At 68.3% G+C, this 112496-nt stretch carries 104 protein-coding genes, 1 tRNA gene and 3 pseudogenes; 56 read left to right on the forward strand and 52 right to left on the reverse strand.

From position 1 onward, the window contains the following. Positions 1–127: 127 nt before the first annotated feature. From modC to MWN34_RS04255, 5 genes are all read right to left on the reverse strand, one after another. Entirely contained in the window at positions 128–1183 is a 1056-nt protein-coding gene (gene modC, locus MWN34_RS04235; RefSeq protein WP_247026925.1) for a molybdenum ABC transporter ATP-binding protein, read from the reverse strand. Beyond that, positions 1180–1863, reverse strand: a complete 684-nt coding sequence (gene modB, locus MWN34_RS04240; RefSeq protein WP_247026927.1) for a molybdate ABC transporter permease subunit — start codon at positions 1861–1863, stop codon at positions 1180–1182. Before modB ends, modC begins: the two co-directional genes overlap by 4 nt. 21 nt (positions 1864–1884) lie before the next feature. Continuing rightward, positions 1885–2667 carry a molybdate ABC transporter substrate-binding protein gene (gene modA, locus MWN34_RS04245; protein WP_247026929.1) on the reverse strand — a complete coding sequence of 261 codons (783 nt, stop codon included), beginning with the start codon at positions 2665–2667 and terminating at the stop codon, positions 1885–1887. 309 nt (positions 2668–2976) lie between these two features. Further along, the gene (locus MWN34_RS04250) at positions 2977–3648 is read right to left on the reverse strand and encodes a glutamine amidotransferase-related protein (protein ID WP_343311826.1); all 672 of its coding nucleotides are present in this window, start codon (positions 3646–3648) and stop codon (positions 2977–2979) included. Then, positions 3614–3778, reverse strand: coding sequence for a hypothetical protein (locus tag MWN34_RS04255; protein WP_247026933.1), 165 nt, complete (start codon positions 3776–3778; stop codon positions 3614–3616). The genes MWN34_RS04250 and MWN34_RS04255 overlap by 35 nt, the downstream gene beginning before the upstream one ends. Positions 3779–4292: 514 nt before the next feature. Between MWN34_RS04255 and MWN34_RS04260 the strand changes: the two genes are divergently transcribed. The 5 genes and pseudogenes from MWN34_RS04260 (at position 4293) to MWN34_RS04280 (ending at position 8731) form a co-directional block, all read left to right on the forward strand. Further along, a complete protein-coding gene (locus tag MWN34_RS04260) occupies positions 4293–5060 on the forward strand; it encodes a GntR family transcriptional regulator (RefSeq protein WP_247026935.1) in 768 nt (255 codons plus the stop codon). A gap of 72 nt (positions 5061–5132) precedes the next feature. After that, positions 5133–6455, forward strand: coding sequence for an LLM class flavin-dependent oxidoreductase (locus tag MWN34_RS04265; RefSeq protein WP_247026937.1), 1323 nt, complete (start codon positions 5133–5135; stop codon positions 6453–6455). Between the two features lie 44 nt (positions 6456–6499). Beyond that, on the forward strand, positions 6500–7975 hold the full coding sequence (locus MWN34_RS04270; protein ID WP_247026939.1) for an aldehyde dehydrogenase family protein: 1476 nt from the start codon (positions 6500–6502) through the stop codon (positions 7973–7975). Between the two features lie 34 nt (positions 7976–8009). Continuing rightward, positions 8010–8390: pseudogene (locus tag MWN34_RS04275) on the forward strand (aldehyde dehydrogenase family protein); the annotation flags it as partial. A 188-nt stretch (positions 8391–8578) separates the two neighbouring features. Beyond that, positions 8579–8731 carry a hypothetical protein gene (locus MWN34_RS04280; protein ID WP_247026941.1) on the forward strand — a complete coding sequence of 51 codons (153 nt, stop codon included), beginning with the start codon at positions 8579–8581 and terminating at the stop codon, positions 8729–8731. Between the two features lie 181 nt (positions 8732–8912). Here the strand turns inward: MWN34_RS04280 and MWN34_RS19750 are convergent. Then, a pseudogene (locus MWN34_RS19750) lies at positions 8913–9498 on the reverse strand (transposase); the annotation flags it as partial. 117 nt (positions 9499–9615) lie between these two features. Beyond that, positions 9616–10164: pseudogene (istB, locus tag MWN34_RS04290) on the reverse strand (IS21-like element helper ATPase IstB). 131 nt (positions 10165–10295) lie between these two features. Between istB and MWN34_RS04295 the strand changes: the two are divergent. Continuing rightward, positions 10296–10502, forward strand: a complete 207-nt coding sequence (locus tag MWN34_RS04295; protein ID WP_247026943.1) for a DUF1127 domain-containing protein — start codon at positions 10296–10298, stop codon at positions 10500–10502. Positions 10503–10522: 20 nt separating this feature from the next. On the opposite strand, the gene pbpC is transcribed toward MWN34_RS04295, so the two are convergent. Further along, complete coding sequence (pbpC, locus tag MWN34_RS04300; protein ID WP_247026945.1) at positions 10523–12496, reverse strand: penicillin-binding protein 1C; 1974 nt, start codon at positions 12494–12496, stop codon at positions 10523–10525. Positions 12497–12603: 107 nt separating this feature from the next. Next, positions 12604–18087, reverse strand: a complete 5484-nt coding sequence (locus tag MWN34_RS04305; protein ID WP_247026947.1) for an alpha-2-macroglobulin — start codon at positions 18085–18087, stop codon at positions 12604–12606. A 305-nt stretch (positions 18088–18392) separates the two neighbouring features. On the opposite strand from MWN34_RS04305, the gene MWN34_RS04310 reads away from it, so the two are divergent. From MWN34_RS04310 to MWN34_RS04325, 4 genes are all read left to right on the forward strand, one after another. Continuing rightward, positions 18393–18674, forward strand: coding sequence for an acyl carrier protein (locus tag MWN34_RS04310; RefSeq protein WP_247026949.1), 282 nt, complete (start codon positions 18393–18395; stop codon positions 18672–18674). 252 nt (positions 18675–18926) lie between these two features. Continuing rightward, positions 18927–19463, forward strand: coding sequence for a 3-hydroxyacyl-ACP dehydratase FabZ family protein (locus MWN34_RS04315; RefSeq protein WP_247027602.1), 537 nt, complete (start codon positions 18927–18929; stop codon positions 19461–19463). Beyond that, entirely contained in the window at positions 19456–20658 is a 1203-nt protein-coding gene (locus MWN34_RS04320) for a beta-ketoacyl-ACP synthase (RefSeq protein WP_247026951.1), read from the forward strand. Before MWN34_RS04315 ends, MWN34_RS04320 begins: the two co-directional genes overlap by 8 nt. A gap of 50 nt (positions 20659–20708) precedes the next feature. Beyond that, positions 20709–21989, forward strand: a complete 1281-nt coding sequence (locus MWN34_RS04325) for a beta-ketoacyl-ACP synthase (protein ID WP_247026954.1) — start codon at positions 20709–20711, stop codon at positions 21987–21989. Positions 21990–22179: 190 nt separating this feature from the next. On the opposite strand, the gene dmeF is transcribed toward MWN34_RS04325, so the two are convergent. Beyond that, positions 22180–23175, reverse strand: coding sequence for a CDF family Co(II)/Ni(II) efflux transporter DmeF (dmeF, locus tag MWN34_RS04330; protein ID WP_247026956.1), 996 nt, complete (start codon positions 23173–23175; stop codon positions 22180–22182). Between the two features lie 10 nt (positions 23176–23185). Next, the gene (locus tag MWN34_RS04335; protein ID WP_247026958.1) at positions 23186–23461 is read right to left on the reverse strand and encodes a metal/formaldehyde-sensitive transcriptional repressor; all 276 of its coding nucleotides are present in this window, start codon (positions 23459–23461) and stop codon (positions 23186–23188) included. Positions 23462–23750: 289 nt separating this feature from the next. Here MWN34_RS04335 and MWN34_RS04340 point away from each other — a divergent pair, with 289 nt between their 5' ends. From MWN34_RS04340 to MWN34_RS04350, 3 genes are all read left to right on the forward strand, one after another. After that, complete coding sequence (locus tag MWN34_RS04340; protein ID WP_247026959.1) at positions 23751–24506, forward strand: SDR family NAD(P)-dependent oxidoreductase; 756 nt, start codon at positions 23751–23753, stop codon at positions 24504–24506. Between the two features lie 128 nt (positions 24507–24634). After that, positions 24635–25657, forward strand: coding sequence for a zinc-binding dehydrogenase (locus MWN34_RS04345; RefSeq protein WP_247026961.1), 1023 nt, complete (start codon positions 24635–24637; stop codon positions 25655–25657). A 24-nt stretch (positions 25658–25681) separates the two neighbouring features. Next, positions 25682–26587, forward strand: coding sequence for a lipid A biosynthesis lauroyl acyltransferase (locus MWN34_RS04350; protein ID WP_247026963.1), 906 nt, complete (start codon positions 25682–25684; stop codon positions 26585–26587). Between the two features lie 17 nt (positions 26588–26604). On the opposite strand, the gene MWN34_RS04355 is transcribed toward MWN34_RS04350, so the two are convergent. From MWN34_RS04355 to MWN34_RS04365, 3 genes are all read right to left on the reverse strand, one after another. Further along, entirely contained in the window at positions 26605–27003 is a 399-nt protein-coding gene (locus MWN34_RS04355) for a VOC family protein (protein ID WP_247026965.1), read from the reverse strand. Between the two features lie 212 nt (positions 27004–27215). Beyond that, complete coding sequence (locus MWN34_RS04360; RefSeq protein ID WP_247026967.1) at positions 27216–28352, reverse strand: polyamine ABC transporter substrate-binding protein; 1137 nt, start codon at positions 28350–28352, stop codon at positions 27216–27218. Positions 28353–28519: 167 nt separating this feature from the next. Beyond that, positions 28520–29929 carry a glutamine synthetase family protein gene (locus tag MWN34_RS04365; RefSeq protein WP_247026968.1) on the reverse strand — a complete coding sequence of 470 codons (1410 nt, stop codon included), beginning with the start codon at positions 29927–29929 and terminating at the stop codon, positions 28520–28522. A gap of 161 nt (positions 29930–30090) precedes the next feature. On the opposite strand from MWN34_RS04365, the gene MWN34_RS04370 reads away from it, so the two are divergent. Together MWN34_RS04370 and MWN34_RS04375 are read left to right on the forward strand one after the other, a co-directional pair. Beyond that, positions 30091–31461, forward strand: a complete 1371-nt coding sequence (locus MWN34_RS04370) for an aspartate aminotransferase family protein (protein ID WP_247026971.1) — start codon at positions 30091–30093, stop codon at positions 31459–31461. Between the two features lie 100 nt (positions 31462–31561). Further along, entirely contained in the window at positions 31562–32941 is a 1380-nt protein-coding gene (locus tag MWN34_RS04375) for a transaminase (RefSeq protein ID WP_247026973.1), read from the forward strand. 331 nt (positions 32942–33272) lie between these two features. Here the strand turns inward: MWN34_RS04375 and MWN34_RS04380 are convergent, their stop codons facing one another. Together MWN34_RS04380 and MWN34_RS04385 are read right to left on the reverse strand one after the other, a co-directional pair. Beyond that, positions 33273–33614, reverse strand: a complete 342-nt coding sequence (locus MWN34_RS04380) for a rhodanese-like domain-containing protein (protein WP_247026975.1) — start codon at positions 33612–33614, stop codon at positions 33273–33275. A 59-nt stretch (positions 33615–33673) separates the two neighbouring features. Further along, on the reverse strand, positions 33674–34708 hold the full coding sequence (locus MWN34_RS04385; protein WP_247026977.1) for a DMT family transporter: 1035 nt from the start codon (positions 34706–34708) through the stop codon (positions 33674–33676). A gap of 180 nt (positions 34709–34888) precedes the next feature. Here MWN34_RS04385 and MWN34_RS04390 point away from each other — a divergent pair, with 180 nt between their 5' ends. After that, the gene (locus MWN34_RS04390) at positions 34889–35761 is read left to right on the forward strand and encodes a LysR substrate-binding domain-containing protein (protein ID WP_247026979.1); all 873 of its coding nucleotides are present in this window, start codon (positions 34889–34891) and stop codon (positions 35759–35761) included. Between the two features lie 38 nt (positions 35762–35799). Here MWN34_RS04390 and MWN34_RS04395 read toward each other — a convergent pair whose 3' ends face one another. Then, the gene (locus MWN34_RS04395; RefSeq protein WP_247026981.1) at positions 35800–36570 is read right to left on the reverse strand and encodes an SDR family NAD(P)-dependent oxidoreductase; all 771 of its coding nucleotides are present in this window, start codon (positions 36568–36570) and stop codon (positions 35800–35802) included. A 398-nt stretch (positions 36571–36968) separates the two neighbouring features. On the opposite strand from MWN34_RS04395, the gene MWN34_RS04400 reads away from it, so the two are divergent. Both MWN34_RS04400 and MWN34_RS04405 read left to right on the forward strand, forming a co-directional pair. Continuing rightward, positions 36969–37565, forward strand: coding sequence for a protease inhibitor Inh/omp19 family protein (locus tag MWN34_RS04400; protein WP_247026982.1), 597 nt, complete (start codon positions 36969–36971; stop codon positions 37563–37565). A 277-nt stretch (positions 37566–37842) separates the two neighbouring features. Further along, the gene (locus MWN34_RS04405) at positions 37843–38106 is read left to right on the forward strand and encodes a hypothetical protein (protein WP_247026985.1); all 264 of its coding nucleotides are present in this window, start codon (positions 37843–37845) and stop codon (positions 38104–38106) included. A gap of 72 nt (positions 38107–38178) precedes the next feature. On the opposite strand, the gene pssA is transcribed toward MWN34_RS04405, so the two are convergent. The 6 genes from pssA to MWN34_RS04435 all read right to left on the reverse strand — a co-directional run bounded on the left by pssA (position 38179) and on the right by MWN34_RS04435 (position 43086). Next, entirely contained in the window at positions 38179–39084 is a 906-nt protein-coding gene (gene pssA, locus MWN34_RS04410) for a CDP-diacylglycerol--serine O-phosphatidyltransferase (RefSeq protein WP_247026987.1), read from the reverse strand. A 56-nt stretch (positions 39085–39140) separates the two neighbouring features. Continuing rightward, positions 39141–39839, reverse strand: coding sequence for a phosphatidylserine decarboxylase (locus MWN34_RS04415; RefSeq protein WP_247026989.1), 699 nt, complete (start codon positions 39837–39839; stop codon positions 39141–39143). 52 nt (positions 39840–39891) lie between these two features. Continuing rightward, positions 39892–40284 carry a type II toxin-antitoxin system VapC family toxin gene (locus MWN34_RS04420; RefSeq protein ID WP_247026991.1) on the reverse strand — a complete coding sequence of 131 codons (393 nt, stop codon included), beginning with the start codon at positions 40282–40284 and terminating at the stop codon, positions 39892–39894. Positions 40285–40287: 3 nt separating this feature from the next. Then, on the reverse strand, positions 40288–40524 hold the full coding sequence (locus tag MWN34_RS04425) for a type II toxin-antitoxin system VapB family antitoxin (RefSeq protein ID WP_247026993.1): 237 nt from the start codon (positions 40522–40524) through the stop codon (positions 40288–40290). 82 nt (positions 40525–40606) lie between these two features. Continuing rightward, positions 40607–42577, reverse strand: coding sequence for an ABCB family ABC transporter ATP-binding protein/permease (locus tag MWN34_RS04430; RefSeq protein ID WP_247026995.1), 1971 nt, complete (start codon positions 42575–42577; stop codon positions 40607–40609). Beyond that, entirely contained in the window at positions 42574–43086 is a 513-nt protein-coding gene (locus tag MWN34_RS04435) for an ArsR/SmtB family transcription factor (RefSeq protein ID WP_247026997.1), read from the reverse strand. Before MWN34_RS04435 ends, MWN34_RS04430 begins: the two co-directional genes overlap by 4 nt. A gap of 214 nt (positions 43087–43300) precedes the next feature. Here MWN34_RS04435 and MWN34_RS04440 point away from each other — a divergent pair, with 214 nt between their 5' ends. Together MWN34_RS04440 and MWN34_RS04445 are read left to right on the forward strand one after the other, a co-directional pair. Then, positions 43301–44269: a DUF6662 family protein gene (locus tag MWN34_RS04440; RefSeq protein ID WP_247026998.1), complete on the forward strand. Its 969-nt coding sequence runs from the start codon at positions 43301–43303 to the stop codon at positions 44267–44269. A 153-nt stretch (positions 44270–44422) separates the two neighbouring features. After that, positions 44423–45034 (forward strand): LOG family protein, encoded by a 612-nt coding sequence (locus MWN34_RS04445; RefSeq protein WP_247027000.1) that lies wholly within the window; start codon positions 44423–44425, stop codon positions 45032–45034. A gap of 111 nt (positions 45035–45145) precedes the next feature. Here MWN34_RS04445 and MWN34_RS04450 read toward each other — a convergent pair whose 3' ends face one another. Further along, complete coding sequence (locus MWN34_RS04450) at positions 45146–45640, reverse strand: GNAT family N-acetyltransferase (RefSeq protein ID WP_247027002.1); 495 nt, start codon at positions 45638–45640, stop codon at positions 45146–45148. Further along, positions 45637–47031 (reverse strand): cysteine--tRNA ligase, encoded by a 1395-nt coding sequence (gene cysS / locus MWN34_RS04455; protein WP_247027004.1) that lies wholly within the window; start codon positions 47029–47031, stop codon positions 45637–45639. Before cysS ends, MWN34_RS04450 begins: the two co-directional genes overlap by 4 nt. Positions 47032–47383: 352 nt before the next feature. Between cysS and MWN34_RS04460 the strand changes: the two genes are divergently transcribed. Beyond that, complete coding sequence (locus tag MWN34_RS04460) at positions 47384–47698, forward strand: hypothetical protein (protein ID WP_247027006.1); 315 nt, start codon at positions 47384–47386, stop codon at positions 47696–47698. Positions 47699–47773: 75 nt separating this feature from the next. On the opposite strand, the gene MWN34_RS04465 is transcribed toward MWN34_RS04460, so the two are convergent. Beyond that, on the reverse strand, positions 47774–48364 hold the full coding sequence (locus tag MWN34_RS04465; RefSeq protein WP_247027008.1) for a CreA family protein: 591 nt from the start codon (positions 48362–48364) through the stop codon (positions 47774–47776). A gap of 213 nt (positions 48365–48577) precedes the next feature. Here MWN34_RS04465 and MWN34_RS04470 point away from each other — a divergent pair, with 213 nt between their 5' ends. Further along, on the forward strand, positions 48578–49687 hold the full coding sequence (locus MWN34_RS04470; RefSeq protein WP_247027010.1) for a DUF2865 domain-containing protein: 1110 nt from the start codon (positions 48578–48580) through the stop codon (positions 49685–49687). A gap of 6 nt (positions 49688–49693) precedes the next feature. Here the strand turns inward: MWN34_RS04470 and MWN34_RS04475 are convergent, their stop codons facing one another. Together MWN34_RS04475 and MWN34_RS04480 are read right to left on the reverse strand one after the other, a co-directional pair. Continuing rightward, positions 49694–51067 carry a glutamate--tRNA ligase gene (locus MWN34_RS04475; protein ID WP_247027011.1) on the reverse strand — a complete coding sequence of 458 codons (1374 nt, stop codon included), beginning with the start codon at positions 51065–51067 and terminating at the stop codon, positions 49694–49696. A 74-nt stretch (positions 51068–51141) separates the two neighbouring features. After that, on the reverse strand, positions 51142–52815 hold the full coding sequence (locus MWN34_RS04480) for an NAD+ synthase (protein ID WP_247027013.1): 1674 nt from the start codon (positions 52813–52815) through the stop codon (positions 51142–51144). Positions 52816–53291: 476 nt separating this feature from the next. Between MWN34_RS04480 and MWN34_RS04485 the strand changes: the two genes are divergently transcribed. Continuing rightward, positions 53292–56186 (forward strand): autotransporter family protein, encoded by a 2895-nt coding sequence (locus MWN34_RS04485; protein WP_247027015.1) that lies wholly within the window; start codon positions 53292–53294, stop codon positions 56184–56186. Positions 56187–56289: 103 nt separating this feature from the next. Here MWN34_RS04485 and MWN34_RS04490 read toward each other — a convergent pair whose 3' ends face one another. Further along, positions 56290–57675, reverse strand: coding sequence for a class II 3-deoxy-7-phosphoheptulonate synthase (locus MWN34_RS04490; protein ID WP_247027017.1), 1386 nt, complete (start codon positions 57673–57675; stop codon positions 56290–56292). A 161-nt stretch (positions 57676–57836) separates the two neighbouring features. Continuing rightward, positions 57837–59258 (reverse strand): glutathione-disulfide reductase, encoded by a 1422-nt coding sequence (gene gor / locus MWN34_RS04495; RefSeq protein ID WP_247027019.1) that lies wholly within the window; start codon positions 59256–59258, stop codon positions 57837–57839. Positions 59259–59666: 408 nt separating this feature from the next. Between gor and MWN34_RS04500 the strand changes: the two genes are divergently transcribed. From MWN34_RS04500 to MWN34_RS04510, 3 genes are all read left to right on the forward strand, one after another. Beyond that, positions 59667–60647, forward strand: coding sequence for a Bug family tripartite tricarboxylate transporter substrate binding protein (locus tag MWN34_RS04500; protein WP_247027021.1), 981 nt, complete (start codon positions 59667–59669; stop codon positions 60645–60647). 149 nt (positions 60648–60796) lie between these two features. Further along, entirely contained in the window at positions 60797–61318 is a 522-nt protein-coding gene (locus MWN34_RS04505; RefSeq protein ID WP_247027023.1) for a tripartite tricarboxylate transporter TctB family protein, read from the forward strand. A gap of 15 nt (positions 61319–61333) precedes the next feature. Beyond that, positions 61334–62845 (forward strand): tripartite tricarboxylate transporter permease, encoded by a 1512-nt coding sequence (locus MWN34_RS04510; protein WP_247027025.1) that lies wholly within the window; start codon positions 61334–61336, stop codon positions 62843–62845. 83 nt (positions 62846–62928) lie between these two features. Here the strand turns inward: MWN34_RS04510 and MWN34_RS04515 are convergent, their stop codons facing one another. From MWN34_RS04515 to MWN34_RS04525, 3 genes are all read right to left on the reverse strand, one after another. Beyond that, positions 62929–63480, reverse strand: coding sequence for a DUF2059 domain-containing protein (locus MWN34_RS04515; RefSeq protein ID WP_247027027.1), 552 nt, complete (start codon positions 63478–63480; stop codon positions 62929–62931). A gap of 23 nt (positions 63481–63503) precedes the next feature. Then, positions 63504–64205, reverse strand: coding sequence for a ribose-5-phosphate isomerase RpiA (rpiA, locus tag MWN34_RS04520; protein ID WP_247027029.1), 702 nt, complete (start codon positions 64203–64205; stop codon positions 63504–63506). Between the two features lie 174 nt (positions 64206–64379). Beyond that, positions 64380–64814 carry a hypothetical protein gene (locus MWN34_RS04525; RefSeq protein WP_247027031.1) on the reverse strand — a complete coding sequence of 145 codons (435 nt, stop codon included), beginning with the start codon at positions 64812–64814 and terminating at the stop codon, positions 64380–64382. Between the two features lie 296 nt (positions 64815–65110). Between MWN34_RS04525 and MWN34_RS04530 the strand changes: the two genes are divergently transcribed. The 5 genes from MWN34_RS04530 (at position 65111) to MWN34_RS04550 (ending at position 67960) form a co-directional block, all read left to right on the forward strand. Then, a complete protein-coding gene (locus MWN34_RS04530) occupies positions 65111–65809 on the forward strand; it encodes an HAD-IA family hydrolase (RefSeq protein WP_247027033.1) in 699 nt (232 codons plus the stop codon). 45 nt (positions 65810–65854) lie between these two features. Then, positions 65855–65929 (forward strand) — tRNA-Val (locus tag MWN34_RS04535). A gap of 109 nt (positions 65930–66038) precedes the next feature. Then, positions 66039–66647, forward strand: a complete 609-nt coding sequence (locus MWN34_RS04540) for a nucleoside 2-deoxyribosyltransferase (protein ID WP_247027035.1) — start codon at positions 66039–66041, stop codon at positions 66645–66647. A gap of 129 nt (positions 66648–66776) precedes the next feature. Then, a complete protein-coding gene (locus tag MWN34_RS04545) occupies positions 66777–67187 on the forward strand; it encodes a DUF930 domain-containing protein (RefSeq protein WP_247027037.1) in 411 nt (136 codons plus the stop codon). 179 nt (positions 67188–67366) lie between these two features. Continuing rightward, positions 67367–67960: a L,D-transpeptidase gene (locus tag MWN34_RS04550; RefSeq protein ID WP_247027039.1), complete on the forward strand. Its 594-nt coding sequence runs from the start codon at positions 67367–67369 to the stop codon at positions 67958–67960. A 54-nt stretch (positions 67961–68014) separates the two neighbouring features. On the opposite strand, the gene MWN34_RS04555 is transcribed toward MWN34_RS04550, so the two are convergent. Further along, positions 68015–68422, reverse strand: coding sequence for a gamma-butyrobetaine hydroxylase family protein (locus MWN34_RS04555; RefSeq protein ID WP_247027041.1), 408 nt, complete (start codon positions 68420–68422; stop codon positions 68015–68017). A gap of 200 nt (positions 68423–68622) precedes the next feature. On the opposite strand from MWN34_RS04555, the gene moaA reads away from it, so the two are divergent. The 3 genes from moaA to MWN34_RS04570 all read left to right on the forward strand — a co-directional run bounded on the left by moaA (position 68623) and on the right by MWN34_RS04570 (position 72064). Continuing rightward, entirely contained in the window at positions 68623–69669 is a 1047-nt protein-coding gene (moaA, locus tag MWN34_RS04560) for a GTP 3',8-cyclase MoaA (protein ID WP_247027604.1), read from the forward strand. Positions 69670–69789: 120 nt separating this feature from the next. After that, positions 69790–70989 (forward strand): MFS transporter, encoded by a 1200-nt coding sequence (locus MWN34_RS04565; protein WP_247027043.1) that lies wholly within the window; start codon positions 69790–69792, stop codon positions 70987–70989. Positions 70990–71149: 160 nt separating this feature from the next. Next, the gene (locus MWN34_RS04570) at positions 71150–72064 is read left to right on the forward strand and encodes a DMT family transporter (RefSeq protein ID WP_247027046.1); all 915 of its coding nucleotides are present in this window, start codon (positions 71150–71152) and stop codon (positions 72062–72064) included. Positions 72065–72067: 3 nt separating this feature from the next. Here MWN34_RS04570 and MWN34_RS04575 read toward each other — a convergent pair whose 3' ends face one another. The 3 genes from MWN34_RS04575 to MWN34_RS04585 form a co-directional block, all read right to left on the reverse strand. Then, the gene (locus tag MWN34_RS04575; protein WP_247027047.1) at positions 72068–73171 is read right to left on the reverse strand and encodes a TRAP transporter substrate-binding protein; all 1104 of its coding nucleotides are present in this window, start codon (positions 73169–73171) and stop codon (positions 72068–72070) included. A gap of 136 nt (positions 73172–73307) precedes the next feature. Further along, positions 73308–74069 (reverse strand): ABC transporter permease, encoded by a 762-nt coding sequence (locus MWN34_RS04580; protein WP_247027048.1) that lies wholly within the window; start codon positions 74067–74069, stop codon positions 73308–73310. Then, positions 74069–74791: an ABC transporter permease gene (locus tag MWN34_RS04585; RefSeq protein ID WP_247027049.1), complete on the reverse strand. Its 723-nt coding sequence runs from the start codon at positions 74789–74791 to the stop codon at positions 74069–74071. Before MWN34_RS04585 ends, MWN34_RS04580 begins: the two co-directional genes overlap by 1 nt. Positions 74792–75337: 546 nt before the next feature. Between MWN34_RS04585 and MWN34_RS04590 the strand changes: the two genes are divergently transcribed. Continuing rightward, on the forward strand, positions 75338–76531 hold the full coding sequence (locus tag MWN34_RS04590) for an Mrp/NBP35 family ATP-binding protein (RefSeq protein ID WP_247027050.1): 1194 nt from the start codon (positions 75338–75340) through the stop codon (positions 76529–76531). Positions 76532–76724: 193 nt separating this feature from the next. Beyond that, positions 76725–77819 carry a TRAP transporter substrate-binding protein gene (locus MWN34_RS04595; RefSeq protein ID WP_247027051.1) on the forward strand — a complete coding sequence of 365 codons (1095 nt, stop codon included), beginning with the start codon at positions 76725–76727 and terminating at the stop codon, positions 77817–77819. Positions 77820–78031: 212 nt separating this feature from the next. Here MWN34_RS04595 and MWN34_RS04600 read toward each other — a convergent pair whose 3' ends face one another. Continuing rightward, entirely contained in the window at positions 78032–78733 is a 702-nt protein-coding gene (locus MWN34_RS04600; RefSeq protein WP_247027052.1) for a uracil-DNA glycosylase family protein, read from the reverse strand. Positions 78734–78913: 180 nt separating this feature from the next. Continuing rightward, positions 78914–79468, reverse strand: a complete 555-nt coding sequence (locus MWN34_RS04605; protein WP_247027053.1) for a thermonuclease family protein — start codon at positions 79466–79468, stop codon at positions 78914–78916. 522 nt (positions 79469–79990) lie between these two features. Here MWN34_RS04605 and MWN34_RS04610 point away from each other — a divergent pair. Beyond that, entirely contained in the window at positions 79991–81454 is a 1464-nt protein-coding gene (locus MWN34_RS04610; RefSeq protein ID WP_247027054.1) for a sensor histidine kinase, read from the forward strand. Positions 81455–81482: 28 nt separating this feature from the next. Here MWN34_RS04610 and cobT read toward each other — a convergent pair whose 3' ends face one another. After that, a complete protein-coding gene (gene cobT, locus MWN34_RS04615; RefSeq protein ID WP_247027057.1) occupies positions 81483–82505 on the reverse strand; it encodes a nicotinate-nucleotide--dimethylbenzimidazole phosphoribosyltransferase in 1023 nt (340 codons plus the stop codon). A 129-nt stretch (positions 82506–82634) separates the two neighbouring features. Between cobT and bluB the strand changes: the two genes are divergently transcribed. From bluB to MWN34_RS04635, 4 genes are read left to right on the forward strand one after another with little or no spacing between them, the layout of a single operon-like run. After that, a complete protein-coding gene (gene bluB, locus MWN34_RS04620; RefSeq protein ID WP_247027059.1) occupies positions 82635–83324 on the forward strand; it encodes a 5,6-dimethylbenzimidazole synthase in 690 nt (229 codons plus the stop codon). A 5-nt stretch (positions 83325–83329) separates the two neighbouring features. Continuing rightward, a complete protein-coding gene (cobS, locus tag MWN34_RS04625) occupies positions 83330–84163 on the forward strand; it encodes an adenosylcobinamide-GDP ribazoletransferase (protein ID WP_247027061.1) in 834 nt (277 codons plus the stop codon). A gap of 25 nt (positions 84164–84188) precedes the next feature. Further along, complete coding sequence (locus MWN34_RS04630) at positions 84189–84395, forward strand: DUF1289 domain-containing protein (protein ID WP_281502868.1); 207 nt, start codon at positions 84189–84191, stop codon at positions 84393–84395. Then, positions 84392–85120 (forward strand): TIGR02281 family clan AA aspartic protease, encoded by a 729-nt coding sequence (locus MWN34_RS04635; protein ID WP_247027065.1) that lies wholly within the window; start codon positions 84392–84394, stop codon positions 85118–85120. Before MWN34_RS04630 ends, MWN34_RS04635 begins: the two co-directional genes overlap by 4 nt. A 14-nt stretch (positions 85121–85134) precedes the next feature. Here MWN34_RS04635 and MWN34_RS04640 read toward each other — a convergent pair whose 3' ends face one another. After that, entirely contained in the window at positions 85135–85971 is an 837-nt protein-coding gene (locus MWN34_RS04640; protein ID WP_247027067.1) for a sulfite exporter TauE/SafE family protein, read from the reverse strand. Positions 85972–86882: 911 nt separating this feature from the next. Between MWN34_RS04640 and MWN34_RS04645 the strand changes: the two genes are divergently transcribed. Beyond that, entirely contained in the window at positions 86883–87953 is a 1071-nt protein-coding gene (locus MWN34_RS04645; protein ID WP_247027069.1) for a L,D-transpeptidase family protein, read from the forward strand. 98 nt (positions 87954–88051) lie between these two features. Here MWN34_RS04645 and MWN34_RS04650 read toward each other — a convergent pair whose 3' ends face one another. After that, complete coding sequence (locus MWN34_RS04650; protein ID WP_247027071.1) at positions 88052–88882, reverse strand: MetQ/NlpA family ABC transporter substrate-binding protein; 831 nt, start codon at positions 88880–88882, stop codon at positions 88052–88054. Between the two features lie 428 nt (positions 88883–89310). Here MWN34_RS04650 and MWN34_RS04655 point away from each other — a divergent pair, with 428 nt between their 5' ends. The 3 genes from MWN34_RS04655 to MWN34_RS04665 all read left to right on the forward strand — a co-directional run bounded on the left by MWN34_RS04655 (position 89311) and on the right by MWN34_RS04665 (position 91423). After that, entirely contained in the window at positions 89311–89574 is a 264-nt protein-coding gene (locus MWN34_RS04655) for a hypothetical protein (RefSeq protein WP_247027073.1), read from the forward strand. 153 nt (positions 89575–89727) lie between these two features. Next, a complete protein-coding gene (locus MWN34_RS04660) occupies positions 89728–90768 on the forward strand; it encodes a methionine ABC transporter ATP-binding protein (RefSeq protein WP_247027606.1) in 1041 nt (346 codons plus the stop codon). Continuing rightward, entirely contained in the window at positions 90758–91423 is a 666-nt protein-coding gene (locus MWN34_RS04665) for a methionine ABC transporter permease (RefSeq protein WP_247027074.1), read from the forward strand. Before MWN34_RS04660 ends, MWN34_RS04665 begins: the two co-directional genes overlap by 11 nt. Positions 91424–91438: 15 nt before the next feature. On the opposite strand, the gene MWN34_RS04670 is transcribed toward MWN34_RS04665, so the two are convergent. Next, entirely contained in the window at positions 91439–91717 is a 279-nt protein-coding gene (locus MWN34_RS04670; protein ID WP_247027076.1) for a hypothetical protein, read from the reverse strand. Positions 91718–91899: 182 nt separating this feature from the next. On the opposite strand from MWN34_RS04670, the gene dusA reads away from it, so the two are divergent. Continuing rightward, positions 91900–92940: a tRNA dihydrouridine(20/20a) synthase DusA gene (dusA, locus tag MWN34_RS04675; RefSeq protein WP_281502869.1), complete on the forward strand. Its 1041-nt coding sequence runs from the start codon at positions 91900–91902 to the stop codon at positions 92938–92940. 123 nt (positions 92941–93063) lie between these two features. On the opposite strand, the gene MWN34_RS04680 is transcribed toward dusA, so the two are convergent. The 7 genes from MWN34_RS04680 to MWN34_RS04710 form a co-directional block, all read right to left on the reverse strand. Next, a complete protein-coding gene (locus tag MWN34_RS04680; protein WP_247027078.1) occupies positions 93064–93834 on the reverse strand; it encodes an SDR family NAD(P)-dependent oxidoreductase in 771 nt (256 codons plus the stop codon). An 11-nt stretch (positions 93835–93845) separates the two neighbouring features. Next, on the reverse strand, positions 93846–94520 hold the full coding sequence (locus MWN34_RS04685; protein ID WP_247027080.1) for an ABC transporter ATP-binding protein: 675 nt from the start codon (positions 94518–94520) through the stop codon (positions 93846–93848). Beyond that, a complete protein-coding gene (locus MWN34_RS04690; protein WP_247027082.1) occupies positions 94492–95331 on the reverse strand; it encodes an ABC transporter ATP-binding protein in 840 nt (279 codons plus the stop codon). Before MWN34_RS04690 ends, MWN34_RS04685 begins: the two co-directional genes overlap by 29 nt. Further along, complete coding sequence (locus MWN34_RS04695) at positions 95331–96317, reverse strand: branched-chain amino acid ABC transporter permease (RefSeq protein WP_247027084.1); 987 nt, start codon at positions 96315–96317, stop codon at positions 95331–95333. Before MWN34_RS04695 ends, MWN34_RS04690 begins: the two co-directional genes overlap by 1 nt. Further along, positions 96307–97248 carry a branched-chain amino acid ABC transporter permease gene (locus MWN34_RS04700; RefSeq protein WP_247027087.1) on the reverse strand — a complete coding sequence of 314 codons (942 nt, stop codon included), beginning with the start codon at positions 97246–97248 and terminating at the stop codon, positions 96307–96309. The genes MWN34_RS04695 and MWN34_RS04700 overlap by 11 nt, the downstream gene beginning before the upstream one ends. A gap of 152 nt (positions 97249–97400) precedes the next feature. Further along, entirely contained in the window at positions 97401–98507 is a 1107-nt protein-coding gene (locus MWN34_RS04705; RefSeq protein WP_247027089.1) for a branched-chain amino acid ABC transporter substrate-binding protein, read from the reverse strand. Between the two features lie 87 nt (positions 98508–98594). Next, positions 98595–99269 carry a GntR family transcriptional regulator gene (locus tag MWN34_RS04710; protein ID WP_247027091.1) on the reverse strand — a complete coding sequence of 225 codons (675 nt, stop codon included), beginning with the start codon at positions 99267–99269 and terminating at the stop codon, positions 98595–98597. A gap of 219 nt (positions 99270–99488) precedes the next feature. Here MWN34_RS04710 and MWN34_RS04715 point away from each other — a divergent pair, with 219 nt between their 5' ends. From MWN34_RS04715 to MWN34_RS04760, 10 genes are all read left to right on the forward strand, one after another. After that, positions 99489–100013, forward strand: coding sequence for a cupin domain-containing protein (locus MWN34_RS04715; RefSeq protein WP_247027093.1), 525 nt, complete (start codon positions 99489–99491; stop codon positions 100011–100013). 95 nt (positions 100014–100108) lie between these two features. Next, a complete protein-coding gene (locus MWN34_RS04720; RefSeq protein ID WP_247027095.1) occupies positions 100109–100879 on the forward strand; it encodes an SDR family oxidoreductase in 771 nt (256 codons plus the stop codon). A 34-nt stretch (positions 100880–100913) separates the two neighbouring features. After that, a complete protein-coding gene (locus MWN34_RS04725) occupies positions 100914–101792 on the forward strand; it encodes an aspartate dehydrogenase domain-containing protein (RefSeq protein ID WP_247027097.1) in 879 nt (292 codons plus the stop codon). A 16-nt stretch (positions 101793–101808) separates the two neighbouring features. Further along, on the forward strand, positions 101809–103035 hold the full coding sequence (locus MWN34_RS04730) for an NAD(P)/FAD-dependent oxidoreductase (protein WP_247027099.1): 1227 nt from the start codon (positions 101809–101811) through the stop codon (positions 103033–103035). A gap of 13 nt (positions 103036–103048) precedes the next feature. Continuing rightward, complete coding sequence (locus MWN34_RS04735; RefSeq protein ID WP_247027101.1) at positions 103049–104047, forward strand: 4-hydroxyproline epimerase; 999 nt, start codon at positions 103049–103051, stop codon at positions 104045–104047. Positions 104048–104056: 9 nt separating this feature from the next. Further along, positions 104057–104371 (forward strand): NIPSNAP family protein, encoded by a 315-nt coding sequence (locus MWN34_RS04740; RefSeq protein WP_247027103.1) that lies wholly within the window; start codon positions 104057–104059, stop codon positions 104369–104371. Between the two features lie 415 nt (positions 104372–104786). Continuing rightward, the gene (locus MWN34_RS04745; RefSeq protein ID WP_247027105.1) at positions 104787–106604 is read left to right on the forward strand and encodes a cobalamin-dependent protein; all 1818 of its coding nucleotides are present in this window, start codon (positions 104787–104789) and stop codon (positions 106602–106604) included. After that, positions 106601–107521, forward strand: coding sequence for a dihydrodipicolinate synthase family protein (locus tag MWN34_RS04750; RefSeq protein WP_247027107.1), 921 nt, complete (start codon positions 106601–106603; stop codon positions 107519–107521). The genes MWN34_RS04745 and MWN34_RS04750 overlap by 4 nt, the downstream gene beginning before the upstream one ends. Positions 107522–107539: 18 nt before the next feature. Next, positions 107540–108598, forward strand: coding sequence for a proline racemase family protein (locus MWN34_RS04755; protein WP_247027109.1), 1059 nt, complete (start codon positions 107540–107542; stop codon positions 108596–108598). A 787-nt stretch (positions 108599–109385) separates the two neighbouring features. After that, positions 109386–110228, forward strand: coding sequence for an alpha/beta fold hydrolase (locus MWN34_RS04760; protein ID WP_247027111.1), 843 nt, complete (start codon positions 109386–109388; stop codon positions 110226–110228). A 533-nt stretch (positions 110229–110761) separates the two neighbouring features. Here MWN34_RS04760 and MWN34_RS04765 read toward each other — a convergent pair. Both MWN34_RS04765 and MWN34_RS04770 read right to left on the reverse strand, forming a co-directional pair. After that, entirely contained in the window at positions 110762–111286 is a 525-nt protein-coding gene (locus MWN34_RS04765) for a cupin domain-containing protein (protein WP_247027113.1), read from the reverse strand. 329 nt (positions 111287–111615) lie between these two features. After that, positions 111616–112341, reverse strand: a complete 726-nt coding sequence (locus MWN34_RS04770; RefSeq protein ID WP_281502870.1) for an SOS response-associated peptidase — start codon at positions 112339–112341, stop codon at positions 111616–111618. Positions 112342–112496: the final 155 nt, after the last annotated feature.

The following is a 112496-nucleotide window of genomic DNA, read 5'->3' on the forward strand; positions in this document are numbered from 1 at the left end:
CTGTCGCGGCCATCATGCCGCCTTCAGGCAGAAACTCCACTTATCCGACCTGTCCAAATTTCCCGAGCCAGCTCTCTCTCAGATGTGCCGGGCGTCGACCGTCTTACCCCACGCCTGAAGGATCCGCTTACACCACCTGCACGCCGATGGCCTTAAACAGGGCCTTTACCGGCATATCGGGTTCGAGCCGAAGCTGGCGCGCTGCATCCGGTGTAAGCTGGGACAGCAGGCGAGCCTGGCCTGCCGCGATTTCGACTAGGGTCATCCTGCGATCGGGCGTCTCGCGCAGGTTAAGCACGACGCCGGATACGATGTTGTCGGCGCTGGTCGGCCCCGGGTCGTCGAGAGCGAGCGACACTTCGCTCGCGGGTACGCGAATGCGACGCCGGGCGCTAGGCGGTTCCTCGATCATCGGTATCCATATCATCACGCCGCCTGCGTCGAGTTTAGTCAAGCCGCGCGTCGGATCGTGCGACACGATCCGCGCCGCTATCACGGCACCGGCCTGGTTTGCCGAAGCAAAGTCAAGGTCTGCACGGGTAAGAATGTCGCCGACGGGTCCCTGAGCGACGACCGATCCGTTGCGCATCAACACCAGCGTGTCGGCCAGTCGCGCGACCTCGTCGATCGAATGGGTGACGAGAAGCATGGGAATACGCATGTCGTCGTGCAGGCGCGTGAGGAAGGGTAGGATTTCGTCCTTGCGCCCGGCATCGAGCGCGGAGAGAGGCTCATCCATCAAGAGAAGGCGAGGCTGGCGGAGCAAGGCGCGGCCGATGGCCACGCGTTGGCGCTCGCCGCCGGAAAGCTTGCCGGGACGGCGGTCCAGCAGATGACCAATACCCAGCAATTCCACGGTTTCGGCGAAATCCACCGGCCCTGCCTGCGCCCGTTTCATGCCGTAACGCAGGTTGGAATCGACCGTCATATGTGGAAACAGCCGTCCGTCCTGAAATACGACGCCAACCCCACGATCAGCCGGATGCAGATCAGACAGAACCACGCCGTCGAGAACGACGCGAACCTCGTCCGCCTTCAGCAGGCCGGAAACCGCGGACATCACCGTGGACTTGCCGCAGCCGGAGGGGCCGAATAGCGCCGTGACTCCGGGCGTCGGCAAGCAGATGTCGACATCCGCGGAGAATGTCGGGAATGTGTGCTTGAGGTGAATGTCCAGCGTCATGGGCGCAGCCGCTTTCCAACCCACTCACCCAGCAACAGGCCGCCAACCGCCAGAATGACGGAGATCGTCGCCAGTTTGGCGGCCGCCTCCTCCCCGCCCGGCGTCTGCAGCGCTGTGAAGATGGCCAGCGGCAGGGTCTGGGTCTGACCGGGAACGTTCGAGGCAAAGGTGATGACCGCACCGAACTCGCCGAGACTGGCGGCATAGGCTGTGATCGCCCCCGAGACGACGCCAGGCGCCATCAAGGGCAGGGTGACAGTGAAGAAGGTGTCGAGGCGCTTTGCGCCGAGCGTGCTTGCCGCATCTTCCAGTCCGCTGTCCACGCTGTCGAGCGACAGTCGGATGGCGCGCACCATCAGCGGAAAGGTCATGACGGCACAGGCGAGTGCCGCGCCGGACGCGGTGAAGACAAGCCGGATCCCGAACCAGTCGTTGAGCAGACTGCCGATGGGCCCGCGAACGCCGAACACCACCAGCAACATCCAGCCGACCACTACGGGCGGCAGGACCAGCGGCAAATGGACGACGATGTTGAGTACGGAGCGAAATGGCAGGCGCGGCCATCTGAGCAAAAGCGAGACGAGGATGGCAACCGGGAGACCCATGGCCACCGCATTCGCTGCGACGATCAGACTTAGCCGGATCGCCTGCCACTCGTAATTGTTGAGTTCAAACCACATGGTCGGACCCGAGCCATGCCATCAGGGCGTGGTGAAGCCGAACGACCTGTAGATTTCTAAAGCCTCGGGACCGATGAGGAAGGCGAGTACAGCCCGGGCGTCTGGCGAATCCTGCGCCTTGACCAGGACAAAGGGGTAAGTGACAGCCTCGTGTGACTCCTTCGGGAATATGCCGACGATCTTCACTCGGGTGGAGACGGCGGCATCGGTCTCGTACACGATGCCAAGTGGCGCCTCTCCTCGTTCGACCAGCAGCATGGCCGAGCGGACGCTGTCAGCGCGGGCAAGACGCGGGTTGATGGCGGTCCACTGGTTCATCCAGGTCAACGCCTGTTCGGCGTAACGTCCAACTGGCACATGCGCCGGATCGCCGGTGGCGAGGCGACCATTTCGGCCAAGCAGTGCGACGAGATCCGTCGTCTTCGTCAGATCGAGCCTGGTCAAAGAACTGTTGTTGGGCGCGATGAGAACGAGCCGGTTGCCGATGGGCGATACGCGCGATGATTTGACCAGAAGGCCACGCTCGATGCCCCAGTCCGCCCAGCGCTCATCTGCGGAGATGAAGACGGCAGCCTTGGCACTCTGGTCGATTTGTCGGATCAGCGTGGATGACGCCGCGAAATTGAACTGAAGCGATGCATTTCCATGGGCGACCCAGGCATCGTTTACCTTACGAAGGGCGTCCGACATGCTGGCGGCAGCGAAAACCGTCTGCGTGCTGGTTACAGGAGCCTGCGCCCGCGCAGTCCCCGTGAGCGATGCGAGGAAGACAAGGAAGGCGGCGAACGCTCTCGACAGTGACATGAGGGCACCAAGCTATATATCTTCCGATATAACTTGGTCGCAGATAATTCTAAAATCGGCAAGAGGTATTTTATTCTTCGGGTGAGGGCGTTGAGGATATAATGAAGTTCTAACGCTGCTGTCTTGCTTTGCTATCAGAGCGCAATGATAAAACTAAGACAGTTACAATAAATCTCAAGAAAATCGGTTATACCGACTGCTTAAATGACCCAACGACATGGTTGATGCGAAGGCGTGATACGCTAGCATAATGTCTGACATCTTTGCGAAATGCGGCTTATATCCAAAGAGTACGACGCCATGGCGTACTCAAGCCGACATCAACGGCGAGAGCGCGGGAGAGTCCACATTCACTCCGGCGAGAGCGGGATATGTCTCGCCGAACGTATTATCCAGCCAGCGGTTGAGCACCGAGCCGGCAATTTCAGCGGCTGGGGGAGCGTAATGCCGCCCGTCTCTACGCAGCAGCCATACGTCGATATCGGTTCCAGCGAGTTCCACGGCATGACCGATATACCACTCATCGAGCCCGTGCGCATCCGCCTCGATGTGAAACTGCAGGGCAAGCCCGCCATCCCCAGAGCTGAAGGCTTGGTTCGGATAGACGGCATTGGACGCCAGCCGCGGCGCACTATCGCGGAGATCGAATATATCGCAATGCCAGTGCAGAACCCTGACACCGTCTTGGGCAAGCGGGGCCAGCGGTGAGGAAAAACCTTTGGTCGTCAGCGATATCGCACCCCGGCCAATTTCTTTGGTCGCGCCCTCGTAGACGCGCGCTCCAAGAGTGGCCGCCATGAGTTGGGCGCTGAGACAGATGCCGAGCACCGGCTGGCCATGTGACAGCCGCCACTCGATGAGCCTCTTCTCGCTTGCTAGCAAGCGGTAGATCACCATGTCTGCGACGCCCATCGGCCCGCCCAAACGAGATCCCAGTAAGGGCGGCCTAGTAGGCGGGAATGTCACCACGAGCGAGCGCATCCTGCCAGAGGCCACGCACCTCGGCCGTCGTGTGCGACTTGGCGAAACGCCGGAGTGCACCCTCATGGCGCTTGTCGAGCGCCTTGTGCAGCGTCTTGCTGGTGAGATCGCTCCGACCCGAACCTGCCACCGCATAGCCGTTAAGCTTGTGATCGCTGGCGGAGGGGGCGTCGCCTGATGCAGCTTAACCAAAAGCTGCCGCAGTTCCCCCGTCATCAGGCAGGTGTCGATGACCAAGCAATGCAGTGAGGGCGCCAGATCCAAGAGATGGCGGCGCGACGTGCCTGTCAGCGCGCTGCCGGGGGCTTCGAAGGTCTAGGAGCCCCGGAACGTCTCGCTGATGGAGGCGCGCGCGGCCGGGTGCCGGAGGATCGAGGAGGAAGGCATGCCAACTCCGTATCGATATATACAGATGGAAGTCGGGCCGGTGCGGCGAATTCGCCATTCCCGGCGACCAACGTTTCATCGCGCCGGGCGATTATTTGTGCAGCCGGCCGGCTTGCATCGCCGCGCCATTCGAGGCGTTATATCCATCAAGATATATCAAAGACAGTCACCAGAAAAGTTGGCGCGGCGGCGGGCGTTTTGGGCACAACAGTGTTCGGCAACGACGTTTTCTGTGCGGCTTAATTTGGGATCCCAATATGAATTCCATATCGAATTTGGTTTCAGGCAGTCCCGGTGGCGACCGAACGGATATCCCGGCCGGCGAGAGGCCTCGTACGCTGGCGAAGGACGTCTATGCCCGGCTGAAACAGGCGATCTTCGATTTCCGCATGCCGCCGGGACAGCGTTATTCCGAGCAGGAGCTCTGCGGTGCGCTGGAGGTCTCGCGCACGCCGCTGCGGCTGGCGCTGCATATTCTTGCCCATGAAGGCTTCGTCGCGAATGTCGGCGGGCATTCGGCGTGGATGGTCCGCCCCCTCGACCTCGCCTATTATGAGGATCTCTACGATTTCCGCGTCGAGCTGGAAGTCCTCGCCTGGCGCCGCGCGGCTTCGCACCCCTCAGCGCCGGTGCTCGGTGAGCTTGTCGCCTTCTGGCAGGCGCCGGCCGGGCAGCGTCCGCTGGAAGGGCACCACGTCGCCGAGCAGGACGAGATGTTTCATCGCACCATCGTCGGCCTGTTCGGCAACCGCGCCATGCTGCGCAGCTTCGACGAGCTGACGGACCGCATCCGCATCATTCGCCGCCTCGACTTCGTCAGCCCCAAGCGCATCGCCACGACCTATAACGAGCACGCCGCCCTGCTCGACGCTGTGCGGGATGGCGATGCGGATCGGGCCGAGCGCCTCATCCGCGCGCATATCGAAGCCTCGCGCGTCGAGATCCGCCGCCTGACCTTTCACCACCTGAGCCTCGCCACCTCCGCCGCCCGGCAGGGCTTCCAAGGGACAGGCGCGGGATCGTGAGAGCGGGATCACCGGACAGGTGAACCCGGTCTTTCGTGCAGCCTGAAACAGCTTCGAGACGAGTAATCCGACATGCAGAAGAAAATGCTCAGCCTGGCTCTGTTCCTGTTTCCCGGGCAGCATCTGGGGGCATGGCGCCTGCCCGACGCTATCCCTGAAATGGATGTGGGCATCGAGCACTATGTGCGGGCGGCGCAGCTGGCGGAAGAAGCGAAGCTGGACGCCATATTCTTCGAGGATCAGGCCGCCCTGCCGCGCGCCAATGACATCGCGGAAGGCGACACCTATGGCGCCGCCCACCCGCGCTCGATCCATTTCGATCCGATGATGGTGCTGCCGGCCCTCGCCATGCACACGAAGCATCTCGGCCTTGCCGCGACCTCGACAGCAAGCTTCAACGAGCCCTACAACCTCGCGCGCCGCTTCGCCTCCATCGACTTCATCAGCAATGGCCGCGCCGGCTGGAATCTGGTCACCTCGTTCAACGAGAACGAGGCGCAGAATTTCGGTCTCGACGCCCATCTCGAACATGGCGCGCGCTATGAACGGGCCAGCGAATTCATTGATGTCGTGACCGGCCTTTGGGACTCGTGGGAGGAGGACGCCGTCACCCGGGATAAGGAAACCGGCGTCTATTTCGACGTCGAAAAAATGCATTTCCTCCGCCATGAGGGGAAGTTCTTCAAGGTTCGCGGGCCACTCACCATGGGGCGGAGCCCGCAGGGCCGGCCGGTGATCTTCCAGGCCGGATCGTCCGAGCCGGGGCGAGAACTCGCGGCACGCACGGCCGATGTGGTGTTCACCCTGCAGACGGATATCGCCGAGAGCCGGGCCTTCCGCGACGATATCCGCGCGCGTGCCGTCCGCTTCGGTCGCGACCCGGACAAGATCAAGATCCTCGTCGGGGCCACGCCGATCGTCGGCACAACCGATGAGGAGGCGCAGGAGCTGCGCATACGGATGCGGGAGCTAATCCCGGAAGAGCTCGCCATCAGCCACCTCATGCCGCATTCCGGCGGTGTCGACTTCCGCACATATGATCTGAATGGCCCGATGCCGGATCTGCCGGAAACCAATGCCGGCAAGTCTCATCGCAGCGCCATCGTCGCCCTTGCCCGCAGCGAGAACCTCTCAATCCTCCAGACGGCGCGTCGTTTTGCCGAGGGCAGCTATCTGAAGCTGGTCGGCGCGCCGGCGACGGTCGCCGACCGGATGCAGGCATGGCGGGAAGCGGATGCCTGCGACGGCTTCCTCGTGGTGCCGACCCACTACCCCACGGGAGTGGAGGATTTCACCCGCCGCGTCGTGCCGGAGCTGCAGCGGCGCGGCTTCTTCCGCACCGAATATACCGGCAAGCACCTGCGCGATCATCTCGGCGTCACCTCCTACAGCTGACGCGCCCGCATTCTGACAAGAACAAAACCTTCCACGAGGACACCATGAACCCGGCTTCCTTCGATCTCGTCGACGGCATCCCGCACTACAAGCTCTTCATCGACGGCGAGTGGGTGACGTCTTCCCGCAACCAGCTGGTGGACGATCGCAATCCCGCCACCGGCGAGGTGTTCGCCCGCACCCAGCAGGCGGGTGCCGAAGAGGTGCGGCGCGCCATCGAGTCCTCCCACCGCGCCGCGCAGAGCTGGGGCAAGACGCTGGTTTCCGAGCGCGAGGTGCTGCTGCTGCGCACGGCGGACGTGATCCAGCGCCGCACGCCGGTGATCCGCGACATGCTGATCGAGGAATGTGGCTCGGTGTTCTCCAAGGCGCTGTGGGAGATCGAGTATGTGGTCGATGCGCTGCGCACGGCGGCGGGCGATGCGCGTCACGTCATGGGCGAGACCATGCCGATGACGATGCCGGGGCAGCTCTCTATCTCGGTGCGCAAGCCGCTCGGCGTCATCGCCGGCATCGCGCCGTTCAACTCGCCCTTCCTGCTGTCGATGAAGAAGATCGTCTATGCGCTGGCGACCGGAAACACCTTCATCCTTAAGCCTTCCGAGGAGACGCCGGTCTCCGGCGCGCTGATCGCCGATCTTTTCCAGGAGGCGGGCCTGCCGCCGGGCGTGCTCAACGTCGTGCCGGGCGTGCCGGCCGAGGTCGGCGACCTGCTGATCGCCGATCCACGGGTGAAGATGATCACCTTCACCGGTTCGACCCGCACCGGCCGCCACCTCGCGGTGGAAGCGGCCAAGTATCTCAAGAAGTTCACGCTGGAAATGGGCGGCAAGAGCCCGCTCATCGTGCTGAAGGACGCCGATCTCGACTATGCGGTGGACGCCGCCGCCTTCGGCATCTTCCTGCATCAGGGGCAGGTGTGCATGGCCAACTCCAAGGTCATCATAGAGGCGCCGCTGTTCGATGCCTTCATGGAGAAGTTCAAGGCGAAGACCGCCACCATCAAGGTTGGCGACCCGCGCGATCCGGATACGGTGATCGGCCCGCTGATCCGCGCCCGCCAGTGCGACTTCATCGACAGCCAGCTCGCCGATGCGCAGGAGAAGGGCGCCGCCGTCGTGATGGGCGGCACGCATGAGGGGCAGTTCTACCAGCCGACCGTGCTGTCCGGCGTGACGCCCGACATGCGCATCTATCAAGAGGAAAGCTTCGGCCCGGTGGTCTCGCTGTTCCGCGCCGAGGACGAGGAAGACGCTTTGCGCATCGCCAACGACACCGAGTACGGCCTTGCGGCGGCCGTGATCACCAATGATCTGCAGAAGGCGATGGACCTCTCGCTCCGGCTCGAATCCGGGATGGTGCATGTCAATGACACGACTATTTCCGACGAGCCGCACGTGCCCTTTGGCGGCGTGAAAAACTCCGGATTCGGTCGCGAGGGCGGCCGCTATTCGCTCGAAGAACTCACCGAGGTGAAGTGGGTCACCATCCAGATGGGCAAGCGCGTCTTCCCGTTCTGATCCCCCGGTGACAGTGCCGACCGCGCCGGGCAATCTCGCTCTGGTTCGGGGTGAAACGCTTGGTGTGGTCGGCGCTTTCGGGCCGTGGAACGACCCTCTGGAGATGGCAACCTGGCAGCTGGCGCCGGCGCTCACCTCAGGCAACAGAGCGGTGCTGAAGCCCGCCGAACACTCGCCGCTCTCCGCATTGCGGCGGGCGAAGCTGGCTCTGAAAGCCAGTATTCTGCCCGGCGTGCTTAATGTGGTCCCCGGCTTCGGCGAGACGGCGGGCCAGGCGCTCGGCCTGCACATGGATGTCGACTGCCTCGCCTTTACCGGCTGGACCGAGGTCAGCAAGTACTTCCTTAGCTATTCCGGCCAGTCCAACATGAAGCAGGTCTGGTTGGAATGCGGTGGCAAGAGCCCGAATATCGTGTTAGGCAGCGGCCTCATAATTTTGCGCGTCTGAGCGTGTCGTGATTCAAGATCCCAAACTGGTTACTCCAGTAATGCGACCGCTGGTTACGGTTGTACGATCAATCTGACGAAATATATCATTGAAACAATCTTCGTTTTTATCTGCGATTATCTTCTAGTCACTGCATCCGATGCCTGGTAAAACGAATGAATTCGTTGGTCGAGGAGAACCTCAAGTTCAAGAAGCTTCTGGTGGAACCGATGCTGAACGTCGTGACGCTGCGCGAGGCGCTTGGAAAAATGTATGATCCTCCTGTCGTTGCAAGGTTCAGGTTCGGTCTGACGATCCAGCCTGCATAAATGTATCCGGCCTCTCGCAAGTGGGCTGTTGTTGCAGCCAGACCATGATGAGATCTGCGCACCCCGTTCTCGAATAACTGGCTCGGGCTGTAAGCACGCTTTTTTGCCCAGAGCTTACGGTGCGCCGACCAACTGTCTCATCATCACTCTCCCGTGCCTCGCAGCTGGTCGAAGGCGTGGGTCAGGCTGCCACCAGCCCACGCCGCTCGTAGGTTGCGCCCGGCCTGGTGATCGCCACCCAGGCGACGCGGGCCATCTTGGCGGCGAGCGCCACGGTGGCTTTGTTGTTGTGCATCCGGCGCTGCAGGCCGTCCACCCAGCTCCCGAGGCGATCGCGGGACCGGTCGAGATGGAGCAGGCACGATCGGGCGCCGTGGATGAGGAGGCGTCTCAGATATGAGCTCCCTCGCTTGCTGATGCCGAGCGGGGTCGTCTTGACGCCGGTCAGTACTCCCGCGGCACGAGGCCGAGCTCGGCCGCCATGTCGCGCGCCTTGCGGAACTGCAGACCCCGGCCGGGCGGCGCCCGCAGGGCAGTTGCGGCGAGTGACCGATGCCTGGCACCCTCATTAGCCAGCGCGCCGTATCGTCAGCCGCGGCGACGGTCTCGATCTCTCCGGTGACCTCCTTGATCCGGACCTCGCGATTCTTGACGTCGTCGAACAGCTCGGTGAGCAATCGCCGCATCGCTGGGCTGAGGTTGTTCTCCTCGTCGGCAACCACGCGGGGAAGGTCGGTCGCGTCGATCATGACGGTCTGATGCTCGGCCCCCTGAGTGGACAGACCTTCCATCATCCGCGTGAACACACCATCTCTCCCAGTCCAGCGACATTCGGAATTAGCCCCCTGACGCCATGAGGAACTGACCCCCATGCCGATTGCCTCTCAGGCGGTTGCGGGTTGAGGCGTCGCAGCGGCCTTCTGCAGAAGACCGCTGCGACGCTTTTCGCGGAGACGATAGCTATCGCCCCGGATGGTGATGACGTGGCTGTGATGCAGCAGCCGATCGAGGATGGCGGTGGCGACGACCGGGTTCTCCCAAGACCGAGCCCCATTCCCCGACCGCCCGGTTCGATGTCACCAGCATGGCGCCGCGCTCGTAGCGGCGGCTAACGAGCTGGAAGAACAGATGCGCGGCATGGGGTTCGAAGGGCAGATAGCCGAGCTCGTCAACGATCAACAGCTTGGGTTTCCCATAGTGCGTCAGCCTCCCCTCCAGCCTGCCTTCGCCATGGGCCTTGGCCAGTTGGGCGACGAGCGTCGTCGCTGGCGTGAACAGGGCCGAGTAGCCGGCGACGATGGCTTCGCGCCCGATGGCGACGGCCAGATGCGTCTTGCCAACGCCCGGCGGGCCCAGGAGAGCACCGCCTCGCCATTGGCGATGAAGCGACCCGTCGCGATGCACAAGCCAAATTGTGCAGGCCGGAACACTATAAACCTTTGTTCCGCCACGCCCGACAGCGTCACATCTCTCATGCAGCCTTCGCAGTTCAGGCATGCGCAGATGGGTATTTCGCAACGCACAAGAAAGGCTATATTTGGTATACTAAATACGGAGCCCTTTCATGAGCACCCTCTCGATCACCCACCAGACCTCGCCCGAGTTCTTTTCCCGGGTCGTTCGCGCCGTCGCGTCGTTTTTTGAGGCGGTTGGCGAAGGTCGCCAGATCGCTCTTCGCTATGACGCGCTTGCTCGCCTGTCGGATACCGCGCTCGCCGCCCGGGGTCTGACCCGCAATGACATCAGTCGCGTGGCGGTCCACGGTCGCTGATCACGGTTCGAACGCGACTTTCAGTGCACCCGCACAGTGACGCTATCACTTGATCCGACCGCATCCATGACGGTCAGTCGCCTGAAGCCCGGGCCGGACGGCTGCCAGAACAGGGTGCCTGATCCAGCCGCTTCGGTTGGGACGGGCACGCCGTCCACCAACATCTGAAGCGGCCCTTGTCCCCCGCGTACCTTGAGAGCCAGAGGCACGTCGGTGTCGCTTTCGAGCGCGGCCCCTTCAGGCGGATAAGCAATGCGCGGCCCGTCGGCTTCGGCAAGGCCGGACGGACGACCGAAACGTCGCAACGGCGGTGGTAATTCCACATTTCGCGCCACCAGGGCGCCCCGCGGTGCCGGCGCCAGAGGCGCGGGTCGCTTCACGATCCGCGCGAAGGCGTCGAACAGGACGGGCGCAGCGACCTGCCGGCCGACCATGCCGGGCACCGGCTGCCCATCCGGTCGCCCGACCCAGACGGCAACGGTGCGCCGACCGTCGAACCCCACGGACCAAGCATCGCGATAGCCGAAGGACGTGCCCGTCTTGAAGGCGATGAGCCCGGGCGCAGCGTTCTGCGGCGGCGGCGTGCCGGCGAGGGCCTGTGCGAGATACCAGGCTGCGACCGGGCTGAGCAGGCGGCCCTTGGCGAGGGGATCGGTCACGCGCGTATCGAGCCTGTCCATGAGCGATCGTACGTCGCCTCCCCGCGCGATATCGGCGTAGAGCGCCGCGAGATCCTCCAGCCGGATACCCACGCCGCCCAACCCCACGGCAAGTCCGGGAATCTCGCCGGGCGGCAGCATCAGGCGCGTGCCCGCCGATGCGAGGCGGGTCGCAAGGCGTTGCGGTCCCACCGCTTGCAGCAATTGGACGGCGGGCACGTTGAGCGAGAGCTGCAGAGCCTCACGAACCGGCACAGTGCCTTGAAAGTCCAGATCAAAATTCTCGGGAGCATAGGCACCGAATCGTGTCGGGCGGTCGTCGATCAGCGTCTCCGGATGGGCCAGCCCATCCTCGAAGGCGAGACCGTAGATGAAGGGTTTGAGCGTCGATCCGGGGGAGCGTACCGCGCGCGTCAGATCCACGGCCCCGGCGCGGGCGGTGTCCGCCGGATCGGCGCCGCTGACCCGGGCCAGCACCTCGCCGGTCGCGTTGTCGAGCACCATCAACGCCATCGAGACGCCCTGTTGCAGAGCAGGAATCCGTTCCATTACAAGACTTTGCAGCCGTTCCTGCATATTCCGGTCGATTGCGAGGCGATGGACGGCGAGGCCGGGTCGCTCCCGTCGGGCGGCCTCGGCGGCGTGGCTGGCAAGGGCGGGCATGTCGAGGCGGGCGGATGGCGGGGCGGCGCTGCTTGCCATGATCATCTCCGATGCGCCGAAAAGTCCTGCATCGCCAAGGCGTTGGAGCACACGATTACGACCGTGACGGGCAGCATCCGGGAAGCGGTCGGGACGGCGGCTTTCGGGAGCCTGCGGGATGGCGACGAGCAATGCCGCTTCCCCCAGAGTGAGGCGCCGTGGTTCCTTGCCGAAATAGGAAAGACTCGCTGCGCGCACGCCCTCCAGATTGCCGCCATAAGGCGCCAAACTCATATAAAGACTTAGTATTTCATCCTTTGAGAGGCCCGCTTCCAACTCGATGGCGCGGCGCATCTCGGCGAATTTGGCGCCGAGCGTTCGGGCGCGGGGCGGCTCCAGCAGGCGGGCGACCTGCATGGTGAGGGTCGAGCCGCCGGACACGATGCGGCCATGCCACAGCATCTGCAGTGCGGCGCGCGCCAGGGCGACGGGATCGACACCCAAGTGATTGTAAAACCTTCGATCTTCATACGCCACAAGAAGATCGCGATAGCGCCGGTCGACCTCCTGCGGCGTCGCCGCGAGGCGCCAGCGGCCATCGCCCAGGGGGAAGGCACGCAGCAGGCGGGCATTGCGATCCTGCACCTCCACCGATGTCACGAGATGGGGTGGAGGTGGTGCGGCGGCACGCACGCCGAGAACCCAAGTGTATGTTCCCCCAACGAAAATCGTCGCGGCAAGACCGAGGGCGACGGCCCCTCGGAGCCAGAGGGGATAGCGTGCGCCGCCCCCTTCCCGGCTCATGGGGCGGCTCCGCCGATCTCGGTTTTCGCGGCGGCGGTGCGGGCGAAACGGTCGGGGCGGTACATGTCCTCGACCATGGCCGGCGGGTGCGCATAGGTGCCGGGAGACACCGCGCGCACGATATAGGACACCGTCAATTCTCCTGCATTATCCGTTACTTGCGTCCGGTCGAACGCGGCGATGAAGCGAGTGTCGCGGAACTCGGTGTGCTCTGTTTCCGTGGTTTCCGGCAGCCAGGGCAGCGTCCCGGCCTCGCCGCCCGCGACCAGACGGGGATTGTCGATCTCGAAACCGGCGGGCAGATGGTCCACCAGCAGCAGGCGGGCAGGAGCAGCTTCCTCTTCAGTTATCGTCAATACCACGACAAGCCTTTGATTCTGCAGGACCTTCGCAGGGTCGGCCGGGGTGCCGTCCATGGTGAAATAACGGCGCGTCAGGCTCAGCCCGTGGGAGGCGGCGGGCTCGGGCGCGGCGGGAGGGCCCTCGATGGAGACCACCGCATCGACCGGTGTCGGGCCGTGGTTGGTCAGTGCAGTGAGGTGACCAGTCAGTCCAGCCGGGTCGAGAATGCGCTCGAACAGCCCCTCCTGCCGGACGCCGTCGACATCCAGCACCACGCCAGCCCCTCCCCGCACCGCTCGGGCGGCCATCAGCAGCCAGGCCTCCTCCTGCGTCGAGGTGCGGGAGACGCTCGCGAAGGCGGCGCCCAGCCGGGTGCGGGCGGCGCTGGCCTCGGCAGGAAAGCTCGCTTCGGCGGCCAGTGCCGCGACGCCGGCGGCATCGCGCAGCCCGGAGCCGAAATCGGCGCGCGACACGCTCTCCCGTTCGGCGACGGTCGGGATGAGCTCAAGCGCCGCGGCGAAGACCTTCCCGGCCCGCTCCCGGTCGCCGAGCATGGCGAGCGCGGCGGCGATGTTGGCGCGGGCGAAGCCGGTCTTCACCTCCTCCAGCCGCGTGTCGGCGACATAGCGCAGATCACCGAGCGGGGCACGTCCGTTGCGGGCCAGCACATAGGCGGCATAGGCGAGGCCCTCATCGGTCGGGCCACTGCCCTCCCCCGCCATGGCGAGGGCATTGCGCAGCCGGTCCAGCGCCTGCGCCAGCGGCTGGTCGGGCACCTGATGGCCGCGCTCTCGGGCACGGGTCAGAAAGTCGGTGACATAGGCATCGAGGAAGATATCGTCGCCGCCCGCACTCCACAGGCCGAAGGAGCCGTTGGCACCCTGCCGGGACACGAGGCGGGCGATCGCGTCGTCGATCACCTCGGCCGGCTTGTGCTCCAGTTGCAGGCCCGGCCCGGCCAGCTCGTCGAGATAGAGCAACGGCATGGCCCGGCTGGTGAGCTGCTCGGAGCATGAGAAGCGGTAGCGGTCGAGCGCCAGCAGCAGCCCCGCGGTGTCGAGCGCCGCATCGGGCCGCACCGAGACGGCGACGCGCCCGGTTCCGGGCACGAGGTCGGCCAGCAGGTCCGGTCCGAGGGTCAGGCCCTCGCCGGGCTGGAGCGTGCGCACGCTGCGCCGGGTGATGGCCGGATAGGCCGGCGTCACATCCAGCGTGAAATCGCGCGAAATGGCGAGGCCGCCCGGCCCGGTGAGCCGGATGCCGATCGTGCCCGGCCCGATGCCGGTGCCGGCAAGCGGCAGCACCACGCTCTGCCGGGCGCCCTTCTCCAGCAGCAGCGAGCGCGGCACCATATTGGCGGCGATGTCGAGCCGGAGCGTGCCGTCGGTGACGATGTCGAGACCGTATTCGCCGGCCTCACCGTCGACATTGTGCAGGTCGAGCCGCAGCGTCGAGCGGTCGCCCATGGCGAGGAAGCGCGGCAAGGTCGGCAGCAGCACCACGGGGTCGTGGATCGCGACGTCCTGCTCCGCATGGCCGACCTGGCCCGCGGACCACGCCACCGCCATCAGCCGGCCGGTGCCCTCGAAGGGCGGGATGTCGAAGGAGACGGTGGCCTTGCCCTCGCCATCCGCCTTCACCACGCCGGAGAACAGCGCCAGCGGCGGGCCGGTGGGCGGTTCGCCGGTCAGGCCCGCGCCCCCGGCATCGCCACCGGAGCGCAGGCGGCCACGGGTTCCGGCCATTCCGTCGATGAGCTGGCCATAGAAGTCGCGCACGGCGGTCGAGAGCGCGCGCTGGCCGAGATAGAACGCCTCCGGGTCCGGCGTCTTGAAACCGGTGAGGTTCAATATGCCGACATCGACGAGGGCGAGCGTCAGATAGGCCTCCTGCCCTGGCGCCACGCCGGTGAGGCTCACCGGCACGGTCAGCGTCGTCTCGGGGCGGATATGTGCCGGCGCCTCCAGCGCTACCTTCAAGGTGTGGGCGGCGGTGTCGACGCCGAACCATGCGAGGCCGATGGCCCGGCCGGGGTTATGCCCGGCGGCGACATCGAGCGGGCGATGCAGGAAGGCGAGCGCATAGGCGCCCGGCCCCCATTCCGCCGAAACCTTGAAATCGACCTTGGTCTCGCCCGCGGGCACCGCCAGGGTGCGCGCGGCGAGCACGCCGTCGCCGACGATCATGACCGTCGCCGAACCGGCGGTGCGGGCGGTGAGGTTCACCGTCATCGTCTCGCCGGCGGCGTAGTGCGCCTTGTCGAGCCCCACCTCCAGCCGGTCCGGCACCTCGGCGGTGGCGCCGCCGCCCCAGCCGGCGGTGAAGGGCACGGCGGTGGTCGCTCCGCCCCCGCTCACCTCCAGCCGGTAGCTGCCCCACTCCACCGGCATCGAGAGCCGCGCGGTGCCGCCGGCGGGAAGGTCGATCGTGCCGTCGGCGATCTTGCGGGTGGTGCGGATCGGCTCGAAATTCCAGGAGCCGCCGGTGCCGCCGAGGCGGTACCACTGGTAGCGCGTCTCGACGCGGAAGAGCTGCCACGTCGCACCGGCCTGAACGACCTGCCGGCCCTGCGGGTCGATGGCCGCCACCTCGAAGCCGGCATCGGACCTCTCGGCGAGGTTGCCGGCGTCGAAAAGCGGCTTCACGCCGAGCGCGGTCGCCGCCGGCACCACCGGCAGCGCCACCCTGCGCTCCACCGCGCGTCCGCCGGGCTCCACCAGCCGGGCCAGCACGGTGAGGGTCAGCGGGCGCTGGGTCGGGCTCGCCGCCGGCAGCGCGACGGCCAGCGTCGCCTTGCCGTCCGGCCCGGTCACCGGAACCTCGGCGAGCGGGGTGCGCTGGGCGGTGAAGCCGTCATCGGGTTCGCCGAAGCGCCAGCCGGGAAAGCCCGGGCGCTCATCGGTCGCCGCCAGCTCGGTCTCCGCCTCGATGGAAAGTCCCGCAGCGGGCGGGCCGAACAGCCAGCGCCCGTCGGCGGCGATGCGGACGGGCGCCTTCGCCGAGATGGTGGGCGCGGACGGCGTGAGCGTCAGGTCGAGACGCTCAGGCACATAATCCTCGACCAGAAAGGACGCCGTGCCGATGGGCGCGCCCTTCGGGTCGGCATAGGCCTCGATCCGCCAGGTACCGGTCATGGCGCCGGCCATGACGGGGAGATCGACCGCCCGGCCGCCGGCCCCGGCGTCCTGCGCCAGCACGCGGCGGTCCTCGACGCCGTCCGGGCGCTTCAGCACCAGAACGAGCGGGACGCCCGGCACCGCGTCGGCCTGCGGATCGCGCAGCAGCGCGGTGACATGCACCGTCTCGCCGGTGCGGTAGACGCCACGCTCCGGCGTCACGAAGGCATCGAGCCGGCCCGGTGCCGGGCGCCCGCCGACACCCCGGTCGGTGAGGTCGAAGGCCTGGTCGCGCAGGTTCAGGAAGGCGTAGTCGGCCTCCCGGCTGGCGACGACCAGCGCGGGAGCGAAACCGTCGGCGCCGCGCATCAGCGCCGGATCGAAGCGAGCCATGCCGTTGGCGTCGGACCGGGCGGTGGCGAGGATCTCGTTGGAGGCTGCCACCAGCCGGACCTCCACATTGGCCAGCGGATCGGCGGTGCCGAGCGCACGCACCAGCACGGTGAGGCCGCGCTCGCCGGTCAGCGCGGTGAGGCCGAGATCGGAGACGATGAACCACTGCGTCGCCCGCTCGGCAAAATCCTCCTCGTCCGGGGTGACGGCGTCGGTGACGGGAGCGGCGGTCAGCACGTAGACGCCGGGCGCGAGCGTGCCCACCGCCTCGTCGACCGGGAAGGAGGTCGTCACGTCCTCGTTCAACGGCGAGGCCGTTTCCAGCTCGCCCCGATAGACCCGCTCGGCGCGTCCGTTCTGGAGCTGCTGGCGGTCGAAGCCGGAGAGGGTGTTGAGGAACGCCCCGTCCACGGCGGTCGGCAGCAGCGAACGGTCGCCGATTCGCAGCACCTCGACATTGAGCCGCGTGGTGTTCACGCTCACCACCGGGATGCCGCGCGGGCCGGTGCGGGGCAGCACATAGGTGCGCCCGGAAAAGCGCGCGGCCGGAGCCCGGTCGCGGACATAGACGGTGAGGCTGGCGGGCCTTTGCAGGCTCTCGGAGGGAATCACCGAGGGAATGCCGGCGCGCAGCTCGACATCGTAGCGCTGGCCGTGCCGGAGCCCGTCGATGCAGAGCTGCTGGCCCTCCGCGCTCACCGCCGGCCGGTCCTGCCACTGGCCGTCCTGACCGACCCGGACGAAGGCGGCATAGTCCACGCCGCCGCCGGCGAGGCTTTCGGAGAACTGCACGCACAGCCGGGGATTGGCGGCGTCGGAATCGACGCTGAAGTCGAGCATGCGGAAGCCCTGCTCCTCGCGCAGCTTGTCGTAGAAGGCGCCCTCGGCCGGCACCTCCTTCAGCGCGAGGCCGGCCAGCAGGGTGTCGAGCGCGGCGCGGTAGACGCCGCGATCGGCGAACAGCCGGCCGAGGAAGAACAGCGCGTCGGCCTCCGTTTCCGCCGTGGTGGCGCGGCGATAGGCGAGGAAGCCGGCGCCCTCGGCGCGGTCGAGGAAGACGTAGCGGTCCTCGTCGGGCTTCGGCGCGATGGCGACCAGCGCGCGGCCGAGCCGCAGCCACAGGCCCGGATCCTCCGGCGCCGCGGTGGCAAGCTGGGCATAGAGGTCGGCCGCGCTGCGGGCGTCGCCACGGGCGAGCGCGGCATCGGCGTCGCGGCGCAGCTGCGCGGCGGGCTTTGCGAGCGGCTGGCGGCCCCGGCGGAGCTGCGCCTCCAGCCGGCGGGCGGCTTCCGAAAGCTCGGGACGGGCATAGGTCTTGGGCGGCAGCGCTTCCGGCGCGGCGGCGGGCGCGGCGATGGCAGGGGCGGCGGCGGCCGCGGCGTCTCCCGGCTTGACGCTCTCCGGCTTGGCTGGCGGGGTCGGTGCGGCCGCGGGCTTCGCCGCCGCCCTGGGGGCCGGTTTTGCCAAGGGGGCGGGTACCGGGGCGAGTACGGGAGCGGTTTGGGGAATCGGCTTCGGCGGCAGGGGCGTCTGCGCGCCGGCCGCCGCGACGAAACCCAGCGACAGCAACGCGACGCCGAGCACCTTCAGCGCGCAGGGGGGCCTCCGGCGGTTCATCTGGCGGTTCATCTGGCGTCCCCCGTCCTTGCTTTCGCCGGTACCCGGCGGCCCGCCGCAGTGGGCTGATCGGCGCCCCTGACGCGCGGGAAGCGGAGCTTAAACGCTGGGGCATGGAAGTCACGCCGCGAAGACCGCGAAAGACGGAATGACCCCACTGCCATTGAAAGGCCGTTGATGCTTAGGTATACGGGCCGACATCCCTGAGGGACCCGCCCGCGAGGCATGCGGTCGCGGCGTGCCCGATGACCCTCGGCCGCCCACCAGCCCGGCCGCCCACCTTGGCCGGCAACGGCCACCCGAGACCAGAGGCATTCATGTCTTCCACGTTCGATACCGTCGCCAACATCATCGCCGAGACGTGCGACATCCCGCGCGAGAACATCACGCCGGAAAGCCACGCCATCGACGATCTCGGCATCGACAGCCTCGACTTCCTCGACATCGCCTTCGCCATCGACAAGGCCTTCGGGATCAAGCTGCCGCTCGAGCAGTGGACCCAGGAAGTGAACGACGGCAAGGCGACCACCGAGCAGTATTTCGTGCTCAAGAATCTCTGCGCGCGCATCGACGAGCTGATCGCAGCCAAGAACGCCTGATCGGCGCCTGATCGGCGAAGGCCTGACGCCGCAGCGGCGTCAGGCCGCGCGCGCCGCCTCCACGGTGCGCGCGACGGGGTGCGGCCCTGGCCGCACCGGACGATGAGCGGACCGATCGAGCCGCCCGCAGCGGGGCCCCCTCCGGGGCGTCGTCCGGCGGGGCTCGTCATCGGCCGTACGAACCCTCGCCGCCGCCTGATCGCTCAGGCGCCGCGATGGACGATGAGCGGGTGCAGTAAGGCGGGAACAGCGATGCGGCTCGAATATTTCCAGATGGTCGACAAGGTTCTCGAGCTCGACCTCGAGGCCAAAACGATCAGGACCGCGAATGTGGTGCCCGACGAAAGCCCGATCTTCGAGGGTCATTTCCCGGGCCATCCGCTGCTGCCGGGCGTCCTGCTGTTCGAGATCATGGCGCAAACCGCCGGCATCCTTTTGCTGCGGCTTCATAATTTCGACCGCATGGGCTTCCTTGCCAGCGTCGAGAAGGGCAAGCTGCGCAACTTCGTGACCCCCGGCCAGACCATCGAGGTCGAGGCCGAGCTGCTGCATGACGGCTCCGGCTATGGCCGCCTCGCCGCCCGCGGCAAGGTGGACGGCAAGCCCGTCTGCAATGCCGAACTCACCATCAAGACCATGGCCTTCCCCGCGCCGGAGCTGCGCGGCTATCTCCTCTCCACCGCCGAGCGGATCGGCATGCCGATGGAGCCCCCGGCGGGTGTCGTCGACGCGCCCGCCCTCTCCGCCGACGCGGTCCCCCCCGCTACCGGAAAGCTGTCTCATGTCTGATCGTCGCCAGCCCGCTCGCCGCGAGGTCTGGATCACCGGCGTCGGCCTCGTCTCCTCGCTGGGCGAAGGCCTCGACGCCCACTGGGCCGCGCTCGCCGACACCCCCGCCCCGGTTCGGGACGAGACGAGCTTCGCGCCCTACGTCGTGCACCCGCTCGCCAAGCTCGAGCTGGACAAGCAGATCCCGAAGCGTGGCGACCAGCGCCAGATGGAGCCGTGGCAGCGCATCGGCACCTACGCCGCCGGCCTCGCGCTCGATTCGGCGGGCATCAAGGGCAACAAGGACATTCTCGGCACGACCGACATGGTGGTGGCCGCCGGCGGCGGCGAGCGCGACCAGGCGGTGGACGGCTCGATCCTGTCCGAGATCGAGAAGCAGCCCAATCCGGAGCTCTACCTCTCCGAGCGCCTCCAGGCCGACCTGCGCCCGACCCTGTTCCTCGCCCAGCTTTCCAACCTGCTCGCGGGCAACATCTCGATCGTGCACGGCGTGACCGGCTCTTCCCGCACCTTCATGGGCGAGGAAAGCTCCGGCGTCGACGCGGTGCGCATCGGCTGGGCGCGCATCGCCGCCGGCACCAGCGAGATCGCGCTGGTGGGCGGGGCCTACAATGCCGAGCGCCGCGACATGCTGCTGCTCTTCGCGCTGCGCCACCTCGCCATGCAGGCGCCGTGGTCGCCGGTTCTCAAAGCCGCCAAGGGCGTGCCGACCGGCTCGGCCGGCGCCTTCCTGGTGCTGGAGAGCCCCGAGCACGCCAAGGCGCGCGGCGCCACGCCCATCGCCAAGCTGAGCGGGGTGTGGTCCGACCGCGCCCGCCGCGCGCAGGAGGGAACCGAGGCCGCCGTCACCGCGACGCTCGACCACCTGATCGGCCTCGCCGACCCCGCAGCCCCCGGCACCGCGATCCTTTCGGGCGCCACCGGCGCGCCGGAGCCGACCCGGGCCGAGGCCGAGGTGCTGGCGAAGACCGGCCTGCCGGTGCGTTCCGTCACCGACCGCCTCGGCCATAGCCTCGAGGCGCAGTTCCCGGTGGCGCTGGCGCTGGCGGCGCTCGCCGTCTCGCATGGCAGGCTGTTCGCCCCGCTCGAAGGCGAGCCGATCGAAAAGCCTTTCGACGGCGCGTTGACCCGTGCCATCGTGACCGGGGTGGGGCATTGGCGCGGCGAAGGCGTCGCACTGGTCGAGCGCGCCTGACGCGACAGGATAAAGGCGGCTCCTCCGCAGGGGGAGCCGGGGAGCAGAACATGACCTCCACTACCGACAAGGCCGGCCGGCCCATCGTCGTCGTCACGGGCATGGGCCTCGTGACCTCGCTCGGCCAGGGCAAGCAGGACAACTGGGCGAAGCTGACGGCGGGCGAGAGCGGCATCCACCGCATCACCCGCTTTCCGATCGACACCATGAAGACCACCATCGCCGGCACGGTGGATTATCTGCCGGGCGGACGCCGCAGCGCGCCGGACCTCTCCGAGGAACTGGCGGCGCTGGCCGCCGAGGAAGCCGTCGCGGAGGCCGGGCTCGGCACGCGCGGCCGCTTCCCCGGCCCGCTGTTCTGCGCGGTGCCGCCGATCGAGCTGGAATGGCCCGAGCGCCGCATCCTCGCCCGCGAGGCGGCGCCCAACGGCCCGCTCACCTATGACGACCTGCTGCGCGCCGCAGAGAACAACGACCACGGCACCTGGCACGAGCGCTTCGTCTACGGCTCGATCGCCGACCACCTCGCCGACCGCTTCGGCACGCAGGGCCAGCCGATCTCGCTGTCCACCGCCTGCGCCTCCGGCAACACCTCGATCCAGCTCGCGGTCGAGGCGATCCGCCGCGGCGACTGCGAGGCCGCGCTCTCCATCGCCACCGACGGCTCGGTGACCGCCGAGGCGCTGATCCGCTTCTCGCTGCTCTCCGCGCTCTCGACCAACAACGAGAACCCGGCCGCCGCCTCGCGTCCCTTCGCCAAGAACCGCGACGGCTTCATCATCGCCGAGGGCGCCGGCGCGCTGGTGCTGGAGAGCCTGGAGCACGCCCGGGCGCGCGGGGCGAAGATCCTCGGCGTGGTCGAGGGCGTCGGCGAAATGGCCGACAGCTTCCACCGCACCCGCTCCTCGCCGGACGCCAAGCCGGTGATCGGCTGCATGCGCTCGGCGCTGGCCGATGCCGGGATCACGGCGGAGGAGATCGACTACATCAACGCCCACGGCACCTCGACGCCGGAGAACGACCGCATGGAGTTCACCGGCATGTCGGCGGTGTTCGGCGAGCGGCTGCCCGGCATCCCGGTCTCGTCCAACAAGTCGATGATCGGGCACACGCTGACGGCGGCGGGCGCGATCGAGGCGGTGGTCTCGCTGCTCACCATCGCCAATGGCCGCATCCCGCCGACCATCAATTACGAGGTGCCGGATCCGGCCATTCCGCTCGACGTGGTGCCCAACGTCGCCCGCGACGCCAAGGTGGGCCGGGTGATGTCCAACTCCTTCGGCTTCGGCGGACAGAATGTCTGCCTGATCCTCACCGGCGAGCCGGAGTGAGGGCGGCGCGCGCAGTCGCGTCCGGCTTTCGCTGAAGCGGTTGTCCCGGAGGGGCGTCGGCCCGATCCGGGATCGCCCGCCGCCGGAGCTTGGCCTGCCGCCGCGCGGGGGGATTTCGCTCCCGGCGGCCGCAGGCGATCCCGGCTCGTCGCTGCGCCCCGGCCCGGATGACGACCGCGTGTGATGCTCCCTACCGCGCCTCCACGGTGAGATGCCCGATGCCCTCGACCGGGCCGAGGCGGCGGCGGATGTCGGCGGGGTCGGCGCCGGTGATGCTGACGATGGCGGCATGGGCCGCGGGGCCGACGCGCCAGACGTGAAGATCGAGGATCCGCGCATCGCCGGGGCCTTCCACCTTGGCGCGGATCTCGCGCTCCAACGCGGGATCGCTGGTGTCGAGCAAAACGGCGGCGGTGTCGCGGATCAATGTCCACGACCAGCTCGCGATCACCACCGCACCCACCAGCCCCATCGCCGGATCGAGCCAGACCCAGCCGAGGAAGCGCCCGCCGAGCAGGGCCGCGATGGCGAGCACCGAGGTGAGCGCGTCGGCCAGCACATGGACATAGGCCGAGCGCATATTGTTGTCGGCGTCGCCGCGCGCCGGCTCGTGGCCGTGATGGGGATGGTCGTGCACATGCGCCCCATGCGCGTGATCGTGGTGTGAATGGCTCTCATGGGCGTGGCCGTGGCCATGGGCGTGGCCGTGCGAATGGCCGTGCCCGCCCAGCAGCACCACGCTGATGATGTTCACGACGAGCCCCGCCACCGCGATGAGCGTCGCCTCCAGGAAGGCCACCGGCTGCGGGGCGGCGAGGCGCCCGGCCGATTCCACCGCGATGCCGATCGCCACCATGCCGAGCACCAGCGCCGAAGCAAAGCCGGCGAGGTCGCCGACCTTGCCGGTGCCGAAGCTGTAATGCGGGTCGCGGGCGTGGCGGCGCGCATAGGCATAGGCCAGCGCCGCCACGCCGAGCGCGCCGGCATGGGTCGCCATGTGGAAGCCGTCGGCCAGCAGCGCCATCGAATTGAAGGCGAAGCCGGCCACGATCTCGCCCACCATCATCGCCGCGGTGAGCAGCACGACGTGCCGGGTCCGGCGCGCATTGGCGTCGTGCGCGGTGCCGAGAAAAACGTGCTCGTGCGGCTGAAGCGTGGGATCGGCGACGTTCGGATCGGCTCCCATGGCGCGTCTCCTATTTGGCGTAGCGGCGTATGGCGGCGATCAGCTCGTCGGCGGCCGCGGCCCGCTCGGCATCGGTGAGGCCGGGGCGCGCGAGATGCTGGCGCATGTGGTCCTCGACCAGTTCGTCCATCAGCCCGTGCACCGCGCCGCGCAGGCCGGCGGCCTGGTGCAGCACGGTGGCGCAGCCGGCTTCGGCTTCGACGGCGCGTTGGAGGGCGGCGACCTGCCCGGCAATGCGGCGCAGGCGGGCGACGAGATCGGTCTTATGGGCGGCGGTGTGCGACATGGGATAGTCCCCTACCCTATCTATAGGCGCGGGCCAACGGTCCGTCACGCCTTTTCGCCCTGCGGACCGTGCAGGGCAGCCGTGCCGGAGCAGGACACCGCTGCCGTGCGGCACCCGTTGCGCGGCGCGGAAAAACAGGCGAGAACGCCCACGCGACGGTGCGGGGCGGTGCGCCGGCGCGTGCCGACCCGTGCCTGCACCAACCTATGCCTGCGCCGACCCATATCTGCGCCGACCCGCCCTGTTCGTGCCGCACCCGCGCGGCCTCGCTTGCCGAAGGATCCTCCCCATGAGCCTACCCCGCGTTCTGGTTACCGGCGGTGGCCGCGGCGTCGGCGCCGCCATCGTGAAGGCGCTGGCGCTCGCCGGCTTCGATGTCGCCTTCACCGTACGCACCGCCACCAGCGAGGCCGAGGCGCTGATCGCCGCGGTGAAGGCCGAGAAGCCGGACGCCGTGCTTGCCGCCCATTCGCTCGACCTCGCGGACCGGGAGGCGGTCGGCGCCTTCGCCGGGCGCATCGCCGAGGAGCCGGCCTATTTCGGCTTCGTGCACAATGCCGGCATGAGCTACGACACGCTCGCCGCCATGGTGGAGCAGGCGAAGGCCGAAGAGCTGATGCAGGTGAACTACTGGTCCTTCGTGAGGATCGCCGGCGCGCTGTTGCGGCCGATGACGCGGGCGCGCGAGGGGCGGATCGTCGCCATCGGCTCCATCGCGGCTGAGGTCGCCAATCCGGGGAACGGCATCTATTCCGGCTCCAAGGCCGCGCTCGCCGCCTATTGCCGCACGCTCGCCATCGAGAGCGGCCGGCGCGGGGTGACGGTGAACACGGTGGCGCCCGGCTTCGTCGACACCGCCATGCTGGAGCGCTACGCCGCCTATCGCGCCAATGTCGAGAAGCAAATCCCGCTCGGCCGCTTCGCCAGACCCGAGGATGTGGCCGCCGTGGTCGGCTTCCTGCTCTCGCCGGGCGCCGCCTACGTCACCGGCGCAACCCTGCCGGTCGATGGCGGGTTGACCGCCGCACTAGCCATCCAGCGCTGATTTCGCTATCCACCCCCATCTTTGTGCCTTCAAGCGCCGCGCCAGCCCGCGCGCCGCGACCGGCCGGCCCGCGGGCCACGGCAGGGTCGTGACGCAGGCGGAACGCGCGGCCTCTGCCGGAGCCTGCCATGCGCGCCCTTCAACTCGTGTCCGACCGCAACCTCACCCTCACCGAGCTGCCCGAGCCCGGCGCGCCGGCGGCCGGCGAGGTGCAGGTGCGGGTCAAGGCGCTCGCGCTCAACCACATCGACGTGTGGGGCTGGCGCGGCATGGCCTTCGCCAAGCGCAAGATGCCCCTCGTGGTGGGCGCCGAGGCGGTGGGCGAGGTGGTGGCCACCGGCGCGGGCGTCACCCGCCTGAAGCCTGGCTCCAAGGTCGCGATGTACGGCGCGCTGACCTGCGGCCAGTGCCGCATGTGCAAAGCGGGCCGCGACAATCTCTGCGAGGAGGTGGCCGGGGTCATGGGCTTCCATGTCGACGGCTTCGCCCGCGACAGCCTCAACATCAAGGAGCGGCTCTGCGTCGAGATCCCCGACGGCATCTCCTGGGTCGACGCCGCCTGCGCGCCGGTGACCTTCTCCACCGTCGAGCACATGCTGTTCGACAACGCCCAGCTCGAGCCGGGCGAGACGGTGCTGGTGCACGCCGCCGGCTCGGGCATCGGCACGGTGGCGATCCGCATGGCCAAGGAGATCGGCTGCACCGTCATCACCACCGCCGGCGACGACGAGAAATGCGCCAAGGCGACCGCTCTCGGCGCCGATCACGTCATCAACTACAAGACCGAGCGCTTCGAGCACGAGGTGCGCAAGATCACCAAGAAGAAGGGCGTCGACGTCGTGTTCGAGCATGTCGGCGCAGAGACGTGGAACGGCTCGCTGCTCTCCATGCGGCCCGGCGCGCGCCTCGTCACCTGCGGCTCGACCTCGGGCGTCTCGGTGAACATGAACCTCATGCAGCTCTTCCAGCGCCAGTACCGCATCATCGGCTCCTTCGGCGCACCGATCCGCGCCATCGCCGACGGGCTGAAGCGGATGGAGCGCGGCGTGCTGCCCGTCATCGACTCGGAGTTCGCGCTGGAGGATTTCGGCGCCGGGCTGGAGCGGCTGGAAACCCGCCGGGTGTTCGGCAAGGTCGTCATCCGCTTCTGATCGCCGAACGGCAGCGCGCGCATCATGTCCCGCCCCCTTCCCTGGATGACGCGGCTGCGCAATGCCGCGCTCTCGGCCGCGGTGTGGGCGCTGACGCATTATCTGCGCCTCATCGGCCCGCGGCTGTCGGCATGGACCTGCGCCTTCTGGGCCCGCCTGATCGGCCCGCTGACCCCGATCCAGACCCAGACGCTGGCCAATCTCGAACTCGCCTATCCCGATAGGAGCGCGGCCGAGCACCGCGCCATCGCCCGCGGCATGTGGGACAATCTCGGCCGCATGGGCGGCGAGTTCGTGCACCTCGACCGCATCTGGCAGTTCAACATGTGGGAGCCGGCGAAAAGTCGGATCGAGGTCGAGGGCGCGACGCAGTTCACCGCCATGCGGATCGACGGCAAGCCGGCCCTCGTCTTCACCGCGCATCTGGCGAACTGGGAGCTGCCGGCCATCGCCGCGGCGGCGCAGGGACTGGACAGCGCGGTGCTGTTCCGCGCCCCGGACAACGCGTTCTTCGCCGATCTGCTGTTCAACGCCCGGGCACAGGTGATGGGCAACCTCGTCGCCGCCTCCCATGTCGCGGTGTTCGAGCTGGCGAGCGTGCTGGAGCAGGGCAAGCATCTCGGCATATTGGTCGATCAGGCCCGGCGCGGCGGCCCGCTGGTGCAGTTCTTCGGCCATCCCTGCACCACCAACCCGACGATCGCTCGCCTCGCCCGGCTCTATGAGTGCCCGGTGCACGGGGTGCGCGTCATCCGCCTGCCGGGCGGGCGCTTCCGCATCACCTGCACCCCGCCGATCGACCTGCCGCGCGACGAAAAGGGCCGCATCGACATCGACGCCTCGATGCAGACCATCACCTCCATCGTCGAGGAATGGGTGCGCGAGCATCCCGAACAGTGGACGTGGTTCTACAAGCGCTGGCGGATCTGAACCGGACCGAACCGCGCTCAGCCCGGCTCGGCCGCGTGACAGCACACGCACAGCTTGTTACCGTCGGGATCGCGGAAATAGGCGCCGTAATAGTCCGGGTGATAGTGCGGCCGTAGGCCGGGTTCGCCTTCATCGCGCCCACCCAGAGCAAGCGCCAGCGCATGGCACCGATCCACGGTCCGCCGGTCGCTGGCCATCAGGGCGGTCATGAGGCCGTTGCCCGGCGCGGGCGACCCGCCGTCGAAGGGACGGGTGATGAAGATGAGCGGCCGCTCGCCATCGGCCGGCTGCCACGCGGCGCAGCAGGACGCTTCCTCAGCGAAGCGCCGGCACCAGCCGAGTTCGCCGAGAAGGGCATCGTAGAAGGCGAAGGCGGGGCCAAAGGCGCCTATGCCGATCGAGACATGCGAGATCATCCTGCGCCATCCATCGTTCACCGTCTGCCTCATGTATCGGTGCGTCGTCCGGCACGCATGAAAAAGCCGCCGGCAGGTTGTGCCGGCGGCCTTTTCCGCTTGAACTGTCAGGCGCGGCACGTGTCCGGCTCGCGCCCAGCGGCTTCGCTTGCCGCGCCCGATCACGTACCGCGCACGCTCACTTGCCGCGCCCGCTCACTTGCCGCGCCCGCTCACTTGCCGCGCTTGAACTTGTTCCAGGTGCGGGTCACGACGCGCTGCACGTCCTGCGGATAGGTGGTGACGGTGAAGAGCTTCGCCTGCACCTCCTTGGACGGATAGATCATCGGGTTTTCGAGGATTTCCTTGTCGATGAACTTCTGCGCGCCAAGGCTGCCGCTCGCATAGGAAATGTAGTTGGTGTTCTTCGCCGCGATTTCCGGCTTCATCATGAAGTTGATGAAGGCCAATGCCTCTTCCGGATGGGGGGCATCCTTCGGAATGGCGAAGCTGTCGGCCCAGAGAAGCGCGCCTTCCTTCGGAAGGATGTACTCGATGTTGACCGGCGCCTTCTTGGTCTTCTTGGCGGCTTCCTCGGCGCGTGCCTTCGCCTGGAACACATCGCCCGACCAGCCGAGCGCGATACAGATGTCACCGCGCGCCAGAGCGTTGATATAGCCCGAGCTGTCGAACTTCTTGATGAAGGGACGGATCGGCATCAGCAGTTCGGCGGCCGCCTCGATGTCCTTCGGATCCTTGGAGTTCGGATCCTTGCCGAGATATTTCAGAGCGGTCGGAAGGACTTCCTCCGGGCCGTCGAGGAAATAGACGCCGCAATCCTTCAGCTTGGACAGGATTTCAGGCTTGAAGAGGATATCCCACGAATCGAGCGGAACCTCGCCAAGACGCTCCTTGACCTTGTCGACATTGATGCCGATGCCGGTCGTGCCCCACATATAGTTTGCGGCATACTGGCTTCCCGGGTCATAGACGGAGAGCAGCTCCACGATCTCGGGCCACTGGTACTGCAGGTTCGGCAGCTTCGACTTGTCGAGCTTCTGGTAGATGCCCGCCTTGATCTGACGTTCGAGGAAAGAACTCGTCGGCACCACGATATCGTAGCCGGTCTTGCCGGCGAGCAGCTTGGTCTCCAGGACCTCGTTGGAATCGTAGACGTCGTACCGGACCTTGATTCCGGTCTCCTTGGTGAACTCCTCCAGCACCGACTCGTCGATATAGTCGGACCAGTTGTAGACGTTCACGACCTTTTCCTGCGCGGCCACCGGGCTGACAGCAGCCACGAGAGCACTCGTGGCCAGAAATCCGGTCGCCAGAACACCTGCCGCGACGGTCGCGAGAAGGCGGGACATCCTGTTCTCCTTCAGGAACATTGCTGGATCGCCGCAAGGACAGGCATGCCCAACCTTTCAGCGCAGATGAAAGCTAGTGCGGGAAAGCCTCCGGCTCAAGCGTCACGGACCGCGACGGTGATCCGCCCCGCCTTTTTCCGGCATAGCCGGAACAGGCAGAAGCGCGATTACAGATAGGTTTCGTATTCCAGCGGGTTGATCCGCCCCTCGAAGGCGGCCAGTTCGGCCTCCTTCATCACCGCATAGACCTGCTGCCAGGTGGTGCCGAAGGCATCGGCGATGAAGGACGAGCCGGCGAAATTGCGGATGGCGTCGTGCATGGAATGCGACAGGCGCGGCGCCGACACGTCATCGGCATTGCCGGTGAGCGGAGCCGGCGGCTCCAGTCCACGTTCGATCCCCTCCAGCATGCCGGCGAGGATGCCGGCGAGCACGAGATGGGGATGGGCATCGGCACCCGCGATGCGGTGCTCCAGCCTCCGGGCCTTGGGCGGGCCGTTCGGCACCCGCACCGCGACATTGCGGTTGTCATAGCCCCACGAAACGCTTGTCGGCGCGTAGCTGCCCGGCACGAGGCGGCGATAGCCATTATAGCCGGGCACATAGAACATGCAGGTATCGGCCATGGTGGCCAGCATGCCCGCCGCCGCGTTGCGCAGCAGCTTCTCCCCGGCCTCGCCGGCGCCGAAGGCGTTGTCGCCCGCGCCGTCGGTGAGGCTGACATGGACATGCATGCCCGAACCGGCGAAATCCAGCAGGGGCTTGGCCATGAAGCTGGCGCGCAGCCCGTGCTTGCGGGCGACCCCGTCGATCAGCCGGCGCAGCAGGATCGCGTCATCCGCCGCCGCCATGGCGTCGCGGCGGTGATAGAGATTCACCTCATACTGGCCGGGCGCGGCCTCGGAAATGACCGTGTCGGTCGGCAGACCCTGGATGCGGGCGGCCTCGCGCACCTCGTGCAGCAGCGCCGCATAGGCATCGAGGTCGGACATTGCATACATGTTCTGCCGGGCAAGGCCGCGGGCCGGGAAAACCGGCTCCGGCGCCCCGTCCGGGCCGGCCTGCTGCTTCAGCAGGTAGAATTCCAGCTCGAAGGCGACGCAGGGGTAAAGCCCCAATGCCGCGAGCCGCTCGACCTGCCGGGCAAGCTTGTGGCGCGGGTCCAGCTCCCACGGGCGCTCGCCGCCGCGCGGGTCGGGCTCGTTCATGGTGATCATGACCTGTGCGGAGCGGCGCGGCGCCCACGGCACCGGCTTCAGCGTGCCGGGCACCGGGCGACACAGGCCGTCGCGGTCACCGGTCTCCATATGCAGGCCGGTCTCCATGACCTCCCGACCCCAGATGTCGAGGCCGAAGATGGAAAGCGGGATGGCGACGCCGTCGGTCCAGATCTTCTGGGCCGCCCCGCCGGGAATCCATTTGCCGCGCAGCACCCCATGGGTGTCGGGCAGCAGGACTTCGACGATCTCCGGTGCGCCTTCACGCGCCAGATGGTCGGCAAATTCGGCAGTGGCCGCGCCCGCGGACGCGGTCGTGGCAGAAATCTCGGCGTGCGGGGCCGCTTCGGTTGACGGCATGATGGGTCCTGGATGGTGCCTGCTCGATTGTGGCCATGCGGACGGGCGCGCGGTCAAGCCGCCGCGCCGCGCATCGCCCTGTTTCACTCTTGTGGCATGCCGGACGGCTTGACGCACGCGAAATGTGATCACATTCTGTGGTCAACCATGGAAGGCCCATCATGACGCAGCCCCGCACCACCGCCGAACTGCGCGCGCTCGACGCCGCGCATCATCTCCACCCCTTCAGCGATACCAAGGCGCTGAACGACGAAGGCTCGCGCGTCATCGTGAAGGCCGAGGGCGTGTGGCTCACCGATTCGGAGGGCAACCGCATCCTCGACGGCATGTCCGGCCTGTGGTGCGTGAATGTGGGCTACGGCCGCGAGGAGATCGCCGACGCGGTGGCCGCGCAGCTTCGCGAGCTGCCTTATTACAACACCTTCTTCAAGACCACCCACGTCCCCGCCATCGAGCTGTCCGCCAAGCTGGCGGAGCTGACGCCGCCGCAGTTCAACCGGGTGTTCTTCACCGGCTCGGGCTCGGAATCGAACGACACCGTCATCCGTCTGGTGCGGCGCTACTGGGACATCAAGGAGCAGCCGGAGAAGAAGGTCATCATCTCCCGGCGCAACGCCTATCACGGCTCCACCGTGGGCGCGGCCAATCTCGGCGGCATGGCGCCGATGCATGCGCAGAACGTGGCCCTTCCGGGCGTGGTGCACATCGCCCAGCCCTATTTCTGGGGCGAGGCCCGGCAGGGCGAGACGCCGGAGGAATTCGGCCTGCGCACCGCGCGGGCGCTCGAAACCACCATCGACGCGCTGGGCGAGGACCGGATCGCCGCCTTCATCGCCGAGCCGATCCAGGGCGCCGGCGGCGTCATCATCCCGCCCGCGACCTACTGGCCGGAGATCGCCCGCATCTGCCGCGAGCGCGACATCCTGTTCATTTCGGACGAGGTGATCTGCGGCTTCGGGCGCACCGGCAAGTGGTTCGGTTGCGAGACCTTCGGCACCCAGCCGGACCTCCTCGTCATGGCCAAGGGCATCACCTCCGGCTACCTGCCGCTGGGTGGGGTCATGGTCGCGGACCGGGTGGTCGACGTGCTGCTGGAAGGCGGCGACTTCAACCATGGCTACACCTATTCCGGCCACCCGGCCGCCTGCGCGGCGGCGCTGGCCAACCTTGCCATCATGCAGCGCGAGAAGATCGTCGATTACGTCGCCGACGATGCCGGGCCGTATCTGAAGGCGCAGTGGTCGAAGCTTGCCGAGCATCCTCTCGTCGGCGAGGCGCCGATGCTCGGCATGGTCGGCGCGCTGGAGCTGACGCCGGACAAGATCGGCCGCACCAAGTTCCCGGACGTCGGCAAGGTCGGCACGCTGGCGCGCGACTTCTCGTTCAGGAACGGCCTCGTGATGCGGGCGACGCGCGACCGTCTCATCATCGCCCCGCCGCTCGTCATCTCCCATGGCGAGATGGACGAACTGGTGGCGCGTGCGAAGAAGACGCTGGACGACACCTATGCCGAGTTGAAGCGCTTGGGCTAGGTGAACTGAAGCCACACTCCCGCTGCGTCAGCGGATGCGGCTATGATGCCGGCAGGGGCCCGTGTGTGCCCTGCCCTCTCTTCGACGGAGCGCCTGTGAGATGACCCGCCCGCTGTCCTCCGAATCGGCCTCCGGGGCGTCGCCCGCCCGGGTCTCCGCCCTGCGCGCCGAAGCCGAGGCGCTCTATCTCGGCACCCGGCCGAAGACTCGCGCCGCCGCGGGCGCGACCGCGCATCTTTACGACGGCGTGCCGATGCACTGGATGAGCGACTGGTCGACGCCGGTTCCACTTATCGTGGACCGCGCCGAGGGCGCCCGCCTCACCGACATCGACGGCCACGCATACGAGGATTTCTGCCTCGGCGACACCGCCGCCCTGTTCGGCCATTCGCCGCCTGCCCTGGTCGAGGCGCTGGCACGGCAGATTCCGCGCGGCCTCGCCTCCATGCTGCCGACGCCGGATGCCGGGCTCGTGGGGGATCTGCTGGCGGCACGGTTCGGCCTCGATCTCTGGCAAATCGCCACGACCGCGTCCGACGCCAACCGCTTCGCGCTGCGCGCCGCGCGCGCGGCGACCGGGCGCCCGCGCATCCTCGTCTTCGACGGCGCCTATCACGGCGCGGTGGACGAAACCTTCGTCGAGCTGTCGCCGGCCGGCCTCCCGCGCAACAAGCCGAGTCTCGTCGGCGAGCCACGCGATCTGACCGCGCTGACCCGCATCGTACCCTTCAACGACCTCGCGGCGGTGGAGGCGGCGCTGGCCGACGGCACGGTCGCCTGCGTCATCACCGAGCCGGTGCTGACCAATTGCGCGATGGTGCTGCCCGAGCCGGGCTTCCATGCCGGGTTGCGCGAGCTCTGCCGGCGGCATGGCACGCTGCTGCTGATCGACGAGACGCATACGCTCTCCACCGCGCCGGGCGGCTATACGCGGCTGCATGGGCTGGAGCCGGATCTCCTGGTGATCGGCAAGGCCATCGCCGGCGGCGTGCCGACCGCCGTGTGGGGCATGAGCGAGGCCGTCGCCGCCCGCTTCAAAGCGGCGAAGGCGGAAGCGGCGGACGGCCATTCCGGCATCGGTACCACGCTCTCCGGCAGCCCGCTGCAGCTCGCCGCCCTGCGCGCGACGCTGGAGGCGGTGGCGACGCCTGAAGCCTATGCCTGCATGAACGCGCTGGCCGACCGGATGGAAGCGGGGCTGGCCCGTGTGATAGCCGCCGCCAGCCTTCCTTGGCACGTCGCCCGCTGCGGGGCGCGGGTGGAGGTGGTGCGCGCGCCGGTGCCCTGCCGCAATGGCGGCGAGGCGAAGCACGCCCATTTCCCGGCGCTGGAGGCGGCGGTGCATCTCGCGCTGCTGGTGCGCGGGGTGCTGATCTCGCCTTTCCACGACATGATGTTGGCCTCCCCCGCCACCAGCGAGGCACAGGTGGACCGGCTGGTGGAGGCGACGGGCGAGGTGGTCGGCCGGCTGGCGGGATAGGGATGGGGCGGCGCTGCCGCTGGTGACAGGGCGCGGCCCGGCCCCTCACCCTACCCTCTCCCGAGGGGGAGAGGTATTTCCCTTTGCACGATGGGTGAGCCCGGCATCACGTGATGCGACGCGGCCTCCGCTCCTCATGGAAGAACGCAGGCCCCTCCCGCCGGACAGCGGAGGATCCGCACCGCAAGAGCCGCTCTGCTCCTTCTCCCCCGAGGGAGAGGGTAGGGTGAGAGGCCGCTCACCGACGAGGCCGGGGTGGGAATGCCCTCGGCGGAAGGCTCGTCCGGTCGGCAAAACGGCCAGCCGCAAGCACGAACCTTGTTCTGCCCGCTCAGCCCTGCTCGGTCGGGAAGCCCGCCTGCTTCCAGGCCAGGATGCCGCCCGCCATGTGGCGATGCAGGTCCAGCCCGGCCGCCTGGGCGGCAGCGGCGGCCCTTTGCGAGCGCTGGCCGGAGCGGCAGGAAAAGACCAGCATCCTGTCGCCGGCGTCGGGCAGCGCGTCGGCATCGAAGGTGGAGAGCGGAAAATCCACCGCGCCGGGAATGCTCTCGGCGGCAAGCTCGTTGGGCTCGCGCACGTCGACCAGCAGGATGGTGCCGTCGGCGAGACCCTTGCGCACCTCGTCCACGCTCAGATTCTCGATCACGCCGCCGAAGGGATTTGGCTCGGCCATGTCACGGGCTCCTCACATCTCTGCGCAGGAGGTAGCCCTGCGCAGGCGTCCGCGCAAGCTCACCTGACGACGCGCGGCGCACGCGGGCGCACCACCAGAACACCGGCCACCACCAGCGCGCCGCCGGCGATCACCACCAGCGAGGGAATCTCGCCAAACAGCAGCGCGGCGAAGCCGACGCCGACCAGGATCTGAAGCAGCAGCACCACCGACACCAGACCGGCCGGCAGACGCCCCAGAGCGAAGGTCGTCAGTCCCTGCCCCGCCGCATGGGTGACGATGCCGAGGCCGGCAACCGCGAGCAGGCCCTGCAGGCTGCGCGGCACCAGCATCTCGCCCGTTCCAACGGCCCAGCCAAGGCAGAGCACCGCGGCGAAGGCGGTGGAAATGAGCGAGAGCATGCCCCCGCCAATCGCGGCACGCCCGTCCGCGCCCGCCCGCCGGATCATGCGGATGAACAGGATATAGGCCGAATAGGCGGAGGCCGCGACGAGGCACATCAGGTCGCCGGTCCGGGTGGCCGCGCCGCCCTGCCCGCCCTGCAGGCCATGGCTCATGATGAGCAGCGCGCCGGCGATGGCAAGCGCCATGGCGGTGAACAGGGCCCGCGTCGGACGCTCGCCGAGGAAGGCCCAGCCCATCAGCATCACGAAGAGCGGCGCCATATTGCCGAGCAGCACCGCGTTTGCCGTGGTGGTGAACTGAAGCGCGGCGTTGAACAGCACGAGATCGACGGCGAAGAACAGGCCGATGAGGCAGGACAGGCCGACGGTCGCCAGCGGCAGCTTCGGCGCATCGAGACCCGTCACCCGCGCATGGGCCTTCATGCCGCGCCATTCGGCAAGCGCCCACAACGCGGTCGGGCCCAGGGCGAAGACGAGGCGCCAGAACCCGACCGCCGCGGGGCCGACATCGGACAGCCGCACGAAGATGGCCGAGAAACCGATGCACAGAGCCGCGGCCAGCACGCCGCCGAAGGCGCGGCGGCGCAGTTTCGCCTGCAGCAGCTCGGCGGCGAGCGCGGCGGAGGCGGCCGGCGCGGGAATGTCGATGGTGTCGGTGAGGGCGAGCGAGGCGGGGGGCGGCGGCGACATGGGGCACACGGCTGACAGGGGAAGCCGGCACAGACCTTCGCAGATCTCGGCTAACGCGAGGTTGACTACACCCGCCCTTATTATCGGAAAAGCGAATTTATTTTGTGGTTACATCACGAATGATGATAAGAATGAAACCTTGCTTTTCCGCCTGTGCGGGGACCATTGCCGGAGCCGTTGATGCGCCACCTGGATACCGAATCGCTCGGCATGCTCATCGCCATCGTGGACAGCGGCGGCTTCACCGCCGCGGCGGAGCGGGTCGGGCGAACGCAATCGGCGGTCTCCGCGCGCATCGCCCAGCTTGAGGAAAGCCTCGGCGTGCGGCTGCTGGAGCGTTCGCGCCGCGGCGTCGCGCTGACCGAGAGCGGCGAGCGGCTGGTGGCCCATGCCCGTCGCCTGCTGGCCTATGAAAGCGAGGCGCTGTCCGACCTCAAGGGCGGCACGCCGGAAGGCAGCGTCAGGCTCGGCATGCCGGACGATTATGTCGACGCCTATTTCACCCCGGCCATCGCGCGCTTCGCCGCAGCCTATCCGCGGATCGAGATCTCCATCCGCTGCGACCTCTCCAAGGCGCTGGAGCCGGAGGTGGAGCGCGGGCACATCGACCTCGCCCTCATCACCCGCGACCTCGCCCGTCCCACCGGCGAATTGCTGAAGCGCGAGAAGCTGATCTGGCTCGCCGCCCGCGGCCATCGGCCGGAGCGCAACGACCCGCTGCCGCTCGCGCTGTGCCCCACCGGCTGCCGGGCCCGCCCCCACATTGCCGCCGCGCTTGACACGGTGGGCCGGGCCTGGCGCGTCGCCTGCACCGCGACCTCGCAGGCCGGCATCAATGCGGCGGTGGAAACCGGGCTGTGCGTCACCGCGATGCCGGAATGCGCCGCCCCGCCGGAGTGGCGTCGGCTCGGCCATGCCGACGGCCTGCCGCCTTTGCCCGACATCGAGGTGGGGCTGGTGATGGCGCCGGCGGCCTCCGCCGCCGCGCGCCGCCTCGCCGAGACGCTGCGCGCCGCGCTCTCGGACGGGCCCGCCGCGGTCGAGGCCGCCTGACGCGGCGGCCTGCACGCGGTTTTTCGGCCGCTCCGTTTTCAGCCGCGCTTCACGTTGAAGCCGGCGAAGCCCTGGCAGGTGGGGAACACCTGCAGTCGATTGATCTGCACATGGCGCGGAACGGTGCAGCAGAAGAACACCTGCTCGGCGATGTCCTCGGCGGTCAGCGACTGCGTGCCGGAATAGACCGCATCCGACCGGCCGGCATCGCCATGGAAGCGCACCAGCGAGAACTCGGTCTCGACCATGCCGGGCTCGATGTCGGTGACGCGCACGCCGGTGCCGACCAGATCGGCCATCAGGTTCAGCGAGAACTGCTTCACGAAGGCCTTGGTGGCGCCATAGGCATTGCCGCCCGGATAGGGATAGTCGGCCGCGATCGAGCCGGTGAACACCACATGCCCCTCCCCGCGCGCCACCATGCCGGGCAGCGTGGCCTCCACCGTGTAGAGCAGGCCCTTGATGTTGGTGTCCACCATGTCGTCCCAGTCCTTCAGGCTGGCCCGCTGGGCGGGTTCGAGGCCGAGGGCGAGACCGGCATTGGCGAAAACGACATTCAGCGGGGCGAAAGGTTCGGGCAGCGTGTCCAGCGCCTTCGCCAGCGCGGCCTGGTCGCGGACATCGACCTCGAGGGGATGCAGGCGGGGGCCGAGCTCGTCGCGCAGCGCGATGAGGCGGTCGGCGCGGCGGCCGGTCGCCACCACATGGGCGCCGGCTTCGATGAAGCGCCGCGCGCTCGCAGCGCCGATGCCGGAGGTCGCCCCGGTGACGAGAACCCGGAGCGTGGCGGGATCGAGCATCTGATACATGGCTGCCTCCGTTTCGTGCATTGCGGCGCGGGGCCATTGGCCCGTTGTGCGGTCGTGCCGACGGTCCTGCCGGCGGCCTTGCCGGCGGTTCTGCATTGTGCACCGCCACATGGGCACATACAGCGCGTCGTCACGCTCGTCCATCGGCAGACAGCCGGCCGGCGCAAAACGGCCGCGGCGTGCGCATCTGGCCATTTCGGCGTTGCCGGCATTAATATTCTGTTGATCATGAGCATCGAAGATGCAGATCAAGGCATCTTTCGGCTCTTGCGGGCCATTCTCACGCCACGATCCGCCGCGAAATTGGCCAGATCGAATCCGGCGTGCGTTGCGGGGAGTGCCGCCGGCTTTGTCAGCTGAAGACATGGCGTCTCATCGCCATGTCGGGGGAGTCGGAAATGAAGTTGATTGCCGTCATTGTCGTGTCCGCAGGAGCCCTCGCCATCGGGGGTTGCAGCACGTCGCTTGACGGCTTTGGCCCTTCCGCCAAGGCCACTGCCTCTCCTGTCGCCGATGCCGATCCGATCACACCGGCGCCGAGCCTGTCGGTGGAAACCTCCGCGGTTCCCGCTCCGACGGGCGCTTCCGCGCAGACCGCCAGCGCCGCCGTGACCCCGCGGGAGACCGCGCAGGCCGCCCAGTCGGTCGCGCTCAGCCCGCCACCCGCCACCGCTCCCGGCGGCGTCGCCTATGCCGATCCGGGCGCCACCCGTTCGCAGCTTGCCGGAACCTGGACCTATGTGTGGGACAATGGTCAGAAGACCTGCCCGCTCACCCTCAGCACCGATCGCGGCATGTCCGGCTTCGCCGCCAGCGCCGACGTTTCCTGCCCGAACGACATCTTCATGACCAAGGGTTGGGACGTGTGGGGCAACGACATCGTTCTGCAGAACCATGTCGGCAAGGTCACGGCCCGCCTGCAGCCCAGCGGAAGCGGCCATTTCGACGGCGTTGCCACTACCGACGGCACCAAGGTCGCGCTGAACCGCACCTGATCCCGGGCACCTCGCGCCGGTTGCGGTTTCCTTTTACCGGCCAGCTCCAGCCCGCCCGTTCGGCGGGCTTTTTCGTGCATTTTTAAGCGATGAACCAGCCGTTGTGGCACCGACTTCGCATGGCTCGCGAGGCGGGTCGCCTGCCATCATGTTCATCGTGAAAATCGATCACGTGATCGGGAACCGAAAGAATTCAGATGCGTTGACGGTCGCTTCGGGTCATTGTGATGCATGAGCAAAGGCGATTGATTCGCCATTCCGATCGGGGGAGGTTCTGATGCTGAATGTGTCGGGCAGATCTTCGCTTTTCCCCCGGTCCGAGGGTGAGGCGGTGCTCACCGTCGCGGCGAAGCGGGAAGTGCCGAATGCTGTGGCTCTCGGCACGGCTTCAGGCACCGTCTTCGCCCGCATGACCCAGCATCTCGCCCAGCTCGGCCCGCGCACGGATGCGGAGGCTCTGCGCGCATTGCGTCAGGCTTTTCCGGCCGTGCCGCTCTCCGATCGCGTCGCGGTGCTCGCCGAGCGCAACCGGCAGGTCTGACAAGGCCCGGCATTCGCAAGACTCTGCGCGTAAGGTCCTTAAGTGGCGCGCGTTCCGCGCGGCCTGCTGCCTTCAGTTGAGCCGGCCCGGCCGGCTCTCGCGCGGTGCCGCAGTCCCGGCCGCGGCCCCCTGCTCATCCACGAAGGCAGGATGCTCCTCGTCCTGCATGTCGGCTTCGGCACGGGCCTTCTCATGCTCCCGCGACATGCGGGCATAGCTCATGACCGAGAACGGCAGCAGTGCGAGATAGGCGACGGTCAGCAGCGAGAGCACGGCCCACGGCCACGTCACCAGGATCGCCACGAACAGGGCGACGCAGACGAAGAGCGGCAGCACCGCCTCGCGCGGAATACGGGCGCCCAGCTTCTTGCCCGACCATGCCGGCAGCTTCGACACCATGAGAACCGCGATGCACAGCGTGTAGAGCGCCGCCACCGCCGGCGAGGCGATGAGGCGCGGCAGGCCGATCAGTTCGAGATAAACCGGCAGCAGCACGCAGATCGCGCCGGCCGGGGCCGGGATGCCGGTGAAGAAATTGGTGGCAAAGGCCGGTTTGTTGGGGTCTTCCAGCATCACGTTGAAGCGGGCAAGCCGGAGCGCCGCGCAGATCGCGAAGGCCAGCGCCGCGATCCAGCCGATCGAGCCCAGCGTGTCGAGGCCCCACATATAGAGCACGATGCCCGGCGCGACGCCGAAGCAGACGAAATCGGACAGGCTGTCCAGTTCCGCGCCGAAGCGCGACGTGCCCTGCAGCAGCCGGGCCAGCCGGCCGTCCATGCCGTCCAGCACAGCCGCGAGCACGATGGCGCCGAGCGCCAGTTCCATCCGTCCCTCGATGGCCATGCGGATGCCGGTGAGGCCCGCGCACAGCGCGAGCAGCGTCACCACGTTCGGCAGCAGCAGCCGCAGCGGAATGGCCTGGAAACGCCGCTTCCCGTTGACGGGATCGGGCTCGAAGGGCGGGAAGGGCCGCGGCATGGCGAACTCCTGGCAAACGGGAACGGTGCGGCGGAGCAAACCCCGCCGATCAGGCCTCAGCCGATCCTAAAGCGGGCGGGCGGCTGCGAATAGGCGAGATCGGCCAGCACCGTCTCGCCCGCGACCGCACGCTGGCCTTCTGCGACCAGTGGGCGCGCCCCGGCGGGAAAATAGACATCCACGCGCGAGCCGAAGCGGATGAGGCCGAAGCGCTCGCCGGTGCCGAGCTCCTCGCCCTCGCGCACGAAGCAGACGATGCGGCGCGCGACGAGACCGGCGATCTGCACCACGCCGACCAGACCGCTCGCGGTATCCAGCACCACGCCGTTGCGCTCGTTGAACTCGCTCGCCTTGTCCAGCTCGGCATTCAGGAACTTGCCCGGCCGATAGGCGATGCGCACCACGCGGCCGGCGAGCGGCGCCCGATTCACGTGCACGTCGAACACATTCATGAAGATGCACACGCGCGGTACCGGCTCATGGCCGAGGCCGAGCTCCTTCGGCGGCACCGCCGGGCCGACGAGGCACACCCGCCCATCCGCGGGCGCGATGACCAAGCCCTCGCGCTGCGGCGTCACCCGCACCGGATCGCGGAAGAAATAGGCAATCCACACCGTAATCATCAGCGCGATCCAGCCGAGCGGCTGGAACAGGAAGAACAGCACCAGGGTCACCACCGCGCCGATGGCGATGAAGCGATAGCCTTCGCGATGGATCGGCACGAGGCTGTGGCGGATGGTGTCGATAAGGGACATCGGCTTTCCTATGGGTGGCCGGCCCTGCGAGGCCGCGCCGCAATCGGGTAGATCACGCGAGATCGGTGTGCACGAAATCGTCGCCCTTGTAGAGCAGCGGCAGCCGATGTGCACGCGCGCAGGCATAGGCGAAGCAGTCGCCCATGTTGAGCTGGGCCGGATGGCCCCTGCCCTTGCCATAGCGCTCGAACGCCTCCAGCGCGAACCCGCCGATCTCGGGGGTGATGGGCGCGACCGTGATAGACGATTCATGGAGCAGCCGTTCAACCTCCTGCTCCACCTCGGCCCGCCCGATCCGGCGCCGCGTCATCACCGCGGCAATCGTCTCGAACAGCGCCAGAGGCGAGGTCACGGCTCCACCCGCGGCGTCGAGCCGGCGCGCGAGATCATGCGCATCGGGCTCTCCCAGCAGCAGGGCGACCAGCGCCGAGGCATCGACAAACATGCCTCATATTCCTGACAAATCGTCGAAAAAGGCTTTGTCGGCAGGCAGGCCCGTGTCCTCGTGCGCCCTGAGCCGTTCGGCAATAGGCTGCAATCGCTCCCACAGCGGGGTCTTCGCCCGTTCGCGCTTCAGCGCCTCCTCAACGGCGTCATGGATCGCTTCCGTCAACCCGACGCCGCGCAGCTGGGCGAGCTTGCGCACCAATGCGTCGGTCTCCGGGTCGCGTATGTGGAAGGCCATGGCTGCAGCTCCGTCTAGACGCCGGCATCGTAGCATCTAGACGCGCGGCAGCGAAGGTGGCGGGACACGCCCGCCAATGGTCTCACGCCGCTGCGTCTGCCGGCTTGGGGGCGGGGTCGTCCGAAAGGCCTTCGTCCCCGCTTGCCCGCAGCGTTTCGCGGGCGCGCTCGGCCTCGCGCTGGCGCTCCCACATGGAATGGTAGAGCCCGCGCTTCTTCATCAGTTCGCCATGGGTGCCGCGCTCTGCGATGCGGCCGGCGGCGAGCACGATGATCTCGTCGGCGCCGATGACGGTGGAAAGCCGGTGCGCGATGACGAGCGTTGTGCGCCCGCGCGAAACACGATCCAGCGCGTCCTGGATCTCTCGCTCGGTGTGGCTGTCGAGCGCGGAGGTCGCCTCGTCCAGCAACAGGATCGGCGGCGCCTTGAGGATGGTGCGGGCGATGGCGACGCGCTGCTTCTCGCCGCCGGAGAGCTTCAGCCCGCGCTCGCCGACCTCGGTGTCGAAGCCCTTCGGCGTGTGCTGGATGAAGCCGTCGATCTGCGCCAGATGCGCGGCCTCGATCACCTCGGCGTCGCTGGCGCCGTGGCGGCCATAGCGGATGTTGTAGGCCAGCGTGTCGTTGAACAGCACGGTGTCCTGGGGAACCATGCCGATCGCTGCGCGCAGGCTTTCCTGCGTCACGTCGCGGATGTCCTGCCCGTCGATGCTGATTCGCCCGGACGAGACGTCGTAGAAGCGGAACAGCAGCCGCGAGATGGTCGACTTGCCCGCGCCCGACGGCCCGACGATGGCGACCGTTCGCCCCGCCGGCACCTCGAAGGAGATGCCCTTCAGGATCTCGCGGTCCGGGTCATAGGAGAAATGCACATCCTCGAACCGCACCGCACCGCCGGAAATCGCGAGAGCGGGCGCGTCCGGCGCGTCGCGGATCTCGGGGTCGCGGGCGAGGATGGTGAACATCGCCTCGATGTCGATGAGCGACTGCTTGATCTCGCGGTAGATCATGCCGAGGAAGTTCAGCGGCTGGTAGAGCTGGATCATCATGGCGTTGACCATGACGAAGGAGCCGACCGACTGCCGGCCGGCCTTTATGTCGAATACGCACAGCGCCATCACCGCGGTGAGGCCGGCGGTGAAGATCGCGGCCTGCCCGGCATTGAGCCAGGCGAGCGAGGTGTGGGTGCGCACCGTCGCCTTCTCATAGGTGGCCATGGAGCGGTCGTAGCGCCGGGCCTCCCAGCTTTCCGCGCCGAAATACTTCACCGTCTCGTAGTTCAGCAGGCTGTCCACCGCCTTGGCATTGGCGTCGGTGTCGCTCTCGTTCATGGCGCGGCGGATGCCCATGCGGAACTCCGTCATCACGAAGGTGAAGACGGTGTAGGCGAGGATCATCGCCACCGAGGCCGCCGCATAGCGCCAGTCGAACTGCCAGAGCAGCACGCCGATCACCATCGCGAATTCGAGGATGGTCGGCGCCAGATGCAGCACCAGCATGCGCACGATGGTCTCGATGCCGTCGCGCGAGCGCTCCAGGACCCGGGTCAGGCCGCCGGTCTTGCGCTCCAGATGAAAGCGCAGCGACAGCGCGTGCATGTGCTCGAAGGTTTCGATGGCGAGCCGGCGCACCGCGTGGATCGCGACCTTGGCGAACAGGCCGTCGCGCCACTGGGTGAGGCCGGCCATCACCACGCGGGCGAGGCCATAGGCGAGCGTCAGCACCAGCGGGCCGGCGAGGATGAGGCCCACCGTGTCGGTCGAGATGGTGGCTCCCTCGCGATGCGCCACCGCATCGGTCGCCCATTTGAACAGGAAGGGAGTCGCCATGGTGGCGACCTTGGCCAGCACCAGCAGCACGAGGCCCCACAGCACGCGGGCGCGCAGGTCCAGCCGATCGGCGGGCCACAGATAGGGCATGAGACCACGCAGCGCGAGCAGCAGGCTGCCCCGTCCCTCCCCGGAGGGCACCGGACGGGTCGGGGTGGAGCGCGGACGGGGGGAAAGCGACGGCGAGGCGGGAGCCTCGACGGTCCCGCGATCAGGGGTGCTCATGGGTTATCCGTTGACTGGGCGGCACCGTGACCGCTGCGGGCCGGCATCGCGACCTGCGCGCCGGCGGGCATGGAAAGCGGGGTCGGCGACGAGAAATGTGCTTCGCAAATGGGCGCAGCCGGCGATGCGTTCAAGCCGCTGCGGGGCTGGCATGCGTCGGCCAGGGATTGAGGCGCGGGAGATGGAGACGCGGGAGATGAAAACGCCGGGGCAGAGAGATCGGCCAGCAGCGGACCCAACGTGCGCGCCAGCCGGTCCATCGCCGCGCGGTCGAGGCAATAGCAGGAGCGCGGCCCCTCGATTTCGCCACGGATGAGACCAGCGTCCTTCAGCACCTTGAGATGCTGGGAGACGGTGGATTGCGCAAGCGTGAGCCCGCGCACGATGTCCCCGCACTGGCAGCGGTCGGCCCGCGCCAGCGCGCGCAGAATCACCAGCCGCACCGGGTGGCCGAGGGCGCGCAGGCAGGTCGCGAGATGTTCGTCCGTGGTTTCGGGCGTCGCTGTCATCGTTCATCGGCGATAGACGATAAGGCCGGCGATGCGCAAGTGCCTGCCGCGCGGGACGGCCAGGCATAGACATTCCGCAACGTCACGCGCACCCGATGTGTTACTTGCGCGCCATAAGTGAAAAATAAAAATAGTAAGTATAAAAATGGCATGGACAGCAGGAATAGTTCCCATTACCGATCTTACAAAAGATCGAATAATTCGGGGGAAGCTTATGAATCTGCGCAGCCAGCGTCGCGCCGCGCGACCGCTCATTCGTGCCTTCGCTAGCGGCTCTTTCGCCCTTCTCGCGACCGGCGCCTGCCTCGCGACGCTACCGGCCGCACCCGCCCATGCCGCGGACCTCAAGGCGCAGGCCGCGCCGACGGCCGATACGGCGCCGGCAGGCTACGAGATCGACAGCGAAAACATCTTCGGCTTCACCGAAGGCTCGGACACCAATGATCGTGGCGAGCAGGAGGTCACCATCACCGGCACCGGGCGCTTCAAGCGCGCGACGGGCGACGATGACGACCGCTCCTCGCATTATTCGGCCTGGGAGGCCGAGGCGGAGTACGAGTACGGCGTCACCCGCAACCTCACGCTCGGCGTAAGCGCCTCCTTCGCTCATCACGACATCAGCAACATCGAGGATATGGACGATGTGAATGGCGGCGGCTTCAACGGGCTCGGCGCCTCGCTGAAATACCGCTTCCTGAGCTGGGAGCACGACCCCGTCGGTCTCGCCATCTCGGTGGAGCCGGAATGGAGCCGCTATGGCGACGATGACGGCGAGCGGGTCGACGGCTTCAGCCTGCCCATCAAGGTGATGCTGGACAAGGAGCTGGTTTCCGAGACCCTGTTCGGTGCGCTGAACCTGGCCTATGAGCCCGAATGGGCCGGCAGCGAGAAGGAAAGCTCGCTGGAAGCCTCCGCCGCGCTGAGCTGGCAGGTGACGAACGGCATCTTCATCGGTGGCGAAGCACGCTATCTCGCCGGCTTCAACGGCGCGGCGCTGGACGATTTCGAGGGCGGCGCCTTCTATCTGGGCCCGAGCTTCTACGCCCAGCTCAGCAAGGCGGCGCACATCAAGGTGGCCTATTCCTATCAGGTCGCAGGTTCCTCGCCGGAGAGCGAAGGCAATCTCGACCTCGTGAACCATGAGCGGCAGCAATTGCTGCTGCAGTTCGGCGTCGAGTTCTGAACGCCGCACGACCCCGGCCCCTCGCAAAACCTCGCTTCGGCTCCGCCGCGGCGAGGTCTGCTGTTTCGGCGCAGGCAGGGCCTCACGGGACCGCGCCGGTGTGGACATGCGGCAGCGCTTGACGGGCACATTCCGCGCTGCATCATGGTGCGCATGAGCAAGATCAAGAGTGTGTGCGTCTATTGCGGTGCTGCCAACGGCAGCGATCCCGTCTTTCTCGACACCGCCCGCGAACTCGGCCGCCTGTTCGCGGAAGAAGGCGTGCGCCTCATCTATGGCGGCGGCGGCGTCGGGCTGATGGGGGCTGCGGCGCGGGCCTGCGCGGAAGCGGGCGGGCGCGTGACCGGCATCATTCCGGACTTCCTGATCGGCAAGGAGCAGGCCTTCGAGCATGCCCACGAACTGATCGTCACCAAGGACATGCATGAGCGCAAGCGGCTCATGTTCGAGCGCGCCGATGCCTTCGTCGCCCTGCCCGGCGGCATCGGCACGCTGGAGGAACTGGTCGAGCAGCTCACCTGGGTGCAGCTCAATCGCCACCGCAAGCCGGTGATGGTGTTGAATGCCGGCGGCTTCTGGGATCCGCTGCTGGCCTTGCTTGACCACATGCAGCTGAGCGGCTTCGTGAACAGCGCCCGCCCGGTCAACCTGCTGGTCGCCTCCAGCGCCCGCGCCGTTCTTCCCCGCCTGCGTGCCGCGATTGCCCCCGTGCCCGAGGGCGAGCTGCATGGCGAGCGCGAGATCGAGGTCGCGGAACGCATGTGAGGCGCGGCGGCCGCCGCGCGCCCATGCGGCTCTGGTCTGGCCGCTGCGCTTCGGCCGGCATGATGGTCTGGGGTTGCAGGCATCGAAGCATCCGCTCCGCCGGAGCGCCCGTCAGGCCGCGCCGTCGCCGAGCTTCTTCTGCACCGTCGTGTTGCCGAGCCAGACATCGCCGCGCGGCACGGAATTGCGGCTCTGGGCGACGTAGCCGCGCTTCTGGAAGAAGGCGAGCGCGGTATCGCTGGCATCCGCGGTCAGGACCGTGGCACCGCGTGCGGCGGCCAGCTTCTCAATGGCGTCGCATAGCAGCGTCCCGACGCCCTGCCCTGCCGCTTCCGGATGTACATAGAGCAGGTCGATGACCCGGTTGTCGGCGAGCGCGACAAAGCCCACCGGCTCTCCGTCGCGCGTCGCCACCAGCGTCAACCGGCCGGCGAGGCCGGCGGCGAAAGCCTCCTCGTCATCGGCCGCGGCGGCCCAGGCTTCCTGTTGGTCCTCGTCATAATCGTCCCCCGTCAATGCGAAGATCGACGCGCGCATGAGGGCGGCGAGCGTCTCGGCATCGGCGGGCAGCGCCGGGCGAAGGGAGGCCGCAGGCGCCGCGCTCACCGCTTCGGCTCCCAGGTGGTGGTGCCGTCCTTGTTGTCCTTCAGCGCGACGCCGAGCGCGAGCAGTTCGTCGCGGATGCGGTCGGAGGCCGCCCAGTCGCGGTTGCGGCGGGCCTCGATACGCTCGGCGATGCGGGCTTCGACCATCGTGAGGTCGACGTCGAGCGCAGGTGCCTTCGCCGCCTGCCAGGCGCGCAGCGGGCCGTCGGTGAAGCCGAGAAAGGCCAGCGTTCCGCCCAGCGCCTTCTTGCCGGCATGGTCCTTCAGCGCGTGCAGCTCGGCGATCGCCTTCGGGGTGTTGAGGTCGTCGGCCAGCGCCTCCAGCACGGCCGGGGCCGGGCGCGGATAGGCATCGGGCGCGGCGGCGTCGAAGAACTGCTCCAACGCCTTCGCGCTCTCCTCCAGCCCCTTCAGGGTCCAGTCGATCGGCTGGCGGTAATGGGTGCGGAGCATGTTCAGGCGCAGCACGTCGCCGGGCCAGTCGGCGAGAAGCTGGCGGATGGTGATGAAGTTGCCGAGCGACTTCGACATCTTCTCGCCTTCCACCTGCAGGAAGCCGTTGTGCATCCAGGTGTGCGCCATCACGCCGGAATGGAAGGCGCAGCGCGACTGGGCGATCTCGTTCTCGTGGTGCGGGAAGATGAGGTCGATGCCGCCGCCATGGATGTCGAAGGTCTCGCCGAGATGGCGCCACGACATGGCGGAGCACTCGATGTGCCAGCCCGGACGGCCGAGCGGAGCGATGCCGGCGGGCGAGGGCCAGCCCGGCTCGCCCTCCTTCGAGGGCTTCCACAGCACGAAGTCCATGGCGTCGCGCTTGTAGGGCGCGACATCGACACGGGCGCCGGCGATCATCTCGTCGAGCGGGCGACGGGACAGCGCACCGTAATCGGGCATGGAGGGCACCGAGAACAGCACATGGTCCTCGGCCACATAGGCATGGCCGGAGGCGACCAGCTTCTCGATCAGCGTGCGCATCTCGGCGATGTGCTCGGTCGCGCGCGGCTCGACATCGGGGTGCAGCACGCCGAGCGCCTCGAGGTCGTCGTGGAACTGCGCCTCGGTGGCGAAGGTCACGCGGGCGATCGCCTCGTTGAGCGGCAGGCCGGGATGCTCGGCGGCGGCGCGGGCGTTGATCTTGTCGTCCACATCCGTGATGTTGCGCACATAGCGCACATGATCGACGCCATAGAGGTGGCGCAGCAGCCGGTAGAGCAGATCGAACACGATCACCGGGCGGGCATTGCCGATATGGGCGAAGTCATAGACGGTGGGCCCGCACACATACATGCGCACGGATGCCGGATCGATCGGCGCGAAGCTCTCCTTGGTCCGCGTCAGCGTGTTGTAGAGCTTGAGCTCGGGAAGACCCGCTCGAACGTCGCCCGGCATGAAACCTCGCCTTTGCCTGTGTCGTCGCGCGCCCGACGCGCGCCTCCCGGAAACGGGACGGGCGTCTGTCCTCCCTTTGGGCCAGCGCGTCAAGGCCGCAGGCGGTCGATGGTGGTTGCCCCAGCGGCTGAGGCGCGCCCGCCACACCCTGCGCCAAACCGCAGTGCACGCGCCGCGACCGTCTTGCTCCCGCAGGTGCGAAGGGCCTAACAAACGAGTCGATCCGCACGGCCTTTCGTTTCTTCGAAGTTGAACAAAATCGCGGGATCGGCGTTCACGAACTATTCAAGACTCGCCGGCCATAATCCCGCCCCATCACCGCCTGAGTGCAACCAGTATTCGCCATACAGCCATGTCGCTCCGTCGCGCCCTTATTGTCGCAACCCTTGCGTTCGCCCCGACTCTGGCGCTTGCCGACGGTCGGACCGAGATGTTCCTGGTCGATTCTTCGGACGGCTACGGCATCGACACCTGCGTCGCCTCCGGCCAGCCCTGCGGGGAAGCCATGGCCGGCGCGTGGTGCCGCGCACATGATTATGCCCGCGCCGTCAGCTTCGGCCGGGTGAAAAGCGATGCCGCCACGCCCCAGCTCATCGCCCTGCGCAAGCAGAGCGCCTGCTACGGCAATGGATGCGCCGAAACCGTCGCCATCACCTGCGAGCGCTGAATTACTTTCGAGCGCTGGATTACTTGCGAGCGCCACCCGACACGTTGAGAGACGCGGGCACGAGATGCCCGCCGCTCACTTGATGAAATCCCCGCATTTCGGGATCTCGGTGTCCGCCCCCCACGGCATGATCGGCACGCTGGTGGTCGAATTCTTCGGACTGCCTTCGATCAGCCGATCCGAATAGACCAGATAGACCAGCACGTTGCGCTTGGCGTCGCAGCCGCGCACGATTTGCATCTTCTTGAAGATGAGCGACCGGCTCTCGCGATAGACGATATCGCCCTGCTCCATCTTGCCCTTGAACCGGATGGGACCGACCTGCCGGCAGGCGATCGAGATGTCCGACACTTCCTCGGCCACGCCCAGCATGCCCTTCACCCCGCCCTTTTCGGGCTGGGTGTAGTGGCAGGCCACGCCCTCGACCATCGGATCGTCGATGCCGTAGACCGCGAGCTTGTCGTCGGGGGTAAGGAATTTCCACACTGTCGACTTGCGGAAGACGAGGTCCGGCTCCTGCGCCGCGGCCGGGCCGGCGAGGCCGACCAGCGCGAAAAGCGCGAGGCCTGCGGCGGCGAGACGCGCAAGGGTGATATCTGCAGCGGCGAGGCGTGCGGCGGTAAGGCGTGCAGCGGCGAAGGAGGTGCGCAGCGGGCGCGGCGGCATCGGGCTTGGTCTCCATCGGCCCGGAAAGGGCCACGCCCGCCATATGGGGCGCCGGCCGCCCGGCAGGAAGACGTCGACCCGCGCGATGTGGCATGGCAAAACGCACGGCCTTCCCCAATTTGGCCAAGCTTGCCGCGCCATGTGCGGCACGATCGCGCCGAGCGGGAATCGCCGGCCCGGCCCTTCGCCACACGCGACGAGATACCCGACCTGATGAGCCTTCTTCGCGATCCCGGCGCGCGCCGCCTTTTTTCCCGCATCCCGGCGGGCCTTGTGCTCGCACTGGCGCTGTTCCTCCTGCCGGGTGCGGGCCCGGCCGCGGCGCAGTACGACGCCCAGAACCTGCCCCCGCAGGGCGTGCCCGGCGCCCAGGATGCCGCCCGCTCGCAGCAATGCATGCGGCTGGAAGCCCAGCTTGCCCAGCTCGGCCCGACCGGCGGAGCCGGCAACATGGAAGCCGCGGTGGCGAAGCAGCGTCAGCAGCTCGACTTCCTGAACGGGCAGGCGAATCAGTACGATTGCAACCGGCAGGGTTTCCTCATCTTCCAGCCGCAGTTGCCGCCTCAATGCACGGACATCAAGAACCGGCAGGCGCAGGCGCAGGCCCGGCTCGACCAGATGATGAACCAGCTCGACGCCCAGCGCAGCGGTGCCGATGCGCAGCGCCGCCAGCTCGTGCAGCAGCTCGCGCAGAATGATTGCGGCCCGCAATACCGCGCCGCGCTCGGAGCCGGGCAGGGCCAGCCGCAGCAGCGCCAGCCCCGGCAGCCGCGCAATTTCTTCGAGCAGTTGTTCGGCGTGCCGGCCGACGAAGCCGCGCAGCCCAGCGAGGAAGCGCCGCCGCCGGATATCCAGCCGGCCGAGATGCCGAAGGTCTCGACCTATCGCACCGTGTGCGTGCGCACCTGCGACGGCTTCTTCTTCCCGATCTCGTTCTCGACGACCCCGGCCAATTTCGCCGCTGACGAAGCTCTGTGCCAGCGCCAGTGCCCCGGCACGGAGGCGCGGCTGTTCGCCTATCGCAATCCGGGCGAGGACATCATGCAGGCGGTGGGCACCAACGGGCAGCCTTATTCCGCATTGCCCAATGCCGGGCTCTACAAGAAGCAGTTCGTCTCGGCCTGCACCTGCAAGCCCGCCGGCATGAGCTGGGGACAGGCGCTCTCGGGCGCGGACGGCGCCGACACGCTGCGACAGGGCGACATCCTCGTGACCGAGGACAAGGCGCGCCAGCTCTCCCAGCCCGTGCCCGCTACACCGGCGACGGCCAAGCCCGGCGCGAAGCCGGCAGCCGCCAAGCCGCTGCCGCAGCTCAACGACTGACCGGCTTCAGGCCGCCTCGCCGCGCAGACGGGCGGCTGCCCTCTCCCGGCCGATCAGCGGCAGCAGCGCCTTCAGCTCCGGCCCGCTCTCCGCTGCGGTCAAGGCGAGGCGCAGCGGGTGGAACAGCGCCCGCCCCGAGCGGCCGGCGGACGGCTTCAAGGCCGCGATCCAGACCGGCCAGACATCCTCGCCCCACGGCTCGGGCGGCAGCACGGCCAGCGCCTGGTCGAGAAAGCCGCGATCCTCCGGCGCGATGACGGGTGCGAGCGGCCCCGTCACCACCTGCCACCAGCGGGCGGCATCCGTGATGCGCCCGAGATTGCCGCGCACCGCATTCCAGAACGCCGCGCCGCCGCCGATTCCGAGCCCCGCCAACCGCTCGGCCACCGCCGCATGGTCGGCAAGATGCAGCGTCGCCGCGGTGAGGCCGGCGAGATCGTCCGGGTCGAAGCGCGCCGGCGCGCGGGAGATGGCGGCGAGGTCGATCTTCGCGGCGAGCGTATCGAGATCCGGCACCGCCTGCACCGCCAGCGAGGTGCCGGTCAGCGCCGCCAGCGCCGCCACCGCCAGCGCCTCCTGCCCGTCTTCGCGCAGCGCGCGCAGCGAGAGATGGCCGAGCCGCTTCGACAATCCCTCCCCGCTCGGCAGGGTGAGCAGATTGTGGTGGGCAAAGCCGGGCGGCACCGCGCCCAGTGCCTCGATGATTTCGATCTGCACGCCGGTATTGGTGACGTGATCCTCGCCGCGCACCACCAGAGTCACCCCCATGTCGATGTCGTCGACCACAGAAGGCAGCGTGTAGAGGAAGGTGCCATCCTCGCGCACCAGCACCGGGTCGGAGAGCGTCGCGGTGTCGACCGTCTGCGCCCCGCGCACGCCGTCCACCCACGACACCGCCCGCCCATCGAGCCGGAAGCGCCAGTGCGGGCGGCGGCCCTCGGCCTCCAGCCTCGCGCGGTCGTCCCCGGTCAAAGCGAGCGCGGCCCGGTCATAGATCGGCGGCAGGCCGCGGCGGCGACGGGAGAGGCGGCGCTGCTCCAGCTCCTCTTCGCTCTCATAGGCCGGATAGAGCCGGCCCATCGCCTTCAATCTCTCGGCCGCCGCGCGATAGAGCGCCACCCGGTCCGACTGCCGCGCCACCCGGTCGGGCGGGATGCCGAGCCAGTCGAGATCCTGCGCGATGGCCTCGGCGAAGGCCGCCGTGGAGCGGGCCGCGTCGGTGTCGTCATAGCGCAGGATGAAAGTGCCGCCCGCACGCCGCGCCAGGAGCGCGTTGTAGAGCGCGGTGCGGGCATTGCCGACATGGAGCAGCCCGGTCGGCGACGGGGCGAAGCGCAGGACGGGGGGCGAAGCGGGGATCGCGACGGGAGACTGGGTCATGATGCGGCCTTATCGCCGCTTGCGGCGCGCCGGGCAACGGCGAAACCGCCCGGCTGCCTCATGCGGCGCGCACCCTACACCGTCTCGCGGAACCGGTTGGTGATGGGGTAGCGGCGGTCGCGGCCGAAATTGCGTGTGGTGACCTTCACCCCCGGTGCGGCCTGCCGGCGCTTGTATTCGGCGATGTTGAGCAGTCGCTCCACCCGCGCCACGGTCGTGGCGTCATAACCTTCGGTGACGATCGACTGCACCGAACGCTCCTGCTCGACCAGCCGTTCGAGGATGGCGTCGAGCACGTCATAGGGCGGCAGGCTGTCCTGGTCCTTCTGGTTCTCGCGCAGCTCGGCGGTGGGCGGCTTGACGATGATGTTTTCGGGGATCACCACCCCGTCCGCTCCCAGCGCACCCGCCGGCTTCCAGTGGTTGCGCAGGGCGCAGAGCCGGAACACCTCGGATTTGTAGAGGTCCTTCAGCGGGTTGTAGCCACCGTTCATGTCGCCATAGAGCGTGGCGTAGCCGGTCGACATCTCCGACTTGTTGCCCGTGGTCACCACCATCGAACCGAACTTGTTGGAGATCGACATCAGGATGGTGCCGCGGGCGCGGGACTGCAGGTTCTCTTCCGTCACATCGCGCGGCAGCCCGTCGAAGAGCGGCTTGAGGCAGGCTTCGAGGCCCTCCACCGCCGGGGCGATCGGAACGATGTCATAACGGCAGCCCAAAGCCTCAGCGACGCCGGCGGCGTCGGACAGCGATTCGTTCGAGGTGTAGCGATAGGGCAGCATCACGCAATGCACACGCGCCGGGCCGAGCGCATCGGCCGCCATCGCCGCCACAAGCGCCGAGTCGATGCCGCCCGAGAGGCCGAGAACCACGCCCTTGAAGCGATTCTTCTCGACATAATCCTTCAGCCCCAGCACGCAGGCGGCATAATCCGCCTCGTCGCCCGCCAGCAGCGGGGCGCGCGCGCCTTCCTCGCAGCGCCAGCCATCGGCCCAGCGTTCCCAGCGAGTGATGCGGATGCGCTCCTGAAAATTCGGGAACTGGACGGCGAGCGAACGGTCGGCGTTCAGCACGAAGGACCCGCCGTCGAACACCAGCTCGTCCTGCCCGCCGACCTGGTTCACATAGGCGAGCGGCAACCCGCTCTCCACCACCCGCGCCACCGCCACATTCATGCGCTCGTCATAGACGGTGCGGCGATAGGGCGAGCCGTTCGGGATGAGCAGGATCTCCGCGCCCGTCTCGGCGAGGCATTCGATGACGTCCTGCGACCAGATATCTTCGCACACCGGCACGCCGAGCCGCACCCCGCGGAAGGGGATCGGCCCCGGCATGGGCCCGGGAGAGAAGACGCGCTTCTCGTCGAACACGCCGTAATTGGGCAGGTCCACCTTGTGGCGCAGCGCCGAGATGCGCCCGTCCTCCAGCAGCAGCACGGTGTTGTGGAGCTTGCTGGCCTCCACCCATGGCGAGCCGATCAGCACCGCCGGGCCGCCATCGGCGGTCTCGAGCGCCAACGCTTCCACCGCTTCGCGGCAGGCAAGCTGGAAGGCCGGCTTCAACACCAGATCCTCCGGCGGGTAGCCGGAGATGAACAGCTCGCTGAACAGGATCAGGTCGGCGCCCTGCCCGCCCGCATGGGCGCGGGCGGCGCGCACTTTCCCGGCATTGCCGGCGACGTCGCCGACCACCGGATTGAGCTGCGCGAAGGCGATGAGGAGCTGGTCGACGGGAGCGCTGATCATGCCCCTGATGTAGCGGGCGAAACGGCGGCGGGCAATGTGGCGCGCGCCGGCAGCGTCATTCCCGACATCCCTCTTGCGGATCGAAGATGCGGTTCGGGATCACGTCACCGGGAATCGTGCGCGCCGCACAGCCCGCGCGGCGCTACGCCATGTCACAGGTGCGACATTCTGCCAGCCACCAAATGGAAACGGCCTGTCGCAGCTAACAGGATACCCCTGAGCTCCAAAAATCGTGGCCAGCAGGCAACATATGGCGGGATTTGGGCAGAAGTTGGCGTTTCGCTTCCAAATTCATATTACCTTTGGACAAACGCGGGATAATCTTTCGCGTAGTTCATTCTGCAGTGCGCGTTGCGGCTTTTTTTTGCCGCTCACAGGTTCAAGAACGGCTTCGTTCCCTTAGGCCGACGGTGGTGCAGTGTGGGCTGCCTCTCCGTCGAACGAAGCTTTGTGGTTCATTCGAGGGGTGGATTTTCATGAGAAGGCATTTGCCGTCGCTGGCGGCTTCCACGTCCATTCTGGCCTTGATGCTGGCAACCGGCGCCCATGCCGACCAGTTCATCAACGGCACGTTCGAGGACGGCACGCTCAATGGCTGGACGGTGGGCGGCGGCTCCTGGTTCGGCGGCCCCTATCCGGTGCCGTCCGACTATCTGCCAGGCGGCGCCAACTACGTTGCCGGAGCGGGCATCGCCACCGTCACCAATACCGGCACCGACAGTAATACGGACAACGTGCTGCGCACGGTCTATGGCGGCAATCACTCGGCGCAGGTCAACAACGACATTTCCGATTACTCGGTCTCGACCATCAGCCAGCGGGTGAACAACTACACCGATCCAAAGATCGAGTTCGCCTATTCCGCCGTGCTACAGCAATCTCACGGCCCCACCGACTCCGACGCCTTCATCGTGACTCTGGTGGACGCCACCACCAACGAGGTCGTCTATTCCTACAACCTCAATTCCGCCACCGCCCCCGGCGTGTTCGTCGAATCCTCGACCGGCTGGTACTACACGGACTGGCTGACCGCGAGCATCGACGTTTCCGGCCGCCAGGGGCACGACTTCATCCTCTCTCTGCTGGCCAATGACTGCCCCTACGGCGCCCATGCCGGCTATGCCTATCTCGACGGCTTCGGTGCGGTGGTGGGCGGCGGTGGCTCCTCGCCGGTGCAGTACTGGAACGGCGCCTTCGCCAGCCCGAACGGTCAGGTGAATGGCGGCGACGGCGTGTGGACGGCGAGCGCCACCAACTGGACGGATTCCGCCGGCTCGGCCAGCGGCACCTATTCCCCGACCCCGATCTTCGCCGGCCAGCCCGGCACAGTGACGGTGGACAACAGCGCCGGTCAGGTCAGCATTGCCGGGGCGCAGTTCGCGGTCAGCGGCTATGCCATCGTCGGCCAGCCGATCGAACTTTCCGGCATCGTCGCAGACATCGCGGTCGGCGACGGCACGGCTGCCGGGGCCGGCTACCTCGCGACCATCGACGCGCCGCTCTTCGGCACCGCAGGTCTTACCAAACAGGATTTCGGCACCCTCGTCCTGAACGGAGTGAACACCTATACCGGCACCACCACGGTCGAGGCCGGCACGCTGGTCGGCTCGGCCACCAGCTTCGGCTCCGGCGCCATCTACGACAACGCCACCCTCATCGTGAACCAGCCGACCAGCGCCACCATGGCCAACCCGCTGGGCGGCACCGGCACCTTCATCAAGACCGGCGCCGGCGAACTGCTGATGACCGCGAACAGCCCCTTCGCCGGCGCCACCGCCGTCGCTGAGGGCCTGCTGCGGGTCGACGGCTCGCTGGCCTCGTCCTCCGTCACGGTCAGCGGCGGCGCGGCGCTGGGCGGCTACGGCACGGTCGGAAACGTCACAGCATTGGCGGGCTCCACCATCGCGCCCGGCGGCAGCATCGGCACGCTGAACGTCGCCGGCAATTATGTACAGCAGGCCGGCTCGACCTATCAGGCGGAAGTCACCGGCGCGGGCGCGAGCGACCTGCTCGCTGTCACCGGCAGCGCCACGCTGGAGCCGGGTTCCGTGCTCGACGTGGTGAAGCTCGACAGCACGCCCTACCAGCTCGGCTACCGTTACACAGTGGTTTCCGCCGATGGCGGTGTGAACGGCACCTATGCGGTGACCGGCGACACCGATGTCTCGCTGTTCTACAGCCTCGTCGCGGCCTACGATCCCACCCACGTCTATCTCGACGTGCTGCAGACCAGCCCCTTCGCCTCGGCCGGGTTCACGCCGAACCAGCGGGCGGCAGCGGCGGGGGCGGATTCGCTCGGCACCGGCACGCTTCACGACGCCATCGGCAATCTGCAGACCGTAGGCGAGGCGCGCGCGGCCTTCGACGCGATTTCCGGCGAGATCAATGCGTCCGGCAAGGGTGTGCTGATCGAGGACAGCCGCTTCCTGCGCAATGCGATGCTGAGCCGGATCGACGCCACCTTCGACGAGCCGGCCGTCATCGTCACGCCCGCGCCGGCCTTCCCGACCAAGGCCCCGGTCAAGGCGCCGCCGGGCATCGCAGCGCCTTCCAGCGCCTTCTGGGCGTATGGCTTCGGCTCGTGGGGCTCCACCAACGGCAATGGCAATGCGGCGGGTCTCGACCGCTCCATCGGCGGCTTTTTCATCGGCGCGGATACGCTGGTCGCGGAAAGCTGGCGGGTCGGCGTGGTCGGCGGCTACAGCCAGAGCAGCTTCGACGTCGACAGCCGTCATTCGTCCGGAGAAAGCGACAACTACCACATCGGCGCCTATGCCGGCACGCTCATCGGCAATGTCGGCCTGAAGTTCGGCGGCGCCTACACCTGGAGCGACGTGACCACCCGCCGCTTTGCCGGCTTCACCGGCTTCTCGGATTCGCTGCACGCCGACTACGATGCCGGCACCGCGCAGGTCTTCGCCGAAGCCGGCTATCGCTTCGCTCTGGGCGGGGCGACCCTCGAGCCCATCGCCAACGTCGCCTATGTGAACCTGCACACCGACGGCTTCACCGAACAAGGCGGCCCCGCCGCCCTGCGCAGCGGGAGCGCCACCGACGACCTCACCTACACCACGCTCGGCCTGCGCGCCTCCAGCCGGTTCGAGCTCGGCACCATGGCGGCGACCGCGCGCGGCCTGATCGGCTGGCGCCATGCCTTCGGCGACACCACGCCGGATTCGGTGTTCGCCTTCTCCGGCGGTACGCCCTTCTCGATCGAGGGCGCGCCGATCGCCGAGGATGCGCTGGTGCTCGACGCCGGGCTCGACTTCGCCCTTACCGAGAGCTGGACGCTCTCCGCCAATTATGGTGGCCAGTTCGGCGGCGGCTTCGAGGACCAGACCGTGAAGGGTTCACTCACCCTGAAGTTTTGATCGCAGCTTCGCCGGCAAAGAAAAAGGGCGGAGGATGCCGGGTGCATCCTCCGCCCTTCTCATTCAGGTATCGTCTCGGCGGCCATCGTCCTGTCGGAACGGATCACTCCGCCGCGCGGGTCACCGGGCGCACGCGGCCGGCGCGGGCGGTCTTGAGCAGGTCCGCCACAAGGAACGCCATCTCGATCGCCTGCTCGGCATTGAGCCGGGGATCGCAATAGGTGTGGTAGCGGTCCTTCAGGTCGGCATCGGTGATGGCGCGGGCGCCGCCGGTGCATTCGGTGACGTCCTTGCCGGTCATCTCCAGATGCACGCCGCCGGGATAGGTGCCTTCCGCCGCATGGACGGCGAAGAAGTCCCGCACTTCCTTCAGGATCATGTCGAAGGGCCGGGTCTTGTAGCCCGAGCCCGCCTTCACCGTGTTGCCGTGCATGGGATCGCACGACCACACAACGGCGCGGCCCTCGCGCTGCACCGCGCGCACCAGCGCCGGCAGGTGGGCGTCCACCTTGTCCGCGCCGAAGCGGGCGATCAGCGTCAGCCGGCCCGGCTCGTTCTCCGGGTTCAGCATGTCGATCAGGCGCAGCATGTCGTCCGGCTTCAGCGAGGGGCCGCACTTCAGGCCGAGCGGGTTCTTCACGCCGCGGCAATATTCCAGATGAGCGTGGTCGGCCTGCCGGGTGCGGTCGCCGATCCAGATCATGTGGCCCGAGGTCGAGTACCAGTCGCCGCTGGTCGAATCCACGCGGGTCAGCGCCTGCTCATAGCCGAGCAGCAGCGCCTCGTGGCTGGTGAAGAAATCGGTGGTCCGCATCTCCGGGTGGGTTTCCGGGTCGATGCCGATGGCGCGCATGAAGTCGAGCGCCTCGGTGATGCGGTCCGCGACCTCCTGGTATTTGCCGGATTGCGGGCTGTCCTTGACGAAGCCGAGCATCCACTGATGCGCGTTGCCGAGGCTGGCATAGCCGCCATTGGCGAAGGCGCGCAGAAGGTTCAGCGTCGCGGCCGACTGGCGGTAGGCCTCGAGCTGGCGGCGCGGATCGGGGATGCGCGACTCGGGCGTGAACTCGATGTCGTTGACGATGTCGCCGCGATAGGACGGCAGCTCGACATCGCCGACCTTTTCCATCGGCGCCGAGCGCGGCTTGGCGAACTGACCGGCGATGCGGCCGATCTTCACCACCGGGGAGGCGCCGGCATAGGTCAGCACCACCGCCATCTGCAGGAAGACGCGGAAGAAATCGCGAATATTGTCCGCCGAATGCTCGGCGAAGCTCTCGGCGCAGTCGCCGCCCTGCAGCAGGAAGGCCTCGCCCTGCGCGACCTTGGCCAGCTCGCGCTTCAGGCGCCGCGCCTCGCCGGCGAAAACGAGCGGAGGAAACGAGGCCAACTGACGCTCCACCGCGGCAAGCGCCCCGGCGTCCGGATAGTCCGGCACCTGCTGGATGGGCTTTGCCCTCCAGGAGCCGGGAGTCCAGCGTTCAGCCATCGAAACCTCCTCATCATGCCTCCGCCCTTGCCTGCGGTCCCTCGACCCCGGGCGGAAAGGCGGGCCTTATACACTGAAGCCCCCGCGCAAACCAGAGCACTGACGCCCGCGGAGCCTTGCGAAACCGCCCTCCTGCGGCGTGCCGCGGGGCGGCGTGTCGTTCACAGCGCCGGCGTCGCCTCGGCGGAGGCTTCCGGCAGGCGCGGATCGCTGGAAGCGTCCTTCGAGCGCAGGGTCACCAGCTCCTCCGCCGCGCTCGGATGCAGCGCCACGGTGCGGTCGAACACCGCCTTGGTGGCACCCGCCTCCATGGCGACGCCCGCGAGCTGCACCATCTCGGCCGAGGCCTCGCCGATCATGTGCACGCCGATCACCCGGTCGTCGGCATGGTCCACCACCAGCTTCATGAAGACCCGCGTCTGCCGACCGGAGAGCGTCGCCTTCATCGGCCGGAAGCCGGTCTTGTAGATGTCGACCCGCCGGCCGGAGCGCCGCGCCTCCTCCTCGGTCAGCCCCACCACCCCGATCTCCGGCTCGGTGAACACCGCGGTCGGGATCAGCGAATGATCGACGCTCCATGGCGTGCCGCCGAACACCGTATCGGCGAAGGCATGGCCCTCCCGGATCGCGATGGGGGTGAGGTTCACCCGGTCGGTCACGTCGCCCACCGCATAGATGGACGGGATATTGGTGCGCGAAGCCGCGTCCACGGCGATCGCGCCGGCCTCGTTCAGATGCACGCCCGCGGCGTCGAGCCCGAGGCCGATCGTGTTCGGCACCCGGCCGATGGCGAGCATCACCTGGTCCGCCACCACCGTGCGCCCGTCGTTCAGCAGCACCGCGCGCTGGCCGCCGGCCTTCTCGATGGCCTCGATGGTGACGCCGAGTTCCAGCGTGATGCCGGCGTTTGCGAGTTCCTCGGCGATCCGGTTGCTGATCTCGGCATCGAAGCCGCGCAGCAGGCTCGTTCCCCGATGCACCAGCGTGACGCGCGCGCCGAGGCCGGCGAACAGGCTGGCGAATTCCAGCGCGATATAGCCTGCGCCCTGCACCACGATGCTCTCGGGGAAGCTCTCAAGATGGAACGCCTCATTCGAGGTGATGGCGAGGTCGCGGCCGGGAATGTCGAGCCCGAGATTGGGGCGCGCGCCGGTCGCGATCAGGATGGTGCCCGCCGTGACGCGCGTGCCGTCAGCGAGACGCACGTCGTGGGGATCCTCGATCACCGCGCGCTGCGCGACCACCTCGACCCCCGCATTGGCGAGGTTGCGGGCATAGGCGGCTTCCAGCCGGGCGATCTCCCTGTCCTTGTTGGCGATCAGGGTCGGCCAGTCGAATCGCGCGCCTTCCACGGTCCAGCCGAAGCCGGCGGCGTCCTCGAATTCATGCGCGAAGCGGCTGGCATAGACGAAGAGCTTCTTGGGCACGCAGCCGCGGATGACGCAGGTGCCGCCCACCCGGTATTCCTCCGCCACCATGACCCGCGCGCCATAGCCTGCCGCGATGCGGGCGGCGCGCACGCCCCCCGAACCGGCGCCGATGACGAACAGGTCGGTGTCGTAGGTCGATGCGGCCTCGGCCATGTTTGCGCTCCTGAAAAGCTGCGCGCCTCAATGCGGGCCTGATGTCAGCCCCCGCGCGGCGCACGTCAAGCCGGCGCAGCGCAGCCATGCCGAAAGCGGCGGCAGACGGGCCGATCGCTCCGTGCGCGGCGACCCCCTGACCGCACTTTCCTGCCCCAGCGTATCCTGTGCGCATGAGCCGCCTCGCGCAGCGGAGGCGGTCATGTTCCGCTGCTGCTGTTTCGATGCCGCGCCAGCCCGCCAGAAGCCGGCGAGGCATGACGCAGAGCTTCGCGGCTCACCGCGCCGATCGCCCGCCTGAACCTTCTTTGGTGGTGCTCGACAGTTGGGGAAGTGCGCTCTAGCCTGCGCTCCAACACTTGAAGGCGACATCCCGACGCAGGATGTTGCTGCCGCTGGAGGAACCTCATGTCGCGTATCATCCGCACTCTCGTCGTCGCGCTTGCGCTGGGCGCCGCCCTGCCGGCCGCCCTCACCACAGGCACGGCACAGGCACAGGTCGGCGAGCTCAAGATCATCGCGCCGGCCGCGCCGGGTGGCGGCTGGGACCAGACCGCCCGCGCCATGCAGCAGGCGCTGCAGGCCGAGAAGCTTTCCGCCAATGTGCAGGTGCTGAACGTGCCCGGCGCCGGCGGCACCATCGGCCTCGCCCAGTTCGTCAACGGCTCGAAGGGCGATCCCCATGCGCTGATCGTCGGCGGCTATGTGATGGTGGGTGCCATCATCACCAACAAGGCGCCGGTCGATCTCTCGAAGGTCACGCCCATCGCCCGCCTCACCGGCGAATACGAGGCGCTTGCGGTGCCGGCCTCCTCGCCCATCAAGACCGCCGCCGATCTCGTCGCGGCGCTGAAGGCCGATCCGCGCAAGGTCTCCTGGGCCGGCGGCTCGGCCGGCGGTACCGACCACATCACCGCCGGGCTTATCGCCAAGGCGGTCGGCGTCGACCCCACCAAGATCAACTACATCGCCTTCTCCGGCGGCGGCGAATCGCTCGCCTCCATCCTCGGCGGCAAGGTGACGGTCGGCATCGCCAGCCTGTCGGAGTTCGACGCCCAGGCCAAGGCCGGCAAGCTGCGCATCCTCGCCGTCTCCAGCCCGGAGCGCCTGCCGGAAGCCAAGGACGTTCCGACCTTCAGGGAGAGCGGCATCGACGTCGAGATCCAGAACTGGCGCATGGTCGCCGCGGCGCCCGGTATCACCGACGAACAGAAGGCGACCCTGACCGACACCATCACCAAGATGGCGAAGTCCAAGACCTGGCAGGACACGCTCGCCGCCAAGGGCTGGGCCGACACCTTCCTCGCCGGCCCGGAATTCGAGGCGCAGCTCGCCAAGGACATCGCGGCGACGCAGGCCATCCTGAAGGACATCGGCCTCGCGCACTGAAAGCCGGCCCGCTGCGCTGCGAAACCGATCCCGGAGGCCGCATCGTCGGCCTCCGCTTTCGTTCCGACCCTGAATTTCCTTCCGTTGCGGAAGACCTGACCGGCGACGGATCACGACCACGCCCCCCCAGCAAGACGGGACAGTCTTTCATGAGCGAGCCCTCCCCCATCGTGCGAAGCGGCCCTGATACGGGGCGGCTCGTCATCGCCGCCGGCCTTGCCGTGGTCGCCGCCGTGGTCGGCTGGGAAGCGTGGCGGCTCTCGGCCGTGGACGCATTCTCGGCGGTCGGCCCGGCGGCGTTCCCGACCATCATCGCGATCGGCCTCGCCATTCTGGCGGTCGCCAACACGGTGGAGGCCTTGCGCGGCATCGAGGAGGAGCGGCCGCGGGACGAGATCGGGCCGATGGCCTGGGTGCTGGCGGGGCTGGTGGGGCAGATCGTGCTGCTGACCTTCGCCGGATTCGCGATCGCGACGGGCTGGCTGTTCGCCGCCACCGCACGCGGCTTCGGGCGCGGCCCGCTCTGGGCGCATTTTCTGGCCGGCACGGTGCTCTGCCTCTTCATCTATCTCGTCTTCGCGCTGGGCCTGCAGCTTTCGCTTCCCGCCGGCCCGCTGGAACACGCGGTTGGCGGCGCGATCCAGCGCCTGCTCGGCGCCCTTTTCGGCTGAGCGGGGGAACAACCGATGGACACTTTCGCCGCACTCGGACAGGGCGTGCTCGTCGCCCTCCAACCGATGAACCTGCTCTTCGCCTTTGTCGGCGTCATGCTCGGCACCGCGGTCGGCGTGCTGCCCGGCATCGGACCGGCGCTGACGGTGGCACTGCTGCTGCCGATCACCTTCAAGCTCGACCCCGCCGGCTCGCTGATCATGTTCGCCGGCATCTATTATGGCGGCATGTATGGCGGCTCGACCGCCTCGATCCTTTTGAACACGCCGGGCGAAAGCTCCTCCATCGTCACCGCGCTGGAAGGCAACAAGATGGCCCGCGCCGGGCGCGGGGGGCCTGCGCTGGCGACGGCTGCGATCGGCTCCTTCGTCGCCGGCACCATCGCCACGCTGGGCCTCGCCTTGATCGCACCGACGGTGGTGGACATCGCCATCTCCTTCGGGCCGGAGGATTATTTCGCGCTGATGGTGCTGGCCTTCACCACGGTGTCGGCGGCCTTCGGCTCCTCGGTCACGCGCGGGCTGACCAGCCTGTTCATCGGCCTCACCCTCGGCCTCATCGGCATCGACCTGCAGAGCGGGCAGGCGCGCCTTTCCTTCGGCGTGCCGGACCTGCTCGACGGCGTCGAGGTGACGACGCTGGCGGTCGCGCTGTTCGCCATCGGCGAGACACTCTCCGTCGTCGCCGCGGGCGCACGGGCGGAGGAGGTGATCGAGCCGGTGAAAGGTTCGGTCTTCATGACGAAGGACGACTGGCGCCGCTCATGGAAGCCGTGGCTGCGGGGCACCGTGCTCGGCTTTCCCATCGGCGCCATGCCGGCGGGCGGCGCGGAGATTCCGACCTTCCTCTCCTATGCGCTGGAAAAGCGGCTCTGCCCCCGCAAGGACGAGTTCGGCAACGGCGCGATCGAAGGCGTCGCGGGGCCGGAGGCGGCCAATAATGCCGCCGCCGCCGGCGTGCTGGTGCCGCTGCTGACCCTCGGCCTGCCGACCTCGGCGACGGCGGCGATCATGCTGGCGGGCTTCCAGCAATACGGCCTCAACCCCGGCCCGCTGCTCTTCGCCACCGCGCCGGAACTGGTGTGGGGCCTCATCGCCAGCCTGTTCATCGCCAACGGCATGCTGCTGGTGCTGAACCTGCCGCTGGTCGGCCTGTGGGTGCGGCTGCTCGCCATTCCCCGGCCGTGGCTCTATGGTGGCATCCTCGTCTTCGCAACGCTCGGCACGCTCGGCGCCAATCCTTCGCTGGTCGAGCTCGGCATGCTCATCGCCTTCGGCCTGCTCGGCTATGTGCTGCGCCGCTACGATTACCCGATCGCGCCGGTGGTGGTCGGTCTCATCCTCGGCCCGCTCGCCGAGCAGCAGTTGCGCCGTGCGCTGGCAATCAGCGTCGGCGATCCGATGGTGTTGTTCCAGAGCCCGATCGCGATGGTGCTGCTGTCCCTCGCCGCGCTCGCCCTCGTGGGGCCGCTGCTGTTCCAGCTCATCACCGGCCATCGGGCCCCGGTAGGGGCGGACGAGGACTGAACCGCGTTCCGCCGTGCCGCAGACAGCGAAAAGCCCCGGCGCGAAGGCTCGCGCCGGGGCTTTTTCGTGAAGGCGGCGGCGGCTCAGATGGTGTAGCCGCGCTTCTTCATTTCCTCGCGGACCTTGCCTTCCATCTCGCGGGCGAAGGTGGCGCCCCACGCCTGGATGCCCCGCATGCCCTGGTCAAGCAGCGCCTGGCGCTTCTCCACCAGCTTCTTGCCGGTCGGCGAGTTGTAGAAGGCCAGCATTTCCTTCAGCTCGGCATCGCTGAACTGGGTCGCATAGGCGCGGGCGAGAATGTCGTCGATCTCGGCGCGGCGGCTCTCATATTGCGGCACGAGGCTGTTGGCGACGTCGCGCAGCTCGCGGATGAGGTCGGGATTCGCCTGGACGAAGCTTGCCGCCGCCTGCTCGATGATGCCACGGATCAGCGAATCGAAGCTCTTGCCCTCGCCATTGGCCGCCAGAAGCTGCTTGGCGAGCGCGACCTGCGCCGCGCTCGGCGCGGGCGCATCGGCCGGGGCGGTCTGCGCCGCGACCGGGGTCGCCACCACACCCATTGCACCCGCAGCCATCAGCGCCGCCGCCAAACCTGCCGCAATGCGCGTCTTCCGCCACTGAAACGGAACCAGCATGAATATCTCCTAGCCAGAATGTGTCACGCGCGGTCCAGAACCGTCACGCCACTGGCGCCCGCGAGGATGGCACGGCTCGCAAGCCCGATGAAAAGACCATGTTCGACGACGCCGGCCACTTCGGCCAGTCGGGCCGCAAGCAAGCCGGGATCCGGAATGACGCCGAACGCAGCATCGAGGATCAGGTGTCCCTGATCCGTGACGAAAACATGACCGTCGGGCCCACGCCGCAACGTCAGCAGCCCATGGCAGCCCGCCGCCTTGCCCGCCTTCTCGATGCTGCGACGGATCGAAGTCACGCCGAAATCCACCACCTCGATCGGCAGCGGGAACGTGCCGAGCGTGGCGACGTGCTTGCTCTCGTCGGCGATCACGACCATCTGCGCCGAAGCGGTGGCGACGATCTTCTCGCGCAGCAGCGCGCCGCCGCCGCCCTTCACCAGCGCGAGGCCGGGGCCGATCTCGTCGGCGCCGTCGACGGTGAGATCGAGCACCGGCTGCTCGTCGAGGGTGGCCAGCGGCACGCCGAGCGTCTCGGCCAGCGCGCGGGTCTGCTCGGAGGTCGGCACGCCGACGACCTCAAGCCCCTCCTTCACGCGCTCCGCGAGCAGCTCCACGAAATGCTTGGCGGTGGAGCCGGTGCCGAGGCCCAGCTTCATGCCGGAGCGCACGAGATCGACGGCACGGGCAGCAGCCTGGCGCTTCAGTTGTTCGGCAGGTGACATTCTTTTCCCCGAGGGCGACCGCGCTCAGACATCAGGTTCGGCCGTCATAAGGCGCGACCGTTTTCGTGAAACCGGCTGTAGCGCCGAAGACGGGCGAGGACAAGCCGCACCGGGCCGCCAGACGCGGTCCGATGGCCGATTTCACGCGCCCGGCGACCCGCCCTGCCCCGGCCGTCATCTGGCCGGAGGCGTGCACACCAACGAAGCCTCCGTGCCGCCGCCCTTCGGCATGTCGCGCACATAGCAGACGCTCATCTCGCCGGTGTCGCGATTGACCCGGAACACGCCGGTTTCGCCGGAATAATGGGTCGAGAAAATGTCGAAGCGGGCCGGCGTGGGCTGCGGGCCGGCGCTGGCATCGCGCGGAAGGCAGCGTGTGACGCCGACGAGGCTGTCATCCGGCCGCTCGAACTGGCAGGCCGAGACCTCGCCGGTTGCGGTGTTCACCGAATAGAGCCGGTTGGCCTGCACGGAGGGCGGAGGCGCGAAGACATAGGCCGAGGGCGCGCCGGCCGGCGGCGCCTCGTTCTGCGCATGCGCGCCGCCGGAGGCGAGAAGCGGCCCGGCCAGCATGGCGCCGCCGATCCGGGCGGTACGGCGGGCGAACATCGCACACATCCCCATGGCGCATGGCGGCAGCATCGAGATCATCGCGGCCTCCCTGAAACGGCCCGGCTCCGGCGTCGGCACCCGGCTACGGTCATCGGCAACGGCCCATGTGTGCCGGATGGCCGCGGTACGCTGGACAGCAAAAGCGGCAGGATTGTAGGCATAGGTCAAGGACAACGCTCTGTCCCGCCATCTGCATTCCGGCGCCACACCGGCAACGCGATGCTTCGATGCGCCGTGCCCTCATCCATCCGCCGGCCTCCGCCTGCCGGTCCGAACCCGCGAGAGGAGACCCCATGCCGAACGCCGCCCCCGCCGTGATCGCCTTCGACCTCGACGGCACGCTCGTCGATTCGGCACCCGACCTGCTGGACACGCTCGACCTGGTGCTGGAGGAGGCCGGCGCCCCACGCCTGCCGCGCGAGGAAACCCGCAAGATGATCGGCGCCGGCGCCCGTGCGCTCGTGCTGCGCGGCCTCACCGCCGCCGGACTCGACCTCGACCAGGCGGCACAGGACGCGCTCTACGACCGCTTCCTCGTCCATTACGCCGACCACATCGCCGACAAGACCCGCCCTTTCCCCGGCCTGGTCGAGGCGCTCGACGTGCTGACCGCGCGCGGCCACGTCCTCGCGGTGTGCACCAACAAGCTGGAATATCTCTCGGTCCTTCTGCTGGAGCGGCTCGGGCTTGCGGAGCGCTTCGCGGTCATCGCGGGCGCCGACACCTATGGCGCGCACAAGCCGGATGCGAAGCACCTCATCGAGACCATCCGCCATGCCGGCGGTGAGGCGAGCCGTGCCGTCATGGTCGGCGACAGCCTCACCGACGTTCTCACTGCGCGCAATGCGAAGGTGCCGGTGGTGGTCGTCCCGTTCGGCTACACCGACATCCCGCCGGAGGAACTGGGCGGCGACGTGCTGATCGGCCATTATGACCTGCTGCCCGAGACGGTGGAGCGTCTGCTTGCGGATAACCTCGCTGCACGCGCTTGACACCACGGACCCGGACACACTAAATCCGCGCCACTCGATGGCGGCGGGCGATTAGCTCAGCGGGAGAGCACTCCCTTCACACGGGAGGGGTCGCAGGTTCAATCCCTGCATCGCCCACCATCGGTCCTTCCCCGACAGTCCGGTCCGGCATCTTTTCTCGACAGCCCCGTTCGGAACGTGCGACGCAGCCTGCTGCGCCGGCATGGTCGCGCGCCGAACAGGAGTCCCGATGTCGCTGCCCCGCCTCTATCTCGCCGGTCCCGAGGTGTTCCGCCCCGACGCCGTTGCCGAAGGCGCTCGGCTGAAGGCGCTGTGCGCGGAGCATGGCCTCGTCGGCGTCTATCCGCTCGATCCCGCGCGGCCCGGCGTCGCGGTGGAAGGGGCGGATGAGATCCGGGCGAACTGCATCGCGCTCATCCACCAATGCGAGGCCGTGGTCGCGAACATCTCGCCCTTCCGCGGCCCGCATATGGATCCCGGCACGGCGTGGGAACTCGGCTACGCCACCGCACGCGGGCTGCCGGTCTTCCTCTGGTCGGGCGACCGGCGCGCGATGGTGGAGCGGATCGTGCCCGGTCCGGCCGCCGGCCGCGACGCGCAGGACCATCTGATCGAGGATTTCGGCCACCCGGAAAACCTGATGATCGTGCCGCCCGGCGCCCGGGTGTTCACCTCCCCCGAAGACGCCATCGCCGCCGCCGGACACCATCTGCACCGCGAGGTCGCCCCGCTACGGGTACGACGGGAGGCGCGCCGCGGCGTGCTGGTGGCCTTCGTCGTCGCGATGGCCGTTGCACTCGCACTTGGCGCGATCGTGAACCGGGTGGTGGGATGGTAGCGGCGGGATCGTCCGCGTGACCTTATTCTCACCACGCCGCCATGATCTGGGCGGCCCCCGCGCTGCTGCTCGCGGCATCGCCGTGCCCCTTCAGGGGATTTCCCTTCCGTCGATCCGAGGATACGCCTGATGCGTCGTCTGATGCTGTCTGCCTGCCTGTTGCTGCCGCTCGCTGCTCCGTCGCTGGCCGCCGGCCATGCCAAGGTCGCCGGCAACGACAAGCTGCAGCGCAGCCTGCAGAAGCTCGATCCGTCCGAACTCGTCACCCAGGTCTGCGACCTCGGCGCCATGCAGGCCTTCGCCAAGGATGCGAGCTGGCGCACCACCGACCGCGTACTGATCGACGCCATCTCCACTCCGCGAATCACCGGCAACAAGGCGGCCGGCGACGGCGGCGCGCTGCGGCGCGGGAATGATTGGTACCGGTTCAGCTTCTCCTGCACGCTCAGCGCCGATCACATGAAAGTGACCGATTTCCGCTACAAGGTGGGTGCGGCCATTCCGAAGTCGAAATGGGCGGATATCGGACTGTGGAACTGATCCGCTCCCCCGCACCCTTTGCGTAAGGCTCGCGCGGCAAAGGGGGATTTACCCTGCTTCATCTTCGTCATCGACGCCCGCGCCGGAAACGGGCAGACAGGTAGCGTCGGCTCCGTTGGGGAATGGACCGGCGCCCGGCCGCCTGTTGCACGGCCGCCGATGAGAGATGGGGCTGGACCATGCGATGGACTGATGTCGCCTTCCGCGCCGCCGTGCTGGCGGGGCTCGCTCTGGGGAGCGCCGCGCCGGCCTCCGCCTTCGATTCGATCTTCCCGTTCTTCGGACGTCCCTCGGATTTCGGCAACGGACCGAAGGCCGGCTCCGCCGCCTCGCCCATCCGCCGGCAGACGGTCGCCTTCCAGGGCAGCTACGCCCCCGGCTCGATCGTGATCCGCACCGGCGAGCGCCGGCTCTATCTGGTGCAGCCGGACGGCACCGCTCTGAAATACGGAATCGGGGTGGGACGCGACGGCTTTCGCTGGTCGGGCGTGAAGACCATCACCCGCAAGGCCGAATGGCCCGGCTGGACCCCGCCCCCGCCCATGTTGAAGCGACGCCCCAACCTGCCGCGCTACATGCCCGGCGGCATCGAAAACCCGCTCGGCGCGCGGGCGATGTATCTCGGCTCGTCCTATTACCGCATCCACGGCTCGAACGAGCCGGAGACGATCGGGCAGGCCGTGTCGTCGGGCTGCTTCCGCATGACCAATGACGACGTGGCGGATCTTTACGAACGCGTTCGCGTCGGCACCCGGGTCTATGTGCTGAACTGAGGGCCGGCGGTGCCGGCTCCTCACGTCAAGGTGATGGCGCCGGCACGCCTCGCCTCAGTGATGGCGGGCGGCGCCTGCGGGCTCGCGCGAGAGGTTCTTCGAGGCCAGCTCCTGCAGATAGCGCTTCCAGCGTTCTTCCTGCTCGGCGCCCAGCGTCCGGAACGTCTCCCAGGTGAAGATGCCGGTGGAGTGGGTGTCGTCGAAGATCAGCCGCACCGCGTAGTGCCCGACCGGGATCACCTCCTGGATGCGCACCTCGCGCTTGCCGGAAACGAGCTGCCGGTCGGCCGGAGAATGGCCCTGCACCTCGGCGGACGGGCTTTCCACGCGCAGATATTCCGCCGGCAGCGCGTAGCTGCCGCCATTGTCGAAGACCACGGTCAGCGTGCGCCGGTCCTTGTGCAGGCGGATTTCGGTCGGCCAGGGCGCGTCGGGGTGGGCGGTCGTGTCGGCGGGGCTCACGGCGTCTTCTCCTGCGGCGGAACGCTCCCCACATAATGGCATGCGCAGGCCCCGCCAACCCATGCCGGCCACGCGCCCGATGTTCGGCTTCCGCTATCGGTCGATAGGCGCAGGCGCCTTGGCAGGCTGGGGCAGGACCACTAGAACACTGGATCAAGCGCGTTTTCCCTGATGCAGGCGCGCGACATGGACGCAGGATGATGTTGAGCCCGGATCTTTCCTTCGATGCCGCCCAGTTCGGAGCGCCCCGCCGCCCGCTGGTCGACAGCTTTGCCCGGGCGGTGACCTATCTGCGCGTCTCGGTCACGGACCGCTGCGATTTCCGCTGCGTGTACTGCATGGCCGAGCACATGACCTTCCTGCCCAAGCCCGAGCTGCTGACGCTCGAGGAACTGGACCGGCTCTGCTCCGCCTTTGTCGCCCGCGGGGTGAAGAAGCTGCGCCTCACCGGCGGCGAGCCGCTGGTGCGCCGCGACGTGATGACCCTGTTTCGCTCCCTCGGCCGGCATCTGGAAACCGGCGCGCTGGAGGAGCTGACCCTCACCACCAACGGCTCCCAGCTCGCGCGCTTCGCCGCCGATCTCAAGGCCTGCGGCGTCGAGCGCATCAACGTTTCGCTCGACACGCTGGACCCCGACCGGTTCCGCGCCCTCACCCGCTGGGGCGACCTCAACAAGGTGCTCGCCGGCATCGACGCGGCGCAGGCCGCCGGCCTCAAGGTGAAGCTGAATGCGGTGGCGCTGCGCGGCGAGAACGAGGACGAACTGCCCGCCCTGATCGAATGGGCGCATGGCCGCGGCATGGATGTCTCGCTCATCGAGGTCATGCCGCTCGGCGAAACCGGCGCCGACCGCATGGACCAGTATCTGCCGCTCTCCGCGGTCCGCGCCAGCCTCGCCCGGCACTGGACGCTGGAGGACATCGCCTACCGCACCGGCGGCCCGGCGCGTTATGTCCGCATCGCCGAGACCGGCGGCCGGCTCGGCTTCATCACCCCGCTGACCCATAATTTCTGCGAGGGCTGCAACCGGGTCCGCGTCACCTGCACCGGCACGCTCTATATGTGCCTCGGCCAGGAGGATGCGGCGGATCTGCGCGCCCCGCTCCGCGCCTCGGAGAGCGACGAGGCGCTCCACGCCGCGCTCGACGACGCCATCCTGCGCAAGCCCAAGGGCCATGACTTCGTGATCGAGCGGCGCGGCAGCGCACCGGCGGTGCGTCGGCACATGAGCGTGACCGGCGGCTGATTCCGCCGCCTGCTTCGTTCGCACACGCATGGCTGCCGTGCGCAAGCTCTCGTTGTTGCGGCGCACAATCGGATGCAGATTGCTCCGTGAATCTCTGAAATCCTTCACGGACCCCGCTCCATGCAGCTTCCGCTCCTCGCGCTCGCCATGGCGTCTTTCGGCATTGGCACCAGCGAATTCGTCATCATGGGCCTGCTGCCGGAGGTCGCCGCCGACCTCAATGTGACGATTCCCGCCGCCGGCCTTCTCGTCACCGGCTATGCGCTCGGCGTGGTGATCGGCGCGCCCATCGTCGCGGTCATTACCAATTCCCTGCCGCGCAAGGCGACGCTCATCGGCCTCGCCGCCACCTTCGTGCTCGGCAACCTGCTCTGCGCCATCGCGCCGGACTACTGGACGCTGATGGCGGCGCGCGTCGTCACGGCCTTCTGCCACGGCGCCTTCTTCGGCATCGGCGCGGTGGTGGCGGCAAGCCTCGTGCCGCCCACGCAGCGGGCCAGCGCCATCGCGCTGATGTTCGCCGGCCTCACCCTCGCCAATGTGCTGGGCGTGCCGCTCGGTACCGCGCTCGGTCAGGTGGCGAGCTGGCGCGCGACCTTCTGGACGGTCGTCGTCATCGGATTGGCGGCGGTCGGCGGCATCGCGGCGTGGCTGCCCTCGGATATTCCGCACAAGGCCGGCAACATCCTCGGCGAGTTCGCGGTGCTCCGGCGCCCGCAGGTGCTGCTCGCCATGGCGATGAGCGTGCTGTGCTCGGCGAGCCTGTTCACCGTCTTCACCTATATCGCGCCGCTGATGCGCGAGGTCACCGGCCTCACGCCGAACGCGGTCACCGTGGTGCTGCTGCTGTTCGGCGTCGGCATCACCATCGGCAACATCATCGGCGGCCGGCTGGCCGACTGGAAGCTGATGCCCTCGCTGATCGGAACCTGCGCCGGCATCGCGCTGATCCTCGTGGTGCTGGCCTTCACCAGCGCCGCGGAGGTGCCGGCCATCGCCACCGTCTTCGTCTGGGGCATGCTGGTCTTCGCCGTTGTGGCGCCGATCCAGACCCGGGTGGTGGACAGCGCGATCGGCGCGCCCAACCTCGCCTCCACGCTCAACCAGGGCGCCTTCAACCTCGGCAATGCGGGAGGCGCGTGGATCGGCGGTGCAGCGCTGACGCTCGGCCTCACCTATGACCAGCTTCCCTGGGTCGGCGCCGCGCTTGCCGTGGGCGCCTTCGTGGTGGGCCTCGTCTCGCAGGCGCTGGAGCGGCGCAGCGGCGGGCTCGCCACCGGGGAGGAGTTCTGCGCCGCCACCGCCGGCGAGGGCTGCTGACGCCGCATGGGGGCGCCATCCGTGGGGTGGCTTCCCGGCCGGATCGCGCGGCGTTTCGGCCCATTTCTTTGCGTGAGGCCGTATCCAGCGCGCCCGGACATGCTCTAGAAGACGCGGATTCCGCGTCCTCCGACGCTTCGCCGCGCTTCGGCCTCCGCACATGACCCACGACGCCTCGCCGGTTCGCGGCATTCTCTTCATGCTGGCCGCCTGCGCGGTCTTCATGGTCACCGACACCGCCTCGAAACTGCTCGGCCCGCATATGCCGCCCACCGAGATCATGGCGGTGCGCGGCATGATGTCGGCGGCGCTGCTGCTGGGCGTCATCCTGATGCGGGGCGAGGCGACCGGCCTGCGGCACATGCGGGACCGCCGCGTGCTGGGCCGCGGTCTCGCCGAGGCCGTCTCGACGCTGCTCTACCTCTCCGGCCTCATGTCGCTGTCGCTGGCGGACGCTTCCGCCGTGTTCCAGATCGCGCCGATCCTGACGCTCGCCATCGTTGCCGCGCTCACCGGCCGCCGGCTCGGCTGGCGGCCGTGGATGGCGGTCGGGGCGGGCTTTGCCGGCGTGCTGTTCATCATCAAGCCGGGCGCGGGCACCTTTACCGCCGCCGCGCTGTTCCCGCTCGGCTCGGCGCTGCTGACCTCGCTGCGCGACTTCGTCACCGGGCGGATCGCCGCCCATGTTCCGACGCTGGTGGTCACGCTCGTCACCATCGTCTGCGGCATGGCGTTCGGCTTTGCCGGCAGCGGATTCCAGGACTGGAGGGCGCTCGACGCCGCCTCGTTCGGCCTTTTGTCGATCGGCGCGGTGTCGCTGGTGCTCGGCCACATGCTGGCGGTCTCCGCCTTCCGCAGCACCGATCCGGCGATCGTCTCGCCGTTCCGCTACGCGACCGTGCCCTTCGCCCTGCTGTCCGGCGTGCTGGTGTTCGGCCAGGTGCCGGACCTCGTCTCGATCGCCGGCATGACGCTGATCGTGGCGGGCGGCGTCTTCGTCGTGCAGGGCCACCGCAGCGAGCGGCGGCGGCGCGCAGCGGGCGCTCCCCTCGCCGTCAAGCCCGGCGAGGCGTGAGCCTCAGCCCCGCGCGCGGGCCCGGATCGTGTAGCCGTCATAGGGATATTCCCCGACCTGCCACCACAGATATTCCTCGTTGCGGAAGGCCGTGAGCGAATCGACCGCCTTCTTGAAATCGGCGTTCTTCGCGCCGATCTCGGCATAGAGCTGGGTGGTCGCGAGATAGGCGTCGTCCATGAAGGCCGCCGGAAAGGGACGCAACTGCGCGCCCTGTCCCACCAGCCGGCGCAGCGCGGCGGGGTTTCGCGCATCGTATTTCGCCAGCATGTCGGCATTGGCAGCGGCCGCCGCCGCCTCGAAGATGGCGCGATAGGAAGCCGGAAGCTCCTCCCAGCGCGCCTTGTTCATGATGAAATGCATGGTCGGCCCGCCATCCCACCAGCCGGGATAGTAGTAATAGGGCGCCACCCGCACGAAGCCGAGCTTCTCGTCGTCATAGGGGCCAACCCATTCGCAGGCGTCGATCGTGCCCTTCTCCAGTGCGGCATAGACATCGCCCGGCGCGATCTGCTGCGGCACGCAGCCGAGCTTGGCCATCACCTGCCCGGCGATGCCGCCGATGCGGAATTTCAGGCCGGCGAAATCGGCGGTGGCCTTGATCTCGCGGCGGAACCAGCCGCCCATCTGGGTGCCGGTATTGCCGCCGAGCAGGCCCACCACGCCGTATTTCGCCAGGAAGGCGTCCTGCAATTCGCGCCCGCCGCCATGGTAGAACCAGGCATTCTGCTGGCGCGCATTGAGGCCGAAGGGCAGCGCGGTGAAGCAGGCGAAGGTCGGATCCTTGCCGATATAGTAATAGAGCGGCGTCTGCGCCGCCTCGACCGTGCCGTTCTGCACCGCGTCCAGCGCCTGGAGGCCGGGCACCACCTCGCCGGCCGCGAAGATCTCGATCTGGAAACGCCCGTCGGTCGCCTCGCGCACATAATTGGCGAGCAGTTCATTGGCGCCGTAGATGGCGTCCAGCACCTTCGGCACGGAGGATGTGAGACGCCAGCGGATGGTCGGCGCCGATTGCGCGATGGCGGGGGCCGCCAGAGGGGCGGCCAGTGTCGCCGCGGCAGCGGCGCCGAGGCCGGCCGTGGCGAGCAGATCGCGACGCTTCATGCACATCTCCTGCGGAACGTCCCCCACCGGTCGCCGCCGGGACGAGGCGGTCGAGGGGCAAAGGCGAGCGAGCGGATGTTTGCAACAGCCGGCGGCGCGGGGCAACTGCCGGCGCCGCTTGCCGGTCCGCAACCTCCTAGCGCGACACGAGCAGGTGCCGGTTCAACCGCCGCTCCAGCACGTTCCACACCCGGCGCACGATCTCGACCATCATGAGATAGAGCACGGCCGCCCAGAGATAGACCTCCATGTCATAGGAGCGCGAGAAGGCGAGGCGCGTCACGCCCATCAGGTCGTAGACCGTGATCACCGAAGCGATGGCGCTGGACTTGATCATCAGGATCAGCTCGTTGCCGAGCGGACGCAGCCCGATGCCGGCGGCCTGCGGCATGATCACGGTCCAGTAGGCCTTCAGCTTGGAAAGGCCGAGCGATTTCGCCGCCTCCATCTGGCCCGCCGGCAAGGTCTGGATGGCGCCCCGCAGGATCTCCGACTGGTAGGCGGCGGTGTTGAGGGTGAAAGTCAGCACCGCGCAATAGAAGGCTTCGCGGAAGAACCACCACAGGCCGAGCGCGGTGAGCTCCTCGCGGAACTGGCCGGCACCGTAATAGACGAGGAAGGTCTGCGCCAGCAGCGGGGTGCCACGGAAGAAATAGGAATAGCCGAAGGCAAGGCGCGACAGGACCTTGCCGCCTTCCACGCGGGCAATGGCGAGCGGCCAGGCCAGCAGCATGCCGATGCCGACCGAGAGCACCACCAGCTCGATCGTCACCCACACGCCGCCGAGGAAGCGCAGGCCGTAGCGCTGCATCAGGTCGGTGTTGAGCCCGATCAGGCCCATGATCTGGAGAAAGCCTGCGCCGAGCGCGTCGAGAACCGGGCCGAGAAGAGCTTGCATCAGTGGCCTCCCACCCGCTTGAAGCCGCGCGAGGCGCGCTCCTCCATCCGCGAGAAAACCGCGCTCGAGGCGGCGGAGAAGACCAGATAGATGAGGCAGGCCACCAGATAGAACAGGAAAGGCTGTTTGGTGGCACCGACCGCCAGCGAGGTCTGGCGCATCAGGTCGGCAATGGCGATGACCGAGACCAGCGAGGTGTCCTTCAGCAGCACCATCCAGTTGTTTGAAAGGCCGGGCAGCGCCACCCGCCAGATCTGCGGCAGCACCACGAGACGGAACACCCGCCCGCGCGAAAGCCCGAGCGCGGCCGCCGCCTCCCTCTGCCCGCGCGGCACGGAGCGGATGGCGGCGTAGAACACCTCCGAGGAGAAGGCCCCCAGCACGAGCCCGAGCGCGACCACGCCGGCGACGAACTGGTTCACCTCGACATTGGAGCCCGGCACGAAGGCGGAGGCGATGCGGCTGAGCAGGAGTTGGCCGCCATAATAGACGATGAACAGCGTCAGCAGTTCCGGCAGGCCGCGAAACACCGTGGTGTAGACGACGCTGAGCCAGCGCACCGTGCGGTAGGAGGAATCCTTCGACAGCGCGACGGCAAGGCCGATGGCGAAGCCGAAGGGCAGCGTGGCCAGGGCCAGCTCGATGGTGAGCAGCGCGCCCGAGGCGATCACGCCGCCCCAGCCGCCGGGGCCGAAGGAAAGCAACTGGAAGGCTTCGAGCATCGAAACAGGCGGCTCCGGTGGCGATCCGGCGGGATCATGGCACCCGCAGCAGCCCCGCCGCAACGCAGCGGGATGGCAGGTGAGGCGCCGGACGGCAGGTCATCGGGAGGAGGGAAAGGAGGGAGCGAGACCGACGAGGCGGGAGCAGGCAGCTTCACGCTGCGCTCGGTGGGACATGCGCCTCAGCCGTGATCCGGCGGGTGCCGCAGATCCCGCGTCGGCCGCAGCACAAGCACGGGTGACGATGCCGGCAAATGCGATGCCGGCTGCCGCTGGGCGGTGGCGACGTGCATGCTGATCCCCTCTGGACGCGCTGCCGGCGCGTTGTTGGTGGTTCGCCGACGGCGTGATGCTCGCATCAATCGCGGGAACAACGCAACGGGCTTGCCGCATCCGTAGCCACCTTGGCGTCATGGCCATCATTTGGGCACGCCCTTTCCGAGCCGGCGCCCATCGGCGGACTCGATCGAACAATGGCGCGAGCCGGGTTGACGCCCCTCGCCGGCTGGTGTCTCACACCCTGTGGACATTGAAGGGAGCATGACCATGGCGGTAACGGCTGATGAGGTGAAGGCGCGGCTGGCGCAGGTCTCCGCCCCCGATGGCCGCCCGGTGACGCAAGCCGGCGTGCTCTCGGAAATCGTCGTCTCCGACGGCAAGGTCTATCTCTCGCTCACCGTGGATGCGAGTCAGGCGCAGAGCTGGGAGCCGGTGCGCGCCGCGGTGGAGCGCACCGTGCGCGGCACGCCGGGCGTGACCTCGGCGCTGGTGGCGCTCACCGCCGAACGGAAGGCGGGAAGCGCACCCGCCTCCCCGCCCCCGGCCGCCGCCGGGCATTCCCATGCGGGCCATTCCCACGCCGGCCACAGCCACGCGGGACACACGCACGCGGCACCCGGTCGCACCCCGCCGGCCGATCCGCAGAAGGAGGGCCGCGGCCTGCCGGGCGTCGGCGCCATCATCGCGGTGGCCTCGGGCAAGGGCGGCGTCGGCAAGTCGACGCTCGCCGCCAATCTCGCCCTCGGCCTGTCCTCGCTCGGCCTCAAGGTCGGCCTGCTGGACGCCGACATCTACGGCCCGTCGGTGCCCCGCCTGATGGGGCTGAAGGGCAAGCCGGAGGTCGCCGGCAAGATGCTGCAGCCCTTGCAGTCCTGGGGCCTCAAGGTCATGTCGATCGGCTTCCTGGTGGAGGAGGAGACGGCGATGATCTGGCGCGGGCCGATGGTGATGTCGGCCATCAGCCAGCTTCTGAAGGAGGTCGACTGGGCGCCGCTCGACGTGCTGGTGGTGGACATGCCGCCCGGCACCGGCGACGCCCAGCTCACCATGGCCCAGCAGGTCCCACTGGCCGGCGCGGTGATCGTCTCGACCCCGCAGGACCTTGCCCTGATCGACGCCCGGCGTGGCATCGCGATGTTCGAGAAGGTGAACGTCCCGGTGCTCGGCGTGGTCGAGAACATGAGCTATTTCGTCTGCCCGCATTGCGGCGGGCGGTCCGACATCTTCGGCCATGGCGGTGCTCGCCACGAGGCGCAGCGGCTCGGCGTGCCGTTCCTCGGCGAGGTGCCGCTGCAGATGGCGATCCGCGAGACCTCGGATGGCGGCCGCCCCATCGTCGCCACCCAGCCGGACAGCCCGGAGGCGCAGGCCTATCGCGCCATCGCCGCCGCGGTGCGCGCGGCCCTCGCCGGCCGCCACGCCAGCGCCCGCCCGGCGCCGCGCATCGTGGTCGAGAACTGAGGCACGGGAGGCGGCAGGTTCCCGGCTGCTCTCCGCCGAAGGACGCAGTTTGCTACCCGTTGCGCAAGGGAAGGGGCTGTCGTACGACTTTCCTCAAGAGCAGCCATCAGGCTGCGAAGAGCGCGGCGGCGAGGGCCCCAAAAGGCATTGCCGACCGCGCCGGGTTGAGGAAACCTCCAGGAGAGAGCCCCAGATGAAGCGCCGTCAGTTCCTCGCCGCCGCCGGCACCGGCGCGGCGGCAGCCGCCAGCCTTGTCGCCGCGCCCGCCATCGCCCAGTCCGCACCCGAGGTGAAATGGCGCCTCGCCTCCAGCTTCCCGAAATCGCTCGACACCATCTATGGCGGTGCCGAGGTGATGTCGAAGATGGTCTCGGAACTGACCGACGGCAAATTCCAGATCCAGGTCTTCGCGGCCGGCGAGATCGTGCCGGGCCTTCAGGTCATGGACGCGGTGCAGAACAACACCGTGGAGATGTGCCACACCGTCTCCTATTACTTCGTCGGCAAGGATCCCACCTTCGCCATCGCCGCCTCGGTGCCGTTCGGCCTCAATGCGCGCATGCAGAATGCGTGGCTCTACCAGAACGGCGGCAACGAGCTGTTCAACGAATTCTTCAAGAAATACAACGTCTACGGCCTGCCCTGCGGCAATACCGGCACCCAGATGGGCGGCTGGTTCTCCAAGGAGATCAAGACCGTCGCCGACCTGAACGGGCTCAAGATGCGCATCGGCGGCATCGCCGGGCAGGTGCTGCAGAAGCTCGGCGCGGTGCCCCAGCAGATCGCGGGCGGCGACATCTATCCGGCGCTGGAAAAAGGCACCATCGACGGCGCCGAATGGGTCGGCCCCTATGACGACGAGAAGCTCGGCTTCTACAAGGTGGCGAAGTATTACTACTATCCCGGCTGGTGGGAGGGCGGACCGACCATTCATGCCTTCGCCAATCTCGAGAAGTTCAACGAGCTGCCGAAGACCTACCAGCAGGCGCTGATCGCCGGCTCGACCTACGCCAACACCATCATGCAGGCGCGCTACGACGTGCAGAACCCGCCCGCCATCAAGCGGCTGGTGGCCAACGGCACGCAACTTCGCCCCTACCCGCCGGAAGTGATGGAAGCCTGCCTCAAGGCCACCAACGAGCTCTGGGGCGAGATCTCCGCCAAGAATGCCGACTTCAAGAAGGCGATCGAAACCATGCAGGCGTTCCGCAACGAGGAATATCTGTGGTGGCAGGTGGCGGAATACACCTTCGACAGCTTCCAGATCCGCACCCGCCCGCGCGGCTGACGTACGGGGCTGGAACGAAGCGGCGGCGGCGCCACCTCACGCCGCCGCGGTTCCCATGACGGCCGGCCCGGCCATCCATGCCTCGACCGGGAGCCCGGCTCCGGCAAGGCATGGATCCCCTGGCCACGCCCGGGGATGACGGTATGCATGCTGTCATCCGGCGTCACAAAGCCCGTTGCACCCGCGACGCTCCTCGCGCCCTCCTGCGCGCTTCAGCGCAGCGCCGCCGCCACCTCGGCCCGCAGCACCGGCAACAACTCGCTCTCGAACCAGGGATGCCGCTTCAGCCAGCCGGTGTTGCGCCAGGACGGATGCGGCAGCGGCAGCAGGCGCGGGCCCTGCCGTGCGTCGAAGATCTCGCGCCAGCGCAGCATCCGCTCGGTGAGGTTGAGCCTCAGAAAGCGCTCCAGCCCCAGCCGGCGCAGATGATAGTTCTGCGCCGCAGCACCGATCACCAGAACGAGGTCGAAGGCCGGCAGAGCGGCGAAGAGCTGGTCGTGCCACGTCGCGGCGCATTCCGGTCGCGGCGGCAGGTCGCCGCCCTTGGCGTCCTGCCCCGGAAAGCAGAACCCCATCGGCGCGATGGCGATGCGCGTGGCGTCATAGAAGGTCGGCGCATCGACGCCGAGCCACGCCCGCAGCCGGTCGCCCGAGGCGTCGGTGAAGGGCAGACCGGAGAGATGCACCTTCGTGCCCGGCGCCTGGCTCGCCAGCAGGATGCGCGCCCCGCCCCCCGTTCCGCTGCCGACCCGCAGCACCGGACGCGGCTCATGCGGCAGCGGCGCCCGGCGCGGCTGCTCGACGCAGACGCGGCAGGCCCGGATGCGGGCGAGCAGCGCGGCGAGAGGGTCGGCCGGGTCTTCGGGCACGGAAACGGCCGGCGCGGCCGCCATGGCAGGCAGGGAAGCGGACATGAGGACCAGATGGCGCTTCCGGGCGCGCGTGTCACTCCCCGAGCGCGCATGTCACCCTCAAATGCCGGGCGTGCCGCACCATGCAGGCATGTCACCTGTACGAGAACGGCATTGAAGACCGCCCGCACCCGCCTACCTCACTCGGCACGCCGTCCGCGAGGCCCCCGAGGCCCCCGCCGCTCAATCAGCCTCGACCGGGCGCGGATGGGCCGCGCGCCAGTCGGCCGGCTGCTCGAACGGACCGGCCCAGATGCCGCGCCGCGCCACGCGGGCGGGAAGCTCCTCCGGCGCATAGTGCAGCCCGACCGCCACTGCGAACCCCTCGCTCACCATGCGTCCGCCAATGTCCCACTCTTGCCCGTCCTGCCCCACGGCGCGGCACCGCGCCACCGTGCGGCCATAGCGGTCCTCGTCGAGCGCGCGGCACGCAACCGCCGCGTCGCCGATGATCGCCGCCAGCGCCTCGCGTGCCCTGCGCCCGCAGGGCCACGACGCGCCGTCCTGTCCACAGAATTGATGCAGCTCCACCGCGTCGATGTCGGCGAGGCGGATGCGCGTGCCGGCGAGGGTGAAGCTGTCGCCGTCGGCAAGGCGCAGCTCCCGGCCCGGCAGCATCCTGCGGCCGGGCAGGAAGCGCTCCGGCAGCACGCGCTCGGCAACCAGCGCGAGGCCCGTCATCACAAGCGCGACCAGCACCGGGGCGGTGGTGCTCCGCCGCCACACCCTGCCCCTCACCTGCTCTCCGCGCCTCATCCGCACCGTCGATTAACCATAGTTCTACGCACTCCATTAAGTCTCGCGACGGGATGGTGAAGCTCACACCTCCACCTTCTCTTCATGGCTGGGACCGGCAGGACGATGGGCACGACGGCGGCAGCCGATCGCGATTCGCAGGGACATGCCGGCGCCCCCGCGCAGTCCTACGCCACCGCGGCAGGCGGGCCAAAGGCGGCGCCGCCGCAGGCCGCGCCCCGCTCCGCGTATCCCCCGTCAGGGCAGGAATCGGCTGAACGCGCCACGAACGAACAGACCCGGACCGAACAGGATGGGACCGAACAGGTGACGTCCGGGCACGCCCGCTTCGCTCACACCGCTTCCGTCCAAGCCCCGTCCACCCAAGCCACGTCCACCAAAGCCCCCTCCACCCACGCCGTGTTCGCACACGCTACTCCCCCCGACACCGCTTCCACCGGCGACGCCCCCGCACGAGCCCCGTCCGCGATGGCCCCTGCCGCGAAGGCCTCCTCGGCCCCCGACATGCTCCTGCGACTCACGGCCGACCTGCGCCTTGCTGCGGCGCCGTGGAGCGCGCTCGGCATGCTGGCGGCCGGCGCCGGCAGCCTCGTTTTCCTGCCGCCGCTCGAAGCCGGGCTCTTCACCCTCGCCCTCACCGGCCTGCAGCAGCTTTCCACCGCGCTCGCCCGCCATGTGCGCGCGGTGCCGGATCTTGGGCGGGCGCAGCGCCGGGCACAGGTCTTCACCGCCCTCGACACGCTTTCGGCGCTGGCGGCGTCGGGCCTCGTGGCGCGGCTGCTCCTTTCCGGCGGAGGCGTCGCAGGGACGCAAGGAGCCGACGTCTATGGCCTCGCCGCGGCACTGGCCTATCTCACCGGCGCGGCTCGTCTCGGGGCGGGAGCCCGTATCTCCGCCATCATCGCGGCCTTGCCCGCCTTCGTCGCCGCCGCGCTGATGGCCACGCTCCGGCCGGGTCTGGAAGGATTGGCGGTCGGCGGCCTGCTGGCGCTGGCCGGGCTCGCCGCGCCTGCGCTGTCGCGCCACGCCAACCGCTTCATGCTCGGCGCGCTGGAAGCCCGCGCCGCCACCGACGGGCTGATCGCGGAACTGGAAGCGGCCAAGGCCAGCTCCGATGCCGCTGCCCGGCAGGCCGAAGCGGCGAGCGTCGCCAAGTCGCGCTTCCTCGCCCAGATGAGCCACGAGCTGCGCACCCCGCTCAACGCCATTCTCGGCTTCTCCGAGGTCATGAAGAGCGAATTGCTCGGCCGCCATGCGGTGCCGACCTACAAGGAATATGCCGGCGACATCCACGCCTCCGGCAAGCACCTGCTCAATCTCATCGACGAGATCCTCGACATCTCCCGCATCGAATCCGGCCGCTACGAGCTCAATGACGAGCCGGTGGCGCTGGCGGACATGGTGGAAGACTGCCGTGAGCTGCTGAAGATCCGCGCCCGCACCCGCGGCATCCGCATCCATGAGCTGTATGAGCCAAAGCTGCCGAAGCTGCGCGCCGACGAGCGAGCGCTGCGCCGCATCTGCCTCAACCTCATCTCGAACGCGGTGAAGTTCGCCCCGCTGCGCGGCGAAGTGTGGGTGAAGGTCGGCTGGACCGCCTCCGGCGGGCAATATCTCTCGGTGCGCGACAGCGGGCCCGGCATCTCGCCGGAACAGCGCGCGGTGCTTCTCGCCACCTTCGGCCGGGCGGAGGCCGCCACCCGCAACGCCGACGAGGGTGCCGGGCTGGGCCTCGCCATCGTAAAGGGCCTGGCCGAGCTGCATGGCGGCGCGCTGCATCTGCGCGGCCGGCCGGAGGAAGGCACCGAGTTCATCGTCACCTTCCCGGCCCTGCGCGTGCTCGCGGAACCGGATGCCGACGGGGCCGATGCGCCGGAGACGGAGCCGGCCGAACCGGCGCAGGCCGGCAGCGAGAGCGCGCTCGGCCACGCCGCGGGGCCGACGCCGTCCCGCGCCGCCGTCCGCTGATCGCCCAATGCAGCCCGCTTACCGCCCCTCAGGCGTCGGCGACCCCGGCCTCGGCAAAGGTCGCCATGCCGGCATGGCAGGCGAGCGCCGCCTTGATGACGCCGATCGACAGCGCCGCTCCGGACCCCTCACCGAGCCGCATGCCGAGATCGAGGATCGGCTCCAGCCCCAGCCGGCGCAGCACCTCGCGATGGGCGGGCTCGGCCGAGCAGTGCCCGGCGAGGCAATGGTCCAGCGCGGCGGGCTCGAGCGCGTGCAGGATCGCGGCGGCAGCGCAGACCACATAACCGTCCAGCACCACCGGCACCCGCTGCATCCGCGCGGCGAGAATGGCGCCCGCCATGGCCGCGACCTCCCGCCCGCCCAGCCGGCGCAGCACCTCCAGCGGATCGGCCAGCGGCGCGCCGGCGCGCTTCACCGCGGCCTCAACCGCCGCGATCTTGCGGGCCAGCGTCTCGCCGACCGAGCCTGTGCCGGGACCGACCCAGTCGCGTGCCTGCCCGCCATAGAGCGCATGGAACACCGCCGCGGCGACGGTGGTGTTGCCGATTCCCATTTCGCCCAGACACAACAGGTCCGGCTCGCCGGCCAGCGCCTCCATGCCGAAGGCCATGGTGGCCGCGCATTCCGCCTCGCCGAACGCATCCGCCTCCACGATGTCGGGCGTGGGATGATCGAGCGCGAGGTCGAACACCCGGAGGCCGGCTCCGAACACGCCGCAGATCTGGTTCACCGCCGCCTTGCCGGCCGAGAACGTCTCGACCATCTGCTTCGTCACCTCCGGCGGATAGGGCGAGACCCCGCGCGCGGCGACGCCATGGGTGGCGGCGAACACCGCAACCGTCGGCCGGTTCACCGCAGGAATCGCCTTGCCCTGCCAGCCGGCGATCATCACCGCGATCTCCTCCAGCCGGCCGAGCGCGCCGGGCGGCTTCACGAGCTGCCCCTCGCGGTCCAGCGCGGCCTGCCGGGCGGCCTCGTCGGCCCCGGGCATGGCGGCGATCAGGTTGCGGATATCGTCGAAGGGAAGGCCGGTTGCGGCGCGCGCCATGATATGGGTGTTTCCCTCTGTCGCTTCGGATCGCCGGTCGGGGTAGACCTCGCACCGGCGACGCGCAAGCGTGGTGGCGCCGACACCGCCATTTCGGTCTCATCACCCACCCGACTGGTCTCACTACCCATGGCCGCACCCGCCCGCTCACCCGGATGCGCACCCCCGTCGGGCGCGGCCGAAGCCTATCGCCCCTTCCCGCCTGCCTTCGCGCAGGAGCTGGACCGCCTGTTCCGCTGGCGTCGCGACGAGCGGCATTTCGAGACGACGCCGCTGCCCACCGGCCTGCTCGACGACCTCATCGCCACCGCGTGCCTCGCCCCGAGCGTCGGCTATAGCCAGCCCTGGCGCTTCGTAAAGGTGGACGACGAGGGGCGCCGGAGGTTGGTGTCGGCGAACTTTTCCGCCTGCAATGCCAAGGCCTTGGCCGACCAGCCGGACAGTCGTGCCGGCCTCTACGCCCGCCTCAAGCTGAGCGGGCTCAACGAGGCGCCGGGCCATCTGGCGGTCTTCACCGATACGGGATGCGGGACCGGCGGCGGGCTGGGGCGCGCCACCATGCCGGAAACGCTGTTCCATTCCACCATCCTCGCCGTCCACACCTTGTGGCTCGCCGCCACGGCGCGCGGCGTGGGCGTCGGCTGGGTGTCGATCCTCGACCCACTGGAAGTATCTGAAATTCTTGACATCCCCGACCATTGGCGGCTCGCCGCCTATCTGTGCATCGGCTACTCCCGGGCCCACGCCACAAGGCCCGAACTGGAGCGCTGCGGGTGGGAACAGGCGCTGACGCGCGACCGGCTGGTGATCGCGCGATGAACGGCATGAACGACAACCAGCCGCGCCCGAGCGCCGCCGCCTTCCCGTGGGAACTCATCCGCGCGCTGCCGGGTGCGTTGCGCTTTCTCACCCGCCTGCCGATTCCCCGCCTGCCCTTCGAAACCGCCGGCACCGAACATGCCGCCCCGGACATCGCGACCCTCGCCCCCGCCTTGCCGGTCGCGGGCGCGCTGGTGGGCGCGGCCGGCGCGGCGATGCTGGGCCTCGGCCTGCTGCTCGGCCTCACCCCGTTTCTTGCGTCAACGCTTGCATTTGCAACGATGATCGCGATCACCGGCGCGTTCCATGAGGACGGGCTTGCCGATCTCGCCGACGGCATGGGGGGCATGAACCCCGAGCGCCGGCTGTCCATCATGAAGGACAGCCGCGTCGGCAGCTTCGGCGTGCTGGCACTTGTCGTGTCGGTGCTGCTGCGGGTCGGCGCGCTGGATGCGCTGGTGGAGCGGGCGCCGGCCTTGGCGGCAGCGGGACTGATCGCCGCGGCCGGCGCCTCCCGCGTTGCCGGCCTGTTCATCCTCCACGCCCTGCCGCCTGCCCGTGCCGACGGAATCGCCCGTGCCGCCGGTGTCGTGCCGCGCGGTGCCTTGTTCAGGGCTGCCAGGGTGTCGCTGTTCCTCGCCGCCGCTCTGGTGCTTCCGGGATTCGGTCCGATCGCGCTGGCGCTGGCGCTGGCGTTCGCCTCGGTGGCTACGGCCGGAATCGCCCGGCTCGCGCGCGTCCTGCTCGGCGGCCAGACCGGCGACGTGGCCGGCGCCGCGACCCAGCTCGCCGAGATTGCCTTCCTGTTGGGCCTGCTTATGTTCGCGCAACCGTCCTGAGCCGTTTCAACCCGTCCGTCCGATCATGACCGTGTCCACCCCCTGCATCCGTATCTGCACGCTGGATCCATCGGGCCGGCTGTGCCTCGGTTGCGGACGTACCATCGAGGAGATCGGCGCATGGGCCGGTTACGAGGAGTCGATGCGGCTGGCGATCATGCGAAGCCTGCCCGCGCGGCTCGCCCTGCTCGCAAGGCCACGGCCAGCATGCAACCGGAGCGCTCCGCGATGACCGGCGAGCGCTTCATGTGGGTGGTGGTGCTGGCTCTGGCGAGCGGTGTCGCGCTGATGGCGGTAGCCGTCCAGCGCGGCGAGATCGCGGGTGTTGCGCCCGGGGATATCGCCCATCTGGTTGCCTATGGCGCGCTCGCCCTCGTGGCCGGTGCGGCGACGGTTGCGGCCTTCACCGGACGCCTTGCCGAGGCGCTCAAGGCGCTGCTGCTGTGGGTTGTCATCGCCGGTACGATCGCTGTCAGCTATTCGTTCCGCTACGAGCTGCATGCCGCTGCTTATCGCGTGCTGGCGGAGATCGCGCCGGGCTATGCGGTGCCGCTGGCGGGAGCGAGCGGCCCGGCCGTCGAGGTGGCGCGGGCGCGCGACGGCGACTTCAACATCCGTGTCGAGGTCAACGATGCGCGCATTCCAATGCTGGTCGATACCGGTGCCTCCAGCGTCGTGCTGACCCCGGACGATGCGCGCACGGTCGGCCTGCCGGTTGATTTCCTGCGCTACGACATTCCCATCGACACCGCCAATGGCCGTGGCAAGGCGGCGTCCGTGGTGCTCGACAGCATCTCGATCGGTGGCTCGATCCAGGAGCGGCGCGTGCCGGCGCTGGTCGCGAGTGAAGGCATGCTCAAGCACAGCCTGCTCGGCATGAGCTTCCTGTCGCGGCTGGAGAGTTTCGAGATCCGCGGCGAGAAACTGGTGCTGCGCGGCAAGACGGATGGCGGATAATCGCCTGTTTTCCTTCAGGCGAGCAATTGCCAGGCGAAGCGGGCGCCGATGACGAAGAGGTAGATTCCGAAGCCGATTTCGAGCTGGCGCCGCGTAAAGGCGTGGGCCAGACGCGCGCCGAGCGGCGCGGTGAGGGTCGCGACGCCGCCGACCAGAAGAGCGCCGGGAATCGAGACATAGCCCAGCGAGAGCGGCGGCAGCTCCGCCAGATGCGACAGCCCGCCGATCACATAGCCGATGGCGCCGGGAATGGCGATCAGGACGCCGAGCCCGGCGGAGGTCGCGATCGCCTGGTGGATCGGCACGCGGTAGAGCGTCAGGATCACGCTCGCGATGCCGCCGCCACTGATGCCGATGAGCGGAGAGGTCAGGCCGACCCCGAAACCATAGGCGCTCATCAGCCCCCGGCCCGGCAATTCATCGCCCAGCACCCAACTCTCGCGGCCGAACAGCAGCCGCATCGACATCAGCCCGGCAAAGGCGACGAAGGCGACCTTCAGCACCCGATCCGGGGAGACCGAGGCGAGTGCGGTGCCGGCGAGCACGCCGAGCACCACCGGGACCGCCCAGCGACGCAGCGCATCGGAGCGCACCGCGCTGCGCGCCCGGTGAGCCCTGTAGGAGCCGAGCGCCGTCGGAATGATGATGGCGAGGGAGGTTCCGACCGCAAGGTGCATGCGCAGGGCCGGATCGACCCCGGCAACCGTGAAGACCTCGAACAGCACCGGCACGATGATCGCGCCGCCGCCGATGCCGAACAGGCCGGCAAGGATTCCGGTCGCGGCGCCCGCCAGCAGCAGGGAGCCGGCAAGCCAGAAAAGCTCAGCATGGGGAATCAGGGATTCGGACATGCTTCCTGCTGTAGGGCCTCCCCGGACCACCGGAAAGTGGCCTCATGACCCGATCGGGCAGAGACGCTTGCGCGGTCGCTCGGCAACGAGCCTGGCAACCTGGAATACCTCCGATCGGATATCCACCATTTCGCCGATGCATACCCCTGCGTCATTCAGCTAAAGTTCCCCGCAGAGTTGCAGAACGCACTGAGTCTTGGTCGCCCCGTCTCACATACCGAGCAGCGCACAAGCAACCATCGGGCGGGGCGCGGTACAGGACCGGAATACCAGCTGTGGGTCCTTCCACGGATCGACATCTGGCGAGGGGAGAAAAATGGCATCAAGGGGTGATCGTGTGGCGCAGGTACGCCGCGAAGTGCAGGAATCAAAGACCAGGGGCGGCTTCCTGCCCAATGACAATCCGTACAGAACGGCGCCCCTCTGGGCTCCGTATTGGCTTGCCACCCTCATTCACGGTATTATAACACCAAGATCGAATGCGCCGAAACGCAAGCGGCGGCGCAATTTCTGAGTGTACCACGGGCCGCTCCGCGTGGATGGCAAACGCGGATCCCGCCCTACCGGAATGGTCATCGGGCCCTTTCCCGCGCGGCTCGCGGACGTTGCGTTCGGCCTGACCGTACGCGATCACATCTCTGCGTGTGCAGGCGGCGTTAACGTGGCGTCTACCCTTCGCCGCTAGACAGGATGGATGATCGCGCGTCCTAAGGTCGACCGGATCTTCCCGCCGCCGCCCACGGTGCCCTTCGCGCGTCCGGCCGGTGTGCGCGATTCTTCCGTTTCACCGACAGCGATGCGCTCCTCGCCGCACTGCATCCACTTTTTTCAGGAATGCAGGCCAGGATGAAAAGGGACCGATCGGCCGCCGCCGGCCCGGCCCGGCGTCCGCCTTTTCGGGAACGAATGCCATGCTGTCCGCCCTCACCCGCTCCTCCCGCCCGACCTCCACCCGCCTGCGCACGCTGCTCCTGCTGGCTCTCGCGGTGACGGTCGCCGGCTGCTCCCGCTTCGATGGCGACGATCGCGGCGAGGTACCGATCCCGCCCAAGCTCATGCAGCAGATGTCGGCGAAGGGCATGACACCCGCGGATCCGATCATGGTGCGGATCTACAAGAAGGAAAGCGAGCTGGAGCTGTGGAAGCGCGACCGCACCGGCCGCTACGCCCTGCTCAAGACCTATCCGCTCTGCCGCTGGTCCGGCAAGCTCGGGCCGAAGATGCGCGAGGGCGACCGCCAGGCGCCGGAAGGCTTCTACACCGTGACCCGCGCGCAGATGAACCCGCGCTCGCAATATTACCTCTCGTTCAATCTCGGCTATCCCAACCCGCTCGAACAGGCGCTCGGCTATGAGGGCGGCGCGCTGATGGTCCATGGCGCCTGCACCTCTGCGGGGTGCTACGCGATGACCAATGACGGCATCGGCGAGATCTACCCGGTCGCGCGCGAGGCGCTCGCCGCCGGGCAGCCGGGCTTCCAGGTGGAGGCCCTGCCCTTCCGCATGACGGCGCGCAATCTCGCGCTCTACCGCAACGATCCGAACATGCCGTTCTGGCGCAATCTGAAGGAAGGCACGGATCTGTTTTCGGTCACCCGCCAGCCTCCGCAAGTCGCCGCCTGCCAGAGCCGCTATCGCTTCACCCCGGCCGGAGCCGATCCCGGCCCGCCGAGCGACCCGCTCGGCCCCTGCCCGGCGGTGATGCCGGATGTGGCCGTGCAGCAGGCGATCGCCGCCAAGCAGGCCAATGACGAGGCCGCGATCGCGACTCTGGCGCAGATCGAGCCGCCGAGCGCGCCGGGCTATGTGGATGGCGGCATGAATGCCAGCTTCCGCGAGATTCTTCGCAAGTCCGGACCGCAGAAGCTCGCGGCCATGACCTCCGGCCAGATCCCGGTCAGCCAGCCCGATGCCGCACTTGCCGACCCCTATGTGCCGCCGGCGGCGACCGGCGAGGCCGTGGCCTCCATCGACGGCCAGTAGCGCCCCCACCACGCGCCGCAACACAGACAAAACCGCCCGGCCATATGCGATGGCCGGGCGGTTTTCCTTATCTGGTCCTGCCCGCGCTGAGGCGGTTCTCACCAGGCGGGGAGGATGGCGCCCTTGAAGCGGGTCTGCAGGAACGCCTTCACCTCGTTCGACTGATAGGCGGCCACCAGCTTGCGGACGGCCGGCTTGTTCTCATCGCCGGCCCGCACCGCAATGAAATTGCCGTAGGGATTGTCGGTCCGGCTTTCCTGAACCAGCGCGTCCTTGCGCGGATCGAGCTTGGCGCCGAGCGCGTAGTTGGTGTTGATCACCGCACCGTCGAGATCCGGGAGCTGGTTGGGAATGAGGGCGGCGTCGAGCTCGACCAGCTTCACCTTCTTCGGGTTGCTCGCCACGTCGAGCACGGTCGGCTGCAGTCCCTTGCCGGGCGCAAGTGTGATGAGCCCATTGGCGGCCAGCAGGTTCAGCGCGCGCCCGCCATTGGAGGGATCGTTCGGAATGCCGATCTGCGCACCCTGCGGGATGTCCTTGAAATCCTTCAGCTTCAGCGAATAGAAGCCGATCGGCTCGACGATGGTGGAGCCGGCCGGCACGATCTTGTAGCCCCGCGCCGCGATCTGCGCATCGAGATAGGGCTTGTGCTGGAAGGCGTTGGCGTCGAGATCGCCACGCGAGAGCGCCTCGTTCGGCAGGGTGTAGTCCGAGAATGTCACGATCTGGATGTCGAGGCCGTCCTTCGCGGCAACTTTCCGGGCAACCTCGGCGATCTCCTCCTCGTCACCGCCGATGATGCCGAGCTTGACCGAATCCGCTGCGCGCACGGCCGAGGAGAAAACGGGCAGGCCGACGGCGGCGACCAGCGCGGCGCCAAGGGTGAGGCCAAGCCAGCGACGGGACAAGGCGGGCGAAAGCACGGGCATCGAAGTCTCCTGAGGGGATAGGCGCGGCGCGCCGGTCACTCAAGGAGACGGGGTCGCGCTGCGATAGTCTAGTGTCTCAATGGAATACTAGCCATGCATAATTGCTGGGCGAACTGCCCAACAATAAGGCGGACCGCCGATTAGTCTATTCCTTTGGTTGACATTTCGCCGACGCGTGCTATCTACCCCTGCATCGGATCGGCCCTCGTGCCGCCCCGGTCGCGGGATTTGACACCCGGCAGCTTGCACCGCGTCATCAACGCTAAAGCGCCACGGAGCGACTTCGTGGTCGGGCAACGAGCTTGAGGAGCCGAGCCATGACCATGTGCTGTTGTCGACGTCCCAAACGGCCCTGAGCCGCTTTCCCCTGCTTCATTGCAATGGCGGACATGCCTTGAAGGCTCCTCCGCAATTCGGGACGTTTTCAAATGACCGGTGTCGATTTCGCTTCGGGCGCCTTCGCGTCCTCTCCTGCCTATGAACCCACCCTCGACGACATCCTGTCGGACCCGCTGGTCGGGCTGATCCTGCGCCGCGACGGGCTTTCGGTGCCGGCCGTGCGCGTCACGCTGGAGCGGGCCCGCGAGCGTCTGGGCCGCCGCGCCCCGCGGGCGACCGGCGCCGCCGATCCCGTCGTGGACGGCCAACGCGGTCGGCAGCCGACTGACCAAAGGCTTGCCAACGCCGCCTGAACGGCCTTCGGAGACATGATGCTTCAGCATGCCCTTGCCGCGCCCGGCGCCGCAGCTTCGCCGCTCCACGCGGCGCCGGACACGCCCCCGAAACCTATCGTCGCGTCCGGCTATGGCGATGATCCGACGCGGACACCCGCCGCGCGCGACGCGATGATCCGGCTCGACGCCGTATCGAAGCACTTCGCCCCGCGCGGCAGCGAGGCGGCTGTGACGGCGCTGAAGGACGTGTCGCTCGCGATTCCCCGCGGGGAGATCTACGGCATCATCGGGCCTTCCGGTGCCGGAAAATCGACCCTCATCCGCACGGTGAACGGCCTTGAGCGCCCGAGCAGCGGCGTGGTTCGGGTCGACGGCGTCGTCATCAGCGGGCTCGACGAAGCGGCGCTGCGCGCGGAGCGGCGGAAGATCGGCATGATCTTCCAGCACTTCAACCTGCTCTCCTCGCGCACCGCCTTTGCCAATGTGGCGCTGCCCCTCGAACTCGCCGGCCTGTCCCGCCAGGCCGTGCGTGCGAAGGTGATGGGCCTGCTCGATCTCGTCGGCCTCGCCGACAAGGCGGAGCGCTATCCGGTCGAGCTGTCCGGCGGGCAGAAGCAGCGTGTCGGCATCGCCCGCGCGCTTGCGACCGATCCCAAGGTGCTCCTCTCCGACGAGGCGACCAGCGCGCTCGATCCCGAGACCACCCGATCCATCCTCGCGCTGCTGGCACAGGTCAACCGCGATCTGGGCGTCACCATCATGCTCATCACCCATGAGATGGCGGTGATCCGCGAGGTCTGCCACCGCGTCGGGGTCATCGAAGACGGCGCCATCATCGAGGAAGGCACCGTGCGGGATGTCTTCGCCCGTCCGCGCACCGCGACCGCCCGCAGCTTCATCGGCAGCCTGCCGGGTCGTGAACCGCCCCCCGCCATCGCCGCCCGTCTCACGCCATCGCCGGAAGGCGCGCGCCAGACCGTGCTGCGCCTCACCTTGAGCGGCGCGGCGGCCGGCGCGCCGGTGATCAGCGCGCTGGCCCGACGGCTCGACATCGACGTCGCGCTGCTCGGCGGACAGGTCGACAGCGTCGGCGGTGAGCCCTTCGCGCTTCTCTATCTCGGCGTGCCGACCGCGAACTGGGCAAGCGGCGCTGTCACCTCGGTGCTCGGGGAATGGGACATCCGGACGGAGGTGATCGGCCATGTCGCCTGAACTTCTCGGCCTCGTGCTCGATGCGACGCTCGAAACGCTCTACATGGTCGCCGCCGCGACCCTCGTGGGCACCGTGCTCGGCCTGCCGCTCGGCATTTTCCTGGCCACCTCCGGCAAGGGCGAGCTGTTCGAGGCGGTGACGGTGAACCGCGCGCTCGGCCTCATCGTGAACGCCACCCGCTCGACGCCCTTCATCATCCTCGTCGTCGCCATCATCCCCTTCACCCGGCTGGTCGCCGGCACCTCGATCGGAACGACGGCGGCCATCGTGCCGCTCTCGATCGCCGCGACGCCCTTCATGGCGCGGATCGTCGAGGCGGCGATCCGCGAGGTCGATCACGGGCTGGTCGAGGCCTCGCTGGCCATGGGCGCGACGCCGCTTCAGATCGTGCGCAAGGTGCTGATCCCGGAAGCCTTGCCCGGACTGCTGCTCGGCATCACGCTCGGCATCGTCACCCTGCTGTCCAACTCGGCGATGGTCGGCGCGGTGGGCGGCGGCGGGCTCGGCGACCTCGGCATCCGCTATGGCTACCAGCGCTTCATGCCGGAGGTGATGCTGCTGGTCGTCGTGGTGCTGATCGTCCTGGTTCAGGCGGTGCAGTCACTGGGAGATCGGCTGGCGCGGCGCGTGAACCACCGTCTGCGGCGTTCCTGATCAGCGCGACACTTCTTATCCCCGAGCCACCTCGTGCCCCCAGGCGACGAGGATTCGATCGAGGTCATTATAGCCGCCGAGCACCCAGTTGCCCCCGTCCGCCGGCAGGATGTCGATGAGGAACGAGGTACGCACGGCATCGACCCGCTTGCGCAGGGAGGTGCCGATCTCATCGGGCGCGAAGAAGCAGAAACTGCTCCAGCTCCGCGTCGCTTCCGGCAGCGTCTCGGGCGCGAGGCGCCATTCGGTGCCGTTGCGGATGAAATCGCGGCGAACGATCTGATAGGGCTCCATACCGCCTGTATCCCGGATTCGCGCCGAGCGCGCCACAGCCGGATCGTCCGGCTGCCTGTCCAATCACCGGCTTTCGTGCTAGGTGAGGCCATTCCCGCATGCCCCGCTGCCGTCCGGCGTCCGGCCGACGCTGGCATACGCTTTGACCGACCCACGGAATATCCATGACGGACGCGACGTCCATGCCATCGCCCCCCGCAGAACCCCGCCCCGCCGCACTGGCGGCGCTGCGCTTCTCCGTGGCGCCGATGATGGACTGGAGTGATCGACACTGCCGCGCCTTCCACCGCACCCTCACCCGACATGCGCTGCTCTATACCGAAATGGTCACCGCCAATGCGGTGATCTTCGGGGATCGGGAGCGGCTGCTCGGCTTCTCGCCCGTGGAACACCCCGTGGCGCTGCAGCTCGGCGGATCGGACCCGGAGGCGCTGGCCAAGGCGGCGGCGATCGGCGCGGAATGGGGCTATGACGAAATCAACCTCAATGTCGGCTGCCCGTCCGACCGGGTCCAGGGCGGCAATTTCGGCGCCTGCCTGATGCGCAGTCCGGCCCTCGTCGCCGATTGCGTGGCCGCGATCAAGGCGGTCGTGCGGGTGCCGGTGACGGTGAAGTGCCGCATCGGCGTCGACGAGCAGGATCCCGAACCGGCGCTCGACGAATTCGCCGACCACGTGCTGGCGGCCGGCAGCGACGCGCTCATCGTCCACGCCCGCAAGGCGTGGCTGCAGGGCCTGTCGCCGAAGGAAAACCGCGATATCCCGCCCCTCGACTACGACCGCGTCTACCGGCTGAAGCGACGGCTCGGCGGGGTGCCGGTCGCGATCAATGGCGGCATCGGCTCGCTGGAAGCGGGCCTTGCCCATCTCGACCATGTGGATGGCATCATGCTGGGCCGCGCCGCCTACCAGAATCCGGACCTGCTGCTCGGCGTGGACCCGTCGCTGTTCGGCACGCCCGCGCCCCATGCCGACGCCTTCGCCGTGGTGGAGGCGTTCGAGCCCTATGTCGCGGCCCATCTCGTCGCCGGCGCGCGGCTGCACGACATCACCCGGCACATGCTGGGCCTGTTCGGGGGCCAGCCGGGCGCGCGGGCCTGGCGCCGCCATCTGGCGGTGGAGGGCGTGAAGCCGGGCGCCGGGCTCGACGTGTTGCGCGCGGCGGCGGGCCATGTGCGCGATGCGCTGCGGCAGGCTCAGGAGCGGCGCCCGCTGGTGGCTTGAGGCTTCCCCTAAGATCGATCCGCCGCCCGAAAATACCGCCGCCCGGACGCCGCGCGACCGGGGCGGCGGCCTGAAGCAGGCGGCGCACGGGCTGGGCGCGCCGGCAGCTTCAAGGGAAACCGTTCAATTCATCCACAATCCGCCGGTGACGTTGATCGCCTGCCCGGTCATGTAGGACGACTCGTCCGAGGCGAGGAACGCCACCACCCGCGCAATATCGTCCGGCACGCCGACCCGCCCGACCGGGATCAGCGCCTCGCGCTGCCTGGCCGTCGGCAGGCCCTGCTCCACCGAACGCGCGTCGGCCTCCTCGCGCATCCGGGTGCCGACGATGGTGCCGGGGCACACCGCGTTGACCGTGATGCCGAGCGCCGCCACCTCGGCCGCGAGCGACTGCGTGAGCGCGATCACCGCCGCCTTGGAGGCGGAATAGGCGGCATATTGCGGCTTGCCGATCTTCCCGAACCAGGACGCGGTGTTGATGATGCGGCCGCGGCGTCGCTCGATCATCGCCGGCAACACGGCGCGGGCAACGTTCACGGCGCCCTCGGTGTTGATGCGGAAGACGCGGCGCCATTCCGCCATGTCCATGTCGAGCACCGGTCCGACCCGCACGATGGCGGCGTTGTTGGACACGATGTCTACCGCACCGAGCGCGGAGGCGATCTGCGCCGCGGCCGCGCCCATGGCGTCCTCCTCGCCGATATCGGCACTGAGCGCGAGCGCCCGGCGGCCGAGCGCGCGGATCATCTCCGCCGTTTCCTGCGCCCCGGCTGCGTCGACATCGAGCACCGCGACGTCGCAGCCTTCTTCCGCGAGGCGGGTGGCGATCCGCCGGCCGATGCCGACCGCCCCGCCGGTGACCAGCGCGATCCGGCCGTCAAGTCCATACATCGCCCGCCCCCTCAGTGACCCGCTTCGAGTTCGGGCAGATAGATATGCTTGATGCGCGGATCGGCCTTCATCTTCTCCGCCGGTCCCGAGCACTGCAGCGAGCCGTGCTCCAGCGCATAAACGTAGTCCGCCACCTCGAAGGACAGGTCGATGTTCTGTTCGACGAGAATGATCGAAACCCCACTCTCCGCCAGCTTCAGCACGATTTCGAAGATCTGGTGGATGATGAGCGGCGCGAGGCCGAGGGAGGGCTCGTCCAGCAGCAGCAGCTCGGGATTGCCCATCAGCGCGCGGCCGATGGCGACCATCTGCTGCTGGCCGCCCGAGAGCCGCCCCGCCGACTGGTGCCGGCGCTCGCCGAGGATCGGGAACAGCGCGTAGACGTGGTCGCGCAGCTCGGCGAAGCTCTTGCCGCGGCCCGGCACATAGCCGGTGATCAGGTTCTCCTCGACGGAGAGCTGGAACACCCGCCGCCCTTCCGGGCAGTGGCCGAGGCCGGAACGTGCCATCTGGAAGGGCTTGCGCCCGGTCACGTCCTCGTCGCGGAACCGGATGGTGCCCGCGCTCGGCCGGTTCAGCCCGCTGATGGTGCGCAGGAGCGTGGTCTTGCCGGCGCCGTTGGGGCCGATGATGCAGACGACCTCGCCCTTAAGGACCTCAAGGCTGATGCCATGTAAGACCTTCACCCTCCCGTAGCCGGACTCGATTGCGTCGACCGCGAGCAGCGGCTTCGATGTCCCTGATCGCTCCTGGCTGGCCAAGATACGCCTCCTGCACTTCGATGTTGGCCCGGATGTCGGCGGGGCTGCCTTCGGCCAGAAGCTGGCCGCGATTCATCACGATGATGGTGTCGGAGATCGACATGATCAGCTTCATGTCGTGCTCGATGAGCACCATGGCGAGGTCGGGCTGGCGCAGCGCGAGGATGTGCTGCTTCAGCTGCTCCGTCTCGCCATGGTTGAGGCCGGCCGCCGGCTCGTCGAGCAGCAGCACCCGCGGCTTCGGCACGATGGCGCGCGCCAGCTCGACCAGCTTCTGCTGGCCATAAGCGAGGCTGCCGGCCTGCCGCTCGGCGAAGGGCGCGAGGCCCAGCGTCTTCAGCACCTCGAAGCAGCGCTCCCGGCGCTCCTCGGCCTCGCGGCGGCCGCCGAAGCCGAAGGTGTCGGACACCAGCGATCCGATGGAAGGCGGCACCAGCGCGACCTCGAGATTCTTCATCACGCTCATGCCGTCGAACAGGCGGATGTTCTGGTAGGTCCGCGAGAGCCCGGCATGGGCGATCTTGTGCTTGGGCAGGGCCTGAAGCTCGACATCGTCGATGAGGATGCGGCCGGTGCTGACGCGGTAGGAGCCCGCCGCCATGTTGACGAGGGTGGACTTGCCCGCCCCGTTCGGCCCGATCACCGCGGTGATGATGCCCGGCCGGACGGTGAAGGACACGTCGTCCACCGCCTTGAACCCGCCGAACTGCTTGGTGACATGATCGAAGCGCAGCATCAGCGTCCTCCCCCCAGGCGGCGCATCAGCCAGCTCGGGCCATAGGCGCGCGGCAGCAGGCCGCGCGGGCGCGACAGGATGATGAGCACCAAGGCGATCCCGTAGAGCAGCAGCCGGTAGTCGGCCCAGGCGCGCAGCATTTCCGGAATGAGGATCAGCAGCGTCGCGCCGAGGATCGCCCCGAACGGATTGCCGAGGCCGCCGACCACGATCACCAGCACGATGACCAGCGATTCCCAGAAGGTGAAGCTTTCCGGCGAGACGAAGCGCTGCATCGCCGCGAACACCACGCCGCCGGCACCGCCGATCATGGCGCTGGTGCAGAAGGCGACGAGCTTCACCCGCGTGGTGTCGATGCCGCAGCCGCGTGCAGCGTCCTGGTCCTCGCGCACCGCGGAGAGCGCCGTGCCGAGCGCCGAGCCCTCGATGCGCCAGACGAACAGGAAGGCGATGATCAGCAGCCCGACGAGCAGATAGAGGAAGTCCAGCGGGGTAGAGAGCGTCCAGCCGAACAGATGCGCCTCGTCGATCCGCGCGATGCCCTGCGGGCCGTTGGTGAGACCGTCGAGATTGTTCATCAGCACGCGGATGATCTCGCCGAAGCCGAGCGTGACGATGGCGAGATAGTCGCCGCGCAGCCGCAGCACTGGGATGCCGAGCAGGATGCCGGCGATGCCCGCGAGCCCGGCGCCGATGATGAGCACCAGCCAGAACGGCAGGTGGATGTCGAACTGACCGGAGGCGAGCAGCGCCCAGCTATAGGCGCCGATCGCGTAGAAGGCGACGAAGCCGAGGTCGAGCAGGCCGGCATAGCCGACCACGATGTTCAGCCCCAGGCCGAGAATGGCGTAGAGCAGGATCATGTCCAGCACGCGCAGCGGATAGGTCGGCAGGAACTGGCCGAGGATCAGGACCGCGACGGGCAGGAGCAGGAGCACCGCGGCGCCGAGCCACGGGATGTGCGTGGTTTTGGCGTCAGAAGTCACTCTTGTACACCATGGTTTCTTCGCTGACATGCTCGCCGAGCAGGCCCGCGGGGCGGAACAGGAGGATGAGCACCAGCACCGAGAAGGCGAAGATGTCGCGATATTCGGTGCCGATCAGCCCGCCGGTCAGCACCGGCATCCAGGCGGTCGCGAAGGTTTCGATCGCGCCCAGCAGGAAGCCGCCGAGCACCGCGCCCGGGATCGAGCCGATGCCGCCGAGGATTGCGGCGGTGAAGGCCTTCATGCCGATCACGAAGCCCATGGTGAAGCTCGCGACGCCGTAGAAGGACGAATAGAGGATGCCGGCCACCGCGCCGAGGCCGGGGCCGATGAAGAAGATCAGCGAGATGGCGGTGTTGGGATTGATGCCGACGAGCGAGGCGGTTTCCGCGTTCTCGGCCACCGCGCGGATGCGCACGCCGAGATTGGTGCGGTTCACGAACAGCTCCAGCCCGACCATCAGGATCACCGCGACCGCGAAGATGGTGATCTGCTTGTAGGTGACGATGGCGCCGAAGATCTCCACCACGCCATTCGGCAGGAAGGACGGATAGATCAGCGGGCGCCGCCCGGCGATCAGCATGACCGCGTTCTGGATCACCACCGCCATGCCGAGCGCGGAGAGCATCGGTGCAAGCCGCGAGGTGCCGCGCAACGGCCGGTAGGCCACGATCTCCACGCTGACGCCGATCAGGCCGACGATCACGAAGGTGATGACCCCGACCAGCACGCCGGCGAAGGGATGACCCGACACGCCGAGCGCGCCCGCCAGCCCGAGCCCGATGAAGGCCCCGGCGGTGAACAGCTCGCTGTGAGCGAAATTGATGAGGCGCAGCACGCCGTACACCATCGTGTAGCCCAGCGCGATCAGCGCGTAGATCGAGCCGACGGTGAGCGCGTTGATGGTCTGCTGAAGGATCACGGAGCCCATGAAAGAGGTCCCTCGCCGGGCCGGGGCTTGCATGGAGCCGCCGGCGAACCACAGGCACGCCTCGGGCGCGGGCTCACGCCCGTGCCTCCGGCGGCAGGAAGACGCTGCCCCTGCAGCCAGGGGAGACCGCAGGGACAGCGCCGGAACGGTCCTCACTTCACCAGCGAGAAGCCGTTGTCCTTGACCTGATAGAGGAAGATGAAGGGCTGCTTGAGCTCGCCATTCGGCTGGAAGGCGACGTGGCCGACCACGCTTTCGAAATCGCTCTTGGCGATCTCGGCGACGATGCCTTCGCGGGTGAGCGGCAGCGGGGCCTTCTTCATCGCCTCGATGATGATGGATGCCTCGACATAGCCATAGGCGGAATACGGGCCGGGCTCCTCGCCGAACGCCTTCTTGTAGTCGGCGGCGAACGTCTTCAGGGCATCGGACGAATCATACGGCGGGGCCTGGAAGGACACGATCGCGCCAGCCGAGGCCGCGCCGGCGCCCTGGATGAAGTCCGGGGTGAAGGCGCTGTCGGCGCCGAAGAAGGTGCCCTTCAGGCCGAATTCACGCGCCTGCTTCACGAACAGGCCGACCGCCGGCATGACGCCGCCGAAATAGATCACATCAGGGTTCTCGGAGCGGATCGTGGTCAGCAGGGCGCTGAAGTCCACGTCGGTCTGCGCGACGCCGGAGAAGGACGTCACCTTGCCGCCGCCTTTGGTGAAGGTGTCGCGAAACACTTCGGCGACGCCCTGGCCGAAGGCCTGCTTGTCGTGGACAACGGCCGCGGTCTTGGCGTGCAGCTTCTCCAGCGCGTATTCGGCCGGTGCCGCGCCCTGGGCGAGGTCGTTGGCGATCGGGCGGAACAGGTTCTTGTAACCCGCCTTGGTGACCTTCGGGTTCGAGGCGTTGGTCACCTGCGGCAGGCCGCAGCGGTTGTAGACGTCGGAGGACGGGATGGTGACGCCCGAGTTGAAGTTGGCGACGACCGCCAGCATCTCCTTGTTGTCGCACTGCTTCTGCGCGATCAGCGTGCCCTGCTTGGGATCGCCGCCATCATCCTCGCGCACGAGCTGCAGCTTCTGGCCCTGAACGCCGCCGGCGGCGTTGGCCTGGCGCACGGCGAGGTCCATGCCGTTCTGCCAGGTGGTGCCGAACAGCGCCTCGGCGTTGGAGGTCGGGCCGGCGGTGCCGATCAGCACGTCGGCGCGGGCCGCGCCGGCGAGCGCGGTCGCCGCGACCGCGGCGAGCAGGACGGTCTTGAGTTTCATGTCAGTCCCCAATGGTTTTCGGCCCTTGATGAAGGAGCCCGTTGTCGTTCGTGGGGGATGCCAACATGCGCCGGCAGCCCTGTCGTCTCAGGCGATGTCCCTGACCTCAGCCCTCTGCCGCTCGGCGAGCGAGGCGACGAGGTTGCGGCTGACCCGCTGGATATGCATGCGCAGCATGTCGCTGCCGCGCTTGGTGTCCCTCAGCCGCGCGAAGGCGAGGAGGGCCTGGTGGTCCGCCTGCTCCCGCTCGACATCCTTCGCGACCGCGATCTGAAGGTTGACGTAGCGGTTGGCGTTGTCGTGCACCGTGCGCAGCAGCCGCAGCGCGATGGTGTGGCCGCCGGGGCGATAGAGCGTCTCGTGGAAACGCCAGTTCAGCTCGCCCCAGTTCTCGGGGTTTCCGGTGCGGATCGATTCCTCGATCAGTGCCTCGGCCTTGTCGAAATCCTCTTCCGTCAGGTGCGGGATGGCAGCCTCGAACAGCCAGCACTCCATCACCAGTCGGATCTGGAACAGCTCCTCGATCTCGGCGAGCGAGAGCGAGGTCACCACCGTGCCCTTGTGCAGCTCGGACACGACGAGCCCCTCCGCCTCGAGCTGGCGGATGGCCTCACGCAGCGGCACGCGCGACACGCCGAGTTCGGCGGCGAGCCGCTCCTGCCGCAGAGGAGCCCCCTCGGCGAGCTGGCCGGTGATGATCTGACGCCGGAGTTCGGTGACGATCTGATCCGTCAACGACTGGCGGCCGATTTTAGGCTTCATGCCGGTGGGCTCCATGATTGAATACGATATTCAGTTGACGACGATCAACAAGTGGAAAATGTGTGCACATAATCATCATAATGCCTATTTTTTGGACTTTCCTTTTGTTCATTTGAGCGCGTAGCCTGAATATTGTATTCAATCCGGCGTCACTGGGCTCTCTTGCCCCGAGGCTTTGTCGCCCGGATGCGCGCATTCGATATGCCCTGGAGAGACAAGATGGCCGAGCAGGCAAACGAGACCTCCTCTTACGGCGAGGTGCTGGTGAAGCAGCCGGGAACGGCGGAGAGCCACTGGCAGCCGGTGCCGGCCAACGGGCACATCGAAGTCATCTTCGCCCCCCATACGGTGCCGATGGAGCATCCTATCGGATTCGGCACCCAGACCGTGCCGCCCGGCGGCTATGTCCGCGAGCATGCCCATGACAAGAACGAGGAGGTGATCTTCGTCGTCTCCGGCACCGGCAAGGCGGTGGTGGACGGCGTCGAGCATCCGATGCAGCCGGGCTCGGCCTTCTTCATCGGCAAGAACCGCCGGCACATGTTCATCAACAACGGCACGGCCGACATCACCTGGACGTGGCTGATCGTGCCGAACGGGCTGGAGGACTTCTTCCGCCTCATCGGCCGCCCGCGCACCGACGACGCGAACGACCCGACCCCGTTCCCGCGCCCGGAGAACGTGCTGCAGATCGAGCGCGACACCGTGTTCGCCGAGCAGCCCAAAGACCAGCGCCAGCCCTGACCGCCGGGGCACGGCCTGCGCACCCCTTTACGTTTTTCCGATCGCCGGGCGGTGCCTCCGCCCGTCCGGCTCCCGATCGCAGTGACGAGGATTCCATGCGTCTGAAAGACAAGGTCGCCATCATCACCGGCGCCGCGGCCGGCATCGGCGCTGCGGCCGCCGAGATTTTCGTGCGCGAGGGCGCCCGCGTCCTGCTCGCCGACCGCAATGGCGAGGGCATCGCCGCGCTTGCCGAAAAGCTCGGGCCGAACGCCGCCTCCTTCGTTGTGAACGTTGCCGACAGCGCGGCGGTGAAGGCGATGATCGAGGATGCTACCTCCCGCTTCGGCCGGCTGGACATCCTCGTCAACAATGCCGGCTACGGCATCCCCGGCTCGGTGCTGGACACCTCCGAGGAGGACTGGGACGCGCTGATGGGGGTGAACCTCAAGGGCGTGTTCCTGTGCAGCAAGCACGCGCTTCCGGTGATGATCGCGCAGGGCGGCGGCGTCATCGTCAACACCGCCTCCAATGTCGCGACCAACATAGCGATCTATGACCGCGCCGCCTATTGCGCCTCGAAGGGCGGCGTCGCCGCCCTCACCAAGGCGATGGCCCTCGACCACGCCGATCAGAACATCCGCGTCAACTGCGTCGCTCCCGGCGTGACCTGGTCCACCTATTTCGACAAGATGGTCGGTACCACGCCGGACCCGGAGGCTTTCAAGGCCAAGCTGCAGGGCCGCTCGCCGATGCATCGCTGGGCGCAGCCGGCCGAGATCGCGCAGGCGATCCTCTGGCTCGCCTCCGACGACGCGTCCTTCGCCACCGGCTCGATGCTCACCGTGGACGGCGGCATGTCGTCTTGGTGCGGCGCGCCGCGCTGACCGCGGGACCGAGAGAAGGATGGGCGGGCCCGACATGACCGACGACGCCGGGGCCAGGGAAGCGAGCGGGCCGCCCCCTCGCGCACGGGACGCCACCGTTCATGTCGGGCTGATCGGCTTCGGCGCGATCGGTCGCGACCTCAACGCGCGGCTCGCCGCTTCCCGCCCCGGACCTCTTGCGGGCCCGGCCATCCGCCAGACCGTGCTGCTGCGCCGCCACGGCGCGGACGACGCCCCGCCCGAGGGCCTCGCCGCCGGCACGGAGGTCGTGCACGACCTCGATGCGTTGCTCGACGCCCACCCGCACGTCGTCGTCGAGGCCGCCGGGCAGGCCGCGATCCGCGAGATGGGCCCGGCCCTGCTCGAAGCGGGCATCGACCTCGTCGCCGCCTCCTCCGGTGCGTTGGGCGACGATGCGCTGCTGGCGCGCCTGCTCGCCGCCGCCAAACGCGGCAAGGCGCGGCTGATCGTGCCGTCCGGCGCACTGGGCGGGCTCGATTATCTCGCGGCATTGCGGGAGGAGCCCAGGGCCCGCGCGGTCTACACCTCGCGCAAGCCGCCCTCGGCCTGGGTCGCGGAACTCGCCGCGCTCGGTCACGATGCCGGCATGCTGTCCGGGACGGTGACGCTCTTCGAGGGCAGCGCGGCGGAGGCGGCGCGGCTTTATCCGCGCAACCTCAATGCCGGGCTCACCCTCGCCCTCGCCTTCGGGGCGGAGCGATTGACGGTGCGGGTCGTCGCCGACCCCGCGGTCGAACACAACACCCACGAGATCGAGGTCGAGAGCCCGCTCGGTGCCGCCTCGATGCGCTTCTCGAACTGGCCTTCGACGCTCAACCCCAAGACCTCCGCCCTCACCGCCCCCGGTCTGGCGGCAGCGGTCCGGCGGCACATCGCAACGTTCGTCATCTGAAGGATCTCAGGCCCGCATGTCCCGCATCCTCGTCATCGGCGCCGGCATGGTCGGCCTGTCCTGCGCCCGGGCGCTCGCCGCCGAGGGACATGCCGTCACCGTGGTCGACCGCGACCCGCCGGGCGACAAGTGCTCGTTCGGCAATGCCGCCGGGCTCGGCGTCACCGAGATCATCCCCGCCGCCGTTCCGGGTCTCGCCCTCAAGGTGCCCGGCTGGCTGATGGACCCGCTCGGACCGCTCAGCCTGCGTCCCGGCCATCTGCCGAAGCTGGTGCCTTGGCTGTGGCGCTTCCTGCGCTCGGGCACCTGGCCGGAGGTGGAGCGCATCACCGCCGCGCTCGCCACCCTCTCGGCGCGGGTCTATGAGGATTTCCTGCCGGTGATGGACGAGCTCGGCCTGGCGGGCGAGGTCCACCGGGTCGGCGCGCTGTGGGTCTACGACACCCGCGCCGGCTTCGAAGCCGATGCCCGCTTCCGCGCGCTGCGCCGCCGCCACGGCATCGTGTGCGAGGAGATCAGCGGCGCCGAGGCACGGGCGCTGGAGCCGGCGCTCTCGGAAGCGGTGCAATACGCCATGGTGACCCCGCAATGGTCGCATGTCGCGGACCCGAAGTGCATCGTCGACCGGCTGCGCGAGCATCTCGCAGCGCGCGGCGTCGCGATGGTCGCCGGCGAGGTGCGCGGCATCGAGGGCTCCAGCCTCGCTCTTGCGGACGGCCGACGCCTGCCCTTCGATACCGCGATCGTCGCCGCCGGCGCGTGGTCCGGCCGGCTCGCCGCCAGCATTGGCGAGCGCGCGCTGATCGAGAGCGAGCGCGGCTACAACACCACCTTTCCGGCTCCCGGCGTGACGCTTTCGCGCGAGGTGATCTTCGCCGAGCGCGCCTTCGTCGCCACCCCGATCGAGGCCGGCATCCGTATCGGCGGCGCGGCCGAATTCGCCGGGCTCGACGCGCCGCCGAACTATGCCCGCTCCGACGTGCTGGCCGAGCTCGGCCGCCGCTATCTGCCGGGGCTGAACATCGCGGGCGGCACCCGCTGGATGGGCCACCGCCCGACCACCGCGGATTCCATGCCCGTCATCGGCCGCTCGGTGAAGCGGCCGGACGTCGTCTACGCCTTCGGCCATGGCCACACCGGCCTCACGCTCGGCCCCACCACCGGCCGGCTGGTCGCCGAGATCGTCGGCAACCGGCCGACATCGGTGGACATCGCCCCCTTCTCGATCGCCCGCTTCTCCTGAGGACGCCTTTTCGATGAACCCGCACACCTTTCTCTGCGTCGACGCCCACACCTGCGGCAACCCGGTGCGCGTGGTCGCCGGCGGCGGCCCGATCCTGCCGAACGTCTCCATGGCCGAGAAGCGGCAGATCTTCCTGTCGCAGCACGACTGGGTCCGCAAGGCGCTGATGTTCGAGCCGCGCGGCCATGACGTGATGTCCGGCTCGATCCTCTATCCGCCCTCGCGCGAGGATTGCGATCTCGGCGTGCTGTTCATCGAGGTGTCCGGCTGCCTGCCCATGTGCGGGCACGGCACCATCGGCACCGTCACCGTGGCGCTGGAAGAGGGCTTCGTGGTGCCGAAGACGGAAGGCCGGCTCTCCCTTGAGGTGCCGGCCGGCAAGGTCGAGGTGGAATACACCCGCAACGGCCGCTTCGTGGATCAGGTGCGGCTCTACAACATCCCGTCCTATCTGCACGCCGAGGGCGTGAAGGTGGACGTGCCGGGCATCGGCGAACTCACCGTGGATGTCTCCTATGGCGGCAATTACTACGCCATCGTCGAGCCGCAGGCGAACTTCGCCGGCCTCGATTCCCTCAGCGCCGACGACATCCTGCGCCTCAGCCCCGCCGTGCGCGCCGCGGTGCAGGAGGCGGTGAAGCCGGTGCACCCGGAGGATCCGCGCATCAACGGCGTCAGCCATGTGATGTGGGCGGACGGGCCGAAGCACCCCGAAGCCCACGCCCGCAATGCGGTGTTCTACGGCGCCAAGGCCATCGACCGCTCGCCCTGCGGTACCGGCACCTCCGCCCGCATGGCCCAGCGCGTCGCCAAGGGGCTTTTGAAGGGCGGCGAGGAGTTCGTGCATGAAAGCATCATCGGCACGCTGTTCCACGGCCGGGTGGAGAGCGCGGCGGAGGTCGGCGGACGCCCGGCGATCCGTCCCAGCATCGGCGGCTGGGCCCGCATCTACGGCCACAACACCATCACCGTGGACGAGCGCGACCCGCTCGCCTTCGGCTTCCAGCTCTGAGGCGCCGCGATGATCCTCGAAGAGCGCGACTACCACATCGTGCCCGGCCGGATGGGCGATTTCCTGAAGGCCTATGAGACGCTGGGGCTGGACATCCAGAAGCGGTTCCTCGGCACCTTCATCGGCCACTTCGTCACCGAGATCGGCGAGCTCAACCATGTGGTGGCGCTGTGGCGCTATGAGAGCATGGCCGAGCGCGAGGCGAAGCGGAAGGACATGATGGCCCATGCGCCGTGGCAGGACTACCTCGCCGCGATCAAGGGCATGATCCAGAGCCAGCAGACCCGCATCCTCGCCCCCACCGCGCTGTCTCCAATGAAGTGAGGCGGCGCGATGGGCTGGGAAGCGGATGGCGTGAGGACGGACGGGCGCTGCGACGGCAATGGCGAGCGCATCGCGACGGTGCTGCTGTCCGTTCCGGGGCTTCGTCCGATGGCGGCGGCTCGACCCGTCCCGGAGCGTTCCCTCATGGCGGCCCCAGCCCCCTCACCCCAGCCCTCTCCCTTACGGGGAGAGGGAGCAAGGCAGGCAGCGGGGACGGCCGGAACGGGAAAGCCCGCGTTCCCTCTCATCACGGCGCCGTCCGTCAAAGCGCGGCGGCCCCCTCTCCCTCAGCGGGAGAGGGTTGAGGTGAGGGGCTGCGCGGGCGCGAAACAGCAAGCCGCCCTCCCCGCATTTCGCTACGCCGAACCCGCTCCCGATCGCGTACCGTGCCGGCATTGAACGGGAGCCCTCGCCCATGACGCTTGCTGCATCGCCCCTCTCCGCCGCGCCCCTCGCCCTGCCCCGCCGCGACCAGCTCGTGCCGCCGCAGCTGCGTCCCGGCCGCGACCTGCTTGCCGACGGCACGGCGCTGGCGCGGGATTGGCAGGTGGGCCGCAACGTCTTCCTCGATGCGCAGAACGTCGCCAGCGAGGCCGACTACAAGCGCCGCGAGGCGGCGGCCGGGCGCATCATGCAGCACGCCCATATCGGCTTCCGCTCGGTGGAGCGCACCATCGGCGCCATCGCCGAGCTGCACGCCACCTGCGCCCGGCGCGGCGTTACGGTGGACCGCTTCGGCATCACGCTCGACTGGTCGATGGGCTACCCGCCGGACGAGCGGCGCAAGCGCGCGCGCGGCACCGGCATCGTGCTGACGGGGCCGGAGGATTTCGCCCGCATCACCAATGCCGCCCCGGCCGCCGCCCATTTCGGCGACTTCATGATGGGCCTGCCCGGTGCGCTGGAGAATGTGAAGGGCGCGCTGGCGGCGGGCGCCACAGCGCTCGGCAATCTCGGCCAGTATTTCACCTTCCGCCTGCCGGACTGGGACGACGACGTCGCCACCACCCATGCCACCGTCACCGCGCTCGGCCTCATCGCCGCCCAGCCGGTCGAGGTGCTGGTACATTCCAATCTCGACGACGGCTTCGCCGGCCTCTTCGCCGACATGAGTTCCGCGCTCGGCATGGTGCTGATCGAAAAATACATCGTCGAGGACCTGATCGGCGCGCGGGCCTCGCACTGCTTCGGCCACCACTTCACCGCGCCGCTGGTGCGCCTCGCCTTTCATCAGGCACTGGCCAGCGTGTCGGATGCGCCCGGCACCATGATCTTCGGCAATACGGTGAGCTACAAGAGCGTGCCGGCCGGCAATTTCGCCAGCCTCGCCTCCTATCTGCAGGCCGACATCTGGGCGTTGACCCGCACCCATACCGGCCATGCGATCAACCCGGTGCCCGTCACCGAGAACGAACGCATCCCCGACATCGACGAGATCCTCGACGCCCAGACCTTCGCCACCCGCCTCGCCGGGCACGCGAGGGAGTCCGCCGGGCTGATCGACTACGCCCAGGTGGACGCGCTGGCGGAACGGCTCGTCGAGGGCGGCCGCCGCTTTGCCGCGCGCACGCTGGAAGGGCTCGCGGAGATCGGCATCGACACCCGTGATCCCGCCCAGCTCATGCTCGCCCTGCGCCGCATCGGTCCGCGCCGCATCGAGGCCGCCTTCGGCGCCGGCACGCCCGATGCCTCCGCTTGGGGCGGGCGGCGCGCCGTCGCGCTCGCCGAATGGGTGGAGGAACTGGAACACGACGCCCTCGGCTGGGCCGGCAGCGTGCCCGCCCCGGACGCGGCGCGGCTGAGGGCCCGCCCGCCGAAGGCCCGCCCTCTCAAGGCCATCGTCGGCTCCAGCGACGTGCATGAGCACGGCAAGAACCTGGTGGAGCGCACGCTGCAGCATCTTGGCGTCGAGACCATCGACGCCGGCGCCTCGGTGGATGCCGACGACCTCGCAAGCGCAGCCGTCGCGGCGGGCGCGGATGTGATCGCCATCTCCACCTATAACGGCATCGCCCTCACCTATGCGCGCGAGGTGAAGGCGGCGCTCGCCCGCCTCGGCGCCGCGATCCCGGTGTGCATCGGCGGCCGGCTGAACCAGATCCCGGACGATTCCAATTCCGGCCTGCCGGTCGATGTCACCGCCGACATCGCCGCCCTCGGCGTCACGCCCTGCACGACGCCGACCGACCTCGCCACCCTTCTCGCCACCCTGACCTTTGAGGAAACACCATGACCGCGACCCGCTGGACCGGGGTATTCCCCGCCGTCACCACCAAGCTCAAGCAGGATGAGAGCCTCGATCTGGCTGCCACGCAGGCCAGCATCGACCGGCTGATCCAGAACGGCGTCTCCGGCGTGATCGTGCTGCCGATGCTGGGCGAGAACGCCTCGCTCACCGCCGCCGAGCGCGAGCAGGTGATCCTCGCCGCGAAGGAAGCCGTCGCCGGCCGGGTGCCGCTGCTCTCCGGCCTCGCCCATGTCGCGATGCAGGACGCCCTCGGCTCGGCCCGCCACTATGAGAAGCTCGGCGCGCAGGGTCTGATGGCCTTCCCGTCCATCGCCTACAAGACCGACCCGCGCGAGACCGCGCAGTGGTACCGCACCCTCGGCACCGAATGCGGTCTGCCGATCATGATCTACAACAACCCGATTGCCTATGGCGTCGACGTGACCCCCGCCATCCTGAACGAGCTGGCGGATGTGAAGAACATCGTCTGCGTGAAGGAAGAGACCGGCGACATCCGCCGCGTGACCGACATTTACAATGCATGCGGCGACCGCTTCTCCGTGTTCTGCGGCGTCGACGACCTGCTGCTGGAGAGCGTCGCCCTCGGCGTCACCGGCTGGGTTTCGGGCATGACCAATGCCTTCGTCTCCGAATGCGTCGAGCTCTACACGCTCTGCCAGGCCGGCAAATTCGCCGAGGCCCGCGCGCTCTACCGCATCCTCACCCCGGCCTTCCATCTGGATACCGACGTGAAGCTCGTGCAGTACATCAAGCTCGCCGAGCAGGTCGTGTATGGCGCGCCGGAATGGACCCGCTCGCCGCGCCTGCCGCTGGTCGGCGAGGAGCGCGCCCGCGTGCTCGGCGTGCTGGAAGCGACGGTCGCCGCCCTCAAGGCCCGCCCCGCCGCCCGCTCCGCCGCCTGAGCCGACAGGAACAGCCCAATGCGTTTCAGCCGCATGATCACCGTCGTCGGCGCCCATGCGGCCGGCGAACTGAACGAGGTCATCACCGGGGGCGTCCGCGACGTCCCCGGCAAGACCATGTTCGAGAAGATGCAATATGTGCAGGCGCACCAGGACGAGCTGCGCCAGTTCCTGCTGAACGAGCCGCGTGGGCGCGTGAGCCAGTGCGTCAATCTCGTGCTGCCGCCGACCACGCCCGAAGCCGATGCCGGCTTCGTCATCATCGAGTCGGACTATTACGTGCCGATGAGCGGCACCAACACCATCTGCACGGTCACCGCGCTGCTTGAAACCGGCATGATCCCCATGCAGGAGCCGGTCACCGAGCTGACGATGGAGGCCCCCGCCGGCCTCGTGAAGGTGCGCGCGGAATGCCGCGACGGCAAATGCGTGGCCGTCACCTTCGACAATGGCGCCGCCTTCCCCTTCGCGCTCGACCGCGAAATCGACGTGCCGGGGCTGGGCCGCATCACCGTCGATGTCGCCTATGGCGGCATGATCTACGTGATCGTCGACGCCGCGGCGCTCGGCTACCACCTCGACCTCAAGGAGGCCGCCGAACTGGTCGAGGTCGGCGAGCGGATCAAGCTGGCGGCGGCCGAGCAGATTCCCGCGGTGCATCCCGAGAATCCCGACATCCACACCATCAACCAGACCCTGTTCGCCGGCCCGCTGGAGCGCAGCGAGCGCGGCCTCACCTCGAAGAACACGGTGATCGTCTCGCCCGGCCGGCACGACCGCTCGCCTTGCGGCACCGGCACCTGCGCCCGTATGGCCGCGCTCCACGCCAAGGGGCTGCTGGGGCTGGACGAGCCCTTCATCCACCGTTCGCTGATCGGCACCGAATTCATCGGCCGGCTGCGCGGCACGGCGCAGGTGGACGGCCCGAACGGGGTCGCCGGCGTGCTGCCGACCATCACCGGCCCGGCGTGGATCACCGCCTTCCACCAATATGTGCTGGACCCCACCGACCCCTTCCCGCGCGGCTATCGCCTCGGCGACACCTGGCCGGGCTACACGGGCGAGCAGCCGATCTGAGGGCAGCGGAGAGCCGTCCTCGATTGCCGCCTGCGGCCGGCACCCGTCCGGTCGAAGGCGGGGATGACCCGGACGAACCGGCCACGGCTGGACAGCGGGAATGATGCGTCGGCCCGGGAGCCGGGATCAGCAACGTCTCGCGCCTGCGTCAGCCCGTCCGGAGACGCGGCTGGGTGCCGGGATCGTCCGCGATCTCCACAAACGACCCGCCCCGCCGGGAAGCCTCGGAAGAAGGTTGACCGGCAAGGCGCGATTCCGGATCGGCCTTCGGCCCGTCCGGGATGATGGAGATCATAGGGGGAGATGGCGCGGCGGGAGCAACGGCGGTGGGCGTCGGCCGGCGCAGACGCCCGGCTCGCGGTTCCACGTCACCGGCGCCGCTCCGCCTTGCATCGTTCCGGCCGCAGGCGCAGGAGCCCGGGATCGTCCGCGATCTCGGGGCTCAGGCCTCCATCTCGGCAGGAAGCCGACCGGGCGACGAAGGATCCCGGATCGACCTTAGGTCATCCGTGATGACGTGGACCGCAGCGGGAACCGTCATGTGGCAAAGGGGCGACAGCGGCTCGCCGCCGGCCGGTGGCCCGCGTGATGCGCGACGGCATCTCTCCCCGCCGGGCAGGGTCTCGGCGCAACGGCGGGTGATCGACCCGCACCTTCTCACTTCGCTCCTGCACAGCTTCTCACTTCGCTTCTGCACCGCGCCCACTCGTCCCGCCGCACGGCACCTCGCCCTTGCCCCGATCCGCCCCCAACCCACTCGTCACCGCCCGCCCTACAGGATCCTTCCATGCCCCACCTCACCGCCTCCGACGGCTGCCGCGTCCATTACGACCTTCTCGGCACTGGCACGGTTCCCGTCGTGCTGATCCCCGGCCTCGGCGGGGATGGCCGGTTCTGGGGGGGCGTGGTGGAGCGGATGGGGGAGCGGTTCCGCCTCGTCGTCACCGACCACCGCGGCGCCGGGCGCAGCGACCGGCCGGCGGGAGCCTACCGCATCGGGCGGATCGCTCAGGACGTCGTGGAGTTGCTCGATCATCTCGGGCTCGCACGCGCCCATCTCGTCGGCCATTCCACCGGCGGCGCAGTGGTGCAGACGCTGGCGCTCGACCATGCCGCGCGCGCCGATCGCATCGTCATCAGCGGCAGCTGGGCGGGACCCGATGCCCGGTTTCGCGCCATGTTCGGCGCCCGGCTCGCGCTGCTCGAGGCGGGGTGCCCGCAGATCTACCAGTCTTTCACCCATGTGCTCGGCTTCGATGCCGAGTGGATCGCCGCGCATGAGGCGGAACTCGACGCCGCGGTGGCGCGCGCCGGCGAGGCGTTGGCACCACTCGATGTCGCCGCAGAGCGCATCCGCATGCTGCTCGCCTTCGACCGCCGGGCGGAGCTTGCCCGCATCACCGCACCGACGCTGGTGCTGGCGGCGCGGGACGACATGCTGATCCCCTGCGCGCAATCCAGGGCGATCGCGACCCTCATTCCCGGCGCGGCGATGATCACCCTCAGCGGCGGTCATTTCTACCCGCGCACGCGACCGGATGCGTTCGCCGACGCCGTCGCCGGCTTCCTCGCTCGGGCCGCCCGGCCCGCCAAAGATCGTGAAGGCGACCGCGTCGCCGCCGCAGGATGAGGCACGGAGGCGGCGTCCCCGATTGCCGAGCAACACAAGCGGACGACACGGACGGGTCGCCCTCACGCGCCGCCTGTCAGCAGGCGCCGACACATGCCGGCCCGATACCTGTCGCCGGCTGCACAGAATGGGTCGAGCCGCCGAGCCCACATCGGCAGCGACCCTCGCGGCACGGTCGAAGACGAAGGCGCCTGATTCTCGTCGAAAACAAAATGCCCCGACTTCGAAGCCGACGACGCCCGGCATCATCCATGACGATGCCGCGACGGCAAGGACGGCCCTGTCGCCGGCCCGGCGGCCGGTGTCGCGTCGCATCGCGCAACGGAATGCGCCGTTAGACCACCCATCGGCCCGACGCATCGGACAACCTTCCGCCGTATCCCGCGCCGCGACGGTCGCGAGGTCGCCACGTAATGTCCCAAGGGGCTCGACCGACTCGGTGAACGCCCACTTCCGGCTCCGCATCCATCAAGCAGCCCCTGTACGGCCTCGCCTGCCACCTTCGGCCCGTCTTGTCCCACCTGCGGCGCTGCTCAGCCCTTCTCCGGCGCCTTGTGGATGGGATCGACCCAATAGACCGCCTCCGGCTTCTCCACAGGGTCGACATCGGTGATGTTCACCACGACCGCCTCGTTGTCGGAACGGACCAGCACGCAGTCGAGTGGCTGGTCGGGATCGGCGTTGATCTCCTGATGCGGCACATAGGGCGGCACGAAAATGAAGTCGCCGGCCTCCGCCTCCGCGACATATTCCAGCCGGTCGCCCCAGCGCATCCGGGCCTTGCCCCGCACCACATAGATTACGCTTTCCAGCGCGCCGTGATGATGCACGCCGGTCTTGGCGTTTGGCTCGATGGTGACGGTCCCGGCCCAGATCCTCTGCGCCCCGACGCGGGCGTGATTGATCGCCGCCTGCCGGAACATGCCGGGAGTCTGCGCCGTGTTGGGGTCGAGCCGGTCGCCCTTGATGACGCGCACGCCATCATGCTTCCAGCGCTCCGCAGCGGGATCGGGCTCCGCGCTCGATTGGTCATGCGGATGGTCCGGCGGATGGCTCATGTCGCCTCCCCGATAGCGGCATCGGCGTCGTGAAACCCGCCATTCCCTTGGAACCTGTTGTTCCAAAACATTTTTATGTCACTCCCCTTGACGCGCCGCCCAATTATGTTCGCATTATGTTCCCGGCAAGGCAAGGACTTTTCACGCATCCCGATGATGATCGAATTGACAGGAACGGGCGGCACATGCGGACGCAGCAAAACGGGTTGGCATGCGTGAGGACGGCGCCTTGGTGGCCGGCATCCTGGCTTGCGTGGTGTCCCCTGCGGCGCGCTGCAATCCTTTTCACGGGTCTTATCTTGCTCGCCCGCGCGACGCAACGGAGCTTCTTAGCCGGCGAAGAGATCGGCCGGCCGCGCAGATATCGCGTCCGTTCCCTCGTCCCAGCGTTCGAGAATGCCAGCATCATCAACCCGCGCCGCGTTCATCCGGGGATGCACTTTCCACAGTTCGAGCGCATCGGTCTCGGCCGGCGCCAGCAGGGCGCCGAGGGCGGCCACGTCAGCCGCCTCCTCGCCCAGCCACAGCGGCTGCCTGTCCGCAGGCACGATCACCGGCATGCGGTGGTGGATGGCCGCCATCGGTGCGCGGGCGGCATGGGTCAGCACAGCGAAAGTGCGCATCCAGTTCCCGGAGGCGGGATCGCGCCAGTTTTCCCACAGCGCGGCAAGGCCGAAGGGGCCGCGATCGCGACGGGCCACGGCATAGGGCTGGCGCGGCGTGGTCTCCGCCTTCCATTCGAAGAAGGCGTCGACCGGCACCAGACAGCGGCGGCGCGCGAAAGCCTCGCGGAAACTGGGCGTCGTGGCAACACTTTCGGCCCGCGCCAGCGTCAACCGGTTGCCGATCTTCGGATCGCCGGCGCCGTGCGGCACCAGCCCCCAGCGCAGCGGCGAAAGATCGCGCCGGCCATCGCGCGGATCACGGCGCACCACCATCAACCGGGCGCTGGGCGGCGCGTTGTACTGCGCCGGCGCATTGGGCAGCGGGCCCTCGATGCCATAGTGACGGGCAAGTTCGTCGGCGGGGGTTATCTGCACGATGCGTCCACACATGTCGGCACTATGGCGCGACGGCGGGTGCCGGCGAAAGGGGGCGGACGATCAGGAGATGGCCGGCAAAGCGCCGTTCATTCCGAAAGCGTGGCAAGGAGCCCCTGGCGGATCAGGCGGCCGACGGCAGACCCGGCGGGGCTGCCGATCTTCCTCTT

Origin of the sequence: Ancylobacter crimeensis (assembly GCF_023016805.1) — a bacterium.
GTDB lineage: Bacteria > Pseudomonadota > Alphaproteobacteria > Rhizobiales > Xanthobacteraceae > Ancylobacter > Ancylobacter crimeensis.

Coding starts and splice junctions, on each gene's coding strand:
- MWN34_RS04545 (WP_247027037.1), top strand. CDS start 66,777: ATGCGTCGTCTGATGCTGTCTGCCTGCCTGTTGCTGCCGCTCGCTGCT.
- dusA (WP_281502869.1), top strand. CDS start 91,900: ATGCCATCGCCCCCCGCAGAACCCCGCCCCGCCGCACTGGCGGCGCTG.
- MWN34_RS04585 (WP_247027049.1), bottom strand. CDS start 74,791: ATGCTCGAAGCCTTCCAGTTGCTTTCCTTCGGCCCCGGCGGCTGGGGC.
- MWN34_RS04315 (WP_247027602.1), top strand. CDS start 18,927: ATGCGGCTCGAATATTTCCAGATGGTCGACAAGGTTCTCGAGCTCGAC.
- MWN34_RS04530 (WP_247027033.1), top strand. CDS start 65,111: ATGCCGAACGCCGCCCCCGCCGTGATCGCCTTCGACCTCGACGGCACG.
- MWN34_RS04445 (WP_247027000.1), top strand. CDS start 44,423: ATGAGCAAGATCAAGAGTGTGTGCGTCTATTGCGGTGCTGCCAACGGC.
- MWN34_RS04670 (WP_247027076.1), bottom strand. CDS start 91,717: ATGGAGCCCTATCAGATCGTTCGCCGCGATTTCATCCGCAACGGCACC.
- MWN34_RS04420 (WP_247026991.1), bottom strand. CDS start 40,284: ATGTTTGTCGATGCCTCGGCGCTGGTCGCCCTGCTGCTGGGAGAGCCC.
- MWN34_RS04565 (WP_247027043.1), top strand. CDS start 69,790: ATGCAGCTTCCGCTCCTCGCGCTCGCCATGGCGTCTTTCGGCATTGGC.
- MWN34_RS04430 (WP_247026995.1), bottom strand. CDS start 42,577: ATGAGCACCCCTGATCGCGGGACCGTCGAGGCTCCCGCCTCGCCGTCG.
- cobS (WP_247027061.1), top strand. CDS start 83,330: ATGAACGACAACCAGCCGCGCCCGAGCGCCGCCGCCTTCCCGTGGGAA.
- MWN34_RS04770 (WP_281502870.1), bottom strand. CDS start 112,341: ATGTGTGGACGCATCGTGCAGATAACCCCCGCCGACGAACTTGCCCGT.
- MWN34_RS04750 (WP_247027107.1), top strand. CDS start 106,601: ATGACCGCGACCCGCTGGACCGGGGTATTCCCCGCCGTCACCACCAAG.
- MWN34_RS04720 (WP_247027095.1), top strand. CDS start 100,109: ATGCGTCTGAAAGACAAGGTCGCCATCATCACCGGCGCCGCGGCCGGC.
- MWN34_RS04440 (WP_247026998.1), top strand. CDS start 43,301: ATGAATCTGCGCAGCCAGCGTCGCGCCGCGCGACCGCTCATTCGTGCC.
- MWN34_RS04270 (WP_247026939.1), top strand. CDS start 6,500: ATGAACCCGGCTTCCTTCGATCTCGTCGACGGCATCCCGCACTACAAG.
- bluB (WP_247027059.1), top strand. CDS start 82,635: ATGGCCGCACCCGCCCGCTCACCCGGATGCGCACCCCCGTCGGGCGCG.
- MWN34_RS04465 (WP_247027008.1), bottom strand. CDS start 48,364: ATGCCGCCGCGCCCGCTGCGCACCTCCTTCGCCGCTGCACGCCTTACC.
- modB (WP_247026927.1), bottom strand. CDS start 1,863: ATGTGGTTTGAACTCAACAATTACGAGTGGCAGGCGATCCGGCTAAGT.
- MWN34_RS04310 (WP_247026949.1), top strand. CDS start 18,393: ATGTCTTCCACGTTCGATACCGTCGCCAACATCATCGCCGAGACGTGC.
- MWN34_RS04475 (WP_247027011.1), bottom strand. CDS start 51,067: ATGACCCAGTCTCCCGTCGCGATCCCCGCTTCGCCCCCCGTCCTGCGC.
- dmeF (WP_247026956.1), bottom strand. CDS start 23,175: ATGGGAGCCGATCCGAACGTCGCCGATCCCACGCTTCAGCCGCACGAG.
- MWN34_RS04280 (WP_247026941.1), top strand. CDS start 8,579: ATGAATTCGTTGGTCGAGGAGAACCTCAAGTTCAAGAAGCTTCTGGTG.
- MWN34_RS04525 (WP_247027031.1), bottom strand. CDS start 64,814: ATGTTCGCCCGCCGTACCGCCCGGATCGGCGGCGCCATGCTGGCCGGG.
- MWN34_RS04405 (WP_247026985.1), top strand. CDS start 37,843: ATGCTGAATGTGTCGGGCAGATCTTCGCTTTTCCCCCGGTCCGAGGGT.
- MWN34_RS04690 (WP_247027082.1), bottom strand. CDS start 95,331: ATGCTGCGCTTCGATCATGTCACCAAGCAGTTCGGCGGGTTCAAGGCG.
- MWN34_RS04480 (WP_247027013.1), bottom strand. CDS start 52,815: ATGATCAGCGCTCCCGTCGACCAGCTCCTCATCGCCTTCGCGCAGCTC.
- MWN34_RS04715 (WP_247027093.1), top strand. CDS start 99,489: ATGGCCGAGCAGGCAAACGAGACCTCCTCTTACGGCGAGGTGCTGGTG.
- MWN34_RS04575 (WP_247027047.1), bottom strand. CDS start 73,171: ATGAAGCGTCGCGATCTGCTCGCCACGGCCGGCCTCGGCGCCGCTGCC.
- MWN34_RS04350 (WP_247026963.1), top strand. CDS start 25,682: ATGTCCCGCCCCCTTCCCTGGATGACGCGGCTGCGCAATGCCGCGCTC.
- MWN34_RS04645 (WP_247027069.1), top strand. CDS start 86,883: ATGCTGTCCGCCCTCACCCGCTCCTCCCGCCCGACCTCCACCCGCCTG.
- MWN34_RS04295 (WP_247026943.1), top strand. CDS start 10,296: ATGAGCACCCTCTCGATCACCCACCAGACCTCGCCCGAGTTCTTTTCC.
- MWN34_RS04260 (WP_247026935.1), top strand. CDS start 4,293: ATGAATTCCATATCGAATTTGGTTTCAGGCAGTCCCGGTGGCGACCGA.
- MWN34_RS04650 (WP_247027071.1), bottom strand. CDS start 88,882: ATGCCCGTGCTTTCGCCCGCCTTGTCCCGTCGCTGGCTTGGCCTCACC.
- MWN34_RS04760 (WP_247027111.1), top strand. CDS start 109,386: ATGCCCCACCTCACCGCCTCCGACGGCTGCCGCGTCCATTACGACCTT.
- MWN34_RS04460 (WP_247027006.1), top strand. CDS start 47,384: ATGTCGCTCCGTCGCGCCCTTATTGTCGCAACCCTTGCGTTCGCCCCG.
- MWN34_RS04740 (WP_247027103.1), top strand. CDS start 104,057: ATGATCCTCGAAGAGCGCGACTACCACATCGTGCCCGGCCGGATGGGC.
- MWN34_RS04470 (WP_247027010.1), top strand. CDS start 48,578: ATGAGCCTTCTTCGCGATCCCGGCGCGCGCCGCCTTTTTTCCCGCATC.
- MWN34_RS04360 (WP_247026967.1), bottom strand. CDS start 28,352: ATGTCCCGCCTTCTCGCGACCGTCGCGGCAGGTGTTCTGGCGACCGGA.
- MWN34_RS04500 (WP_247027021.1), top strand. CDS start 59,667: ATGTCGCGTATCATCCGCACTCTCGTCGTCGCGCTTGCGCTGGGCGCC.
- MWN34_RS04680 (WP_247027078.1), bottom strand. CDS start 93,834: ATGTATGGACTTGACGGCCGGATCGCGCTGGTCACCGGCGGGGCGGTC.
- MWN34_RS04505 (WP_247027023.1), top strand. CDS start 60,797: ATGAGCGAGCCCTCCCCCATCGTGCGAAGCGGCCCTGATACGGGGCGG.
- MWN34_RS04485 (WP_247027015.1), top strand. CDS start 53,292: ATGAGAAGGCATTTGCCGTCGCTGGCGGCTTCCACGTCCATTCTGGCC.
- MWN34_RS04665 (WP_247027074.1), top strand. CDS start 90,758: ATGTCGCCTGAACTTCTCGGCCTCGTGCTCGATGCGACGCTCGAAACG.
- MWN34_RS04345 (WP_247026961.1), top strand. CDS start 24,635: ATGCGCGCCCTTCAACTCGTGTCCGACCGCAACCTCACCCTCACCGAG.
- MWN34_RS04550 (WP_247027039.1), top strand. CDS start 67,367: ATGCGATGGACTGATGTCGCCTTCCGCGCCGCCGTGCTGGCGGGGCTC.
- MWN34_RS04705 (WP_247027089.1), bottom strand. CDS start 98,507: ATGAAACTCAAGACCGTCCTGCTCGCCGCGGTCGCGGCGACCGCGCTC.
- MWN34_RS04745 (WP_247027105.1), top strand. CDS start 104,787: ATGACGCTTGCTGCATCGCCCCTCTCCGCCGCGCCCCTCGCCCTGCCC.
- MWN34_RS04355 (WP_247026965.1), bottom strand. CDS start 27,003: ATGATCTCGCATGTCTCGATCGGCATAGGCGCCTTTGGCCCCGCCTTC.
- MWN34_RS04490 (WP_247027017.1), bottom strand. CDS start 57,675: ATGGCTGAACGCTGGACTCCCGGCTCCTGGAGGGCAAAGCCCATCCAG.
- MWN34_RS04765 (WP_247027113.1), bottom strand. CDS start 111,286: ATGAGCCATCCGCCGGACCATCCGCATGACCAATCGAGCGCGGAGCCC.
- MWN34_RS04515 (WP_247027027.1), bottom strand. CDS start 63,480: ATGCTGGTTCCGTTTCAGTGGCGGAAGACGCGCATTGCGGCAGGTTTG.
- MWN34_RS04730 (WP_247027099.1), top strand. CDS start 101,809: ATGTCCCGCATCCTCGTCATCGGCGCCGGCATGGTCGGCCTGTCCTGC.
- MWN34_RS04380 (WP_247026975.1), bottom strand. CDS start 33,614: ATGGCCGAGCCAAATCCCTTCGGCGGCGTGATCGAGAATCTGAGCGTG.
- MWN34_RS04590 (WP_247027050.1), top strand. CDS start 75,338: ATGGCGGTAACGGCTGATGAGGTGAAGGCGCGGCTGGCGCAGGTCTCC.
- modC (WP_247026925.1), bottom strand. CDS start 1,183: ATGACGCTGGACATTCACCTCAAGCACACATTCCCGACATTCTCCGCG.
- MWN34_RS04370 (WP_247026971.1), top strand. CDS start 30,091: ATGACGCAGCCCCGCACCACCGCCGAACTGCGCGCGCTCGACGCCGCG.
- MWN34_RS04630 (WP_281502868.1), top strand. CDS start 84,189: ATGACCGTGTCCACCCCCTGCATCCGTATCTGCACGCTGGATCCATCG.
- MWN34_RS04365 (WP_247026968.1), bottom strand. CDS start 29,929: ATGCCGTCAACCGAAGCGGCCCCGCACGCCGAGATTTCTGCCACGACC.
- MWN34_RS04635 (WP_247027065.1), top strand. CDS start 84,392: ATGACCGGCGAGCGCTTCATGTGGGTGGTGGTGCTGGCTCTGGCGAGC.
- MWN34_RS04400 (WP_247026982.1), top strand. CDS start 36,969: ATGAAGTTGATTGCCGTCATTGTCGTGTCCGCAGGAGCCCTCGCCATC.
- MWN34_RS04265 (WP_247026937.1), top strand. CDS start 5,133: ATGCAGAAGAAAATGCTCAGCCTGGCTCTGTTCCTGTTTCCCGGGCAG.
- MWN34_RS04510 (WP_247027025.1), top strand. CDS start 61,334: ATGGACACTTTCGCCGCACTCGGACAGGGCGTGCTCGTCGCCCTCCAA.
- MWN34_RS04325 (WP_247026954.1), top strand. CDS start 20,709: ATGACCTCCACTACCGACAAGGCCGGCCGGCCCATCGTCGTCGTCACG.
- MWN34_RS04250 (WP_343311826.1), bottom strand. CDS start 3,648: ATGCGCTCGCTCGTGGTGACATTCCCGCCTACTAGGCCGCCCTTACTG.
- MWN34_RS04395 (WP_247026981.1), bottom strand. CDS start 36,570: ATGTATCAGATGCTCGATCCCGCCACGCTCCGGGTTCTCGTCACCGGG.
- MWN34_RS04435 (WP_247026997.1), bottom strand. CDS start 43,086: ATGACAGCGACGCCCGAAACCACGGACGAACATCTCGCGACCTGCCTG.
- MWN34_RS04340 (WP_247026959.1), top strand. CDS start 23,751: ATGAGCCTACCCCGCGTTCTGGTTACCGGCGGTGGCCGCGGCGTCGGC.
- moaA (WP_247027604.1), top strand. CDS start 68,623: ATGTTGAGCCCGGATCTTTCCTTCGATGCCGCCCAGTTCGGAGCGCCC.
- MWN34_RS04735 (WP_247027101.1), top strand. CDS start 103,049: ATGAACCCGCACACCTTTCTCTGCGTCGACGCCCACACCTGCGGCAAC.
- MWN34_RS04425 (WP_247026993.1), bottom strand. CDS start 40,524: ATGGCCTTCCACATACGCGACCCGGAGACCGACGCATTGGTGCGCAAG.
- MWN34_RS04595 (WP_247027051.1), top strand. CDS start 76,725: ATGAAGCGCCGTCAGTTCCTCGCCGCCGCCGGCACCGGCGCGGCGGCA.
- gor (WP_247027019.1), bottom strand. CDS start 59,258: ATGGCCGAGGCCGCATCGACCTACGACACCGACCTGTTCGTCATCGGC.
- MWN34_RS04710 (WP_247027091.1), bottom strand. CDS start 99,269: ATGAAGCCTAAAATCGGCCGCCAGTCGTTGACGGATCAGATCGTCACC.
- MWN34_RS04375 (WP_247026973.1), top strand. CDS start 31,562: ATGACCCGCCCGCTGTCCTCCGAATCGGCCTCCGGGGCGTCGCCCGCC.
- MWN34_RS04385 (WP_247026977.1), bottom strand. CDS start 34,708: ATGTCGCCGCCGCCCCCCGCCTCGCTCGCCCTCACCGACACCATCGAC.
- MWN34_RS04610 (WP_247027054.1), top strand. CDS start 79,991: ATGCTCCTGCGACTCACGGCCGACCTGCGCCTTGCTGCGGCGCCGTGG.
- rpiA (WP_247027029.1), bottom strand. CDS start 64,205: ATGTCACCTGCCGAACAACTGAAGCGCCAGGCTGCTGCCCGTGCCGTC.
- MWN34_RS04335 (WP_247026958.1), bottom strand. CDS start 23,461: ATGTCGCACACCGCCGCCCATAAGACCGATCTCGTCGCCCGCCTGCGC.
- MWN34_RS04570 (WP_247027046.1), top strand. CDS start 71,150: ATGACCCACGACGCCTCGCCGGTTCGCGGCATTCTCTTCATGCTGGCC.
- MWN34_RS04415 (WP_247026989.1), bottom strand. CDS start 39,839: ATGTCCCTTATCGACACCATCCGCCACAGCCTCGTGCCGATCCATCGC.
- MWN34_RS04725 (WP_247027097.1), top strand. CDS start 100,914: ATGACCGACGACGCCGGGGCCAGGGAAGCGAGCGGGCCGCCCCCTCGC.
- MWN34_RS04600 (WP_247027052.1), bottom strand. CDS start 78,733: ATGTCCGCTTCCCTGCCTGCCATGGCGGCCGCGCCGGCCGTTTCCGTG.
- MWN34_RS04320 (WP_247026951.1), top strand. CDS start 19,456: ATGTCTGATCGTCGCCAGCCCGCTCGCCGCGAGGTCTGGATCACCGGC.
- modA (WP_247026929.1), bottom strand. CDS start 2,667: ATGTCACTGTCGAGAGCGTTCGCCGCCTTCCTTGTCTTCCTCGCATCG.
- MWN34_RS04640 (WP_247027067.1), bottom strand. CDS start 85,971: ATGTCCGAATCCCTGATTCCCCATGCTGAGCTTTTCTGGCTTGCCGGC.
- MWN34_RS04755 (WP_247027109.1), top strand. CDS start 107,540: ATGCGTTTCAGCCGCATGATCACCGTCGTCGGCGCCCATGCGGCCGGC.
- MWN34_RS04390 (WP_247026979.1), top strand. CDS start 34,889: ATGCGCCACCTGGATACCGAATCGCTCGGCATGCTCATCGCCATCGTG.
- MWN34_RS04660 (WP_247027606.1), top strand. CDS start 89,728: ATGATCCGGCTCGACGCCGTATCGAAGCACTTCGCCCCGCGCGGCAGC.
- MWN34_RS04655 (WP_247027073.1), top strand. CDS start 89,311: ATGACCGGTGTCGATTTCGCTTCGGGCGCCTTCGCGTCCTCTCCTGCC.
- pssA (WP_247026987.1), bottom strand. CDS start 39,084: ATGCCGCGGCCCTTCCCGCCCTTCGAGCCCGATCCCGTCAACGGGAAG.
- cysS (WP_247027004.1), bottom strand. CDS start 47,031: ATGCCGGGCGACGTTCGAGCGGGTCTTCCCGAGCTCAAGCTCTACAAC.
- MWN34_RS04305 (WP_247026947.1), bottom strand. CDS start 18,087: ATGAACCGCCAGATGAACCGCCGGAGGCCCCCCTGCGCGCTGAAGGTG.
- MWN34_RS04540 (WP_247027035.1), top strand. CDS start 66,039: ATGTCGCTGCCCCGCCTCTATCTCGCCGGTCCCGAGGTGTTCCGCCCC.
- MWN34_RS04700 (WP_247027087.1), bottom strand. CDS start 97,248: ATGGGCTCCGTGATCCTTCAGCAGACCATCAACGCGCTCACCGTCGGC.
- MWN34_RS04580 (WP_247027048.1), bottom strand. CDS start 74,069: ATGCAAGCTCTTCTCGGCCCGGTTCTCGACGCGCTCGGCGCAGGCTTT.
- cobT (WP_247027057.1), bottom strand. CDS start 82,505: ATGGCGCGCGCCGCAACCGGCCTTCCCTTCGACGATATCCGCAACCTG.